This is a genomic window from Mesorhizobium sp. Primo-A (assembly GCF_003997175.1).
In the GTDB taxonomy this organism is placed as follows: domain Bacteria; phylum Pseudomonadota; class Alphaproteobacteria; order Rhizobiales; family Rhizobiaceae; genus Mesorhizobium; species Mesorhizobium ciceri.
The window spans coordinates 57,672-170,178 of the sequence record NZ_RZTG01000007.1 but is presented as its reverse complement, the minus strand read 5'-3'; the positions used below and the strand labels follow the sequence as shown (position 1 = coordinate 170,178).

Below are 112,507 nucleotides of genomic sequence, written 5' to 3'. Positions count from 1 at the left end.
GGACGGGATCGGCAAATATTTGCGCGACGAGATTGAAGAAGCTCCCGAGCCGGTTGCCAATGTCACCGAGATCCTGCGTGACAGCAGCGCTGACGTGCTGGTTTCCTACCTGCCGGTGGGTTCCGAGGAGGCGACCTGCTTCTATGCCGAATGCGCACTCGAGGCCGGCTGCGCCTTCGTCAATTGCATACCGGTCTTTATCGCCTCACGTCCGGAATGGCGACGGCGCTTTGAGCAGCGCGGGCTGCCGCTGGTCGGCGACGACATCAAGAGCCAGGTCGGCGCGACCATCGTGCATCGGTTGCTAGCCAATCTCTTCCGTGAACGCGGCGTACGCATCGACCGCACCTATCAACTGAATTTCGGCGGCAACACCGATTTTCTCAACATGCTGGAACGCGAGCGGCTGGAATCGAAGAAAATCTCCAAGACACAGTCCGTGGCCAGCCAGTTCGATGTTCCCCTGGAGCCGGGCAACATCCATGTCGGCCCGAGCGACCATGTGCCTTGGCTCACCGATCGCAAGTGGGCCTATATAAGGGTCGAAGGCACGACCTTCGGCGGCGTGCCGCTCAATGCCGAGCTCAAGCTGGAGGTCTGGGATTCGCCCAACTCGGCCGGCGTGGTGATCGATGCGGTACGCTGCGCCAAGCTGGCGCTCGATCGCGGCATAGCCGGCGCGCTGACCGGTCCCTGCAGCTATTTCATGAAGTCGCCTCCGGAACAGTTCACCGACGCCGAAGCGCGGCAGCGCACGCTCGCTTTTATCGCAGGCAAGGACGAGCCTTTGCTCGATGCCGCAGAATGACGACGACCTTCTTTCTGATCCGCCATGCGGCACACGAAAATGTCGGCTCCTATCTGGCAGGCCGTATGGACGGCGTTTGCCTCGGCGATGCCGGTAAGGCGCAGGCAACGCAGCTTGGCTGCCGCATGGCCCGGGAGCCCATCGTCGCGATCTTGTGCAGCCCGCGCGAGCGTACCCGAGAGACGGCGCTGCCAATTGCGCTCGCCTGCGGTGTCGGAGAAATCGCGATCTGCGCCGAACTTGACGAGATCGACTTCGGCGACTGGTCGGGAAAGACTTTCGATGAGCTGAATGGCGACGCCAGCTGGCGAGCCTGGAATGATCAGCGGCAAGTGGCAAGGACACCGAGTGGCGAGACCATGCACGATGTCCAGCAGCGCGTCGTCGCGGTGATGAATGCTGTCCACGAGCAGCATCCGAATCAGTGTGTCGCCCTGGTCAGCCACGCCGATGTGATCAAGGCCGCCGTCTGCAAGGTCCTTGGCTTGCCGGCCGGCGACTGCTTTCGCTTCGACATCGATCCCGCTTCGATCACGACGATCGTATCGGGGGACTGGGGGGCGAAGCTGATCCGATTGAACGAAGTTGCCTGACGAGGATTTGCCGGATGCAGATGGTCATTTTCGGTCTTACCGTCACGTCTTCATGGGGCAACGGCCATGCCACCTTATGGAGGGGACTGATCCGAGCCCTCGCCCGGCGCGGCTGGTCCGTTACCTTCTTCGAACGCGACACGCCCTACTATGCCGGAGCGCGCGATCTTGATCGCCTGGACGGCGGCAACGTCGTGCTCTACCCGGACTGGGAGGACATCCGCCGGGTCGCGGAGCAAACAGTCAAACAATCGGATGTCGTTATTGTCACCTCTTATTGTCCCGACGCCGTGGACGCCTCGCGGCTGGCGCAGCAGGCAGGCCGCGGACTGCGTGTGTTCTACGATCTGGACACTCCGGTCACGCTTGCCCGCATCGAACAAGGTGAGCGTCCACCCTATTTCGGCCCTGAGGGTCTTGCCGATTTCGACCTCGTCCTGAGTTACACCGGCGGCTCGGCGGTCGACGCGCTGAAGACGGTTCTGGGTGCGCGCCATGTGGTGCCGCTCTATGGGCACGTCGATCCCGACCAACACCGGCCGGCAGAGAAGCGGGCCGAATTCGCCGGTGATCTGTCCTATCTCGGGACCTACGCGGCGGATCGCCAGGCCGGCGTCGAAAAGCTGCTGGTCCGCACCGCCGCGCGTCTACCGGATCAGCGCTTCATCATCGGCGGCGCACAGTATCCGCAGGAATTCCCGTGGGGCGACAACATCTTCTTCGTCAGGCATCTGCCACCGGCCGATCATCCGGCGTTTTTCTCATCCTCCCGACTGACGCTGAATGTCACCCGCGAGGCGATGGTGCAAAAAGGCTGGTGTCCTTCGGGCCGGTTGTTCGAAGCGGCGGCATGCGGGGTGCCGATCATAACCGACACCTGGCCTGGCCTGAGCAGCTTCTTCGAACCCGGCAGCGAGATCCTGCTGGCCCACGACACCGATGACGTGGTCGCGGCGCTCGCCTTGCCGGCAGATGAACTCGATGCCATCAAAACCCGTGCGCGCGAACGGGTTCTGGATGAACACACTTCTGCCCGGCGCGCGGCGGAGCTGGACCACATTCTAAACGACGCCTTTCAAAGATCTCCCCGCGAACCGATGATGGAAGCAGTCTGATGTTGGGCATTGTGCCCGCTGCCGGGCGCGGCAGCCGCATTCAACCGCTCGGCTTCTCGAAAGAGCTGCTGCCGGTAGGCAGTCGGATCGATGGACAGACGGAGCGTCCCTGCGCGGTGAGCGAGTACCTGGTGCGGCGGATGGTGCGCGCCGGCGTCGACAAGATCTGTTTCATCATCGGATCGGGCAAATCCGACATTCTCGAATATTACGCCGCCGGCTATGGTGACGCTGCGGCTCTGTTCGTGGTGCAGCCCAACCCTGTTGGACTTTGCGATGCGATTTTTCGGGCAGCGCCTCTCGTCGCGCCCGACGAGACGGTTTTGATTGGTTTGCCCGATACGATCTGGTTCCCCGAGGACGGCTTCTCCTGCCTGCCGGATAGTTCCCTATCGTTTCTGCTCTTCCCGGTGGACCGCCCGGAATTTTTCGATGCCGTGGTTCTCGACGAGGGAGATCGGGTGAAGGAAATTCTGGTCAAGCGGCAAGACGCTGCCACGAACTGGATCTGGGGGGCGTTCAAGATGCCGGGCCGGATCTTGCACCAACTCGCTGCACTCTGGCGTGAACGGGACCGGCGTGACGAATATATCGGCACCCTGATCAATGCCTATCTGGCTGCCGGCGGTGAAGCCTACGGTGTCAGGGCCGGAGTCTCCTACGTCGATGTCGGCACCTTCAACGGCTATCGCACGGCTCTTCGGCTGCTCGAAGAGGGCGTCGCATCCGAACAACGCCAAACCGCCATGCTTGTGGGTGGAGCACACCCGCATGTGCCTGTCGTTCCCGGCGAAGGAGCCTGACCATGCTGCATTCCCATGCCGAAATCCGCCGCCGTATCGATGCTCTCGGCCCATGGTTCCACAACATGGAACTGGCCGGTGTCGAAACCGCTCCCAACCATTTTCTCGGCAATTACCCGCTGATCAAATGGCGCAAATTCGCCGAGGCCATTCCCGCGGATCTGACAGGCAAGACGGTGTTGGATATCGGCTGCAATGCCGGCTTCTATTCCATCGAGATGAAACGGCGAGGTGCTGCCCGTGTCCTCGGCATTGATTTCGATGAGGCTTATCTGGCGCAGGCCCGCTTTGCCGCCGAGATCGCCAATTGCGAGATCGAATTCCAGAAACTGTCGGTCTACGACGTCGGCGCCCTGCGCGAAACATTCGATATCGTGCTGTTCATGGGGGTGCTTTATCACTTGCGCCACCCGTTGCTTGCGCTCGACCTTATCCGTGAGCATGTCGCCGGTGATCTGATGATCTTCCAGTCCATGCAGCGCGGCAGCACCGATCTTCCCGAGATGGAAGAGAACTATCATTTCTGGACGCATGACCTGTTCGACCGGCCGGAATTTCCCAAGCTCCATTTCATCGAGCACCGCTATGCCGACGACCCGACCAACTGGTGGATACCCAATCGAGCCTGCACCGAAGCGATGCTGCGCAGCGCCGGTTTCGAGATCGTTCTGCACCCTGAGCAGGAGGTCTATTTCTGCCGGGCCGCAGGCGACCCGGCCAGTGGCGGTCCCGTCTACCCCTCGAAAGGACAGCGCCATGATTGAAGCCGCGATGATCTGGAACGAGCCCAACAACAAATCGCATTGGGATCCCGAGCTCGACCCCGACTGGAGCCGCTTCGCCAGGATGGCAATCCTGGCGGCGGACGCAATCGCATCTGAAAACCCGGCTTTGACCAAAGTGCTCGGTGGCATCTCGCCGATAGACCCGGGATTCATCACCCGCATGAAGGAATTCGGCGTGCTGGATCATGTCGACGCCGTCGCCGTGCACGGCTTTCCGCTCGACTGGAACCTGTGGCAAATCCAGGAATGGCCGCAGAAGATCGGCGAGATCGCGACCGTCACCGACCTTCCCATCTGGGTCAGCGAAGTCGGCGTATCGACCTTCGGCGCCGAGGAAATCCAGGTCTGGGGGCTCAAGCGAACAGCTGAATTGCTGCTCGGCAATGCACCACGCGTCCAGTGGTACAGCCTCTACGATCTTCCGCGTGAATGGGAAGCAACGACGCGTCACCGCGAAGCCGAAGGCTCCTCTTATTACCGTCATTTCCATATGGGGCTGCTGCGCCAGGACGGCACGCCAAAGCCCGCGCTGGAGGAATTCCTGCGCTATACACCCGCAATGGGACTGGTGCAGTGGTTTCATTTCGAAGATCCGCGGCTGGACGACGCTGTCGCCTGGCTGAAGCGGCTGGGTGTCACCAATATGCGTACCGGGCTTTCCTGGGCGGACAGTTTTCGGCCGAATGCGCTGGACTGGTTCGACCGGCAGATGGAAGCACTCGCCGATTTCGACGTGACGGTCACCTTCTGCTTCACACCTCAGCATCGCGGAATGATGCCCCACCACACCAGCCCGCCACTGGTGCCGGAGGAGTTCGCGGAATTCTGCTCAACCATGATCCGCCGCTATGCGCCTGGCATGACATCCGCCTCGCTCCCCACGCGGCGGGCCTCGGCCGCGTGAAATCGTCATGCTGCCCATGCATCAGATGCCGGACTTCGCAACACCACTGACAGGTGGGGATGCGGCGCAGGGCACCGGGACGCAACCGGCCGCGACACTCACCGTCCTCAATGTCGCCTACCCTCTCGCGCCCGTCGGACCCGACGCTGTCGGCGGTGCCGAACAGGTTCTGTCGATGCTCGATCGGGCGTTGGTTCACGCCGGCCATCGATCTATCGTCATTGCTTGCCGTGGCTCCAGCACGAGCGGCACGCTTGTGGAAATACCGGCCGAAAACGGCATGCTCGACGAGGCGGCGAAGCGCCGCGCGCAAGAGGCCCATCGCAAAGCGATCGCCGCTGCCCGCGCCCGATGGCCCATCGATGTGGTTCATCTGCACGGCATCGATTTCGACGCTTATCTGCCCGACGATGGTCCGACCTTGGTGACCCTCCACCTGCCGTTGGATTGGTATCCGGCCGCGGCATTGCGCCCGACGCGTGGCGACCTCTGGCTTCATGCGGTCTCACCCAGCCAGCAGAAAACCGCGCCATCAGGCGCCAGGCTGACGGCACCGATTCCGAACGGCGTCGACATCCAAGCACTGAACCTGCCGCAGCCGAAGCGCGACTTTGCCCTGGTTCTGAGCCGGGTTTGCCCGGAGAAGGGCATTCACCTGGCGCTCGATGCAGCCAAACTAGCAGGCGTTCCGCTGGTCGTCGGCGGTAAGGTCTATCCCTACGAAACGCATACGCGGTACTTTCGCGACGAGGTCCAATCTCGCCTCGATGGCCGCCGCCGCTTCCTTGGCCCGCTCGGCTTCACCGCCAAGCGACGCTTTCTCAACGCAGCGCGCTGTCTGGTCATTCCGAGCCTCGCAGCCGAGACCAGCTCGCTTGTGGCCATGGAGGCCCTCGCCTGCGGGACCCCGGTAGTCGCCTTTCCAAATGGTGCGCTTCCCGACGTCATAGAGCACGGCAGGACGGGCTTTCTCGTCGACACGGTCGACGAGATGGCCCAAGCCATTCTTGCGGCGCCCAGCTTGGATGCCGAGACATGCAGGGCGGAGGCGCGACGGCGATTTTCGCTGGAACGGATGATCTCGTCTTACATGGATGCCTATCAGGCGCTGGCACAGCTTGGCACTGGTCGCCGGCGCTTGGCTGCGACGCCGTGAGCAAAGCGGTGCTGCGCTGCGAAATCATCGGTGACCCCGCGCAGTTCGACGCCTTGACGCCGCACTGGTGGAAACTGTGGCAGCAGAGTCCCTCGGCGACGCCGTTTCAATCTCCCGCCTGGCTGGTGCCATGGTGGCACGCATTCGCACCCGGTGAACTGGCGACAGTCGCGGTCTGGCGCGGCGGCGATCTGGTCGGGCTGGCGCCGCTCTATCTCGAGCACGGGACGGCCGGTTCGAAGCTGCTTCCGGTCGGCATTTCGCTCAGCGACTATCTGGACATCCTGGCTGTCCCTGGGATCGAAGCCGAGGTTGTCGGCATTATCAGCGAGTCGATCTTCTCGATCGGGTGGGCGCAATGGATCTTGTCGGACTTGCCGCAGGACAGCGTCGCCCTTGCGATGAAGCATCCCGAGATGGATCGGCCGACCGCCCATGCCGCCTGCCCCGTGCTCGCCATCGCCGGCGACGAAACGCTGGCAGGCTGCGTCCCCGCAAGACGCAGACGCCAGTTGCGTCGGGCGCGCCAGGCGGCATCAAGATGCGGCCGGATTGCGCTGTCATCGGCAAACGGCAGTCCGCAAACCTTCCTCGATCAATTGATCCGCCTGCACAATGTGCGATGGGCCGAACACGGAGGGGGTGTGTTGGCCAACCCCGCCGTCGAGCAATTCCATCGGCTCTCGCTTCCCTTGCTCGATGCTCATGGTCTGGTGCGATGCTGGCTGCTCGCGATCGATGACAGGACCATCGGTGCCTATTACGGATTTCACCACCGCGGCCGTGCCTACGCTTATCTGGGTGGGTTCGACCCTGCTTATGCCGAGGAGAGCCCGGGCGCGATCCTGATTGGCCACGCAATCGTGGAGTCGATCCGTGAAGATGCGCGCGAGTTCGATTTCCTGCGCGGCCAGGAGGCCTACAAATATGGCTGGGGCGCCGCCGACAGGTGGACGATGCGCAGGGTCTGGACGCGGAGTTGACCCATGAGTGTAACCGCACCGAAAGGCGCCCAGCGCCGGACATCGGTCAGGCTGGCGGTTGAAGACTGCATGGCCGACGGTATTTGCGCCGAAGGTGTTCTCGTCAGGCTGGCGCTCCACCTGCCGCCCACAATTGGGGCAGCGGAATTGGCGGAGGTCGTGCTGAAAGTCCGTCCGGCGGATACCGGCGACGCGGCAAGATTGCGGAAGGTCGCCGGACTGCTGCGCTGCAAACCAGACGTCTTTGCCATGTTGCGAGCGACGGGCGGCGCCGTTCGCCATGAGCGCAATGAGGACGAGACGAATGCCGCTGTCGTCATGCGGCTGGCGTCCAGCTTCGATGCCGCGGCAGCGATTTCGGGAGCCGCGAGTGTCCAACTGGCATCCCTCGGCGATGTGGAAAGGCTCACAGCCACGACCAACGAAATCGTCGCATGGCTGGAAGCCCGAGAATTCACCGGAAGGGAACGGAGCATTCTCGACATCGGTTGCGGCATCGGCCGTTTCGAGCGTGCGCTGTGCAGATCCTTCAAGCGGATGGTCGGTATCGATATATCGTCGCGAATGATCTCCATCGCCTCAGAGCAATGCGCCGCACTCGGCAATGTCGAGTTACGACAAACCTCCGGTCTCGATCTGGCCGATTTCGACGATGCCAGTTTCGATTGCGTGCTGGCGGTCGACAGCTTTCCCTATCTGGTTCTGGCCGGCATGGCAGAGCGGCATTTCGAAGAAATTGCGCGCGTTCTGAAACGGCCGGGCTGGCTCGCCTTGCTGAACTATTCCTATCGCGGATCGCTTTTCTCAGACCGCGACGATATCGGCCGTCTGGCGCAAGCTCATCAATTGCGGGTCCTCATCGACGGTGAGAAGCCGTTTCGATCATGGGATGGCAACGCTTTTTTGCTCGCTCGGTGAGACGGAACATTACAGCACGATGCCAGTTCGGATGTCGAGCAAAGGGCACCAACGAGTGTCCTCGATTCGAAGGAGGAGCGCGGGCTGGACGGCAATCGGATCAAGTCCGAAGGATTACGCCGCTAATCGATTGCCGAAGGACTGAACGCCACCGCGCGGGCCTGTGGTCCGCGGGGCGACCAAGGAGCAAGGAAATAAACCTGTGCAAGGGTCCGCCGGTCAGCTTCTCGGCGGTGGACACAGGCTTGTAATGCCGGGCGCTTATCACCACACTACGATCAAGGGACCGCTATCAAGAGAATGTGATGTCTCGTTCGAGCGACGATACCGCGGATCCGCATGTCGAGATGGCGGTGGATCGGGAGATTGCCTCCCTGCTGGCAGCCATAGAGCAGGAAAAGATTCCGGACCGCCTCACCAAGCTGGCGATCGAATTGCAGAACGCGCTCGTCGAGAAGCGTCGGCGCGACGTGAACAACTGACTATCTGCGGCTGTCGACCTCGACGTCGAGCTGACCGTCCGACAGCTGGTTTCTCCTCTCCATCAATGTCTCCAGCGAACTCTCCCCTAGGAGTTCAAGGATGTTGGCGCGCGCACGGTTCAGGCGGCTTTTGACCGTCCCGACCGCGCAACCGCATATGTCGGCGGTTTCCTCGTAGCTCACTCCCAAAACGCCGATCAGCATCAGCACCTCGCGTTGGTGTTCAGGCAGTCTTTGAATGGCGCCGTGAACTTCCCTGCTCTGAACGGTCCATTCCTGGGTGGCTTCCGAAATTGGTCTCGAAGAGGCGCAGTCGAGCAGGCCTGGCGCCTCCCGGGCAGCGATCTTGACCCGGGTATAATAGGTGTTGCGCATGATGGTGAAGAGCCACGACTTCATTCGCGTACCGGGTTCGAACTTGTCGATGTTGGCGAGACCCTTGGTCAGTGTCTCCTGCACGAGATCGTCAGCATCGTCGGGGACGCGGCAGAAGGTGCGGGCGAATGCCCGCAGGGCGGGTATCAGGTCAACGATGGAAACTTCATTGGTTTCCTGGTCGGCCAAAAGGCAGCCTCCGGATGACAATGGTCCAGCTCCCAGCAGAAAGAGTGTGTGAACGCAGCCTCAGCTAAATGCATGGAAGTTTGGTTCGTTCCTCTTGCTGGAGACAACTCTTCATAATTCTTCGCGGGCGGAGATATCTGTCATGCGATCGGCGCATACCATCACCGCAGCAGCGACGCCTCCTTCGACAGTGGTATCTACAGCGTCCGCTTTTTTACGGGAACAAAGCCGTTCACCGGCAGTTTGATGGCTTGCCACTTTAACCTTCCAGTATCGATCGAGGACCTGTCATGGCCAAATCCGCTCGCCCCTCCGCTCGCCAATCGGCAAGTGGACTGGATCAGAATAGCGCGCGCGGAAATGGCGGCGAGTTGCACCAGGTCGCGGGAGACGACACGCCTGTCCTTACCACGGCGCTCGGAACGCCTGTCTCCGACGACCAAAACACATTGCGGATCGGTGAACGCGGACCATCGCTGATCGAAGACTTTCACTTTCGCGAGAAGATTTTCCACTTCGACCACGAACGCATCCCGGAACGGGTCGTCCATGCCCGCGGCTATGGCGCGCATGGTTATTTCGAGACCTACGACTCACTGGCCAAATACACACGTGCCGACATTTTCCAGCGAGCTGGTGAAAAGACGCCGGCATTCGTTCGTTTCTCGACGGTTGCCGGCAACAAGGGCTCGTTCGATCTCGCCCGCGACGTGCGCGGCTTTGCGGTCAAGCTCTACACCAAGGAAGGCAATTGGGATTTGGTCGGCAACAACATTCCGGTCTTCTTCATCCAGGACGCCATCAAGTTTCCCGATCTGATCCACGCCGCCAAACAGGAGCCCGACCGTGCTTTTCCGCAGGCACAGACGGCGCACGACAATTTCTGGGACTTCATCAGCCTGATGCCGGAATCGATGCACATGGTGATGTGGATCATGTCGGATCGCGCCATCCCGCGTTCCTTCCGCTTCATGCAAGGCTTCGGTGTGCATACGTTCCGCCTCGTCAACGCCAAGGACGAATCCACCTTCGTCAAGTTCATCTGGAAACCCAAGCTCGGCATGCAATCGGTGGTCTGGAACGAGGCGGTCAAGATCAACGGCGCCGATCCCGACTTCCATCGCCGCGATCTGTGGGAGGCCATACAGGCCGGCAATTTCCCGGAATGGGAGTTGACGGTGCAACTGTTCGATCAGGCGTTTGCCGACAGTTTTGACTTCGATATCCTGGACGCAACGAAGATCATTCCCGAAGAGGTTCTCGAACCAATTCCGGTCGGTCGGCTGGTGCTCGACCGGATGCCGGATAATTTCTTCGCCGAGACCGAGCAGGTTGCATTCATGACGCAGAATGTGCCGCCCGGAATCGATTTCTCCAACGATCCGCTTCTGCAGGGCCGCAACTTCTCCTATCTCGATACCCAATTGAAGCGGCTGGGCAGTCCGAACTTTACCCATCTGCCGGTCAATGCGCCGAAGTGCCCGTTCGCCCATTTTCAACAGGACGGGCACATGGCCATGCGCAATCCGGCCGGTCGCGCCAACTATGAACCTAACTCATGGGGACTGGGACCGCGCGAGGATCCGCAGCGTGGCTTCCGTTCTTTCTCCGATGCCGAACAAGGGCAGAAAGTACGTCTGCGCGCGGAGAGCTTCGCCGATCACTACAGCCAGGCCCGGCAATTCTTCAACAGCCAGACACCACCGGAGCAGCGTCACATCGCGATGGCGCTGACGTTTGAACTGAGCAAGGTCCAGGCACCGGCGATCCGCGAACGCATGGTTTCGCATTTGTTGAACATCGATGAAACGCTGGCGACCACGGTCGCCGACAAGCTCGGCATCCGTGACATGCCCGAACCTGCCGAAGCCGCCGTTCCACCGCGCGATGACTTGCCGCCGTCGCCGGCGCTCAGCATCATCCAAAACGGGCCCGACAGTTTCGAAGGCCGCAAAGTCGGTGTCATGCTCAGCGATGGAGCCGATGTCGCGCTGTTCGAGGAACTTCGTTCCGCCATCGAAGCGGAAGGCGCGGTGATGGAGGTGGTTGCGCCCAAGGTGGGCGGCGTCGAAGCCGCCGACGGCACCCACATCGAGGCAAGGCACATGATCGACGGCGGTCCATCCGTTTTGTTCGACGCGGTGGTGCTGCTCCTCTCCGAGGCGGGCGCCGAGCTACTGGTCACGGAGGCCGCTGCGAAGGATTTCGTGTCTGATGCGTTTGCGCATTGCAAGTTCATCGGCTTCACCTCCGGGGCCGAGCCGCTCCTGATCAAAGCAGGCGTCGCTCCCGATGCCGATGAGGGGCTGAGGCGGCTGGATTCGGCAGCTTCGGTAGCTGCGTTTGTGCAGTCATGCCGCAAACTGCGGCTCTGGGCGCGGGAGGCGGCTGTCAAACTTTGATGCGATGGCGTCAGCTGTTTCCGTTGGCGCGTCCGCACTCTTTGGTTTGCCGCCAACCCAGCCGGCACCGCGGTCTACGAGCGATCTTCCTTGCTGGACGCTTGTCGCCGCTGCTTCTCCAGAACCTCGTCGGTCCCAACCAGCTTCTTTGCTCCGCCTGAAATGGTCGTGGACACCACCGAAGGCGGATCGCTCGCGGGAAAGGAATCCTCCAACCCCGCCTGCAGTTGGTCCTCGAGCGTGCGTGGTTCTTCGGACCGGCCGGGCGTTCTGCGCGTGTCGATCTTCTCCAGCGACTGTTTCTTTTTCGGCGAATCGTTGGCGTTCCGGACCAGGGCGTAAAGCTGCTCGATCGCGAGTTCCTTGATCGTTTCGAAATCGGCCCGATCGTCCTTGGCAGCCTCGATTTGATCAACCATGGCTTTCTCGAAGCGGTCGAGGCTGTCGCCTCCGCAGGCATGGGAAAGGCGCAACAGGGCTTCGTTCAGCATCAACGGAGCGAAATGTGCTGAAGCTTCAAGCCTGAGTTGCCTTAAACGGTCCGGAGTTGCGGCCTGCAACTTTGACATGGACAACCTCCTTTCTCCCACAAGCGTCTCAACGGGATTTGACCGCCGATGTTCCACCGTGCCTGAACATCTGTCATGCCATGCGAGCTACAGGAACCAGCTTGCCACCAATCCCGCCGACGCCGCAAAAATCGCCAAGGTCGTCACGCCGCCCAGGATGTTCGTGCTTGTGCTGTTGACCTTGTCGCCCATGATCTTGCGATTGTTGGTCATGATGAGGATGAGAAGCAGCAGCGGCGGCGTTGAAAATCCTTGCACGATGCCGGACCAGACGAGAGCTTTCATCGGGTTGAAGCCGAAGAAATTGAGACCCACCGCCACCAGCGTTATGACCCCGATCGCGATGTAGAATTTGGGAGCCTGCCGGGGTTTGGCATGCAGGCTATTCTTCCATCCCATCGCCTGGGCGAAATCGAAAGCAGCGCCAGCGGTCATGATCGGCACGGCCAGGAAGCCGACGCCAATTACACCGGCCGCAAAGAGAATGCCGGCAGCGTCGCCGGCAAGCGGCCGCAGCGCTTCGGCCGCCTGTGCCGCTGTCTCGATCTGCGTGTGTCCGGCCTTGTAGAGCGTCGACCCGGTCGAAAGGATGATAAAATACATGATCAGATTGGAGAACGTCATGCCGATTAGGATATCGCGGCGGGATCGGCGCAGTTCACCCTCGGTGGCGCCTTTGCGCTCTTCGAGGCTCGTTCGACCCTTGGCGATCTCCTCCTCCACCTCCTGATTGGACTGCCACGTGTAAAGGTATGCGGAGAGAGTGGTCCCGACGATGGCGACGAGGATGGACAGGTACTCTCGGCTGAACTCGATTTGTGGCAACAGCGTGCCACGCAGGATGGAAGCGGCATCCGGTTTGGCAAGCACCGCGGAGACCACATAGGCAAGCAGAGCCAGAGCCAGCCACCGGAACACATTTCGGATCAATTTGTACGATCCGAGCACCTGCAGGGCAAAAATGACGACCGCAACGGCAGTGACGACCAACGGAGCAGGCAGCGGAACGAACAGCACAATAGCCGCCGACATGGCGCCAAGGTCGGCGGCTGCCTCGATCGTGTTGCCAATCAGCACGCCCACCAGCACGGACCATAGCAGCCAACGCGGATAGAGGTCCGATATGACCTGGAAAAGCCCGCGACCCGAAACCTGGCCAAGTTTGGATGAAAGGTAGACGACGAGATACATCATCGGCAGCGTGACAGGTGCCGTCCACAGCAGGTCGGGGCCGAACCGCGCTCCGGCGCTGGCGTAGGTACCGATGGCCGAGCAGTCGTCATCGGCCGCGCCGGTGATCAGGCCAAGCCCAAGAGCCCGAACGACGTCGCCCCCTTTTCGCCTGCTTTCCCTTTGGCCAGCATTCTCAGGCGGCTTGTTCATTGAAGGCGCGTCTTTACCGAGGCCACGCAAGAAATCATGACGAACATTCCAATCGGATGGCGATGAAGCGTTGCAGCTGCATTGAGATCGAGGTTCGAACCTCCGGTCAGGTTTTTTGTTCCTGGACACGGTCCCGGCCCGCAACGGCGGCGGAGCCGAACGTCAAAGCGAATGCTCCGTCCCCCTGAAGAAGACAATGCTTGTGTCGAAGCCAATCCTTCAGGCGACGTGGCAAGCTATTTCTTCAAGTCAGCGGCTCGTACTGCCGCCGATCACCATCCGCACGCCGAGGCCGATAATGAGACAGCCGGCGAGCCGCTGCTGCCAAAGCCTTGCGCGAGGGTGCCGCATGACCCATGCGCCGACCGCGCCCGATGCCAAGGCGTAGGCTCCCAGCACCAGCACACCGGTTATCTTCTGTGTTGCGCCAAGCAGCACCAGTTGCAACGTGACGGAGCCCCTATGCGGGTCGACAAATTGCGGCAGGAACGCAACCATGAACATCAAAGGCTAGGGATTGCTCAGATTGGCGATCATTCCTTCCCGGGCGGCGGCGAGCGGCCGCAGGGCCTTGATGTCACCTGTGGGAATGGTTGCCGAGGCTGAAAGCAGCAGCCGGAAACCCAGCCACATGATATAGGCCGCCCCGGCCCATCGAAGCAGATTGAACGCCACCGGCGAGGCGTGGACAAGCGAAGACAGGCCGAATGCAATCAGCGGAAGCTGCACCAGTCCGGCGCCCAGCGTCATGCCGAGTACCGTGAACAACGCCACGCCGCGCCCGTGTCCGATGCCGCGGGCCATCACCAGCATGCTGTCGGGGCCTGGCGGCACCTGCATCAGAATGACGGTTCCGACAAAAGCTGTCCACAATGAGAGGTCGATGGGCATCTCCTTTCGCGCCGCCGATGACATCAAAGCGGCCAGCCGTCACCGGGTTCCGGCGGCAAATGAAAATGTCCATCGTGAAGAACCTCCATGAACCCGTCAGATGGAACGCGGTGCAGTCCTGGAAGTTGAAAAGCCGGAGCCGTTCCTGAACCGGTTTTGGAGGCCTGATCCGTGCATGAACCGATAAACGCCTTCCCGCTCCCGCTGGATACGTCTCCGATGGAGGCCAGGCTTGCCGATGCAATCCCAAGGGATGGGAACCGCTGGCAGTACGAGCCTAAATGGGACGGATTCCGCTGCCTTGCTTTCAAGAGCGACGACACCGTTGACCTGCGCGCCAAATCCGGCAAGCCGCTCGGCCGCTATTTTCCGGAAATCACGGAGATCCTGCGTGACCTCAAGCGCGGGCATTTCGTCATCGACGGCGAGATTGTCATCGAGGTGGACGGTGAGCTTTCCTTCGAGGCGCTGCAGATGCGTCTTCACCCGGCACAAAGCAGAATCCGCAAACTGAGTTCGCAGACGCCTGCCAGTCTGATCCTCTTCGACATGCTTGCCAGGCCGGGCGGCGAGGTCATCACCGGCAAACCACTTGTCGAAAGGCGGCGAGCGATCGAGGACTTCGTGACCTCCTCGAACAGTCCGGATCTTCGCCTGTCGAAGTGCACTTATGATGCAGCGACGGCGGCTCGATGGCTGAACGGGGCCGGCCATGCATCGACCGACGGCATCGTGGCCAAAGTGCTCGACGAGCATTATCTGTGCGGCGAACGTGCGATGGTGAAGGTAAAGCCGAGGCGCACCGCCGATTGCGTTGTCGGCGGTTTCCGCTATCTCGCGGGTAGCCGTGAGGTCGGCTCACTGCTCCTCGGCCTCTACAATGACGACGGCAAGCTCGATCACGTCGGCTTCACGTCGACCATCGCCAGGACCGACAGAGGAGCGCTCACGCGCCGGCTGGAAGGGCTGCGGTCAGAGCCCGGATTCACCGGCAAGGCGCCCGGCGGCCCGAGCCGCTGGAGCACGGAGCGCAGCGGACAATGGGAGCCTTTGGAACCTGAACTGGTGGTGGAGGTCCGCTTCGACCACGTCACCGGCAATCGGTTTCGCCATGGCACCAAACTGCTGCGCTGGCGCCCCGACAAGGCGCCACGGCAATGCACGTTCGAGCAGATCGAATAAACCGCCCCAGGAAGATCGCCCCAGAAACCTGTCACGATTTATTGCGACGAAGGAACCAACTCGGGATTCACCGGTTCGGACACCATCCACCCGGAGCTACCCTGACATGCCGAATGCAGCAGAAATTCTGATCGACACACTCGTCGCCTGGGACGTGGAGGTGGTGTTCGGCTTGCCGGGAGACGGCATAAACGGGGTCATGGAAGCGTTGCGGACGCGGCGCGACAAAATTGCCTTCGTTCAGGTCCGGCATGAAGAGTCGGCTGCCTTCATGGCATGTGCATATGCCAAGTGGACAGGAAAGCTGGGCGTGTGCCTTGCGACGTCCGGCCCCGGCGGAACACATCTTCTGACCGGCCTCTATGACGCCAAGCTCGACCAGGCTCCGGTGCTGGCGATTACGGGCATGCAGTTCCACGATCTGATCGAGACGTTCACGCAACAGGATGTCGATCTGACGCGCGTGTTCAACGATGTCTCCGTTTATAACGCCCATGTTGCCGATGCCGCGCATATGGAAAACGTCGCCAGCCTTGCCTGCCGAACGGCGCTGGCGCGCAAGGGCGTCGCCCATCTTTCGATTGCCAGCGACATCCAGGAGCAGGAGCGTGATCCGTCGAAGCGCTCCAAGCGCAATCGCCCGGCGCACACGCCGCAGGATATGTTCGCCGGTCACAGCGTACCGCTGGACGTTGAGCTCGACAAAGCCGCCGCCATTCTCAATGACGCTTCGCGGGTTGCGATCTTGGCCGGGCGCGGCGCCATCGGCGCGGCCGCCGAACTCGAACACACGGCGCGCCTGCTGCAGGCGCCTGTCGCGAAGGCTTTGCTGGGCAAGGCGGTGCTGCCGGACGACCATCCCTACACCACCGGCGGGATCGGCATTCTTGGAACCCTGGCTTCGCAAGAGGCGATGGAGAACTGTGACGCGGTGCTGATTGTCGGTTCGACCTTCCCCTACATCGAATACTACCCGCAGCCCGGACAGGCCCGTGGCGTCCAGATCGACTGCGATGCGCAACGGATCGGCTTGCGCTTTCCGGTCGAGGCCGGCCTCGTCGGCGACGCGGCCGAGACATTGCGCGCGCTCAACCAGCGCCTGACGCAAAAGCCCTCCGATGAATTCCTGCGCCGTTCCCAGGAGACCATGAGAAAATGGCGCGAGATGATGCGGCAGTCGGAAGACATGCAGGCGCAACCATTGAAGCCACAAGCGATTGCCCGGGCGTTCGGACAAAGATTGGCGGACGACACAGTGCTGGCCACGGATTCCGGTCAGAATACGGAGCTGGCCGCCCGCCATGTCGATCTTCGCAGCGGCCAGGCATTTGGGGTGTCCGGATCGCTGGCGTCGATGGCTTGCGGTCTGGCCTACGCCATCGCTGCCGGCATAGCGTTTCCCGGTCGACCGATTGCCGCCATCGTCGGCGATGGCGGCTTTGCCATGCAGCTCGGCGAATTCTCGACGGCGGTGCGCTACAAGATCCCGCTCAAGGTTCTGGTGATCAAGAACAACATGCTCAATCAGATCGCCTGGGAGCAGATGATGTTTCTGGGCAACCCGCAATTCGGTTGCGAATTGCAGCCGATCGATTTTGCCAAGGCGGCAGAAGCAATGGGCGCAAAGGGTTTTCGCATCGAGCGGGCCGATCAGATCGAGACGGTTCTCGACCAGGCTTTCGCCACGCAAGGCCCTGTCGTGATCGAAGCGCTGGTAGATGCCTATGAGCCGCTGATGCCGCCCAAAATGCCGGCAGACTACGCCAAGAACTTCCGCCAGGCCCTGCCGCGGACGCCGGGACACGAACGCATAGAAGAAAATATCGCCCGTGAGCCGGCGAAATCGATGATGGATGCCTAGAGGCGGCGCAGGGAGGTGGAACAGCGCGCCTCAGTGGCTTCATTCTGAATCTTTCCAGATGAACCCGCGCTCTTCCGGGTGACGGATGCGGATCATGAGCTTCGACGCGCTCTTTTCGACCTCGATTTGCTATGGCAACGGCGCTCCGCAGGCTGGTTGGACTCTGGCGCTACCCATCACATTGCCACTGGCGGCAATCCTTTTGCTGTATGTTGCCGGCGCTGGCCGGCTGTGGCGACGGAGCGGACGTGGACGTCGCTTGCGATCGCGGCAGGCCTTGCTGTTTGCTGCCGGCTGGTCCGTCCTGGCGTTCGCCTTTGTAAGCCCGATCCATGCATTGAGCGAACATGTGTTTGCGGCGCACATGATCGAGCACGAATTGCTGATGGCGGTCGCAGCGCCTCTGCTGGTTGCCTCCCGCCCGACGGCGGCGATGATGTGGGCCCTGCCGGTACAGCTGCGCCAGATATTCGGAGTGGCTGGACATGCAAATGCGCTTCGGGCGGTCTGGGCGTTCATCAGCCGTCCTGTGGTCGCGACCGTCCTGCACGGAGCCGCGATATGGATCTGGCATGTCCCGGCGCTGTTCGAGGCTGCCCTCCAGCAGGGCTTCCTGCACTATGCCCAGCACGCGAGTTTCCTCGGTAGCGGGCTTTTGTTCTGGTGGGTGCTGCTGCCTCGCCTTGGCCGCGAGCAGGCTTGCGGCAATGCCGTGATGCATCTTTTCTTCACCTCCCTCCACACCGGGCTGCTCGGGGTGTTGCTCGTCGTCTCGCCCAGGCTGTGGTATCCGGATAATGCGATCGGCTCGGATTTATGGGGGCTCAACCCGCTCGAGGACCAGCAACTTGCAGGCTTGATCATGTGGATTCCCGCCGGCCTGATCTATGGCGGAGCCGCACTGCTCCTGGTCGCTTTCTGGATTCAAACGAGCAGTCCGCGGCAACAGGCTTTCCAGCAGTTGCGCATCGTCTAACCCGCACCGCTTCGCGTCGGTTTTCAGCCGGGGGGTGTTGCCAAGCATCCTTTTTCAGTCAGCCGCGTTATGGCCTTGGCAACGATGGTGGATCCTTCATGGCGAGGTGCATGAGTCCGTTGGCCAGCTCTCGCAGGCTGACACGACCGCGAATGTCGCTTGCCCCCACATGTCCTAGGCAAATCTTGCCTGGCACCGTTCAGGGAACGGCCGCGCAACGGCGTTTGAGGGCGATCAGCGCAGCGCCGATATTGGCCTTGGCAGGATGCGGCGACAAGCAATCGGCCCTCCATGCACACGGTGCGAATGCCCGGAGAATCCTTGATCTGATCTGGTCTTTCAGCGCAATCGCAGTGGCCACGTGGCTGCTTGTCATGTTGATCCTGGCGGCAGCGCTTTTGCGTCGTCGCCTGTCCGAGACAACGCGCTCGCCGCTCGAGATCGATTCTCGTCAGGAGCGCCGATTTACCCGCGCTGTCGGCAGCGCCATTGCGTTGACCGTTCTGGTGCTCGTCATGATGACGATAGCGAGTTTTTTCGCCGGCAAATCCATTGCTTCGCTGAGTGGAACGGAAACGCTTGCCGTGCGCATCACCGGGCACCAATGGTGGTGGGAGGTCCGGTATCCCGGAGATGATCGGTCCCAATCGATCGTCACGGCAAATGAAATCCATGTCCCGGTTGGCGAACCGGTCAAGGTCGAACTCGATTCGCTCGATGTCATTCATAGCTTCTGGGTGCCGAACCTTGCCGGCAAGCGCGATCTCATTCCGGGCCGGCCGAGTGAGCTCACACTCGTCGCCGATAAGCCCGGCATCTATCGTGGCCAGTGTGCCGAATTCTGCGGCTATCAGCACGCCCATATGGCCATCACCGTCATCGCGGAAAGCCGCGAAGCGTTCGAAGCATGGCAATCCAGGCAAAACGCCGTCGCATCCGCGCCTGGCGGCGACGAAGAGCGCCGCGGCCAACAGGCATTTCTGTCCACCGGCTGTGCGCTCTGCCACACGATAAGAGGCACGCCTGCCAGCGGAACGGTGGGACCTGACCTAACTCATCTCGCCAGCCGACGCGCACTGGCCGCGGATACGCTCGCCATGACCCCTGGCGCGCTCGCCGCCTGGATCGCCGATCCACAGTCGATAAAGCCCGGCGCCAAGATGCCGCGCATTGCCCTTAGCGCCGACGATCTCAACGCGGTCGTCACCTATCTCGGAAGCCTCGAATGAGTGGCCTTGCGGGAAAGCCGGCCGAGCACACTCAGGAGGCCCTGAAAGGCATCCGTGACACCGGTCTCGAAGAGGTGAGACTGCGCGCCTTTCTGGCGCATGCCTGGCGAACGCCGAAAGGCTTCTACGGCTGGCTGGTCACGGTCGATCACAAGCTGATCGGACGGCGCTATATCGTGACGGCTTTCCTGTTTCTCATCCTTGCGGGTCTGTCAGCGCTCGCCATGCGCTTCCAGCTTGCCCAGCCTGAGGCCGGCCATATCGGTCCCGATCTCTACAACCAGCTGTTCACCATGCACGGCACGACGATGATGTTTCTGTTTGCCGTGCCGGTGATGGAAGCTTTCGCCATTTACCTGGTGCCGCTGATGATCGGCACTCGCAATGTCGCCTTTCCGCGGCTCAATGCATTCAGCTACTGGGTCTATCTTTCCGGCGGGCTGATGATCTGGATCGCCTTCGCCTTCGAAACCGGTGCGGATGCCGGCTGGTTTTCCTATGTGCCGCTCGCCGGACCCGAATATGGCGTCGGCAAGCGCCCCGATTTCTGGGCGCAGATGGTGACCTACACCGAAGTGTCCGCCCTCGCGGTAGCGGTCGAGATCATCGCGACAGTTTTCAAACAACGTGCCCCCGGCATGTCGCTCGACCGCATCCCGCTCTATGTCTGGTCCGTCCTCGTTACGGCTTTCGTCATCCTGTTCGCCATGCCGGCCGTGATGGTCTCGAGCACAATGCTGATCCTCGACCGCCTGGTCGGCACAAAATTTTTCGACCCCGTAGCAGGCGGCGATGCACTGCTGTGGCAGCATCTGTTCTGGTTCTTCGGCCATCCCGAGGTCTATATCATCTTCATTCCGGCGACCGGCTTCGTTTCCGCGATCCTGCCGACCTTCGTTCGCCGCCCGGTGTTCGGCTATCTCGGGATCGTGCTGTCGTTGATCGCGATCGGTTTTCTTTCCTTCGGCCTGTGGGTGCACCACATGTTCGCTACCGGCCTGCCGCAACTCGGCGAGAGCTTCTTCACCGCTTCCTCGATGATGATCGCCATTCCGAGCGGCGTTCAGATCTTCTGCTGGATTGCGACGATCTGGGGCGGCCGGCCGATCTTCGCCACGCCCATGCTTTTCGTTCTCGGCTTCATCTTCACCTTTGTGATCGGCGGCCTGACCGGCGTCATGGTCGCCTCGGTGCCGCTCGACCTGCAGGTGCACGACACCTATTTCGTGGTTGCCCATTTCCATTATGTGCTGGTCGGGGGCGCCGTCTTCCCCCTGCTCGGCGCCGTTTATTACTGGTTTCCCAAGATCACCGGACGCATGCTGTCCGAGAGGCTCGGCCGCTGGAATTTCTGGCTGGTCTTCCTCGGGTTCAATCTCACCTTCTTCCCCATGCATATTCTCGGTCTGCAAGGCATGCCGCGCCGCGTTTATACGTATCCGCCGGCGAGCGGCTGGGGCGAGATGAACCTCTTCATCAGCCTCTCTTCGCTGGTGGTGTTCGCGGGCTTCGCGCTTTTCTTCCTGAATCTCTTTCTCAGCCTCCGCAACGGCCGCATTGCAGGAGACAATCCCTGGGGCGCGAGCACGCTCGAATGGGCGACGACGTCGCCGCCGCCCTCCTACGATTTTTCGCGGCTGCCCGTGGTAACTCACCGCGAACCGCTTTGGGCCGAGCCCGATGTGCTCCCAGTGGTCGAAGGTCTGCGTGTCGACGCCCGCGAGGTGCTCGCCGGTACGGTCGCCGATGCGATGCCGCAAGTAAGGGTACCATCGGCTGACAACTCGATCTGGCCGTTGCTGTCGGCCATCGCAGTCGGCGGCGCATTTCTCGGTTCGATATACACGCCGTGGGCGGTGGTCTGGGGAGCGATCCCGGTTTCGATCGGCTTTATCTGCTGGTTCTGGCCGAAAGGCGAACCGGAGGACGAGGAATGAGGCACCGCCCCGTCGCCGACGTCAGTCACCTGCCCACATACGATTTCGGGTCAGCGAGCCCGATGTGGTGGGGAACCCTTGCCTTCATTGCCCTCGAGGCAACCGGTTTTGCCTTGGCGATAGGCACTTACTTCTATCTGGCCGTGCTGGCCCGGCATTGGCCCATTGGGGCCCCTGCGCCAGATCTGCTGCCGGGGACGGCAGTACTGGTTATTCTGGTTGCGAGCGTCGTGCCCAACCACATGATCGAGGTTTGGGCACGTCGCCAGGACCTGGCGAAAGTTCGCCTTGGCATGGTCGTCATGTCGATCGTCGGCATTCTTCCGCTGATCGTTCGCATCTGGGAATTTCCGGCTCTGCGGATTTCCTGGGATCAGAACGCTTACGGATCGATCGTCTGGTTCCTGCTCGGGCTGCATACGACGCATCTCCTTACCGATGTCGGCGACACGATCGTCCTGGCGGTTCTCATGTTCACGCAAAAAGGCAAGGCAGGCCGCCGCTTCAGCGACGTCTCGGACAACGCCTTCTACTGGGACTTCGTCGTCGTCTCATGGGTCGTGCTCTATCTTGTTATCTATTGGGCTCCGAGGATGTGAGATGCAGGCGATCCGTACCGGCGTTTCCTGGGCAGGCCTGGTCAGCGGACCAGTTGCGTGGGCAATAACGCTGCAGCTCGATTATTCGATTGCATCCTGGCAATGCCATGCCGGCTTTCGTCCCACTGCCTTGTTCTCGTTGATAGGCGCCGCGGTCGCCCTGGCAGGCGCGCTGCTGTCGTGGCACGCCGTTCATGACCGCGGACATGGTACGGTTCCGCCCCGGAAGGCGCGCACGCGCGCATTCCTTGCAAGGACTTCCGTGGGCATCGGGGCGCTGTTCACGCTCATCTTGCTGGCGCAGCTGATGGCAGGGCTGATCTTCAGCGGGTGCGAACTGTGACGAGGTCAAAGACCCGGAGATTGGCCGTCCGCCGGTGCCCGCCTTGGCCTGCCGCGGGCATTCCATTCCCGGCCGTCACCTCCCGGGCGGTCGCGCTCGTCTTGGCATCGTTGCCGCTTTGCACTGAGCTGCGGGCGAGCGAAATCCAGAAGGGTGAATACCTTACCCGAGCGGCCGACTGCATCGGCTGCCACACGTCCAATCCGAGCCGCCCGTTCGCTGGAGGCTATCGCGTGCCGACACCCTTCGGCGACGTATACTCGACCAACATCACACCTGATCCTGACACGGGCATTGGACGCTACTCCGCGGACGAGTTCGTGCGGGCCGTGCGGAAAGGTATCAGGCGCGATGGAGCCGATCTCTATCCCGCCATGCCCTATGACAGCTTCGCCGCGATGAGCCGCGAGGACGTGCTTGCGATCCGGACCTACCTCCTGGCGCAGCCGCCGATCTCGCAGCCGCAGCCGCGAAACATCCTGCCTTTTCCATTCAACCAGCGCTGGACAGTTGCGCTGTGGAAGCTCGCGAACCTGCATACCGGCAGTTTCACGCCCGATCGGAACCGGACCGCCGCATGGAACAGGGGAGCCTACCTGGTCGAGGTGCTCGGCCACTGCGGTGCCTGCCACACGCCAAGGAATGCAACGTTCGGCATGGATGAAGACCACAAGCTTGCCGGCGGCACCGCCGGCATCTGGCAGGCCTTCAACATTACCAGCGACAAGATCGCAGGCGTCGGCGACTGGAGCAACGAAGAGCTGTCTCGATTTCTCAAAACCGGCGCCGTTCCCGGGAAGGCTTATGCGGGCGGGCCGATGGCGGAAACGGTCATGAACAGCCTGCAACATCTTTCCGATGACGATATCCAGGCCATCGTCGCTTATCTCAGGGACGTGCCCGCCCAATCGGGAGACGAAAAGCAGCCGCGTTTCTCATGGGGTAACGCGGCCACGGCCGACGGCGATGCTGGAACCGAAGGGATGACGCAAGGCAGCGGGACCGCAGCCGGCGATGATCTCTATCGATCGCTCTGTTCGACATGCCATGGGGCGAACGGAGGCGGATCGTCAGACGGATCCTATCCGTCCTTGACCCGCAACAGCACCCCCGGCGCGGCCACACCCGAGGATGTCGCCATGACCATCCTTGAAGGCGTCAAAGCTGGCGACGTGGCGGGGCGTAAGTCGATGGCGGCCTTCGGCGGCTGGCTGGACGATGGCCAGGTGGCAGCCCTTGCAAATTACGTCACCGCTCGGTTCGGAAATCCCGACGTCAGCGTTACCGCGGCCGATATACGCCAGATGCGGGCCGGCTCGACAACAGGCCAGACAATCATGGTTCTGGCGGCTCAATCACTTGTGGCGTGCGCCGCCGTGTTGATGCTTGGGCTGCTGCTTCTGCTGGCAAGGCGCCTGCGCCGTCGGACCAGTTCAGTGCGCCTCATGTCCGCGCATAGAGATAGGCGGTGATGTCGCGCGCCTCTTGAGGCGACAGATTTGTATTGGGCATGGCCGTGTTCGGGTCTACGTCCCGCGCTCTGCTGATCCAGCGCATCATCGCATCCGGGCTGGCTCGCGATGCCCCGATATATCCTCTTTCGACGACGCCCCGCAGGGAGGGACCGACGGTACCACGGGCGCCGGGCACCCCCGGGATTTCGTGACATCCGCCACAGCCGTTGCGGATCATGGCCGGGATGGCTCGTTGAGGGTCGCCGCCGATCGCCTGCACAAGCGTGGTTTCTCGCAGACTGTTGCTGCGAACCGATCCGCTGGCGAAGACGGCAAAACCGATGACGACAGCCGCCGATGCTCCTGCCAACCACCAGAATTGGGGCGGCGCTTGCTTGGCGGCCTGCCGGTTCATCTGCGCTTACCGCTCTCAGCGCTCAATGCGCTGCCGAAGCACTGGTCCGGCAACGGATTGAGGAGCCGGGTCATTTATTACAGTTCTGCACATTCGATGTTGTCGTGCCGGTCGCGGTGTTGTTGTCGATGTCGTTGCCTGCCGAATCTTTGCAGCGGTCAGTCATGCCACCTGATTTCGTTGTGGAATTTGTCGAATTTGTAGTGCTCGGATCGGAAGGATTCACGGATGTTCCAGAGCCGGTGCCGCTGTTGCCGCCGGTATTTCCAGACGTAGCCCCGGTGCCGTCGTTCGAGCCCGAACCGCTGTTGGAGCCGGAACTGTTCGACTGTGCCACTGCCGATGTGGCCAATGTGAGCGCGAGCACAGCGGCGGACAGAAGTTTGACGATCATGGTGGATCTCCTGGTTGGGTGTACCGCCACCAAACCAATCCTTTCCTGATATGTTCCCGGCGAAATCGTGTTCAGCAAAATTCTTGTGAAACAGGTTTTTGTGCCGGCACTGCAGACGGGCTAGCCGCGCGACGGCGGTCGATATAGGTGCGCCGCCTTGGCGTCGTCCGGCCGCGGAAGCAGCGCTGGCCGCATGCCCTCGCCTGAAGCATAGTTGCTCACTGGTGGCCGCTGCCCGCGTCCCCGACCAGTGCCCGATCATCCCCGGATCGGAGACAGCTCAATCATCGCCATGAAAGTCATAGCAACGGGCCGAACACGAATATAGCCAGTAGAGCAAGAAAAATCACGGCGATAACTGCGATCGCCCACGTGACAATTCTTCTTGTCCCCCGTTGCTCCTGCTTGCGAGAGATATTTTCAGCCACAGTACGAAATCCTTGCTGCAAAACTCAACCGACGACAAGGCTCAGCGCCCGCATGGTCCTGCCGGACTGTTGGGCCGCGTCCTGGAATGGCCACAGCCGGGGCTCACATGCCTACCAACCCTGCCGCCCGTACCAATCGTCGACATCGCGCCGCACGCGGTCCTTTTCGATGCCGTAACGCTCCTGGATCTTGCCTTCGAGTTGATCGCGCTTGCCGGCGATGCGGTCAAGGTCATCATCGGTGAGTTTGCCCCACTGCTCCTTGACCTTGCCTTTCACCTGTTTCCAGTTTCCTTCCACGCGGTTCCAGTCCATGACACCGTTCTCCCTGTTTTGGAAAGGTCCGGAATAGGAAACGCAATCCAGTCAAGGATGTTCCTGGAAACAGCCAACGCGCTGCCCGATGCCGAATCGGTTGCCAGAAGTTATCGCCCCTTGCGGTCCGCAAAGTACGTTCGAGCCAACTTTCAGCCGAGCCATCGTCGCTCGCTCAAACCCGCGTATTGCACGTCATATGCCAAGGCTCTAAACGGCTCCGACGATGCTTTACATTCGTGCCCGATCACGTTTGAGTGCTGTCAGGCAATCAGCGCTAACTCCAGCGGAGGCGACAACACACCATCGCCGCCTAATCCCCCTACTCCCACTCGATTGTTCCAGGCGGCTTCGACGTCACGTCGTAGACGACGCGGTTGATGCCGCGGACTTCGTTGATGATGCGGGTGGCAGCAGCCCCCAGGAAGGCCATGTCGTAGTGGTAGAAATCCGCCGTCATGCCGTCGACCGAGGTGACGGCGCGCAGCGCGCAGACGAACTCGTAGGTGCGGCCGTCGCCCATCACGCCGACCGTCTGCACCGGCAGCAGCACGGCGAATGCCTGCCAGATGGCATCGTAGAGGCCGGCTTTGCGGATCTCGTCAAGATAGATGGCGTCGGCTTCGCGCAGGATCTCCAGCTTTTCGCGGGTGATGCCGCCGGGGCAGCGGATGGCGAGGCCCGGGCCGGGGAATGGATGGCGTCCGATGAAACTCTCGGGCAGGCCAAGCTCCTTGCCCAGCGCCCTGACCTCGTCCTTGAACAGCTCGCGCAGCGGCTCGACCAGCTGCATGTTCATGCGCGCCGGCAGGCCGCCGACATTGTGGTGCGACTTGATCGTCACCGACGGGCCGCCGGTGAAGGAGACACTTTCGATCACGTCGGGATAGAGCGTGCCTTGCGCCAGGAATTCGGCGCCGCCGAGTTTCTTGGCCTCTTCCTCGAACACCTCGATGAACAGCCGGCCTATGGTCTTGCGTTTTTTCTCCGGATCCGACTCGCCCTCGAGGGCGTCGATGAAACGGTCCGACGCGTTGACCAGAATGAGCGGCAAATTGTAGTGCTCACGGAACATCGCCACCACGCCCGCGGCCTCGTCCTTGCGCATCAGGCCGTGGTCGACAAGGATGCAGGTCAGCTGGTCGCCGACCGCTTCGTGGATCAACAGCGCGGCAACGGAGGAATCGACGCCGCCCGACAGCGCGCAGATGACCTTGCCCTTGCCGACCTGCTTGCGGATCGCCTCGACCGCGTGCTCGCGGTAGGCGCGCATGGTCCAGTCGCCCTCGATGCCGGCGATGTTGTGGACGAAGTTCCTGAGCAGCCGGGCACCGTCGGGCGTATGCACCACCTCGGGGTGGAACATGATGCCGTACATCTTGCGCTCGATGTTGCCGAAGATGGCGAAGGGCGAGCCCTCCGATTTGCCGAACACCTCGAAGCCGGTGGGCAAGGAGATGACGCGGTCGCCATGGCTCATCCACACCTGGTGGCGCTGGCCGGGCGCCCACAGGCCCTCAAACAGCGGGCTGTCCTTCTGGATCTCGACGAAGGCGCGGCCGAATTCGCGATGGTCGGAGCTTTCGGCGACGCCGCCCATCTGCACGCACATGGCCATCTGGCCGTAACAGATGCCGAGCACCGGCACGCCGGCGTCGAAGACGATCTGCGGCGCGCGCGGACTGCCGATATCGCCGGTCGAAGCCGGGCCGCCGGACAGGATCACGGCTTTCGGATTGATGCGCTTGAATGCCGCTTCGGCCGACTGGAACGGCACGATCTCGGAAAACACGCCGGCCTCGCGGATGCGGCGGGCGATGAGCTGGGTGAACTGGCTGCCGAAATCGACAATCAGGACGGTATCGGGATGATTGGCTGTTTTCATGGCGAGCGTTTAGAGAAAGAAATGAGTCGACGCAATGGGTTGCGAGTTTCAGAGCGGTCTGGCGTCTTCATGCGGCGAATCTTTCAGAAGCGTGCCCGAACCGATGGCCTGTTCGAGCCGCATGACGGCCTCCGCCAGCTTCTCATCGATGACTTCAAGATATTCGGTCCAGTCGCCGACATGCCTGAGATCCGCCGCCCCGTCGGAAATGCCGCGCAGCCCGATCAGCGGAATGTCGAACAACTGGCAGGCGCGCAGGCAGGCGAAGGTCTCCATGTCGACCATGTCGGCGTTAACAGCATCATAGGCCGCACCGGTGATGATCGCGCCGCCGGTCGATAGCGTCGCCTGCTTGATATCAGGTATCTTGAAGGGCAATGGCACGGTCACCGGCAGGTCGAGGAAGGGTGTGGCACCCTTCTCGAAGCCGAGCGGCGAAGCGTCGATGTCACGGTAGCTGACCGAAACCGCCTGGTAGATTCCCGTCTGCTCCAGCGTCCGGCTGCCGGCTGAGCCGAGCGACACGACGAGGTCGGGCAGGGTTTTTTGCGACTTCAGCCAGGAGAGTTCAGCGCCTAGCCTGACGCCGGCCTCGACCGGACCGACACCTGTCATCAATGGCGTGAACAGCTGCTTGAGATGCGGACCGTATTCGGCCTGCGCCGCCATGACGAAGAGGACGTCCTTGCCCGACAGGCGGCGAATTTTATCGGTCATGATGATTTGCTCCTCTCCGCCCGATCACCTGCTTATCTGCGCCGCCGCTCGCCGGGACCCGCTGCCTCCGGCAGCTCCCGGCGTCCGTGGCCTTTCATCGTGCCACCGGCACGATGAATTCGCCTGCGGCGAACCGGCCACTCACCCTTCTATCCCATCACGCCCGACCACCGTCATCATCGTTCCGGTCATGGTGGCGATCAGCTTGGCCTCGCCGTCGGCGGCAAAGGCGTAGGCCTGGCCGTCGGCGACGATGATGGTGCGGCCTGGCTTGGTCACCGAGCCGCGGAACAGGAAGCGCTCGCCCCTGCCCGGCGCCAGCAGGTTGACCTTGAACTCGATGGTCAGCACGCCGGAATTTTCCGGCATCAGCGAAAAAGCGGCATAGCCGCAGGCCGAGTCCAGCGCGGTCGAAATGACGCCGGCATGGAGGAAGCCGTGCTGCTGGGTGAGTGCCGCCGAATAGGGCATCTCGATCTCGATGATGCCGGGCGTCACCAGCGTCAGTTCGGCGCCGATCGTGGCCATCGCCTTCTGGCGTGCGAAGGAGGTCCTGACGCGATCCTCATAGTCCGGGGCGGGTACGATCTTTGCTGCCATGGCCGCTGCCTTCCTTTATGCGGATAAGCTTATTGCAGAGGCATGGACGGCAGGCAAATGCTTTTGCTGCACTGCACAATCGACCTGGCCTGCCTGCTGGCGCCACGCATCCGTCAGGAATTGGCGACATCCGATCGGATTCAGGCCGACCTGCGCAACGCACAGAAGTAAAACCCGTCGGTGCCGCTCAGCGCCGGCGACAGCGAGATGTCGCCTTTGGCGCCGATGCGCGCGGCTGCCGGATGGCCGGGAAAACGGCTGTCCCAGAGCTGGCGGTGGTCGACGGGAACAAAGCCGCTGTTACGGTCCCGAAAGGCCGCGATCTGCTCGCCATTCTCCTCATCAAACACCGAGCAGGTGATGTAGACCAGCAGGCCGCCCGGTTTGACATAGGCTTTGGCCGCATCGAGGATCGCCGACTGTTCGCCCTTGCGGGTATCGAGCTGCCTCTGCGTCAGCCGCCATTTGGCGTCGGGGCGGCGCCGCCAGGTGCCGCTGCCGGTGCAGGGCGCGTCGACCAGCACGATGTCCATGTGGTTGCCGAGCGGCGCGAGTTCCGTGGGCTTGGTGACCACCTGCACATTGCGGTTTTCCGAACGACGGATGCGGTCGAAGATCGGCGCCAGCCGTGCTTTCTCCGCATCATGGGCAAAGATCTGGCCACGATTTTCCATCGAAGCCGACAGTGCCAGCGTCTTGCCGCCGGCGCCGGCGCAGAAATCCAGCACCTGCATGCCGGCTTCGGCCCCGGCAAGGGCGGCCGCGATCTGCGAGCCTTCGTCCTGGACCTCGAACCAACCCTTCTGGAAGGCCGGTTCGGCCTGCACATTCGGGTGCCGGCCATCGCCGTCGATCGGTGGAATGCGGATGCCGTGCGGGGCGATTGCCGCGGGTTTGGCGCCGGTTCCCGTCAGTTCGGCCAGCACCTTGTCGCGGTTGGCCTGCAAGGTGTTGACCCTGAGGTCGAGCGGCGGGCGCGTTGCCAGCGCGGCGCCCTCGTCGGCCCAGCTCGGGCCGAAGGCTCGCTCGAAAAGCGGCGCGCACCAGTCGGGAACATCCGCCCGCACCGCGTCCGGCGCATCGGCGAGCCGACCGTCGGCGATGGCCTGAAGCTCGGCGGCGGTCAGCAGCGGCGGTGCGAACTTGTCACCATCCAGCGCCTCGTTGAGCGACTGGGCCGTCTGCCCCCATTCGAGCAGCAGGGCGCCGAAGCCAATGGCGCGCGGCGTGTCCTGCCCCAGCAGCCAGCCCGCGGAACGCTTGTGGCGCAAGGCGTCATAGACGATGTTGCCGATGGCCGCACGGTCGCCGCCGCCGGCGAAGCGATGCGACAGGCCCCAATCCTTCAGCGCGTCCGCCACCGGCCGGTGGCGCCGGCCGATGTCTTCCAGCACTTCGATGGCCGCAGCCAGCCTTCCGCCCAGTCGCATTGTCTTGTTCCGTCACGCAGAAAATTATTCCGGCCCTGCTCTAGAGCGCGCAACCGGCGCGCACAAGCAGGTCGGCCGGCACAACCGCTCTGCTTTCCAACTTTTCTGGTTGCGAATACTCTTCCGATTGTGATTCGCGGCGCGAAAAGGTGAACCGGCGGATCGACACGAGGAGAGGGCAATGAAGACTTATCTGGCGGAAGTTCTAGGCACATTTCTATTGGTGTTCATCGGTACGGCTTCTGTGGTGACGGGCGGCTTCGGCGGCGCGCTGCCGCTTGGCCAGGAAGGGATCGGTCTGGCGTTCGGCATCGGCCTCATCGCCGCGGCCTATGCGATCGGCCCCATTTCGGGCGCGCATCTCAACCCGGCGGTGACGCTCGGCGTCTTCCTTGCCGGCCGCCTGCCGGCCAAGGACGTCATCCCCTACTGGATCGCGCAGGTCATCGGCGGCGTCCTTGCTTCACTGGCGTTGTGGATCATCGTCTCCGGCCAGGTTGGCGGACACACCACCGGCTTCGGCGCCAATGGCTGGGATGTGACGAAATGGGGTGTCAGTTCGGCCTTCCTGTGGGAAGTGATCGGCACCTTCACCTTCGTCACCGTGATCCTTGGCGTCACGGCCGAAAAGCACTCGACGGCGTTCGCCGGACTGGTCATCGGCCTGACGCTGGCAGGGCTGCACTTCGCCATCATCCCGGTGACCGGCACGTCGCTCAACCCGGCCCGCTCGATCGGTCCGGCGCTGTTTTCGGGAACTGCGGCGATCGGCCAGCTCTGGCTGTTCATCGTGGCACCGTTGATCGGCGGCGCCATTGCCGGCGTCGTCGCCAAGGCGCGCATCTTCGAGAAGGACTGAGCTCTTTGGAAGGCTGAATATGCGAAGGCGCGGGCCATGGCCCGCGCTTTTTTTGTGGATCTTCTCTTGGGTGGATTCTCTTGCCGTCAAAGCACCCGCGACAGGAACTCGCGGGTTCGGGGCGATACCGGATTGGCAATCATCTCGCGCGGAGCGCCGCGTTCGATGATCACACCGCCATCCATGAAAACCAGCTGATCGCCGATCTCGCGGGCGAAGCCTACCTCGTGGGTGACCACGACCATCGTCATGCCGCTTTCGGCCAGATCGCGCATGACCTGCAGCACCTCGCCAACGAGTTCGGGGTCGAGCGCCGATGTCGGCTCATCGAAGAGCAGGACTTTCGGCTTCATCGCCATCGCGCGCGCGATGGCGACACGCTGCTGCTGGCCGCCGGACAGTTCCCTCGGATACCGGTCGACCTTGTCCAGGAGACCGACGCGCCGAAGCAGAATCTCCGCTTCGGCCTTTGCCTCGTCCGGGGGGATGCGCCGAACCTGCGTCGGCGCCTCAATCAAATTCTCCATCACGGTCATGTGGGAGAACAGGTTGAACGACTGAAACAGCATGCCGGTCTCGGCGCGCCGCCGGCAAAGCAGGTCGTCCTTGACCTCGTAGAGCTTGTCGTCCCTAAGGTCGTAGCCGACGAACTGACTGTCGACGAGCAGGATGCCGGCGCTGAGCTTCTCGAGATGGTTGATGCAGCGCAGGAATGTGCTCTTGCCGGAACCCGAAGGGCCGATGATGCAGGCGACCGATCCGACGGGTACGTCGAGATCGACACCCTTGAGAACCTCGAGCGGACCATAGGATTTGCGCACGCCGCGCGCGAAAACCATGGAGTCGGCTGGGACGCCGAAGCGGGCGCGATTTTCGTCCTTCACGTCGCTCATCGGGAAATGCCACGCAGGCTGATGATGTTGCGCAGGAAGCGCATCGTCACGGCATCGCGGCGCGTATCGCTGCGACCGAAATGTCGCTCGAGGAAATGCTGTCCCACCGACATGATGCTGACTACCGCGAGATACCAGAAGGCGACCACGATCAGAAGCGGGATCGTCTCGAAGGTGCGCGCATAGATGCTCTGCGCCGAATAGAACAGGTCGTCGACGGCGATGAATGTCACCAGCGACGTCATCTTCAGGAGGTTAATGGCCTCATTGCCGGTTGGCGGCAGTACGAAGCGCATCGCCTGCGGCAGCGTGATGCGCTTCAGGATCATGCGGTACGGCATGCCAAGCGCGCTCGCCGCCTCAGCCTGGCCCGACGGCACCGACTTGATGCCGGCCCGGATGATCTCGGCCATGTAGCCCGCCTCGCACAGGGAAAGGGCGACGACGGCAGAGAAGAACGGAGTCATGAAATCATTGGTGCGCACGGAAAACAGCGTGCCGACAAAGGGGATGGTCAACGAGACTTCGCGCACCAGCAGCGACAGGTTGAACCAGAAGATCAGCTGTATCAGGGCCGGTACGCCACGGAAAAACCAGACGTACAGACCCGCGAAGGCACGCAGCACCGGGCTTGGCGACACGCGCATGATGGCGATGACCGTGCCGACAACGATCGCCAATATCATGATCACCGCGGTGAGCATCAAGGTGTTGCCAAGGCCGCGCATGACAGAGGGATGCAGGAGGTAACTCACCACCGTAGGCCAGGCAAAGGCAGGGTTGCTGGCGAAGGCCCGGATGATCAGGAATGCCACCAGCAGGGCCAGCGCCGTGCCGACCCAGATGCCGTAGCGGCGCTGCGGCATGACGGTCAGGCGCGAAACCGCCTCGGCGACGCCCGGCTCGATGCGTATCTCGTTTGGGTGGGCCGCGCCCATCGCTGCTTCTCCTGGTCTTGATCCGGAAGCGGCGCCCGGCACGAGACCGGACGCCGACAACCGCTATCGCATCAGCCCCAAATGATTTCGGAAAGCATGATCAAAGTTTTAGAACAAAGTGCGTCCGACTGGACAAAACTTTGTCAGTCGGCGCGCAACGCCTCCATGCTGCCGACGAAATAGGGCTCCTTGATCGCGTAGGCGCCCATGCCGTATTTGTCGAGAATAGCCTTGTAGGTGCCGTTCTTGAACAGCTCGGAGAGTGCGCCCACCATCATATCGGCGGTCTCCTTGTCGTCCTTGGCGATCGCCATGCCGAGCGGCGCGACTTCATAGAGGGTCGGCAGCACCACGAGCTGGCCCTTGCTGGTGACCTCGAAATAGCTCGAGGCGGTCGCATCGTCCATGCGGGCGTCGACGCGGTCGGACAGCACCGCCTGGACGATATCCGTCGACGAGTTGAAGACCGATTTTTCGATGGCTGCCTGGCCCTTGCCGGTGCAATCCGTGCTCAGCTTGTCGACCAGGAAATCCGATGCGCTGCCTGCCGAAACGCCGATCCGCTTGCCGCAGAGCGGGGTGTCGCCGCTGAAACTCGCCTTCTTGTCCGGCGACGTCGAAACAGCCAGGCCGGCCTTCAGGAACATGACGAAATCGACCTGCTTGAGCCGCTCCGGCGTGGCGGAGAAAGTCTCCCAAGCGACCTTGAAACGGCCGGCCGCCAGGCCCGGTATCATCGAGGGGAAAGGTGTGCGCGCCACGTCCAGCTTGGCGCCGACCAGCTTGGCCACCTCACCGGCCAGTTCTATGATAATCCCGGTCTGTTTGCCGTCGGCGTCGAGATACTCGAAAGGCGCATAGTCCAGCGTGTTGGCGACGGTCAGCATGCCGGTCTGCTGAACCTCGGCCGATTTCGTCACCTTGGCGGCGCCTGAAGGTCCGCTCCAGACTATGGCAAGTGCGGCCAGCGCCAAACCTGCCATCTGTAAATGTGCTCTCATTTTCGTTCCCCTTTTTTGATTACAACGTTTCCTGCAGTCTGCTCTCCAATCAGGGCCTCGCGTCCTCATCGCCGCAGCCAAGCATTGATCCGTCTATGTACCGGCTGCTTCCGCAGCCTTTTTCTTGCGGTAATGGTAGTTCTTGTCGATGCGCTCCATCAGATAGTCGCCGTAGAGCACCGGCTCATATTTCGGCTGGCTACCGGCCGGCACGCAGACCGGCAGCGCCTCGATCGTTTCATCCATGGACGGGTCGAAGAAGAAGGGCTGGGAATAGCGCTCGCGCCCCGACCGGTTGATGACGCGATGCGGCGTCGAGACGAACTGGTCGTTCGACCAGCGCGCCAGGATGTCGCCGACATTCATCACGAAGGAGTCCGGGACCGGAGGCGCGGGAACCCATTCGCCCGCCTTGTTCTTGACTTCCAGGCCGCCGACATTGTCCTGCGCCAGCAGTGTAATGAAGCCGTAATCGGTGTGAGGGGCCGAACCGAATAGCCCCTCCTCATGCGGCTGCGTCGGGTAGTGCAGCAACCGCAGGAAGGTTGTCGGCTGATCGAAATAACGGTCGAGACTGTCGGTCGGAAGTCCAAGCGAAAGAGCGATGGCGCCGACCATTTTGCGGGCCAGTGTGCTCATCTCATCGACATAGCGTTCAATCGTTGGCCTGAAGCCAGCAAGCGTTGCCTCGTCCGGCCACTGGTTGGGACCCTGCAGCGGCTTGTCGGCCAATGTCCTGGGGTCGTCGGCCTCGACCTCGTGCATGAAGAAGATCGATTCGCTCTGGTTCGGCTTGCTTACTGTCGCCACCGACGACGTCACGATCGTCGAGCCGGCAAAGGGCAGGTAGCCGCGGAAATTCCTGTCGATCTTCAGCGCCAGTTTCTGCTCCTCGGGCAGAGCGAAGAAGCGCTTGCTGGCTTCGCGAACCGCTTCGACGTCGGCACGCGGGATCGGATGCCCGACGACATAGAGGAAGCCGATCGTCTCGAGATGGCGGCGCAGTGTCGCCGCCGTCGCGGCGATCGCTTCCTGGTCATCGCCATAGAGCGCCGACACATCGATGATCGGAATTTCGGAAAAGTCGCCGCGTGCGTCCATTCGAACACCTTCTCTTGAACATAAGATACAGTACTGTATTTCTACACATCCAAATCGCCTCAGCAATAGGCTTTCGAGCGCAACGGGAAAAACGCGGCACAATGGCACCACGCAAGATAATCATCGACACCGACCCAGGTCAGGATGACGCGTTCGCGATCCTTTTCGCGCTAGGCTCGCCAGCCGAACTCGAGGTAGTCGGCATCACGACAGTCGGCGGCAACGTGCCGCTTGCCCTAACGTCGAAGAATGCGCTCAAGGTCGTGGAACTTGCCGGACGACCCGATGTGCCGGTCTATGCCGGCTGCCCGGCGCCGATGGTGCGCAAGCTGATCACGGCCGAGTATGTTCACGGCGAAACGGGCCTCGACGGCGCCGATCTGCCCGAACCCGTCACACCGCTGCAGAGCGAGCACGCAGTCAATTACCTGGTGCGCACGATCATGGATGCGCCGGAAGGCGCGTTGACCGTCTGCACGCTCGGGCCGATGACCAACCTGGCCATGGCCATGACCATGGAACCGAAAATCGTCCCTCGGCTGCGCGAAGTCGTGCTGATGGGCGGGGGCTTTTTTCAAGGCGGCAATGCCACGCCTGCCGCGGAGTTCAACATCTTTGTCGATCCGCATGCCGCGCACAAAGTGTTCGACAGCGGCGTCCCGGTGACGATGGCCGGCATCGACTGCACCTACACTGCCCTGATGACGCCTGAATGGCTCGACGCCCTGCGCGCCACCGGCAGTCGCGCGGCGATCGAGGCCGCCAACATGGCCGACTTCTATCGCCAATACGGCACCCACAAATTCGCGACGGCGGCGCGTCCCATCCACGATGCGTGCGTCACCGGTTACCTTCTGGCCCCGGGGATCTACGAGCAGCGCCAGTGCGCCGTGACGGTCGATATCGTCTCGCCCGAAACCATAGGCATGACCGTCGTCGACTGGTGGCACGTCACCGGCCGCCGCAAGAACTGCAATGTCCTGCGCCGGATCGATCCGGCGCCGTTCTTCACGCTGATGCTGGAGCGGATCAGTGCACTGCCCTGAAAATGCGTATCCGGCGATAGACGGTGACACGGAGAATTGCGAAGCAGTCACGGGGCGGTTCGATAGGCGAATCGGCCATGCGCGTTGCGCGCGGCGACGAAGGTCTCGAATTTCATGAACGGGAAAGGCGTGCTGGCGAAAACGAAACGACCGCCTCGACCGGCGGTGCGATCAAAAGCGGCGCGGCAGACGCTCAGCCGTGAGGCCTGGATTGCGGCGGCGCGCAAGGTGCTGGAAAAGCGCGGCATCGGCGAGGTCAAGATCGACCGCCTGGCGCAGCAGTTGAAGGTCACGCGGGGCAGCTTCTATTTCCATTTTGCCAGCCTGGCGGACCTTCGCGGCGGCCTCTTGCAGGAATGGCGAAACAGCAATTGCGCGCCGTTCTGGGCGATGCGCGAGATCCACGACATAGACGGCCTGCAGTTCTTCACCGACATCGTGCATGTCTGGGTGGATGAAGCCCCTTTCAGCCCGCTGCTTGACTTGGCTGTTCGCGATTGGTCACGGACATCGAAAAAGCTCGCTCAGGAAGTCAAGGACATCGACGATCTGCGCATCGCGCTGCTCATCCGGGCGTTCCGCGCCATGGGCTATTCGGAAGACGAGAGCATCGTGCGGGCGCGCATCACCTATTTCCACCAGATCGGCCAGTACGCACTGTCCTTCAAGGAAGACCCGGCCGTGCGCCGCCGCTACCAGCCACTGTTCGGAGAAGTGCTGCTCGGACCGCTCGTTCAAGAACCCGGCACGGCGCCGAAGTCGACGGAGATGCGGGCCGATCGTCGTTAGGACCTCTGGCTGGAAACAGTCGTGCCATCTGGAACGGTCGGGCCGCGTTGTGGCGAGGAGCAGCACCTGTCGCAAAATCGCCATAGGCGGCAGTAAACTTCGAAGCCATTGTCCTTCAATCTCCGGAACCGTGCTAGAGAGCGCTACCGATTGAATAGCGCCTGCTGGTTCGAGGTCCCATTGACAAAACGGCTATCGGATTTCGACGTTGGCTTGCTGCTGACACTCGATGCGCTGTTGAAGCACCAGAACGTCACCCATGCGGCGTCGAGATTGAACATTACCCAATCGGCCTTGTCGGCCCGCCTGACGCGGCTGCGTCAATTGCTGAACGACCCTGGCACTTGAGCCCGAACTCGTCCGGCTGCTCGGTTGAGCGATTTCGTGAATACTGCTCATCTGTTCGACCCCGCCACAAGCAAACGTGTCTATCGCATTGCCGCAACGGACAATCCGGCAGCGATCCTGGCTCCGGACCTCATTCCGCGGTTCAAATCCCAAGCTCCCAACGCAAAGGTCGCCTTTACGGTGCCCGACAAGCCGAGGATCGTCGAGCACCTGGAGCAGGGCGACATCGATCTCTTCATCGGAGCCGCGGAAGACGTTCGAGTGGCCTGATCAGGCAGAAACTGTTCGAAGAGGAATTCGTCACCGCCCAGGGGCACGGCCATCCGCGCGGCAAGGGACCGATCACCCTGGACGAATTCTGTGCCCTCGACCATCTGCTCATTTCGACGATGCAGCGCCATGGCGGCGTGGACGCCCCACCGATGTTGGATGCCAATCGGGGTTTACAGCCGACGTCGGCCATTGCCCAGCCGCAGCGCGAGCCAGCCCTCAAGCGCCAACCTGAGCCAGAGTTCATGGCACAAATATAAGAAATATGTATGTAAGAAATACCACGATATGGACAGCGCCCGTCAAGAATGTTGTTCTTTCAGTACTAAAGCTCACATTGCATATGAAGAGCGCTAAAATCAAAAGCACTGTGTCAGTCGCTGGAAGCCCCAGGGTTAACCCTCTGCCCGTCAGCAGGCTGGCGGCTGCGACCGCCGGTATTGTCAAACCGATTGTGGCGCAAGCGGAACCCATCGCGACATTCAAACCGCGTTGCAGCTCATTGTTGAGTGAAGCGCGAACCGCCGAAATGGCCTCCGGCATCAACACCAGCCCGGCGATCATTGCCCCCACAATACTGTCAGCCTGGGTCACCTGGTAGGCAACGAGCGTATCTTCGACGCTTGCCGCGACCTGCTCGGCGAGCATGACAATGCCGATCAGGCCGGCCATCAGCAACAGAGCGCTGGCAAAGACGCTTTCGTGAGGAGCAGTCCGCAGCGAAACGCCGTGGGCCTGCCCTTCGACAAAGTCTTCTCGGTGGCGGACAGTCTGCGCGAACACAAAACTTGCATAAAGCAGCACCGAAAGCACGCTCACAAAGCCAAGTTGAGCTGCCGAAAATGTGCCCGGCCCCGTAGCTTGTGTGTAGGTCGGCAGAATAAGCGTCATGATGGTCAGCGCGATCAGAACCGCCAAATATGCGCTGGTCCCTTGTCGAACAATTGCCTGCTTGCGATGGCGCCAGCCGCCAAGCGCAAGACACGTGCCGACGACGCCGGTAGATGCAATCATCACCGTTGAAAAGACGGACTCACGTGCAAGCGTAGGGTTGTTCTCTCCATGCAGCATCATGGAAACGATGATCGACACCTCGATTGCCGTCACGGCAAAAGTCAGCACCAATGTGCCGTAGGGCTCTCCTACACGCCGAGCCACCGCCTCGGCGTGGTCGAGCACCACGAAAATGGTGGTGAACATGATCGCACTCGAAAGCGCTCCGACGAGTATCCTGACGCCCAGCGAACCTTCGTCCGCCGACAGCCCGCCTGCCCTGACGGCGACAGCCATCACCAAGGCGGCCAGCGGCATCGCATATGAAGTCACCGAACGTCCGAAACCGCTCATGCAAGCCCCTGCGCGCTGCTGCGAACCGTGGCTGCATTCGCGCACCGACAGATCGAAGCGTTCACCCGTTCACGCCGTCTTCTGCGTCACCAAGCCCAGTTCCTCCACCATCGCCTCGCGCATCAGGAACTTCTGCGGCTTGCCGGTCACCGTCATCGGCAATTCGGTGCGGAAGCGGATGTGGCGGGGGATCTTGTAATGGGCGATCTGGCCGGCGCAGAAGTTTCTGACCTCCTGCTCGGTGGCGATCTGGCCGGGCTTGAGCACGATCCAGGCGCACAGCTCCTCGCCATATTTGGCGTCGGGAATACCGAACACCTGCACCTCCTTGACCTTTGGATGGCGGTAGAGGAATTCCTCGACCTCCCTGGGATAGACGTTCTCGCCGCCGCGGATGACCATGTCCTTGACCCGGCCGACGATGTTGCAATAGCCCTCGGCGTCGATGGTGGCGAGGTCGCCGGTGTGCATCCAGCCGTCGGCGTCGATCGCCTCGCGGGTCTTGTCGTCGTCGTCCCAGTAACCCTTCATCACCGAATAGCCGCGCGTGCAAAGCTCACCCGGTACGCCGACCGCAACTGTAGCGCCATCGGCATCGACCGCCTTGACCTCGACATGGGGGTGGATGCGCCCGACGGTCGAGACGCGCTTTTCCAGGGGGTCGTCGACGCCGCTCTGGAACGACACCGGGCTGGTCTCGGTCATGCCGTAGGCGATGGTCACCTGTTCCATATGCATCAGCGACACCACCTTTTTCATCACCTCGATCGGGCATGGCGAACCGGCCATGATGCCGGTGCGCAGGCTGGAGAGATCGAAGGCGGAAAAATCCGGATGATCCAGCAGAGCAACGAACATGGTCGGTACGCCATAGAGCCCGGTGCAGCGTTCCTGAGCCACCGCCTTCAGCGTGGCGCCGGCGTCGAACCCTTCTCCCGGGAAAACCATGGTGGCGCCTTTCGAGACGCAACCCATCGTGCCCATCGACATGCCGAAGCAGTGGTAGAGCGGCACTGGTATGCAGAGCCGGTCGTCGGCGGTCAGCTTGATCGCCGAAGTGACGAAATTGCCGTTGTTGACGATGTTGCCGTGGGTCAGCGTCGCGCCCTTGGGGGCTCCCGTGGTGCCTGAGGTGAACTGGATGTTGATGGCTTCGCCCGGCTTCAGCTTCTCAGAGATGCGGTCGAGGCTGTCATGCTCGTCACGCCCGGCCATGGCCAGCACATCACCGAAATTGAACATGCCGGGCGAGTTCTCGTCACCCATGCGGATGACGATCTTCAACGCCGGCAGTTTTTGTGCCTTGAGCTTGCCCGGCGTGGCCTTGGCGATCTCGGGTGCCAGCGTCTCGATCATGCCGAGATAATCTGACGTCTTGAACCTGGCAGCGGTGACCAGCGCCTTGCAGCCGACCTTGTTCAGCGCATAGTCGAGCTCGGTCAACCGGTAGGCCGGGTTGATGTTGACCAGGATCAGGCCGATGCGGGCGGTGGCGAACTGCGTCACCAGCCATTCCCAGCGGTTGGGCGACCAGATGCCGACGCGATCGCCCTTTGCCAGGCCCAGTGCCAGGAAGCCGGCGGCCAGCGCATCCACCGTGTCCGAAAGTTCGCTCCAGGTGAAGCGCTTGTTCTGGTCGACGAAGACGGCGGCGTCGAGCGTGCCATATTTGCTGACCGTCTCGGAAAACAGCGCGGGGATGGTCTTGTCGAGCAGCGGCACGCTGCGTTCGCCAGAGACATGCGCCCTACCATCGACGGGTGCGACGAAGACACCGCCCGCTCGCGCTCCGCGTCCGCGCAGATTGCTGGCATTCTTCAGCTCGTCGAGATTGACCGGCATCGCTCTCTCCTCCCGGGATTGGCCGAGCCTATCAGCCTGAGGGGGTGGTGAAAATCCCGGCGATAGTCGTGGCAGGGCAACGATCCGGCCCACGACGCTTCGGGGCCTTCGTTGGTTGATGAACATCAAACGCAAAAACCCGCCTGGGCGGCGGGTCACTGGCGCAAATCAGCACCATAGGTAAAAATGTAGCATAGCTGCTCTCACCAGTCAAGGAAATAATTCCTATACAGGAAAGCCCCGGCGCAAGGCTACCGACACCGCGGGACGGCCGCCGTCAGGGTTTTCAAGCCGGGTTCGGAGCCGTGAGGGGCAGCGGGCGAAGGCCCGCCGCTATCCGACCGCAGCCGCCATCTTCGCCGCGATGTCGCGCAGGACCGCTTCATCGGCCGCCGCCCGTGTCTTCCTGGACGCCACGAGACAAGCCTGCGAGCGAAGGACGAGGCCATCGCCCAGCACCTTGAGATGATTGGCGCGCAGCGTCGAGCCGGTGGTTGTGATGTCGACGATGACATCGGCCAGTCCGGCCGCCGGCGCACCTTCGGTGGCCCCCAGGCTTTCGACGATGCGATAAACCTGGATGCCGTGCTTCTGCGAGAAGAATTGCTGGGTCAGCCGCCAGTATTTGGTGGCGATGCGCAGCCGCCGGCCATGGCGCTGGCGAAAATCGGCAGCGACGTCGTCGAGGTCGGCCATGGTGTCGACATCGAGCCAGATGTCCGGCACGGCCACCACGACATCGGCATGGCCAAAACTGAGACGGGCGACGATTTCGGCGCGGCTCTCCCAGTCGGCAAGGTTTTCACGCACCAGGTCCTCGCCGGTGATGCCGAGATCGACGGCACCCTGGCCGATCTCGCCTGATATCTCGGAAGCCGACAGGAACACCACTTCGACATCGTCCAGGCCCTCGACGCGGGCGTGGTATTTGCGCTCGTCGCCGGGCAGGCTGACGGCTAACCCGGCTTTGGCCAGCACGTCCAGCGCCTGCTCTTTCAGGCGGCCTTTGGACGGGATCGCCAGCGTGATCATGGCGCCGTCTCCCGCAATGCCTCGATGCGGTCGAGCCAGACCGAAAAGCCGACGCCGGGGATCGGCGTCTTGGCGCCAAGCAAGGTCAGCAGCCGGTCATAGCGGCCGCCGCCGACCAACGGCCGGTCGCCATTGTCGGCCGCGATTTCGAAAACCAGGCCGGTGTAGTAGTCGAGCGGGCGGCCGAACGCGGCGTCGTAGCGGATTTTATCGGCCGGCAAGCCATGCGCTTCGATCGCCTTGGCGCGGGCTGCGAACTTTTCCAGCGCGACATCGAGTGACAGACCGGCGTCGGCGGCGAAGGTCTCCAGCGCCTGGGCCGCGCGATCTAGCGGAACGTCGATCGCCAGAAAATCCTTCAGCGCGGAAAACGCCTCGCTCGACAGCCGAACGCTGCGCAATTCGGCTTTCTCGATCAGCCGCCGGGCAATGTCGGACGGCGCGCGTCCGGCGGACGCCGACAGGCCGGCCTCTTCCATGCCGCTGGCGATATGGGCGGAAAGACCGTCCAGATCACCGTCGAGGACCAGAGCGGCGACCGGACCCGAGAGCTGGCTGTTGCGCGGCGGGTTGGCAAGATCGGCGAGTGCCGCCTCAAGCATCGGCGACGAGCCGAACGCGCGGGCAAGACGCATGCGCCAGCCGCGCGGCAGGCCAAGGGCGGCCAGCACCGCCTCGAAAATGGTCTGGTCGCCAAGCGTGATCGCCAATGCCTGGCCAGGCAGCACCAGCGACAGCAGCGCATGCGCGTCGGCCACCGAGCGGGCATCCGCTTGCGCGGTATCGCGGTCGCCGAGATCCTCGATGCCGGCCTGGAAGAACTCGTTGCCGCCTTCGCGGCGCTGGCGAAACACCTCGCCCAGATAGGAATAACGGCGCGGCGTGCCGGCCTGCGAACTTATGTGGTCGAGGCAGACCGGAATGGTGAATTCCGGCCGCAGGCAGAGCGTCTGCCCCGTTTCGCTTTCGGTGAGGAAGATCCGGCGGCGCAAATCCTCGCCGGCCATGTCGAGGAACGGGTCCGCCGGCTGCAATATGGCGACCTCGACGGCGTGCGTGTTGCGCGTGGCGAAGAGGTTGGTGATGTCGGTGGAGATGGCGGGGGTGCGGGAGGTCAACTTGCTGACCTCAGTGCTGCACGACCCTCTGGTCCCAAACCAGAGGCGCCAACGCGGCCTCTACTTGCCACGCGCCCTCTCCTCAGCCTGCGCCGCCAATATCTTCCTCACCTCGACGACCAGCTCGCCCTCCGCCACAGTCACCTGTGCCGGGCGCGCCGCGCGCCATTCGGCGTTGTCTGATATTTCGGCCGACATGCGCGCGCCTTCGATCAGGTCCTTGATCTGCAGCTCGCCCTTGGCGCGCTCGTCGCCGCCCTGGATGATGGCGACCGGACAGCCGCGACGGTCGGCATATTTGAGCTGCGCCTTCATGCCGGCGCCGCCGAGATACATTTCGGAACGGATGCCGGCGGCGCGCAGCTCCGCCACCATCTTCTGGTAGCGGCCGAGGCTGTCGGTGTCCTTGTCCATCACCAGCACGACGACCGGCGCAATCACGTCCGAGGCATCAAGCTTGCCGAGGTTCTTCAGCGCGGTCATCAGCCTGGAGACGCCGATGGAAAAACCGGTTGCCGGCACCGGCTCGCCACGGAAGCGCGAGACGAGGCCATCATAGCGCCCGCCGCCACCGACCGAACCGAAGCGCACGATCTGGCCGTCTTCGTTGGGGATTTCGGCCAGAAGCTCGGCTTCGAAGACAGGGCCGGTGTAGTATTCGAGGCCGCGCACGACCGAGCGGTCCATGGCAATCCGGTCTTCGTCATATCCGGCCGCCCTGACCAGCGCTTCAATCGTGGCGAGTTCGCCGACGCCTTCCTGGTAGATCGCGTTCGAACTGACCATGGAATCCTGGCCGGCCTGTATAGTCCTCGCAGTCGCGAGAAGAACCGCCTCGGCTTGCCCGTTGTTCAACCCGGCGCCCTTGGCGAAGTCGCCTTCGCCCTCCTTGCCGCCGTCCCAGCGGCCCGGGCCAAGCAAAAGCTTCACGCCTTCCGGCCCGAGCTTGTCGAGCTTGTCGATCGCACGCAGCACCGTCAGCCGGCGGCCGGCATTCTCCTCGCCGCCAAGGCCGATCGCCTCCAGCACGCCATCCAGCACCTTGCGGTTGTTGACGCGGATGACGTAGTCGCCGCGCTTGATGCCCAGCGCTTCCATGACGTCGGCCATCATCATGGCCATTTCGGCGTCGGCGGCCACACCCGGCGTGCCGATCGTGTCGGCATCGAACTGCATGAACTGGCGGAAGCGGCCGGGGCCGGGCTTCTCGTTGCGGAACACCCAGCCTGAGCGATAGCTGCGGTAAGGTTTTGGCAGCCGCTCGTAATTCTCGGCGACATAACGCGCCGTCGGCGCGGTCAGGTCGTAGCGCAGCGACAGCCACTGGTCGTCGTCATCCTGGAAGGAGAACACGCCTTCGTTCGGCCGGTCCTGGTCGGGGAGGAATTTTCCGAGCGCATCGGTGTATTCGATCAGCGGCTGGTCTGCCGGTTCGAAGCCGTAAAGCTCATAGACCGAGCGGATCGTCGCCATCATCTTCTCGACGGCGCGGATGTCCTCGGCGCTGCGGTCGGCAAAGCCGCGCGGCAGTCGCGCTTTCGTCTTTTCCGATTTATCGGCCATGGGGTGTTTGCTCGGCGTTTTATGATGCTTGCAGGTCGGCAATGTTGCGATTTTCGCAACGCGGGTGTCCTAACCGAAGAGGTCGGATGCGGCAAGGGTCAGACCTCTGGCGCTGCCGATGAGAGAAGGCGACGCCGCACCTCCTTGAAACCAATCCGGACCGCAAATGAAACAATCCCGCCATGCGTGCGGCATCGTGCCGACACAATCGCCGCCGATAAAGCGCGGGAATGAGGGGTTCGCGGCCATGACCAGCACAGCAAGATTCCATGCCATCGACAGCGATGCCGGATTGTCCGCACGCTTGCGCCCGGCCGACATCAACGTCCCGAAAATGGTCAGCCAGGCTGCCGGACCGTTCGAAGTACCCGCCGACACCGGCAAGGGACCATCCATGCGCGACGCGTTGATGACCGGCCTGCTGGTGATCTATCCGACCCTGGCCACGGTGGTGGCGATCGTCGCCGGCCTGGTGCTGGCCAGCGCCAACGGCACCTGAGCCTATTTCGGCCGCCTGAAAGCCTTCCGCTGCTTCTCGACCTCTTGGCGGCAGGCGCAGCCCTCGAGGTGGTCGTTGACCAGGCCCATGGCCTGCATGAAGGCGTAGACCGTGGTCGGGCCGACAAAGCTCCAGCCGCGCTTCTTCAGCTCCTTCGAGATCCGCACCGAGACGGCCGTTGTCGGGTTCGCGCGCAGATGGGCGAGGTCGACGATTTGCGGCCGCTCGTCCTTGCCGGGTTCGAACTTCCAGAACCAGGCGGCCAGTGAGCCGAATTCGTCCACCATTTCGCGGGCGCGCCTGGCGTTGTTGATGGTCGAGACGATCTTGCCGCGATGGCGGATGATGCCGGCATTGCCGAGCAGGCGCTCGACATCCTTGTCGGTGAAGCTTGCTACCTTGTCGAATTCGAAATTGGCGAAGGCTTCGCGAAAATTCTCCCGCTTGCGCAGTATGGTCAGCCACGACAGGCCCGACTGAAAGCCTTCCAGGCAGATCTTTTCGAACAGCCTGCGGTCGTCGGCCACAGGCCGGCCCCATTCATGATCGTGATAGTGCAGATAGTCGGGCAGATTGCCGTGCCAGAAGCAGCGCGCGACACCGTCGGGGCCGGCGAGCAGGCCGGTGTGTTCCTTGTCCATAGGCCAAAATCCGTTCGTTAACGCGCTTTGCGCGGCATTTACTGCGGCTTTACCAGATTCGTGAACCCGGCGGTAACCACACCAAAAGGTTTACTGACAAAGCCGCATTTTACGCATTCCGATTCATGTTTCGGTTGCTGCTTGCGCGCCAATGATCGCCGAACCGGGAGGACGTTTCCACCCGTTTGTATCAGACGATCAAGGTGCGTTACGATGAAGACAGTGTTGTTTCCCGTGCTCGGCGCCGTGGCTGTGTTTGCCGCCGGCGTCACACCCTCAACCGCCGGCGACCGCTATGCCGACAGGCCGCCGGTGATGGTGAGCCCCGACCTTTCCGCACCCTGGGTGCTGCAGCTTGGCCATGCGCCCGGCATCGTGCGCCAGAACCGGCAGGTGGTGCAGCAGCAGCGACGCCTGCGCCCGGCGCAGCCCGACCGGGTGCAGACGGCGGCGGTGCAGCCGCCGGCCAAGCGCATGGTCGCGCGTCCCCAGATCAACCCGATCTACCTGCCGCAGGAAGTCGACTATGACGGAGGCCAGAAGCCGGGCACGATCGTCATCGACACCACGCAGAATTTCCTCTTCCTGGTCGAGAAGAACGGCAAGGCAAGGCGCTATGGCGTCGGCACCGGCAAGCCGGGCTTCGAATGGTCGGGTACGCACAAGATCACCAACAAGCGCGAGTGGCCGGACTGGCGCCCGCCGGCGCAGATGATCAAGCGCGAAGCCGCCAAGGGCCGCTATTTGCCGACCTATCTTGCCGGCGGCATGGAGAACCCGCTTGGTGCCCGTGCGCTCTACCTCGGCACCACCGAATACCGCATCCATGGCACCAACCAGCCGTGGACGATCGGCGGCGCGGTGTCGTCGGGCTGCATCCGCATGCGCAACGAGGACGTCGTCGATCTCTATGAGCGGGTCAATGTCGGAACCACGGTCGAGGTGATATAATAGTCCTTGCGAATCACCTGGCCGGCAAAGCAGTCCGCGTTTCGAGGCCAGTTTAGGGATACGGGGGACGGGCCGTATGGGGATGCGGCCGGTCAGGAAGGGCAGCACGGGAAACCGCGCTGCCCTTTCCGTTTTGAGCAGAAATCGAGGGCAAAAGGCCACCCACGCGTCGCGCAACGGGCATAGCGGTTCGCTTTCATGCTGCCCTTTGCCGCATTCTTTTGCTATCTCGGTGGCAAGTTCCACAAAAGAGTTCACCCATGCCTCTGTCCGAAGACAGCCGTTATCTCAAGGGCGGCCCGGTCGCCCAGCGCATCATCGCCGCCGTTGCCGAGGACGCAGCGATCGCCAAAGCCGAGGGTTTTCCGCCCAAGCTGATCTCGATCACCGTCGGCGACACCGATGCGGTGGACGTCTATGTGCGCAACCAGCGCGCCAAGGCTGAGCTCGCCGGCATCGATTTCGAGGAACGGCGCTTTCCCGCCACCATCACAGCAGGCGAGTTGGAAGCTGCGATCCACGGCCTGAATGCCGATCCGCGCGTTACCGGCATCATCATCCAGCGGCCCGTGCCAGCGCATATCCCCATCAAGACGCTGCAAGCGGCGGTGCATCCGCTGAAGGATGTCGAAGGCATGCATCCGGCCTCGATCGGCAACATCGTCTACAACCAGCTCGATCTCGCGCCTTGCACGGCGGCCGCCTCGGTCGAGCTGCTGAAGGAGACCGGCCTCGACCTCAAGGGACTGGAAGTCGTCATCGTCGGCCATTCGGAAATCGTCGGCAAGCCGATCGCCTTCCTGTTGATGAGCGAAGGCGCGACGGTGACGGTCTGCCACCACATGACGCGATCGGTCGCCGCCCATGCAAGGCGCGCCGATGCGCTGTTCGTTGCCGTCGGCAAGCCGCGGCTGATCAAGGCCGACATGGTCAAGCCGGGCGCTGCCGTCATCGACATCGGCATCAATTCCGAAATCGCCCCCGACGGCTCCAGCCGCATCGTCGGCGACGTCGACACTGAAAGCGTGCGCGAGGTCGCCTCCTGGATCACCCCGGTGCCGGGCGGCGTCGGCCCGATCACGGTCGCCATCCTGCTGCGCAACACCATGGTCGCGCTCAGCCGCCAGCGCGCGCTTTATGAGGCGACCTACGGTACGGCCGACAGGCTTGCGGCGGAGTAAGGACAGGGCGACCTATTCCGCAGCGATCAGGCTTTCTTCCAGAACACCTTCCGGCTTCGGCCCACCATAGGCCCAGTCGAGCAGCTTTATCGTGTGCACCACCGGCATCTTCGCGGCGGAAGCGATTTGCGTGATGCAGCCTATGTTGCCGGTGGCGACGATCGAGGCCCCCGTCGCCTCGATGTTTTTCACCTTGCGGTCGCGCAGTTTGGCCGAGATCTCGGGCTGCAGGATGTTGTAGGTGCCGGCAGAGCCGCAGCAGAGATGCCCTTCGCGCGGCTCGCGCACGATGAAGCCGGCCTTGGCCAGCAGTTCTTTCGGCTGGCGGGTGATCTTCTGGCCGTGCTGCATCGAGCAGGCCGAGTGATAGGCAACGACAGTGCCCGGCTTGCGAACCGGTTCGGGCAGGTCGAGGGTCGAGAGATATTCGGTAACGTCCTTGGCCAGTGCCGAGACGCGTGCGGCCTTGTCGGCATAGGCCGGGTCGAGCCGCAGCATGAAACCGTAGTCCTTGATCGTCGTGCCGCAGCCCGAGGCGGTGATGACGATGGCATCGAGCCCGCCCTGGTCGAGGGCGCGTGTCCAGGCGTCGACATTCTGCCTCGCCGAGGCAAGCGCGGCCTGTTCGCGCCCCATATGATGGACCAGCGCACCACAACAGCCTTCGCCCGGCGGCACCAAGACCTCGACGCCGAGCCGCGTCAGCAGCGAAATCGTCGCCTCGTTGATGGCGGGATCGAGCACCGATTGCGCGCAGCCGGTGAGGATGGCGACACGACCTCTTTTGGTCCCCTGCCCGACATGGATGCCCGGCGAGCCTATCGGCGAAGCTGCCGGGATCGACGCCGGCGCAAGCTTGAGCATCGCACTGAGCGGCTTCAGCGCCGGAACCTTGTCGAACAAGCCTATGAACGGCTTGCCCAGCTTCGCCAGCTTGAGCGCGGCGCGAAAGCGCTGGGGATAGGGCAGTACGAAGGCCAGCATGGCGCGGGTCAGGCGGTCGAGCAGTGGCCGCTTGTAGGTCTCCTGGATATGGGCGCGGGCATGGTCGACCAGATGCATGTAGTTGACGCCCGACGGGCAGGTGCTCATGCAGGCAAGGCACGACAGGCAGCGATCGATATGGGTGACGATCTGCTTGTCGGCCGGACGGCCTTTTTCCAGCATGTCCTTGATCAGGTAGATGCGCCCGCGCGGTGAATCGAGCTCGTTGCCGAGTGTCACATAGGTCGGGCACGTCGCGGTGCAGAAGCCGCAATGCACGCATTTGCGCAGGATCTTTTCCGATTCCGCGACATGCGGATCGGCAAGCTGGGCAAGCGAAAAATTGGTCTGCATCGCTGATGTCCTAGGCCATGCGGCCGGGATTGAAGATATTCTTGGGGTCGAATTCCTGTTTCAGGCGGACCGATAGTGCAGCAAGAGCGGGCGGCTGCGGCTCGAACACCGGTAGAGCGGCGCGATGCGAGGGTGCGGCGCGCACCAGCGTCGCATGGCCGCCGCCATGTTTCCTCAACAGCCCGCGCAGCAGAGCGGCTTCCGGATCGCCCTGTTCCATGCGCAGCCAAACCAGTCCGCCCTGCCAGTCATAAAAGGCGCTGACGGCGGCCTGCATGCGCAGCGTCAGGACCATCTGGTGGCTCTGAGAAGGCGTCATCGAGATGCGCCAGACCGGCTTCTCGCTGCCGTCGGCGAAAGGCCTGCAATCGCGAACGTCGCGCCAGATCAGCCGTGAAACCTCGCCGCCAATCTCCTCCAGCGGGCCGGCATTGCCGAGCAGCGTTTTCAGCGCGGCGATGCGGTAGGCGACCGACGGGCCGAAACCCTCGACGCGCAGCAGCGTGGCAGCCTCGCTGCCGAGACTGCCGCTGGCGACGCGCGCGGCGATCCGCTCCGGCAGGTGGGCGGCACTCGACACTTCAGCACTCGAGCCAAGCGCCAGGGCCATGGCGGCGGCCGCGGCATCGTCGAGCAGGCTACGGATGGCGAGCGTGACTTCGGTCTCGGCTGCCGGCAGCACCTTGAAGGTGACGTCGGTGAAGACGGCCAGCGTGCCCCAGCTGTTGGCCATCAGCTTCGACATGTCATAGCCGGTGACGTTCTTGACCACGCGACCGCCCGACTTGAAGGCCTCGCCACGACCGGACACCACATTGATGCCCAGGACATGGTCGCGCGCGGCCCCCGCCTTGAGCCGGCGCGGACCGGAGAGGTTAGCGCCGAGCACACCGCCGATCGTACCTTTGCCCGGTTCGCCACCAAGCAGCGGGCCGTAATCCATCGGCTCGAAAGCGAGCTGCTGGCCGTTTTCCGCCAGCAGTTTTTCGATCTCGGCCAACGGTGTGCCTGCCTTGGCCGACAGCACCAGTTCAGCCGGTTCATAGAGCGTGACGTCAGATAATTTCGACAGGTCGAGCGTGTGTTCGGTTTGCAGCGGCCGGCCGATGCCACGCTTGGAGCCATGGCCAAGGAGTTCGAGCGGCGCCTCTTCCGCCACGGCCCAGGCTATGGTGGAGAGGACTTCGGATGGGGTGGTCGGGGTGAAGGTGGTCATGAAGAGACCGCGCCAGATGCGAGTTCGGATATGCCGAGTTCCCTGGCGCCCCCCTCTGTCCTGCCGGACATCTCCCCCTCAAGGGGGGAGATCAGATGTCGCATATGGCTTCGCCAATCTTCAATGATGACGGAAGGGCGAGGCGCGCAAGCTGCCAATCTCCCCCCTTGAGGGGGAGATGTCCGGCAGGACAGAGGGGGGTGTTCACGCGCCGTCATCACCCTCAAAACCTCGGAATGTCCGGAAACGCCACCTGCCCGCGGTGCACATGCATCCGCCCAAGCTCGGCGCATCGCCGCAGCTGCGGAAATACTTTTCCCGGGTTGAGCAGATGGTTGGGATCGAAGGCACATTTGACGCGCATCTGCTGGTCGAGATCGATCTGGGTGAACATTTCCGGCATCAGGTCGCGTTTTTCCACGCCCACACCGTGTTCGCCGGTCAAGACGCCGCCGACCTTGACGCAGAGCCGCAATATATCGGCGCCGAAACTTTCGGCCTTGTCGAGTTCGCCCGGTACGTTGGCGTCGTAGAGGATCAGCGGATGCAGATTGCCGTCACCGGCATGAAAGACATTGGCGACGCCGAGACCGTATTTTTCCGACAGCTCGCGCATGCCGGCGAGCACGCGCGGCAGCTCCTTGCGCGGGATGGTGCCGTCCATGCAGTAGTAGTCGGGCGAGATGCGGCCGACGGCCGGAAACGCCGCCTTGCGGCCGGCCCAGAAGCTCAGCCGTTCCTGTTCGGACTGCGAAATGCGGCAGGTGGTCGAGCCGTTCTTGTAGGCGATCGCCTCGACCAGCCCGATCAGATGATCGACCTCGACGCCCGGCCCGTCGAGCTCGACGATCAGCAGCGCCTCGACATCGAGGGGATAGCCGGCATGAACGAAATCTTCCGCCGCATGGATCGCCGGCCGGTCCATCATCTCCATGCCGCCCGGGATGATGCCGGCGCCGATGATGTCGGCAACGCACTGGCCGCCCTGCTCGCTGGTCGGGAAGCCGATCAGCAGTGCACGTGCCGTCTCCGGCTTCTTCAGGATGCGCACGGTGACCTCGGTGACGACGCCGAGCAGCCCTTCGGACCCGGTCATGACGCCGAGCAGGTCGTAGCCTTCCGCATCGAGGTGACTGCCGCCCAGCCGCACCACCTCGCCATTCATCAGCACCATCTCGATGCCGAGCACATTGTTGGCTGTGAGGCCGTATTTCAGGCAGTGCACGCCGCCGGAATTCTCCGCGACATTGCCGCCGATCGAGCAGGCGATCTGGGAGGATGGATCGGGGGCGTAGTAAAAGCCCTCCTGCTCGACGGCGGTGGTGATGCCGAGATTGGTGACGCCCGGCTGGGCAACGACGACGCGATTGGGAAAATCGATCCCGAGGATACGGTTGAAACGGCTCATGACCAGCAGCACCGCGTCCTCGAGCGGCAGCGCCCCGCCCGACAGCGAGGTGCCGGAGCCGCGCGGCACGACGCGGATGTTGCGGTCGTTGCAGTATTTCAGCACGCGCGAAACCTGCGCCACCGTTTGCGGCAGCACGACGACCAGCGGCAGCTGCCGATAGGCGGTCAAGCCGTCGCTCTCGAAGGCGCGCATGGAATTGGCGGCGTCGACGACGCCCTCACCCGGCACGATGATGCGCATGTCGGCGACGATCTCGTCGCGCCGGCGCATCGTGGCATCGTCTGGTTTCGGCATGGCCAGGCCGGACATCAGCAGCCTCATTTCGCTTGACTGGTCAAAATCTTTTACCAGTGAAGCGCGTTGGGTGCAAATCCTGTAATGGCGGCGAATCCAACTTCAAGGCGGAGACAGGCTTACGCAGCGGCAATCTGCCGCTGCTATTCGCCGGGCGGCTTGCCGGGTTCGGAGTGCATCCGGCGCACGCGGCGCACGCCCCACCAGACCAGCAGGATGGCGACAGGCACCGAAGCAGCGGTAATGATCTCCGGCGCGAAGGCATGGCCGAAGATCGAGGCGCCCTTGGCGACATAGCCGACAAGGCCGACCACATAATAGGAGACGGCGGCGACCGAGAGCCCCTCGACGGTCTGCTGCAGGCGCAATTGCAGGCGGGCCCGGTTGTTCATCGAGGCAAGCAGGTCGCGGTTCTGCTTCTCGACCTCGACATCGACCCAGGTGCGCAGCAGCGTCGTGGCGCGGGTCAGTTTTCGCGATAGATTTTCCTGCCGCTCCTCGACCGAGCGGCAGGTGCGCATTGCGGGCGCCACACGGCGCTGCAGGAACCCGCGCCATGTGTCATAGCCGGGCACAGCCTCTTCCTCGAGTGCGTCCAGCCGTTCGCCGACGATGCCGTCATAGGCGCGGCTGGCGCCGAAACGGTAAAGGCTCGACGCCGCGTCCGCCTCCAGCTCCGCCGCAAGTTCGGTCAGATCGGCCAGCAAGGTCTGGCTGTCCCGTGTCCCGGCGACCTTCATTTCCAGCGTGGTCTGCGCCAGCCGGTCTTCGATGCGGCGGGCGCGGCCGGACAAGGTCAACGCCAGCGGCAGGCCGAGCATGGCCAGCGTCCGATAGGTCTCGATGTCGATAAGCCGCTGTGACAACGCGCCGGTGCGCGCCGGGGTCAAGCCGCGATCGAGCAGCAGCATGCGCGTCAGGCCATCGCCATCCTGGCGAAAATCGGTGACGATGGCGGCGTTTCCGCGCTCGACCAGCGAGTAGCACAGGCTGGTCGGATCGAAACCGGCTATCAGTTGCTCGCTTGCTTGCGTCCATTTGCGGATTTCGAGCCTGATGCCGGAGATGCAGGTTCCCGGCGGGGAAAACCCGTTGCCGAAGGGTGAGTCCTCCTGCGTCCTGCCGCTTTCGGAAAGCGGCCCTTCCCACAAATAGGTCGAGAATTCGGTGTGCCGCTCCCAGCGCAGCGAGCCCTTGCCCCATTTCATGGCATGGTGGCGGGCCTGGCGGTCGGGCGCGGCGATGCCGAGGCGCCGCGACAGTTCGGAAAGCACCGCGTGGTCGACGCCGGAGCCGCCCTCCGTCATGAAGGCGAGTTGCATCAGGACGCGTGGCTTTTCGATCAGCGGATGCGGCCGGGCATGAACCTCGCCGAGTGCGCCGGGCCGGCCCTCATGCGCGGGAAAGCCCATGACGCTGCCCTTGGCGCGCGGCTGGAATTCGAGATCGGACGGGTCGTCTGACACGGCTTGTTCCCCGGGGGTTTCCTTGAACCCGCTTGCACTCGCGTCCCTCTAGTGCCAATGGCCTGACGACGCAAACGGCAAAGTTAGCCGAAGATCACGGGATCGGGCGGGAAATCGGCCTGCTTTTTGTCAATTGGATAAATAATTTGACCAGTTGGCGAGGCAGGCTCTATTCTGCGGCACCGGTTCACCTTCCAGGCATTCTGTTGAGCGACATTTTTTCCAGGATCGAGCATTCGCGCACCGCCGACGAGGTGGTGCAGCAGATCGAGAGCCTCATCCTCGAAGGCGTGCTGCGCACCGGCGACCGGCTGCCGGGCGAGCGCGAGCTTGCACGCCAGTTCGACGTATCGCGGCCGATCCTGCGTGACGCCCTGAAGGCACTGGAAGGACGCGGCCTTTTGACGACAAGGCCCGGCGGCGGCACGCATGTCGCCGATGTCATCGGCCAGCTCTTCACCAAACCGGTGACGGACCTGATCTCGATGCACCGCAAGGCAGTGACCGACTATCTGGAATACCGCCGCGAGATCGAAGGGGTTGCGGCTGAATATGCGGCACGGCGCGCCACCCCAGACGACATGGCGCTGCTCGACAAGATCATGGCACGCATGGACGATGCGCACCGGACCGGCGACTTCGACGACGAGGCCGAGATCGACGTCGAGTTCCACCACGCGATCTGCGAATGCGCACACAACATCATCCTTTTGCACACGCTGCGCTCCTGTTATCGGCTGCTGTCGGAGGGCGTGTTCCAGAACCGGCTGCTGGTGTTCACCGTACCCGGCGCGCGCGACGCCCTGCTCGCGCAGCACCGGGCGATCCATGCGGCGGTGAAGGCCGGCGACCCGGCCACCGCCCGCCAGGCGGCGATGGACCACATCACCTATGTCGAACGGTCGATGGCGGAGGCCGAGCGCAGCGGCGACTGGCAGCGCGTCTCGCGGCTGAGGTTGAAACAGCGCGTTGACGCCACCGATACAGAACCAGCACGCAAACGCTCCTAGCTATCGAAACGGGAAGCCCATGAGCCAGATCCTGACCATCGCCGACCTCAAGGACCTCGCACGCCGGCGTGTGCCGAAGATGTTCTTCGACTATGCCGATTCCGGTTCGTGGACCGAAAGCACGTATCGGGCCAACGAGGAGGATTTCCAGAAGATCAAGTTCCGCCAGCGCGTCCTCGTCGACATGGACAACCGTTCGCTGGCATCGACGATGATCGGCGAAAAAGTGTCTATGCCGGTGGCATTGGCGCCAACCGGCATGACCGGCATGCAGCACGCCAATGGCGAGATGCTGGCGGCGCAGGCGGCGGAGGAATTCGGCGTGCCGTTTACCTTGTCGACGATGAGCATCTGCTCGATCGAGGATGTCGCCTCGGTTACCACGAAGCCGTTCTGGTTTCAGCTCTATGTGCTGCGTGACAAGGATTTCGTGCTCAACCTGATCGACAGGGCAAAGGCGGCGAAATGCTCGGCGCTCGTGCTGACGCTCGACCTGCAGATTCTCGGTCAGCGTCACAAGGACATCCGCAACGGGCTTTCGGCGCCACCCAAGCTGACGCTGACCAACATCGTCGACATGGCCATCCGCCCGCGCTGGTGCGCCGCCATGGCCGGCACCAAGCGGCGGACCTTCCGCAACATTGTCGGCCACGCCAAGGGCGTCGGCAACATGGCCTCGCTGGCATCGTGGACGACGGAGCAGTTCGACCTGCATCTGTCGTGGAAGGACGTCGCCTGGATCAAGGAGCGCTGGGGCGGCAAGCTGATCCTCAAGGGCATTCTCGACAAGGAGGACGCGCTGATGGCGGCCAAGACCGGCGCCGACGCGATCATCGTTTCCAACCATGGCGGGCGCCAGCTCGATGGTGCGTCGTCGTCGATCGGCGTGCTGGAAGAGATTGCCGACGCGGTCGGCGACACGATCGAAGTGCATATGGATGGCGGCATCCGCTCCGGCCAGGATGTCCTGAAGGCGCTTTGCCTCGGTGCCAAGGGAACCTATATCGGCCGGCCGTTTCTTTACGGCCTGGGGGCGCTTGGCAAGGAAGGGGTTACCAAGGCGTTGGAAATCATCCGCAAGGAGATGGACATCACGCTGGCGCTGTGCGGAAAGCGTCTTGTCACCGACATGGGCAAGGACCAGCTCCGGCGCCAGGTCCCGTGACCGCCTGACCACGGAGACACCGAAAAGTTGGCAGAATCCGGCATCCATTTTCTCGACGCGCATGGGCCGGACGGCATCCGTCTCTATGCGATCGGCGACGTCCACGGCCGGCTCGACCTGCTGGCCGCCATGCATCTGCGCATCAGGGCCGAGATCGAGCAGGAGGCGCCTGCCGACTGGCGCGTCATCCATCTTGGCGACTATGTCGACCGCGGGCCGGACTCGAAGGGCGTCATCGATTTCCTGATCGAAGCGCAAGAGCGAGACCCTCGTCACCTGATGCTGGCCGGCAACCACGACATCGGCTTTCTCGATTTTCTCAAGACCCCTGACCCGGAAGGGCTTTTCATCCGGTTCGGCGGCATCCAGACGGCACAGTCTTACGGCGTAACGATCAGTGAAGGCACAAGCGTGTGGTTCGGCAAGGCCGAATCGGCCGTGCGCAGAGGACATCAGGCACTGGTCGAGGCCGTGCCGCAAAGCCACATCGACTTCCTGCGATCGCTGCCGTTTTCCGTGACTTTCGGGGACTTCTTCTTCTGCCATGCCGGCATCAGGCCGGGCATTCCTCTGGAGAAGCAAAACCCGCAGGATCTGATCTGGATCCGCGACGTCTTCCACAACCACCCCGACCTCTATCCGAAGATCGTGGTGCACGGCCACACGCCGGTGCCGGAGGCGGAAGTGATGGCAAACCGCGTCAATGTCGACACGCTTGCCTGGCAATCAGGCATGCTGAGCGCGCTCGTCATCGACGGCGCGGACAAACGCATCCTGACAATGACGATTAAGGAAGCTTGAGCGCCGCGCGTCGGAGGACGCGAAAGACGCTTCCCGCTTTAGCGCAGCGAGGCGGTGACGCCGTAACCGTCGACGGCGTTGTGGTTGTTGGCTGCGTCGGCGGCATAGATGCCGAGACCGCACAGCACGATGGCGGACAACATGGCAAAGGACAGAAGCGCTGCTTTCACGGAGGTCATCTCTTGTTGAGCTTTCTGCATCTGTGCACCAGGCGGTTACCAATGCGTTGAAACGGAGAATTCGCTTCAAAGTTTCGACGATTTTGCGCTTCTAGGCATGTTCTGTATCAACGGTGTGTCGCGCGGGTCACACAAAAGGTTCATAGCCGTTGCACAGAAGATGCAGAGCGCGCGCCTTCTAGGATGGCGGGCGGACACAAGCCAAGAATGAAACCGTTTTCCCCAGGCGGTTTCACCGCCGCGTGCCAATTATGTCACGCTGGAGGGTACGGAGAGACCAACGCTCAGATGGTCGCTACCCAGGCCCGGGCAATGGCGAGGCCAGCGGCATCCGCATCGGGCCCGTTGCGGGCCATTTCGCCATCGAGCTTGCCGGCCCAGTCGGGATGGCGCGCAGCGATGGTCGGGGCAAAGGACGCGCTCCAGTCCTTGACCATCGGCCGGTCGGCCTCGAAATGAAACTGGAAACCGTACACGGCTCGGCCGACGCGAAACGCCTGGTTCTCGGCGACCTCGTTGCCGGCAAGCCGTACGGCGTTTTCGGGCAACACGAAGGTGTCGTCGTGCCATTGGAAGATCGGGAACTTTGCCGGTAGAGCGCCCAGAACCGGATCGGCCTTGGCGTCAGGCGTCAGCGACACGCCGTGCCAACCGAACTCATTGGCGCCGCCGATACGGTTCTCGCCACCAAAGGCACGAGCGACGAGCTGGCTGCCCAGGCAGATGCCGAGCACGGCGCGATCCTTGTCGGCAAAGTCGCGGGTCAGTTCGAGCAGTGCCGGGAAATAGGGATACTCATCGTCGGCCAGCGCATTCTGGCCCCCGCCGAGCACCACCATGGCATCATGCCCGGCCGCGTCATCCGGCAGGGGATCGCCCCTGTAAGGGAGACGCAGGTCGAGATCGGCGCCCGCTTCCGCAAGTGCTGCGCCGACCTGGCCGAGGCCGGTATTGTCGTAGTTCTGGACCACCAGCACCCGCATCGCAAAACCCTGCTGACATGAAAAAGCTGCGACGAGCGATATCATGCCGCTCGCATTGCAGCCAAGATGCGTGTCCGGAGAGAAAACTATGCCACTGCAGAACCGGGTCGATCCGTTCGGCGCCATCCATGCCGTGCCCGATCGCGGCATGTTCACCGGCAATCGCGGCATCATCCACGACCCCGAGACGAAGACGCTCAAGAAAAAGCGCTGGGCGCTTCAAGCCTGGATCATCTGCGTCTGCCAATTCCGAAATGTGCGGCGCGAACCGATGGGCCGCAACAGGAAGGGCGGTAAAGCGGGCTGGACCGAGCTGTTCTTCCTCGACGAGGTGACCGCACTGGCGGCCGGGCATCGCCCCTGCTTCTTTTGCCAGCGCGAACGGGCCAGGGATTTCGTCGGCCGCTTCGGCGAAGCCTTCGGCATCGCCGAACCGCGCGCGCCGATGGTCGACAAGCGGCTGCACAAGGAGCGGCTGGCGTCAGGCGGCAAGCCGCCGGTGATTGCGGTTGAAGACCTTGCCGGCCTGCCGGACGGCGTCGTGGTTGCGGATGGCGGCACTGTTTATGCCCTGCGTAGCGGCAAGGCACTGCGCTGGTCCTTTGCGGGATATGAGCACCCCAACGATTTCGACATGCTCAAAAGCAAGACACTCTCGCTACTGACGCCGGCCACGACGCTCTGCGTGCTGCGGCACGGCTTTCGGCCGGTGTGGCATCCGACCGCCGAGGCTTGACGCCGGCGGCCGGCTCGCTCATTCCTCGGCGATGCGCGCCAATTACAAAATGCAACGTCTGTTCGTGACCGACGATCTCGCGCCGGACATCGAATTCGAGGCCGGCCAACAGCAGAGCCACTATCTCCTGCATGTGCTGCGGCTTGGCGAAGGCGCCGAAATCCTGGTGTTCAATGGCCGCGACGGCGAGTGGTCGGCGGCCATATCGGCGAAGACGAAAAGGGCGGTGCGGCTGAAGGTGTCGGCGCTGCAGCGGCCGCAGCCGCCTCTGCCCGATCTCGTCTACTGCTTTGCGCCGCTGAAGCAGGGCCGGCTCGATTATCTCGTGCAGAAGGCGGTCGAGATGGGCGCCGGCATCCTGCAGCCGGTCATTACCCAGCACACGCAAGTGGCCAAGCCGTCGATCGATCGCCTGCGCGCCAATGTCGTCGAAGCCGCCGAGCAATGCGGCATCCTGGCGGTGCCTCAGGTGCGCGAAGCCGAAAAATTCGACCGCCTGTTGACCGGCTGGGACACAGAGCGACGGCTGATCTTCTGCGACGAGGATGCTTCGACCAACAATCCGCTGGCCGCGCTGCAGGCGGTCAAGGAAAAGAAGCTTGGGCTGCTGGTCGGGCCGGAGGGTGGCTTTTCCGACGACGAGCGCAAGATGCTGCGCGCCCTGCCCTTCGTCACCGCCATTCCGCTCGGCCCGCGTATCCTGCGCGCCGATACGGCGGCGGTGGCCGCATTCGCGGTGATGCAGGCAACGGTCGGAGACTGGTGAGACGTCATCCCTTGCAAGGGACGCAGAGTTCCAGCAACGTTCAATTCCTGTTGACCTGTGGCTCAGGATTTTTCGCTTGATCGTCTGCTGACATTTCGTCCATTTACCGCCGGCGGTCATCCGGCCGCCTCTGAGGGTACCATCATGGCGCGCGATACGACCGATTTCCGCCCGATCGAAGGTGTCGACGAACTCGTCGAGCACCTGGCCGAAGGCAACAAGCCGCGCGACAAATGGCGCATCGGCACCGAGCACGAGAAATTCCCCTTCTATGTCGACGGCAATGCACCGGTCCCCTATGGCGGCGAGCGCGGCATCCGCGCCATCCTCGAAGGCATGCAGGAAAAGCTCGGCTGGGACCCGATCGTCGATGACGGCCGCATCATCGGCCTGGTCGAACCGACCGGCCAGGGTGCGATTTCGCTGGAACCCGGCGGCCAGTTCGAGCTTTCCGGCGCACCGCTGGAGACGATCCACCAGACCTGCCGCGAGGGCAACGCCCATCTGGCGCAGGTGCGCGAGATCGCCGAGCCGATGGGCATCCGCTTCCTCGGCCTCGGCGGCAGCCCGAAATGGTCGCTTGCCGAGACGCCGAAAATGCCGAAATCGCGCTACGAGATCATGACGCGCTACATGCCCAAGGTCGGCACCAAGGGCCTCGACATGATGTACCGCACCTGCACGATCCAGGTGAATCTCGACTTCGAGAGCGAGGCCGACATGCGCCGCAAGATGCAGGTGTCGTTGAAGCTGCAGCCGCTGTCGACGGCCTTGTTCGCCAATTCGCCTTTCACCGAAAGCCACCCGAACGGCTTGCAGAGCTGGCGCGGCGACATTTGGCGTGACACCGACAACCAGCGCTCGGGCCTGCTCGAATTCTGCTTCTCGCCCGATTTCGGTTTCGCCGACTATGTCGAATGGGCGCTCGACGTGCCGATGTATTTCGTCATCCGCGACGGTCGCTATCACGACATGACCCACATCACCTTCCGCCAGTTCATGGCCGGGGCCGCGCGCAATGAAGTGCCGGACGGGCTGCCGACAATGGGCGACTGGGCGAACCATCTGTCAACGCTGTTCCCGGATGTGCGGCTGAAGCGCTTCCTCGAGATGCGCGGCGCCGATGGCGGGCCATGGCGGCGCATTTGCGCGCTGCCGGCCTTCTGGGTCGGATTGCTTTATGATGAGGCCGCACTCGATGCCGCCGAGGCGCTGACCTCGAGCTGGACGTATGAAGAAACGCTGGCGATGCGCAATGCCGTGCCGGAACAAGGCATCTCCGCACCCTTCCGCAACACCACGCTGCGCGAGATCGCGCGTGACGTGATGGTCATTTCCCGCATGGGACTGAAGAACCGTGGCAAGAAGAACCGCGACGGCTACGACGAGACCTCCTTCCTCAACACGTTGGACGAAGTGGTGGCGCGGGGCACCACCAGCGCCGAGGAGATGCTGTCGGCCTACCACACGCGCTGGGGCGGCTCGATCGAGCCGGTTTTCATGGAATACGCCTATTAACCCTCGGATTTGGCAAAGCTGACCGGCCGGCAAAAGTCGCTTCAATCGGAAGTGGAAACAAACTAGGCTTCTTCGGCGAGGATTTCCGGAGGAGACGCCGATGCCCACCTTGTTCGACATGCTGACGCAGGCCCAGAACGGCAATGGCATGCAGGCCCTTGCCCAGCAATACGGGCTTTCAATGCAGCAGACGCAAGCGGCGGTTGCCGCATTGCTGCCGGCCTTTTCGCAGGGGCTGCAACGCAACACCGCCGACCCCTATGGGCTCGGCGCCTTCATGACGGCGATGGCCAGCGGCCAGCACGCCAAGTATTTCGAGGACGCAACCCGGGCCTTCTCGCCGCAAGGCGTCGATGAGGGCAACGGCATTCTCGGGCACCTGTTCGGTTCGAAGGATCTGTCTCGCGCCGTGGCCAGCCAGGCGGCGCAAGCCAGCGGCGTCAATCAGCAGATCCTGCAGCAGATGCTGCCGGCGATCGCCTCGATGGTCATGGGCGGGCTGTTCAAGCAGACGGCAAACCAGATGCAGGCCGCCGGCGGTTTTGGCGGCGGCGGCAACAATCCGCTCGGCGAGATCATCGAGCAGATGATGCGGCAAGGCGGCGGCATGCAGGCCCCGGCGCCGCAGCCGCGCCAGGCGCCGCCGCCCCAGAACCCGATGGACAACCCGCTCGGCAAGGTGTTGCAGGACATGTTCGGCGGCGGCGCGGCTCAGCCACAGCCGCAAAGCCAGACGCAGCCGGCACCCAATCCCTACGGCGACAATCCGCTCGGCAAGGTGCTGCAGGACATGTTCGGCGGTGGCGCGCCTCAGCCGCAGCCGCAGGGGCGGGCGCAGCCGCAGCCCCAGCAGACGCAAAGCCCCTACGGAGACAATCCGCTGGGGAAAATCTTCGAGGAGATGCTGCGGCAAGGTGGCGGTGGCTTAGGCGGCATCCCCGGCGGACAGCCGGCGCCGCAACAGCCTCAAGCGCCCCCGCAACGTCAGGCACCGCAGCCACAGGCCAATCCGAGCGGCCGGCCGAAAAACCCGTTCGACGACCTGTTCGGCAAGATGTTCGAAACCGGCGCCCAGCAGCGTGATGACTACCAGAAGGGCGTGGAGACAATCTTCGACCAGTTTAAGCGGGACATGGACCGGCGGTAGGCGGTCTTCGCTGAGGTAGAAAGAGAAAAGCCCGGTCCTGGGAGGACCGGGCAGAGTGCAGGCGGGCCGGGGGGATCCGGCAGGGAGTGGGAGCCTGCATACTCGTCAGTCGCGTCGAACCCTGAAAAGGTTCACGGCAACCTAAACAACAAGCAACCGATCAGGCCACCTTGCGAGCGAAATCCTCGATCGTTTCGATGCGATCACTGGCGATCTCGCGCAGCATCGCCGTCGGGTCGCGGCCAAACGGCACGTCGATAGCGACATGCAGGTCGGCGCGCGTCAGGCCGATATCGGCGAGTTCGGCGTCCGACATCTCGCCAAGGCGATAAAAGGCGCGGCGGTTTTTCCAGGCGCGGTAGATGTTGGAGACGGTGTTGGCCACGCGCGTCGCAACGGCCGGACGCGAGGTGATGCGCGGGGTCTCGGTGGCGAAATCGAACGTGGTCATTGTCGGTCTCCTTCAGACTCGAACGGGCAAAGCCTTGCGATCGGCGCTGGCGACAGCGGCCGTTCCGGCTTCGATTCACATGCCTTCATGTGGACAATGCCAATTTGCCATCGGCCGATTGATTAATCCAACGAATGTTTCTAATCTTTACCATCAACACCAGTGATGGATCATATCGATGAAATCGCCGCTCGATCTCGATCAGTTGCAGACCTTCATCTCGATTGCCGACACCGGCAGCTTCACGCGAGCAGCCGAAGAGGTGCACCGGACCCAGTCGGCGGTGTCGATGCAGATGCGCCGGCTGGAGGAGCGGCTGGGCAAGCCGCTGTTCGAAAAGGACGGACGCACCAACAGGCTGACCGAGGAAGGCGACAAGCTGCTCTCCTATGCGCGGCGGCTGCTCTATCTCAACCGCGAGACCCTGGCGGCCTTCGACGACCGGCGGCTCGAAGGCACGATCCGCATCGGCACGCCCGACGACTACGCCGATCGTTTCCTGCCCGAGATCATGGCACGGTTCACCCGCTCCAATCCGCGCGTCGAACTCACCGTCATCTGCGAGCCGACGCCGGGGCTGGTCGAGCATATCAAGCGCGGCAATCTCGACCTCGCGCTGGTGACGCACAACGACGTACGCGGCCAGTCGGAGGTGGTGCGGCGCGAACCGCTGCTGTGGGTCACCTCGGCCAATCATGCCACGCATGAGCAGGAAACGCTGCCGATGGCCTTCGGCCGGCCGAACTGCATCTGGCGGCGCGCCGCCGTCGATGTGCTCGACCAGCAGAACCGCGACTATCGTATCCTGTTCACCAGTTTCTCGGCCACCGTCATCACCGCCGCGGTGCTTTCCGGGCTGGCAATCTCGGTGCTGCCGGAATGCGCGCTCAGACCCGGTATGCGGGTGCTGGGCGAAGCCGACGGCTTCGGCGCCCTGCCCGATTGCCGCATCGGCATCATGCGCGGCCAGACGTCGCGGCCGGAGATCGTCGATGCGCTCGCCCGCCATATTTCGGAAAGCCTGGACAACATCTCGGTGCCGGTCGGCGAAGACCCCGGAACGTTCGATTTCGCAGCGCTCGCCTTCACCAAGCTGCGGCGAACCAAGCCGAACCAGATCCTGCCCGGCTGGTAGGCAGGGCCAGGTGTGCGGGTTATGAACGGCTGGCCCGACGCAACCGCCTTGACGCGGGCGCCCAACCGTTCCCCAATCGACGGATGAGCGAAGTAGCATCCGAATCACGCACCAACGCCGCCGAATATACGGTGAGCGAGATTTCCGGCGCGCTGAAGCGCACGGTCGAGGACGTTTTCGGCAATGTGCGGGTGCGTGGCGAGATATCAGGCTATCGCGGGCCGCATTCCTCAGGTCATGCCTATTTCGCGCTGAAGGACGACCGCGCGCGGCTCGACGCCGTGGTGTGGAAAGGCACGATGAGCCGGCTGAAGTTCCGTCCCGAAGAGGGCATGGAGGTGATCGCCACCGGCAAGCTCACCACCTATCCCGGCAAATCCAACTACCAGATCGTCATCGACAATCTGGAGCCGGCTGGCGCCGGCGCCCTGATGGCGCTGCTGGAGGAGCGCAAGCGGCGGCTGCAGGCCGAGGGGCTGTTCGACACCGGTCGCAAGCGGCTGCTGCCGTTCATGCCGTGCGTCATCGGCGTCGTCACCTCGCCGACAGGGTCCGTCATCCGCGACATCATCCACCGCATCAAGGACCGCTTTCCGCTGCATGTCCTGGTCTGGCCGGTGCGCGTGCAAGGCGAGACGTCAGGCGCGGAAGTGACTGCCGCGGTCAACGGCTTCAACGCGCTGGCATGGGATGGCGCCATCCAGCGGCCCGATCTGTTGATCGTTGCGCGTGGCGGCGGCAGCCTCGAAGACCTCTGGGGGTTCAACGACGAGGCGCTCGCCCGCGCGGTTGCCGCTTCCGGCATTCCGGTGATCTCGGCTGTCGGCCACGAGACCGATTGGACGCTGATCGACCTCGTTGCCGACGTGCGAGCGCCGACACCGACAGGCGCGGCCGAAATCGCCGTGCCGGTGAAGGCCGACCTCGAAGCAACGCTTGCCAGCCTCGGTGCGCGGCTGAAAGCGGCGGTGCTGCGCAATTTCGAGCGCAAGCGGCAGGCCGCCCGTGCCGCCGCCCGGGCTCTGCCCTCGCCCGATCAATTGCTGGCGCTGCCGCGCCGGCGCCTCGATGAGGCGACATCCAGGCTGGGCCGGGGCCTGTTGGTCTCCACCGAACGCAAGCGTGCAAGGTTTTTTGCCGTGAAACTGACACCGGCAATGCTGTCGCAGCGCATTGCAGAGGCCCGGCGCACCAACGAACGCAATCTTTTGCGAGCACAAGGGGCACTGCGTGCGATGGCAAGAGCCCGGCGTGCGGAGCTTAACCGGGCGGCGGATCAATTGCCAAAATGTGCCAGGGCATCGCTGCAGCGGCACAAGCAGCAACTGGCCATGCTGCAAGGCCGCATCACGATCGAGCCGACGGCACGGCGGCAACGCGTGCAGAGGGATTTGCTGACAGCTTTGACAAGACGCGGCACGCAAGCAGTGGTGCTCAGGCTGGAGCGCCTGCGCGGCCGCATCGTCCAGGCCGACAGGTTGATGGCGTCGCTGTCGCACAAGGCCGTCCTGGCCCGCGGCTTTGCGCTGGTGAGAGATGCGGATGGCACCGTCGTCAAGCAGGCTGCCGACGTGGCGTCGGGAATGGCGCTTTCGCTCGAGTTCGCCGACGGGACCGCCGATGCGGTGGCAATCAGCGGCACGGCAAAACCGAAAGCCGTGGCCAAGCCGGCGGCCAAGGCCAAAGAGCCTGGCAATCAGGGATCCCTATTCTGACACCATGACCGACAATCCGCATCATCTGGCAACGCCCTCAGGCAAACCGCGCGCGCGAAATTTCGGCATCGGCTTCGACGGACGGCCTGGACCGTTCAACGCGATCACCGATGTGCCCGGCGTCGCGGTCGGCTATGCGACGCTGATCTCGGGCGATGGCGCGCTTGTCGTCGGCAAGGGACCGGTGCGCACCGGCGTGACCGCGATCCTGCCCAGGCCGCTTGCCGACCTCGCCAACCCGGTCTTCGCCGGGATCTTCAGCCAGAACGGAAACGGCGAACTGACCGGCTCGCACATCGTCGAGGAAACCGGCGCTTTCAACTTCCCGATCACCATCACCAACACGCATTCCTGCGGTGTTTCCCGCGACGGCACGCTGCGCTGGATGCAAAGCGTGCTGCCGGCGGCGCTCGACAGCGGCTGGGGACTGCCGGTGGCGGCGGAGACCTATGACGGCTTCCTCAACGACATCAACGGCCACCATTTGACGTCGGAGCATGTTGCGCAGGCCCTCGACGGTGCCGCCGGCGGACCGATCGAGGAAGGCAGCGTCGGCGGCGGCACCGGCATGATCACCTTCGGCTTCAAGGCCGGCTCCGGCACGGCATCGCGCATCGTCGAATGGCACGGCCGTGCCTATACGGTCGGCGCCTTCGTGCAGTCCAATTTTGGCAAACGGCGCAATATAACCATTCGCGGCCTGCGCGCCGGGCCGCAACTCGTCGAACCGGCTGTCCGCGAAGGCACACCGCGCGCCGAAAAGGGTTCGATCATCGCCGTCATCGCCACCGACGCACCGTTCCTGCCGCATCAGATGAAGCGGCTGGCCCGACGGGTGCCGCTTGGCGTCGCCATGACCGGAGGCTTCGGGTATCACAGTTCAGGCGACATTTTCATCGCCTTCTCGACCGCCAATGCGAGCGCCGCGCGGGCGCCATCCGGCCGCATCGCCAGTGCCGATTTTATTCCCGATACCGACATCGATCCGTTTTTCGATGCGGTGATCCAGACCGTAGAGGAAGCAATCCTCAACGCGCTGGTTGCCAATGACGATATGACCGGACGGGACGGGAATTTCGTGCCGGCGCTGCCGAAGACGTGGCTGAAGGAGACCTTTGGCTGAAGACAAAAACGCGGGCCAGAAGCCCGCGCTGCAACAATGTCGCCGCTATGCGATCATTCGGCGGCTTTGATCATTCCGCGGCTTTTCTGGGGGCCTGCTGGCTTTCTTCGGCCTCGGCCGCTTCCTCAAGCCGGGATGCGATAAGTTCCTGGATATCGCCGACTTCTTCCTGGATATCCTCCAGCGGAATGCCGACCTCGGCCGCCTCGGCGGCGCACTCCTTGGCCAAGGTTTCGGCCTGCTTGTCGATCCTTGCCTGGGAGGATTGGCAATGGACCTTTTCGCCGATCCATCCCCGCAAGAATTCGATGGCGTGTTCGCTCATACTGCTGTTCCCTGGCGGCAAAGCCGGTTGGTAATCATAAACGTCGACATCCCGCAAAGGATGCATGTCCCCATTCCAGCCGAGTCGCGGTCAGCCGGCAAGCCAATGCCGTCCAAGGTCCACAGAGCCATAGGAAATCGAGGGGTCAAGGGCATTTTCTGATTCTGGAGGGGTCGGTACCGTTGGCTGGGTCACACCCAGCGCTGCGCCACTGTTTCTATTTGCTTTTTTCCGGTTTCCGAGCCGATTTCCGTCACAATAGATGGCGCAAAACACTACACATTCACAGTTGCTTCGAGGTGCTGCCCTCGGGCGCGCGGGTCGAAGCCGCCGCTATATAGTGACATCCTCCTGCAATGTCGACTCCGCCCGCTATCCTGCTTCTTTCCGCCGCGCCGAAGGGCTCCGCGACGGACGCAGAACAAGTGACGATGGACCCGAACCGGGTGGAGCAGGCCCCGGCGGAGCCGCTCAGACGTGCACAGCCACCACCGCCGCGCAGTCGCCGGCCTTAACCAGCCCGGGGAAATGCCGCGCCGCAAGCATGCCCGACATTTTTGCCCGGATCTCCTGCGGAGCGACGCCGGTGCGGCCGGTGGAATGAATGCGCGCCAGCACCGAGCCTTCTTTGACGGGCTCACCGAGATCGACCATGGTTTCGATCATGCCGTCGTCTTCGGCGAACGAGAAACAATCGCCCGACGGCATGTCGAGCCACTGGGTTCGAGTCTTCTCGACCGCACCATCTACAATGCCGGCATGACGCAGCACGTTGAGAATGCCGCGCCTCGCGATCCGCACGGTTTGCGCGCGCGACGTGCCGCCGCCGCCAAGTTCGGTGCTGACGAAGACCTTGCCCATCTCCTCGGCTGCCGTGTCGTACATGCCAACGGCGTCGATCTCGATCATGCGCATCGAGAACGGAGCGGCAAAGGCCGCGACCGCGTCAAAGGCTTTCTGTTCCAGCGCCTTGTCGGGCAAAGTGTGCGCCGCGCAGAACGGCACGAAGTCCAGCGTCTTGCCGCCGGAGTGGAAGTCGAACACGATGTCGGCGCGAGGCAGCAGCTCACGTTGAAAGTAATCGGCGATCTTTTCGGTCACCGTTCCGTCCGGCCGGCCGGGAAAGCTGCGGTTCATGTTGCCCTTGTCGATCGGCGAGGTGCGCGTGCCGGCGCGGAAGGCCGGATAGTTCATTGCCGGCACGATGATCACCGTGCCGCTGACTTGCCTGGGATCGAGGGTCCTGGCGAGATCGTAGAGGGCCAGCGGCCCCTCATATTCGTCGCCATGGTTGGCGCCGGACAGCAGAGCTGCCGGTCCGTTGCCGTTGCGGATGACGCAGATCGGGATCATCACCGAGCCCCACGCGGAATCGTCGCGGCTGTAGGGCAAGCGCAGGAAGCCGTGCTGGACGCCGTCGCGGTCGAAATCGACGGTCGGCGCGACCGGTGATGAGCGTAGATTCGACATCGGGCTCAATCCTTCACCACCAGCTTACGCGGCACATTGGCCAGGCACTCCACACCGGTTTCGGTGATCAGGATGGACTCGGTGATCTCCAGTCCCATCGTTTCCAGCCACAGGCCGGTCATGAAATGGAAGGTCATGCCGGGCTTGAGTTCGGTGCGGTCGCCGGGACGCAAGCTCATCGTGCGCTCGCCCCAGTCCGGCGGATAGGACAGTCCGATCGAATAGCCGGTGCGGTTGTCCTTGACGATGCCATACTTCTTCAGCACGGCGAAGAAGGCGTTGGCGATGTCCTCACAGGCGTTGCCGGGTTTGGCCGCGGCCAGCCCCGCTTCCATGCCTTCCAGCGTCGCCTTCTCGGCATCGAGGAATTCCTGCGTCGGCTTGCCGAGGAAGACGGTGCGCGACAGCGGGCAGTGATAGCGGTTGTAGCAGCCGGCGATCTCGAAGAAGGTGCCCTCGTCCCGCTTCATCGGTCTGTCGTCCCAAGTCAGATGCGGCGCCGAGGCATCGGCACCCGACGGCAGCAGCGGCACGATCGCCGGATAGTCGCCGCCGATGCCGTCGACGCCGCGCGTGCCGGCATCATAGATTTCGGCAACGAGATCGCATTTGCGCATGCCGACCTCGATCTTGTCGAAGATGCGCTGGTGCATCGCCTCGACGATGCGAGCCGCCTTGCGCATATAGTCGATCTCGGTCGAGCTCTTCACCGCGCGCTGCCAGTTGACCAGCGCGGTGGCATCGACAAAGCGGGCATTGGGCAAATGCTTCTGCAGCGATGCGAAGGCGGCGGCCGAGAACCAGTAATTGTCCATCTCAACGCCGACTGTCAGCTTGCCCCAGCCGCGATCCGCAAGCACGCTGGCCAAAAAATCCATCGGGTGGCGCTCGGTCGACTGCACATAGTGATCGGCATAGCCGACGATGTTGTCATGCGCGAGATAGGCAGTGCGCTTGGCACCGTTGGCGTCCTGGCCACGGCCGTACCAGACCGGCTCGCCCGATGGCGGCACGATAACCGCCTGATGCACGTAGAACGACCAGCCGTCATAGCCGGTCAGCCAGGCCATGTTGGACGGGTCGCTGATAACAAGAAGATCGACGCCCTTCACCTCCATGGCTTTGCGTGTCTTGGCGAGGCGATCCGCATATTCGCCGCGCGAGAATCTCAGGTTCGGTTGCATTGTTCTTGGTCCTCGTTTGTTGGGCCTTGAGCCTGTTTCAACTTCGTTGAAACCGGCCCGTCGTTCTTGTTTGGGCGTGATCTTTCGGAAAACCGGTTCCCATTTTTCCGGATCACGCCTTGGCCAGCATCAGCTTTCGAAAATGGCCCCGGAACCGGCCACCCGCGCCCGATCGCGGGCGAACGTAGCTATCGCCGTATCCTGAACGCCGGTGCCGGTCAGATCGGCGATGGTGATGTCGCTGGCCGAGCGCCGACCATGCCGTTTACCGGCGATGATCTGGCCAAGTTCGGTCACCTCTTCGTCAGCGGCCATCACGCCCGCCGCGATGGCGTGATGCAGCTCACCCAGCCGCCGCGTCTGACGGGCGCTGTCGGCGACATAGAGGTCGGCCATGCGCAGGATTGCCGGCGCGATCTCGTTCTTGTGCTCGGCGTCGGAGCCCATCGCCGTGATGTGCTGGCCGGCGGAAACGAAACCCGCCTTGATCAGCGGCTCGGTCGAAGGCGTGGTGGTGACGATGATGTCGGCGCCGACAACTGCGTTTGCCGCGTCGGGCTCGGCATGCACGAGAATGCCGAGCTTTTCGCGCAGGGCTCCGGCGGTTGCCTCGGCCTTTGCCACATCGCGCGCCCAGATGCGCGCCTCGGAAATCGGCCGCACCAGCATCAGGGCTTCCAATTGCAACCCGGCCTGGACGCCGGCGCCGAAGATCGCGGCAACTGACGAGTCCTGCCGCGACAGATGTTTGGCGGCGACGGCGCCGGCAGCAGCGGTTCGGATATCCGTGAGATAGCCGTTGTCGAGCAGCAGTGCTTCGACCAGCCCGGTTTTGGACGACAGCAGCACCATCATGCCGTTGACGCTGGGCAGGCCGAGCTTCGGATTGTCGAAGAAGCCGGGGCTGATCTTGATGGCGAAACCGTCGATATCAGGCACGTAGGCGGTCTTCACGTCGACCTCGCCGCGATGCTCGGGAATGTCGAGCCGCAGGATCGGCGGCATCGCCACCGGCAGGGTGGCAAGCGCACGGAAGGCGTTTTCGACGCAGGCGACTGCATCGAGATCGAGTGTCACGATCGCGCGCAATTCTTGTTCGGTGAGGATCGTCATCCGGCTCATGCGGCGTGCTCCTTGAGCGATGGCGCCTCGCCGCAGACGATCCTGCGGTGCGCGTCCATATCGATGTTGCGGCCGGAGAGAAGCACGACCACCGGCCCGTCCGACCTGACCTTGCCGGCGAGCAGCGCGGCGATGCCGACCGCGCCGGCGCCCTCGACGATTTCGCGTTCGCGCGCATAGGCGTGACGGATGCCGGCGGCGATCTCGTCCTCGCTAAGCAGGACGATACCATCGAGCAGGTCGCGGCACATGGCGAAGGTCAGCCGGTTGTCGAGGCCGATGCCGCCGCCGAGCGAATCCGCCAGCGTCGGCAATTCCTCCACCAGCACCGGGCGGCCGGCATCGAGGCTGGCCTTCATCGCCGCGCCACGAGCCATCGAGACACCGATGATCTTTGTGCCGGGGCTGACGCCTTTGATGGCCGCGGCAACGCCTGAGGCGAGCCCGCCACCCGACAACTGCACCAGGACGAGGGCAGCATCCGGGACCTGTTCGATCATCTCAAGCCCGAGCGTGCCTTGCCCGGCGACAATGTCGGGATGGTCGAAGGGCGGCAGCATAACCAGCCCCTCTTGCGCCACCAGCCGATCGACCTCCTGCTGGGCATCGTCCTGACTGTTGCCGATAATGCGAACCTCCGCGCCCAGCCGGCGGATCTCGTCGAGCTTGTTTTCAGGCACCAGCCGCGACATGCAGATCACCGCGCGCATGCCCTCAAGCTTCGCCGCATGCGCCAGCGCGCGGCCGTGGTTGCCGGTCGAGGCCGCGACCACGCCACGCGCCTTCTCCGCGGTGCTGAGCGAAGCGACGGCATTCGAGGCGCCGCGCAGCTTGAAGCTGCCGGTGGTCTGCCGGTGTTCGAGCTTGAGGTGGACGGGGACGCCCAGCCCTTCGGAAAGACTTTGGGACAGCACGGTCGGCGTGCGCTCGACCTTGCCGGCAATGCGCTCATGCGCGGCGCGAATGTGCTCAAGAGTGACCTGTGTCATGATCATCAATCAGGCGGCAAATGGCTGCGTCATCAGACGGCCGAATTCGGGACGCGGCGTGTCATCTCCGCACAGCCGCAGACAATTCCAGGCGGTCGCCTGGTTGCTGGTCACCACGGGACGTCCAATAGTTTTTTCCATTCCGGTGACCGCGAGGGCGCTACGCAGCGCCGTGCAGGAGACGAACAGCGCATCGGCGCTGGTGTCGGTCGCCTCACGCGCCAGTTCGACGAGGGCCGCCGGTGCGATGCGCGCCATCTCGCGGTCGTCCTCGAAACCGAGGCAGGTGAAGCTGGCGATCTCGAAGCCGTGCGCCGCGAAATAGGCGGCCATCGGCCTGGATGTCTCGACCGTGTAGGGAGTGAGGATGCTGATCTTGCTTGCGCCCAGCGCACGCAGCCCGCGCACGCCCGCCATCGGCGGGGTGATTACCGGCACGCCGGGCTTTGCGACCTGGATCGCCGCCTCGATCTCGGCATCGCCGATCACCACCGAGGCCGAAGTGCAGGAATAGCAGACGGCATCGAGTGGCTCATCCGGCAGGATCAGGGCCGCGCCCGCCGTCAGCGCCGGCTGCATCTTGCGCAGGTTTTCGGGCGTCGTCGGGTTGGCATAGGGAATGCGCGCGACATAGACGCCGACGCGTTCGCTCGCCACCATGCGGCGGAAATCCGGTTCGCTGGTGTGGTCGGTGGCCAGGATGATCAGGCCGATGCGCCGCTCCAGCGGACGCGCATCCAGTGCCGGCCGTTTTGGATACACCTTGATCTCGGGCAAGGGTTTCATCGGTTACCTCTCGATCTTGCCGTAGCGGCGTTCCAGCCAGCGCAGCAACACGACCGAAAACAGACTGATGACCAGGAAGAAAGCACCGACCAGGGTGATCGGCTCGATATAGCGATAGTAGGTGTTGGCGACGCTTTTGGCCTGGTTCATCAGTTCCAGCACGGTGATCGCCGACAGCAGCGGCGTTTCCTTGAACATGGCGATAAAGTAATTGGCGAGCGCCGGAATCATCGGTGGGATAGCCTGCGGAATGATGATGTGGGTCCAGGTCTGACTGGCGCTCAAATTGCACGCCTTGGCGGCCTCCCATTGGCCGCGCGGCACATTGTCGATGCCGGCACGATAGACCTCGGCCGTATAGGTGCCGTAATGCAGCCCGAGCCCGATGACACCGGCGACCAGCGGCGGCAGCAGGATGCCGATGTCGGGCAGCACGTAGAAGATGAAATAGAGCTGCACCAGCAGCGGCGTGCCGCGGATGAATTCAGCCGCCCAGCCGACCGTGCGCGACAACGCCTTGTTGGGCGAGCGGCGCGCCAGCGCAATGCCAAGCCCGACGATCGCCGCCAGCACCGAGCCGAGCAGCGTCGCCAGGATGGTGATCTTCACGCCCTGGATCAGCGTTGGCATGATTTCCCAGACGAAATTCCAATCCCATTCCATCAGTAGGCCCAATTTATCAGAAGGGAGTTGGCCATCAGGCACGCACCCCGTCGAGGCCGCGCGCCATGCGTCGTTCCAGCGAGCGCACGCCCCACGAGATGAGCAGGGCGAGGATGAAATAGATGATCAGGATGGTGGTGAACGGCACCAGGGTGTTGCCGGTCTGGGCGCGCACCACCTGCGCCTGGAAGGTCAGGTCGGTGAGCGAGATCAGCGACACCACGGCGGTCGCCTTGAGCAATTCGATGGCATTGTTGCCAAAGGTCGGCAGCATCACCAGCAGCGCCTGTGGCAGGATGATGTGGCGCATGCCTTGCCAGCGGCCGAGATTGAGCGCTGTGCAGGCCTCATACTGTTCGCGGCCGATCGACTGGATGGCACCGCGCACCACTTCGGCGGCGTAGGCGCCGACATTGAGGCCGAGCGCCAGCACGCCGGCCTGCAACGGGGTCAGCGAAATGCCGATGAAGGGCAGCACGAAATAGGCCCAGAACAACTGCACGAAGATCGAGGTGCCGCGGAAGAACTCGATGTAGGCGGTGGCCAACCAACGCAGCGCAAAGAAGCGCGACACGCGCCCCATGCCGGCGAGGAAGGCCATGATCAGCGCCAGCACCGACCCCATCAGCGTCAGCTCGATGGTGACAAGCGCTCCCTGCAATATCAGGCCGAAATAGCCGGACCACTGGGTCATTCGGTTTCCAACGTTGGGTTTAGCATCTTCTCCCCGTTCACGGGGAGAAGATGCCGGCAGGCAGATGAGGGGCGGCGCGAACTTGCGAAGGTTTGGCGCCGCCCCTCATCCGTCACTTCGTGACACCTTCTCCCCGTTGAACGGGGAGAAGGAAGGATCACTTCGCCGCGCAGAGCTTGTCGCGGCTGGTCGACATCGCGGCTGCCGCCGAGAAGCCGTAGGGCTCGATGATCTTGGCGAACTCGCCCGATTTCTTCATCTTGGCCAGTTCCACATCGAAGGCGTCGCGCAGTGCCTCGTCGCCCTTCTTGAAAGCGGCGCCGTCGCAATAGACCGGTGCGCCCTGCACCGGAGCGATGACTTCGAGGTTCGGATCGTTGGCCTTCTTGACCAGATCATTGATCGACAGGACGGGCAGCGAATAAGCGTCGATGCGGCCATCCTGGAGCATCTTCACGCCGCTCTGGCCATCCGGCACGACGATGACGCGATCGCGTGGCACGCCGGCATTGAGCGCGAGCTTCTCCTCGGTGCCGCCGCCCGGCGCGCCGATGGTCGCAGTCGTATCCTTGGCGACATCCTCATAGCTCTTGAAACCCTTTGGATTGCCTTTCTTCACCAGCATCGCCTCGGCGTCGCACAGCACGGGTTCCGAATAGGCGACCGCAGCACAGCGCTCCGGCTTCATGAACAGGCCGGCGGTGACGACATCGAAGCGACCGGCCTGCAGGCCGGGGATCATGGCGCCATATTCGGAGATCGAAGCGGCAACGTCGGCGACGCCGAGCCGCTTGAATATCTCGCGGGCCACATCAGGCGCGGCACCCGAAACCTTGCCGTCGGCGGCGACCGCCGTATAGGGCGGCTCGTTGGCGATGGCGAGGCGGGCGAAACCTTGCGCCTTGAGCTGCTCGAGCTTGCTGTCATCGGCCGAACCGGGGATCGAGGCGGCCAGCACCGCCGTCAGTGCAAGACCGGCAACGCCGGCCAGAATGCCAAGTTTGTTCATTGTTCCCAACTCCTTGTTTCTTGTCTTGCTTTGTTGCATGGCGGCCCTCGCCGCCTCGGGACGACTTCGTCGCCCTGGGCATTGCGGTCAGACCCGATGTCCGGCCGCGATGATCTTCTTCAGGAAACCTTGCGTGCGCTCCTGCTTGGGATTGCGGAAAATCTCGTCCGGTTTGCCTTCTTCGACGATCCTGCCGCGATCGAAGAACAGCACCCGGTCGGCGAAATCATGGGCAAAGCCCATCTCGTGGGTGACCAGCAGCATGGTCATGTCGGTCTCGGCGGCGAGCTTGCGCATGACGTTCATCACCTCCTCGACCAGCTCTGGATCGAGCGCCGACGTCACCTCGTCGAACAGCATGATCTTCGGCGACAGCGCCAGCGCCCGAGCGATCGCCACGCGTTGCTTCTGTCCACCGGACAGCTGCGCCGGCATGTTCTTGGCCTTGTCGGCCATGCCGACCATTTCGAGCAGTTCCATCGCCCGCTTTTCGACGGCGGCACGCGGCGTGCCCTTGGTCAGCATCGGCGCCAGCGTGACATTGTCCATGACGCACTTGTGCGGAAACAGGTTGAACAGCTGGAACACCATGCCGATCTTCTGGCGCATCCTTGTCAGATGCCGCTCATCGGCGGGCAACAGCTGGCCATTGCGCTCCATGTGATAGAGCTGCTCGCCGTCGATCTGGATATGACCGCCATCGATGCGCTCCAGCGTCATCAGGATGCGCAGGATCGTCGTCTTGCCCGAACCCGATGGGCCGATCAGTGCCAGCTTCTCGCCGGGCATGACTTGCATCGACAGGCCGTCCAGCACCTTGAAGCTGCCGAAGCTTTTCGAGATGCTGTCGATCTTGATGATGGGCGCTGGTGCGGACAAATGTATTTCCCCGTGCTGGAGAAGCCTATGCCCCTTAACGATGCGGAACGCGCCAAATCATGTCAATTGGGAAAATAATATCATGACAATTATTCTGATTCCCCACAATTTCCGGGCAAACCGGACCTAGATTGCGAGCAGCAGATGCTCCGGATCGCCAAGCAGCAGCTTGGTGACAACGCCGAGGCCGGCGCGCAGTTCCCCCTCGGTGGTCGAACCCAGCGAGATACGCACCGCCGGGTGCCAGGGCGCACCCGAAATACGGAAGGATGTTCCGGGCGCGATAGCCACGCCTTGCAGGCGGGCCTGGGCGACAAAGCTTTCCTCGGCACGGTCCGCGGGCAGTTGAAGCCAGACATGCAGCCCGTCTCGCCGGGCGCGATAGTCGACCCCCGCCAGCACCTGCGCTGCAATATCCTGCCGGCGCCGCAAAGCCGCGCGCTGCCAGTGGACAAGCTCCATCGCCGTGCCGTCGGTCACCCATTTGGTGGCGATCTCGGCCACCAGCGGCGTCGCCATCCAGTTCGAAACCAGATGCCGGTTGGCGACGGCGGCGACGTAGCGGTCGGGTGCGGCCAGATAGCCGATGCGCAGGCCGGGCACGGTGATCTTGGTGAAGGAGGTGACGTAGAGCGTGCGCTCCGGCGCGAACGCGGCAACCGGCGGCGGCCGGTCTTCGACCAGCGGACCCAGCACATCGTTCTCGATGATGGCGATATCGTGCTTGCGCGCGACCGCGGCGATCTCTTCTCGCCGCCGCGCATCCATCAGCGTCGCCGTCGGATTGATGACCGAGGGCTGCACGAAGACCGCGCGGATGTCGGAAAGCCGGCAGGCCTCGTCCAGCGCTTCCGGAATCAGGCCGTTGTCGTCGATCGGCAGGCCTTCCAGGTTGAAGCCGAGATAGCGTGCCAACGGCACCAGCGTATGGTGGCCGATCGCCTCCGTGGCGACCGTAGAGCCCGGCGGCGCGACGCTCATCAGCGCCACTGTCATGCCGGCGGTGGCGCCGTTGGTCAGGCTGACGTTCTGCGGCGATGCATCGAGGCCGCACAGTCTCAACCATTCGACGGCGACGGCGCGGTGGCGGGGAAACACCATGTTGGGCCGGAACGAAAGTGCTGAACTCGACGGCAGGTTCTCAGCCAGCCATCCCAGTGCCTGCTTCAGCCGCTCAAGATGCATCGGCTCGCAGACCGGTTTCAGGATCGAAAGGTCGATGACTTCACCGAGCCGCTCCGGCAGATAGGGCGGCTCGGGCTCGCGGCGCTGCGTCTGGACGAAGCTGCCGCGGCCGATCTCGCCCGAAATCAGGCCGCGCCGGATCAGTTCCTCATAGGCGCGGCTGACCGTCTGCACCGAAAGCTTGAGGTCGTCGGCCAGCCTGCGATGGGTCGGCAACCGCGCGCCATTGGCAAGGCGTCCGTCATGGATGGCGCGCGCGAACTGGTCGGCCAGCGACTGATAGGCCGGCCGCCGGATAAGCGCGGGATCGGGTTGCCACAATGTCATGACTTATTAGAGATCGAAATCAGTGCAATTGACAATCGAAATAATGCGCCGTCATGGTACTCGGACGAAAAAGTGAGCCCTGATGACATCAGCGAAACTCGACCCGATCGACCTGAAAATCCTCGACGCCATCCAGCGCGACGGACGCATCACCAAGCTGGCGCTGGCCGAGCAGGTCGGCCTGTCTCCGACGCCGTGCTGGATGCGGTTGCGCAAGCTGGAAAAGGCCGGCATCGTCTCGGGCTATCACGCCAGGATCGCCATGCGCGTCGTGGCACCCGTTGCCACCGTGCTGATGGAGGTGACGCTGGCAAACCACCGCCAGGCCGATTTCGACCGCTTCGAGCGCGTTATACGCGATGTTCCCGAGATCGTCGCCTGCTGGTCTGTCGGCGGCGGCGTCGACTATCTGTTGAAAGTAATGGCGCGCGACATCGACGCCTATCAGCGGCTGGTCGATGGCTTGCTGGACCGCGAGATCGGCATCGATCGTTACTTCACCTACATCGTCATCAAGACCGTGAAGGACGAGGTGGCGCTGCCCATCGCAGAGCTTTTGCCGGCGTCGTCATAGGAGCGGAGAGATTCTCTCGCCGGGCAACCCGATAGAGAGAGTCTCTCTACGTCAGGACTTCCAAACAGCCTCTCTATCTGCATCGGGCGGATAGTCTTCCCTTATCAGTCCGAACCGGGAGGCTTTGACCATGTCCGCGCATTTCGCCCGCTCGCATCGCCATGAAGCGCTCGACGGCCTCGCCGACCGCCGGCTGCTGCGCGAACTGGCCTATGTCGATGGCCACTGGACCGCAAGCGAGGCTGCCGAAAGCTTCGAGGTCACCGATCCGGCCACCGGCACGACCGTCGCTTTCGTCGCCGCGCTCGATGGCCGGCAGACGACAAAGGCGATCGATGCCGCGGCGCGCGCCTTCCCGGCCTGGCGGGCGCTGTTGCCGCAGGAGCGCTCGAAAATTTTACGAAAATGGTTCGAGCTGATCGTCGGCGCCAAGGATGATCTGGCTCTGCTGATGACGCTTGAACAGGGCAAGCCTCTGCAGGAATCGCTGGGCGAGATCGACTACGCCGCCTCCTTCGTCGAATGGTATGCCGAAGAAGCAAAACGCCCGAACGCCGAGAGCGTCACCAGCCATCTGCCGAACGCCGAGATGATGGTGCGGCGCGAGCCGCTCGGCGTCGTCGGCGTTGTCACGCCGTGGAATTTTCCGTCGGCCATGCTGACCCGTAAGGCGGCCGCCGCCCTTGCCGCCGGCTGCACCATCGTCGCGCATCCGTCCTCGGAAACGCCGCTGTCGGCGCTGGCGCTGGCCGAACTCGGCGAACGCGCCGGCCTGCCCGTGGGCGTCTTCAACATCGTCACCGGCAAGGCTTCGACGATCGTCGGCCGGATGTGCGAAGATCCGCGCGTGCGTGCCATGAGCTTCACCGGCTCGACCGAGATCGGCCGGCTGATCGCCGCCCAGAGCGCGCCGACCATGAAGCGGCTGGTGATGGAGCTTGGCGGTCATGCCCCGCTGATCGTCTTTGCCGATGCAGATCTGGACAAAGCGGTTGATATCGCCATCGACGCCAAATTCGCCACGTCGGGCCAGGACTGCCTCGCCGCCAACCGCATCTACGTCCAGCGTCCGATCTACGATCGGTTCTGCGCCGCCTTCGCCAAGCGCATCGAGACGCTGCGGACCGGCAATGGCCTAGCCGAGAAGATCGACATCGGGCCGCTGATGCATGAGCGCGCCATCAAGAAGGTGGAGGAACAGGTCGCCGATGCCATCGCTCACGGCGCGCGCTGCCTCACCGGGGGCAAACGGCACCAGGCCGGCCCGCTGTTCTACCAGCCGACGCTGCTGGCCGATGTCAGTGACGAAGCGCTGATCATGCGCGAGGAGACGTTTGGCCCGGTTGCCGCCGTGACGCCGTTCGACAGCGAGGATGACGTGATTGCCCGCGCCAACGCCACCGAGTATGGCCTCGTCGCCTATGTCGTGACCGAGAATGGTGGCCGGCAGCAGCGCATGGGCCGCGCGCTCGACTACGGCATGGTCGCCATCAACCGCGTCAAGATCACCGGCGCGCCGATCCCGTTCGGCGGCGTCAAGCAATCGGGCATCGGGCGCGAAGGCTCGCGCCACGGGCTCGAAGCCTTCACCGATCTGAAGTATCTCTGTCTGGACGTCGCCTAGGTTCGTCCTGCCATCCCTCAAGGAGTTAAAAAATGCTCGACCAGTCCAACGAACTCGCCGCCTGGGATCGCGACCACTTCTTCCATCCCTCGACCCATATGGGCACGCACGCGCGGGGCGAAAGCCCGACACGCATCATGGCCGGCGGTGAAGGCGTCACCGTGTGGGACAACAATGGCAGGAAGAGCCTCGATGCCTTCGCCGGGCTCTATTGCGTCAATGTCGGCTACGGCCGCCAGAAGATCGCTGACGCCATCGCCGCCCAGGCGAAGAACCTCGCCTATTACCACGCCTATGTCGGCCACGGTACCGAGGCCTCGATCACGCTGGCCAAGATGATCATCGATCGCGCGCCGCAGGGCATGTCGCGGGTCTATTTCGGCCTCTCCGGTTCGGATGCCAACGAAACCAACATCAAGCTGATCTGGTACTACAACAACGTGCTCGGCCGGCCGGAGAAGAAGAAGATCATTTCGCGCTGGCGCGGCTATCACGGCTCGGGCGTGATGACGGGATCGCTGACCGGGCTCGACCTGTTCCACAACGCCTTCGACCTGCCGCGCGCGCCGATCCTGCACACCGAGGCACCCTACTACTTCCGCCGCGCCGACCGTTCGATGAGCGAGGAGCAGTTTTCGCAGCATTGTGCCGACAAGCTCGAGGAGATGATCCTGGCCGAAGGCCCGGAAACCGTCGCTGCCTTCATCGGCGAGCCGATCCTCGGCACTGGCGGCATCGTGCCGCCGCCGGCCGGCTATTGGGAAAAGATCCAGGCGGTGTTGAAGAAGTACGACGTGCTTCTGGTCGCCGACGAAGTGGTGACGGGCTTCGGCCGACTGGGCACCATGTTCGGCTCCGACCATTACGGCATCAAGCCGGACCTGATCACCATCGCCAAGGGCCTGACCTCGGCCTATGCGCCGCTGTCGGGCGTCATCGTCGCCGACAAGATGTGGCAGGTGCTGGTTGAGGGCTCCGACAAGCTCGGTTCGCTCGGCCATGGCTGGACCTATTCGGCACATCCGATCTGCGTTGCCGCCGGCGTCGCCAATCTCGAGCTGATCGACGAGATGGATCTTGTGACAAATGCCAAGGAGACCGGCGCCTATTTCCGCGCCGAGCTGGCCAAGGCGGTCGGCGGCCACAAGAATGTCGGTGACGTCCGCGGCGACGGCATGCTGGCAGCGGTGGAATTCGTTGCCGACAAGGACGACCGGGTGTTCTTCGACGCTTCGCAGAAGATCGGACCGCAGGTGGCGACAGCGCTTGCCGCAAGCGGCGTCATCGGCCGCGCCATGCCGCAGGGCGACATTCTTGGCTTCGCGCCGCCGCTCTGCCTGACCCGCGAGGAAGCCGACATCGTCGTGTCGAAGACCGCCGATGCGGTCAAGAGCGTGTTTGCCAATCTCTGAGATCGACTATGAATGCCATGACCAGAACCCTCCCCGCCACCATGGCCGCCGTGCTGCTTGTCGGGCACGGCGGGCCGGAAAAACTCGTCTACCGCAGCGATGTGAAAGTGCCCGCGCCTGCGCCAGGTGAAGTGCTGGTCAAGGTCAGCGCTTGCGGCATGAACAACACCGATGTCTGGGTGCGCCAGGGCGCCTATGGCACGGAGGAGGACGCTGCCGCCGTGTCGACATGGCGGCGCCAGGGCAACACGCTTGTTTTCCCGCGCATCCAGGGCACCGACACCGTCGGTACCATCGCCGCCGTCGGCGAAGGCGTGTCGCCGGAGCGTATCGGCGAACGGGTGATGGTCGATTTCTCCATCTACAATCGCGACGACGATTCGCTCGCCGACATCGACTATATGGGCCATGGCCGCGACGGCGGCTACGCCGAATACCAGGCCGTGCCGGCCGAGAATACGCATGTCGTCGATACCGACATGAGCGACGTCGAACTCGCCACCTTCTGCTGCGCTTACCTGACCGGCGAACAGATGCTGGAGCGCGCCGGCTTGAAGGCCGGCGAGCGCGTGCTGGTCACCGGCGCCTCGGGCGGCGTCGGTTCCGGCATCGTGCAACTGGCACGGGCGCGCGGCGCCATTCCCTATGCCGTCGTCGGCAAGGGCAAGGAACAGGCGGTGCTGGACATCGGCGCCGAGGCGGTCATCACCCGTGGCGTCGCAGACCTGCCGCAAGCCGTGATTGAAGCGACCGGCGGCCAACCGATCGACGTGGTGGCCGACCTGGTCGGCGGCGCGATCTTCAACGACCTCTTGCGTATTCTCAGGCCCGAAGGCCGCTACACGACCGCCGGCGCGATTGCCGGTCCGGTCGTGCAACTCGATCTCAGGACCATGTATCTCAAGCAGTTGCAGTTGCATGGTTCGAGCCAGGGCACGCGCGCGGATTTCCGTCGCATCGTTGGTTACATCGAGGCGAAGAAAATCCGGCCGCTGGTCGGTGGCGTCTACAAGCTCTCCGATTTCCACCATGCGCAGGCGGATTTCATTGCCAAGGATTTCGTCGGCAAGCTGGTGGTGGTGCCGGATGCCATGTGGGGTTCGGCTGGCTGAACACTCTATGCCTCAACCCTGCTGGGCCGCCCTCAACAGCATGCCGAACAGGTCGCGCGGTTCGTCGGGGTCGGCCAGCATGTCGAGTTCCTGGTAGAGGCCGGTCGACTTCAGCTGATCCCTGACATAGCGCAGCGCCGAAAAATCCTCGATGGCGAAGCCGACCGAATCGAACAGCGTGATCTGGCCGGAATCGCGCCGGCCTTGCACGGCGCCTGACATCACCTGCCACAACTCGATCACCTCATGATCCGGCGCAAGCTGCTGGATCTCGCCCTCGATGCGGGTCTGCGGCGGGGATTCGACGAAGATGTCTGAGCGCAGCAGGATATCGCGATGCAATTCGGTCTTGCCGGGACAGTCGCCGCCGACCGCGTTGATGTGCACGCCGGAGCCGACCATGTTGTCTGTGAGGATGGTGGCGTACTGCTTGTCGGCGGTGACGGTGGTGATGATGTCAGCCCCCTCGACCGCCTCCTGCGCGGTGCCGCAGGCGACCATGTCGAAGCCGAGACCGGCGAGATTACGGATGCATTTTTCGGTGGCCGAGCGGTCGATATCGTAAAGCCTCAGCCTGTCGACGCCGAGCAGCGCCTTGAAGGCCACCGCCTGGAATTCGGCCTGGGCGCCGTTGCCGATCAGCGCCATGCAGCTGGAGCCGGCCGGCGCCAGGTACTTGGCGGCCAGAGCCGACATCGCCGCCGTGCGCAGCGCCGTCAGGATGGTCATTTCGGACAGCAATACCGGGTAGCCATTGTGGACGTCGGCGAGCATGCCGAAGGCGGTCACGGTCTGGCGTCCCTCGCGCATGTTCTTGGGATGGCCGTTGACATATTTGAAGCCGTAGACTTCGCCGTCGCTGGTCGGCATCAGTTCGATGATACCCTCGGCGCTGTGCGAGGCGACGCGCGGCGTCTTGTCGAACAGCTCCCAGCGGCGGAAATCATTCTCGATGTAGCCGGCGAGTTCGACGAGGAAGCGTTCGACGCCGATCTTCAGCACCAGCTTCATCATATGATCGACGCTGACGAAGGGCACGATGTTGAGATTGGGGATCATTTTTTCTTATCCTTGCCGCATGCAGGCGCTCAGTCCTGGCGATGCGCGTTGTGTGCCTTCATCATTGTTGCCAGCGCCGGATCGTTTTGCTCCAGCACCCTGATGGCTCCGCCTGTGTCGTAGAGGCGCTCATCCTGGCCCATCTTGAACTTGGCTTCGAGCCGCCCGATCGGCAGGTCAAACCCTATGATACCAGGTATGCGCCGCTCCATGCCGCCTGGTCCGAGCTCACGCATGCCCCAGCGATCGTCGCGATCCTTCTCCAGCACGTCGACAAGCTGCAGGAGATGCCGGGCGGTGCCGTGATCGTCGAGCGGCACCGGATGCCCATGACAATGCACGACGGCAAAGTTCCAGGTCGGCGCGCTGTCGCGCACCGGATTGCGCGGATACCAGGACGGCGAGATGTAGCCATGCGGGCTGTGGAAGACAGTGATCGTCTCCCTGCCTTCGCTGATCAAGGTGCTGTGCGGATTGGCCCGGGCGAGATGCGAGATCAGCGTTCCGTTTTCACCCCGCGCGCGATCGAGCACGAAGGGAAGATGAGAGACGACAAGGCCCTGCGGTCCCGCTGTCACCACCGTGGCAAAGGCCGCGGCCTCGATCAGGCCGAACACCTCGTCGCGCGACAGTGGCGCGAACTCGGGCTTGGTATACATCAGGTCAGCTTCGCTGGGCGCGAACCGCCGGGATCAGGCCTTGCGGGCGAACCAGCAGCACGGCGATGACGCCCGACAGCACGATGGCGTCGCGATAGGGCGCGATCGCTCCCGGCAATGTCGCTTGCAGCAGCACCTCGATGATGCCGAGCAGGAAGCCGCCGGCGACAGCACCGGGCAAGCTGCCGAGCCCGCCGACGACGGCGGCGATAAACGCCTTCAGCACCGGCGTGAAACCCATCAGCGGGTCGACCGAGGCACGCTGCGCCACCCACAGCATGGCCGCCAGCCCGGCGAGCAGGCCGGAGAGCAGGAAGGCGGTGGCGATGATGCGGCTGGCCGGAATGCCCATCAGGCGCACGACGTCGAAATCCTCCGCTGCGGCACGCATCGCCGTCCCGGTCACCGAGCGGCGCAGGAAGACTTCCAGCGCAATCAGCGCCAGTGCGGAGACGACGATGGAGATGCTGGGACCGACGCCGATGGTGAAATCGCCGAAGGAGAAAGCGCCGGTCATCCAGCCAGGCATGGCGACAGCCTGCGGCCGCGCCGAAATGCCGTTCTGGAAGACGACCTTCAGCAGGCTGGAGACAGCGAAGCTGGTCAGCAACAGACTGGTGACGCTGGCGCCGCGCATCGGCCTGAACGCGATGCGCTCCATGGCGACAGCGGCGAGCGCGCCGCAGGACACGGCGACAAGCACCGCCACCGGGAACGGAAAGCCAAGCACCAGCGAGGCCAGCAGCGCATAGCCCGACAGCGTCATCAGTTCGCCATGGGCGAAGTTGATCAGGCCGACGATGGAAAAGACGATCGCCAGCCCGAGCGCCAGCAGCGCATAGACGCCGCCGAGGCTCACCGCATTGATGATCTGCTGCGCGATCATGCTTCTTAAGCTCCTAGATAGGCCTGGCGGACGAGGTCCGAAGAGGCGAGTTCTTTTGCCCTGCCCGACAGCACCACTTCGCCATTGGCGAGCACGACGGCGCGGTCGGCGATTTCGAGCGCCAGCGCCACATTCTGTTCGACCAGAAGGATGGTCAGGCCCTTGCGGCGCAGTTCGGCGATCAGGTCGAAGACGGTGTCGATCAGTTGCGGGGCAAGGCCGAGCGAGGGCTCGTCGAGCAGGATCATGCGCGGCTTGCCCATCAGCGCGCGGGCGATGGCCAGCATCTGCTGTTCGCCGCCCGACAGATTGCCGCCCTTGACGCGGTGGTAGCGGCGCAGGATCGGGAACAGCTCCAGCATCTCCTCTTCGCGCAGCCGCGCCTCGGCCGCCGGCTGATGCACCGCGCCGCCGAGACGCAGATTGTCGGCCACCGTCAGGCTGGCGAAGATGCGGCGGCCTTCCGGAACCAGCGCGACGCCCTTGCGGGCGATCGCCTCCGGCGCCAGGCCGGTGATGTCGACACCGTCGAAGACCACCTTGCCCGATGCCGCCGGCACCAGCCCGGCGACGGCGCCGAGCGTCGAGCTCTTGCCGGCACCGTTGGCGCCGACCAGGGCGATGATCTCGCCGCTGTCGACGGCGAGGTCGACGCGGCGCACCGCCTCGACCTCGCCGTACCGGATTTTCAGGGCTTCGACGCTCAGCATGACATCACGGCGCCGGAACGTCGGCGGCTTCGGGGATCAGGGTCTCGACATGCTTGCCTTCGCCGCCCTCGTAGCGCATCAGCGCCACTGGCCGCAGCGGCATGCGGTCGGTGCCGGCATAGGTGATCTTGCCGGTGATGCCCTCGAAATCCTTGAGGCCGGCGATGGCGTCGCGGATCGCCTTCGGGTCGTCGGAGCCGGCCGTCTTGACCGCCTGGTCGAGGATCAGGCCGATCTCGTAGCCATTGACCTCATAGGTCGATTCCGGCGCATGGCCGGCATATTTGGTGAAGGCGGCGTTGAAGGCTTCGAGCTTGCTGCCCGGCTCGGCATAGCCGGCCGCGGTGTAGACGACGCCGTCGACCAATTTGCCGAGCGCCTTGATGGTCGGCGTACCGATGGCATCGGCTCCATAGACCGGGATGGTGACGCCGGCGCCGCGCAATTGCTGGATGAAGGCTGGGAAATCGGGCTCATAGGCCGCCGTCATGATCAGGTCGGGCTTATCGGCCAAGCCCTTGATGTTGGTGATCTCGGCGGAAAAGTCGGGCTGGCCCATGCTGAAAGTGCCGCGGCCGACAATGGTGCCGCCCTTCTTCTCGAACACCTTGCCGAAATATTCCGGCAGATTGGCGGTGTAGGTGGAGTCCGGCGAGGTCAGCAGGAACACCTTCTTCTTGCCTTCGGAGACGGCGAAGTCGGCAACCGCCGTCGCCTGTACATTGTCGGCGGGATAGGTGCCGAACATGACATCGCCGACCGCGCCGGTGAGCACCGGGGCGGAGCCGCACAGCGTCAGGGTCGGAATGCCGAGAGGCTGGGTCAGCTGGCCGGCGGAAATCGAGGGATCGGCATCGCACGGCGTGATCATGATCTTGGCGCCGGCATCGATCAGCTCCTGCGCGACCGTGGCGGTCTGCGCGGTGTCGGAGCGGGTGTCCTTGATCAGCAGCTTGACGGTGTATTTGCCGCCGAACCCGCCCTTGGCGTTGAGTTCGTCGAGCGACATGCGCAGGCCGGCAAGTGCCGGCTGGTCGTAAGGGGCAAGACCGCCTGTCTGCGCGGTCGCGGCACCGATGATGATCTCCTCGGCGCTGGCCGTCGAAATGGTGGCGATGCCGAACACGGCAGCGCAGAAGGCGGCGCGATGGAGGCGATAGAGGCTTGGCATGTCGGTTCTCCTTCTGGATTTTTGTCGTTGGTCGTTGCGGTCTATGCGGTCTGGTTTTCAGGCGTTGCGGTCTTGGCGAGCGCCGTGCGGCTGCCGAGATAGGCGGCGATCACGGCGGGGTTCTTCTGAACGTCGCCCGGCGTGCCGTCGGCGATGACGCGGCCATGATCGATGACGACAATGCGTTCGCACAGGTTCATCACCAGCCTCATGTCGTGCTCGATCAGGACGACGCCGATGCGGCGCTCGGTGCGGACTGTCGAGAGGATGGAAACCAGTTCGGCGGTCTCGACGGCGTTCATGCCGGCGGCCGGCTCGTCCAGCAGCAGGAAGCGCGGCTTCAACGCCAGCGCACGTGCCACTTCCAACCGGCGTCGCTGGCCATAGGCAAGCCTGGCGGCCGGCTGATCGGCAAATCTCTCCAGCCCCATGCGCGCAAGTTCACCCATTGCCGCCGCCTCGGCATGGACGAGATCAGGCTCTACCTGGCGTGCGGCGACGACGACGTTTTCCAGCACCGTCATGTGCGGGAAGACGCGGATGTTCTGGAAGGTGCGGGCAACGCCGGAGCGCGCGAAGCGGAAGGCAGAAGCCTGCCGCACCGCGCCACCCACCGACACGGTACCGGCACTTGGCTTGACATCACCGGCCAGCATGTTGAGCAGCGTCGTCTTGCCGGCGCCATTGGGGCCGATGATACCGGTGATGCTGTCCGTTTCGAAACTCAGGCTGACGTCGTCGACAGCAACGACGCCGGCATAACGGCGCGACAGACGCTCGGCGGAGAGCCGGTCACTCTCGACACGCTGCGGAGGTGCCGCCGAAGCCGTCACGGCCTGACGTCCGGGCCGGCGCAGCAGGTTCAGCTCACGCTCGCCGAACAGGCCGGTCGGGCGTCGCCAGATGACCAGGATCATGGCGATGGCAAGCACGCCCTGGGTCAAGCCGAACAGGACAGGCAGATGCAGGCTGAGCACTTCGCCGCCGCCTTCGAAGCGGCGTACCACTTCGACCAAAACGATGGTGACGATGACGCCGGCGAAAGCGCCGAGCGACGAGGTCATGCCGCCGACGATCAGCATGGCAAGCATGGTGAAGCCCAGGTCGAAATAGAAATCGCGCGGTGAAAACGCACCCAGAAACTGCGCCATCATGGCGCCGGCAGCCATGGCGGCGACGACACCCGCCACCCAGGCGGCCAGACGCGCCGTGCGTTGGTCGACGCCGACGGCGGCCGCACCACGCTCGTCATTGGCGGCGGCTCGGCTGGCAAGGCCGAAAGAGGTTTCGCGAAACAGCCTCGCCGCCACCAGCGCCACCGAAGCGACTGCGGCAGCGGTCCACAGCCCGACCTCACGCGGCACGCCGTAGAAAGGCTGGCTGCCGCGGGTGATCTCGCGCCCGGCGACCAGCAGCGTGTAGACGATGATCAGCATGGCCAGCGTGGCGATCGAGGCGCTCGATCCGGAAAGCCTTAGCAGCGGCGCACCGGTCAGCAGGCCGACGACGACCGCCAGAGCCAGGACGATGGCCAGCGCTGCGACGAAGGAGAGTTGATGGCCGGCGAGGAATTGCGGCAGGTCGCGCAGCGCCGTTCGCTGCAGTGCCGTCGGCATGGTGAGGATGCCTGTCGCATAGGCGCCGAGGCCGACAAAGGCCGCCTGGCCGAACGAGACGATGCCGCTGTTGCCGGAGAATATCTGCAGGCCGAGCACCGCCGTCAGCATGATCGCGGCATAGGTGACGACGCGTTGCATGGCGGCGCCGCCGAAGATGAAGGCGGCAAGCGCCACCAGCAACAGCACCGCGACCATGCACAGGGCATCGGCCGTGGCGTTGCGGAACGCGGCCGGCATGAAGCCGGAACTCTTGCTCTCGCTCGTCGTCACCGACGCCATCACGCGGCCCTGAAGCGATCGGGTGAAAACGGGGCCAGGATCGGTTGCGCGCCTTGGGTGACCAGCTTGGCCACCGCCTCGCCGACTGCCGGCCCGGTCTTGAAGCCGTGGCCGGAAGACCCCGCCGAAACGACCAGCCCTTCGACATCAGGCATGGCGCCGATGACCGGCAGATCGTCGGGGCTCATGTCGTAGAGACCGGCATAGCCCGGCCGGATGCCAAGCTCGGCCATGGCCGGCACGCGGCTGGCGAAGGTCTCCAGGATCTCGACCGATTCCTGCTCCTCGACACCTTCCATGTAATCATCGGGATTTTCGACGAAGCGTGGACGGCCTGCATGTTCGTGGCGCAGGCCGGTGCCGCCGCCGGCCCAGGTCCCGGCGAGGATGACGCCGTCATTGTCTGGCCGCGCATAGTTGCAGGAAATGTCGTCGCACCAGGCGAACGGCATGACCTGCCTTGCCTTGCCGGCAGCGTCGAGCACGGCCATCGGATGGCGCTCGACATGCAGCGGCAGATCGAGGCCGACCGTCGCCAGCAGCCGGCGCGTCCACGGCCCGGCGGCCAGGACGACGGTATCGGCCTCCAGCATCGTTCCATCGGTCAAGATGACACCCGTGATGCGGTCGCCCTGCCGCTGGAGGCTCTCGACCAACGTGTTCTGCATGATCCTGGCACCACTGGCGCGGGCGGCACGGGCAATAGCATTGGTGGCGCCGAAGGCATCGGCATAGCCATACTCGGGTTCCCACAGCGCCAGCGCGACATTGTCCAGGGCAAAGCCCGGTGCGGCATCGGCAAAGGCCTGCGGCGACAATGTCTTGATGCGCGCGCCCTCGCCGCGGATGCGTTCGGCTGCCGACGTCCAGCTCGCCTTGTTGTCGTTGCCGCAGACCCACATCATGCCGATTTCGGTGACAAAGGATCCTTCGCCCGCGATTTCGGGCAGCGACACCAGGATCTCTCGGCCACGGATGGATAGCTGCGACAGTTCCGGCATCAGGTAGAAGGCGTGCAGCAGCGCCGACGATTTGCCCGACGGGCCGCCGGCGGGATGGGTCTGCTCGACCAGCGTGACCTTCACACCGGCTTTGGCCAGATCATAGGCCGCGCTCGATCCGACAATACCGGCACCGACGACGATGACGTCGCTTCCATTTCGCATGGCTGTTCCCCACAGTCTCTTGGCTGCTTTTCGACAAGGTAGGGCCAGCGATCGCGCAATGTCAACATCTCTTCATTGTTGACCGATATTTAAATCTCTGTAATAAACTCGACAAAACAAGAGAACACGGATTCCGGGGAGGCCCATGGCGATACGCGATGTTCTGATGCGCGGGGATCTTGCGCTGACGCCGTCGGAGGAGAAGATCGTTCGACTGCTGTTGACGGACTATCCGACCTCCGGCCTCGGCACCGCCTCATCGCTCGCCCGGCGCGCTGGCGTCAGCGATCCAACCGTGGTGCGGCTGGTGATGAAGCTCGGCTATGAAGGGTTTCCGGATTTCCAGGCGAGGCTTCTGGCCGAAGTCGAGGCAAGACTGCACTCGCCGCTGCTGATGATGGAGGCCAAGCGGCAGAGCGGTTCCAACGACAGCGCCGTGCTGGCCTATCTCGATAGCGTCACCACGGCCTTGCAGAAAGCCACCGCCGCGACACCCGTCCAGACTTACGAGCGGGCGGCCCGCTTGCTGATGGAGGCCAAGGGCGAGATCGTGATGGTTGGCGGCCGGTTCAGCCGCCACATCGCCGGCATGCTGGCCGGCTATCTCGTGCAGTTCCGCTCCGGGGTTCGCGATCTCGGCGTGCTCTCTCCGCAGATCTTCGACACGCTGGCCGACCTCGGCCGGCGCGACGTGCTCGTCGTCTTCGACTACCGCCGCTACCAACTCGATGTGATGGCCTATGCAAAACAAGCGGCGGCGCTCGATGTGCGCATCGTCCTGTTCACCGACCAATGGCTGTCGCCGATATCAGATCTCGCCGAAGTCACCATCGTCAGCCCGCTCGAAGTCGCCTCACCTTACGACACGCTGGCGCCGGCGATCGCACAGATGGAAGCGTTGGTCGCCCATATCGTTTCGACGCTGGGCGACGAGGCCCGCGCCCGCATCGAGCGACTCGAAAAGGTGCGGCATGCCAATGCCGTGACGCTCGACAGCGAACCGCAAGAGAACGGCGCGCGCAAGACACCCGGCCCCCGCAAGACACCGGGACCCAAATCAGCAAAGCAGGACGACAAAGCATGACCCAGGCCCTACCCAAACGAGACGAAGCCTTCCGTGCCGGCGAAACGGCACTGCTACTCGTCGACATGCAGCGCATCTGGCTGGAGCCGGGCGCCGATCCGTCGCATCCGGAACGTGGCCCCGATCATTATTTTTACCGGCAGACATCCTCGCAGACGATCCCCAACCAGGAGCGCCTGCTGGCGGCGGCGCGGGCCAATGGCGTCGAGGTGCTGCACACCATCATTCAGAGCCTGACCGAAGACGGCCGTGAGCGCTCGCTCGACCACAAGCTGACACCGATCCATGTTGCGCCCAGTCTCCCCGAAGGACTGCCGGTGGCATCGCTGGCGCCGGTTGGCGACGAGATCATGTTGCCGAAGACGTCGTCGGGCATCTTCAATTCGACCAATGTCGACTATCTCCTCAAGAACCTCGGCATCCGCTATCTCGTCGTGGTCGGCGTGCTGACCGATCAATGCGTCGACATGGCGGTGCGCGACGGCGCCGACCGCGGCTATCTTGTCACCTGCGTATCGGATGCCTGCGCCACCATCACCCAGGAACGCCACGACATCGCGCTCAAGGCCTTCGGCGGCTACTGCTGGGTGGCTGACACCGACACGGTCGTCGACCGCTTCAACGCTTTGGGAAAACCGGCATGACGTCGACTGTCGAGCCTCTGGTTGCCGTCGTCACCACGGATCTCTCCGCCGTCACGCGGGGCCGTTTCGTTGCCGAAAGCAAGTTGCAGAAGACCGCCACGACCGGCGTCGGTTGGCTGCAGGCCAATCTGTCGCTGACACCGTTCAACTCGATCGTCGATCCCAACCCCTGGGGCTCGTCGGGCGACCTGCGGCTGATCCCCGATCTCGAAGCGCGCTTTCGCACGACACGCACCGGATCGGCAACGCCATTCGATATGGTCGCCGGCGACATCGTCGAGCTCGACGGCAGCCCATGGCTCGGCTGCACCCGCACGATGCTCAAAGACGCGCTGGCCGATTTGAAAGCCGCAACCGGCCTGTCGGTCATCGCCGCTTTCGAGCACGAATTCAACGTTGCCGACGGCGGCTTCGCACAGGCGCATTCAATGTCTTTCGCCGCACTGCGCCGCGCCGACCCTTTCGCGCCCAATCTGATGGCGGCGCTCGAGGAAGCCGGCGTCGCGCCCGAGGTGGTCATCGCCGAATTCGGCGACGAGCAGTTCGAGGTGACGCACGAGCCGGCGGACGCGCTGACGGCGGCCGACCGCGCCGTCGCCATCCGCGAAATCACGCGCGAGTTGGCGCGCAATGCCGGCTGGCGTGCGAGCTTCGCCCCCAAGACAGCGCCAACCGCCGTCGGCAACGGCGTCCACATCCATTTCAGCTTCGTCGACGAGGCCGGCAAGCCGATGACTTACGATCCGGCACTGGCGGGCGGCCTTTCCGCCAAAGCGGGCGCCTTCTGTGCCGGCGTGCTGCGCCATCTGCCTGGGATGACCGCCATGACGGCGTCGAGCGTGTCGTCCTTCTACCGGCTGAAGCCGCACAGCTGGAGTTCTTCCTACACCTGGCTTGCCGACCGCGACCGCGAGGCGTCGCTGCGCATCTGCCCGACGGTGACGATCGGCGGACGGGATCCGGCGCGGCAATACAACATCGAATACCGGGCCGCCGACGCCACCGGCAATCCCTATCTGTCGCTGGCGGCGATCATCCGCGCCGGGCTGGAGGGGCTGGAGGCGGGCCTGCCGTCGCCACCTTTGGTCACCGGCGACCCGACACTGATGAGCGAGGCGGAGCGGGCAAGTCTTGGTCTGGTGCGCCTGCCCGAAACCCTGCCCGCGGCACTGGACGCGCTGCTGGCCGACGGCACCGTGACGGGATGGTTCGCGCCCGTCTTCATCGAAACCTTCGTCGGCCTCAAGCGACATGAAGCCGAGCGTCTTGCCGGTCTCGATCCGGCCTCCATCTGCGATCTCTACCGGACGCTCTATTGATGACCGCAGTGACAAAAAAAGATTGGCCCGAGGCCGTCGAGGCCCTCAACGAGCACGGCCGTTCCGATATCGTGCTGTTGTGCGAGCATGCGTCCAACCACATGCCGGTCGAGTATCGACAGCTTGGCCTCGATGCCCACCATCTGCAGCGCCACATCGCCTGGGATATCGGCGCCGCCGAAGTGACCCGCCTGCTGTCGTCGAAGCTCGATGCTCCGGCCTTCCTCAGCGGCTATTCGCGGCTGCTGATCGACCTCAACCGGCCACTGGGCACGCCAGGCAGCATTCCGGTACTGTCGGAAGACACCGACATTCCCGGGAATGTCGGCATCGATGCGGCGGAGCGGACCCGGCGCGCCGAGATCATCTTTTCGCCGTTCCATGACCGGGTGACCGCTTATCTCGACCGCCGGGCACAAGCAGGCCGGCAGACGCGGATCGTGACGATCCATTCTTTCACGCCGGTCTTCCTCGGCGTCAGCAGGCCCTGGCATGCCGGCGTGCTGCATGACCAAGCAAGAGGTCTCGCCGAAGCGATCCTTTCGGGCCTGCGCACCGATGCGGCGCTCAATGTTGCGGCCAATGTACCCTATGTGATCAGCCGCGACGCCGACTACGCCGTGCCCATCCATGGCGACGATCGCGGCATCGCCGCCGTCCTCGTCGAGATCCGGCAGGATCTTTTGTCGACACGGTCCGGCATCGAGGAATGGGCGGACCGGCTGGCGGCGGCACTGCCGGCACTCGAGACAGAAACCGTGCCGTGAGCAATCCAAGCCTGCGCGAGCGCGACGCCGCGACCATCGCCCAGATCGGCAAGTTGCGTTTCTCGCCGCTCGGCGTCATCGGCAGCCGGGGCAACCGGCTGATCGGCGGCTGCTGGCAATCACGCCCCGCGGCCACGGCTGCGGCAGAAATTACCCAAGCAGCCCCGCCTGATCGTTGCGCGGCATTTATTCCGCGATACGCACGATCAGCTTGCCGAAATTCTTGCCATCGAGAAGGCCGAGAAAGGCCTGTGGTGCATTTTCGATGCCATCGACGATATCTTCCCTGTAGCGGACGCGGCCGGACGATATCCATTCGGCCATCTCACGATAGAAGGCCGGGCGCTGGTCGACAAATTCACGCTGGATAAACCCCCTGATCGTCAGGCTGCGGTGCAGCACTTGCTGCATCAATACCGGCAAGCGGTCGACGCCGGCATCCGCGATGACGTTGTACTGCGCGATCAGCCCGCAGACCGGCACACGCGCAAATTCGTTCAGCAGCGGAAACACCGCGTCCCAGACAGGACCACCGACATTCTCGAAATAGATGTCGATGCCACCGGGGCAGGCTGCCTTCAACTGCTCGGCAAAATCATCGGCACGGTGATCGACGACCGCATCGAAGCCGAGTTCGTCTCGCACGAAGGCGCACTTGTCGGCACCGCCGGCAATGCCGACGGCACGCGCGCCCTTGATGCGCGCGATCTGGCCAACGGCCGACCCGACCGCGCCGCTGGCGGCCGCCACGACGACCGTCTCGCCAGGCTTCGGCTGCCCGATGGTGAGCAGACCGGCATAGGCCGTGAAGCCCGGCATGCCGAGCACGCCAAGCGCCGTCGTGATGGGTGCCGCAGCGGGATCCAGCTTGCGCAGCCCCACACCGTCGGACAAGGCAAAACTCTGCCAGCCGGAATGGGACAACACGATATCCCCTTCGGTAAATTCCGGGTGGCGAGAGATCACGACGCGCGCAACAGTACCGCCTTCCATCACGCCGTCGACATCGACGGGCCTGGCATAGGATTTCGTAGCGTTCATGCGCCCGCGCATATAGGGATCGAGCGACAGATAGAGGATCTGCAGCAGCAGTTCGCCCTCTCCCGGCTGGACGACATCAACCGTCTCGATGCGGAAATCATCCGGCTTTGGCCGGCCTTGTGGCCGCGCCGCGAGCACGATGCGGGTGTTGGACTGGATCGACATCGAAAATCTCCCTGCGAAGAAGGCTCTACTCGAAAAACCGGTTGGGCGGACGCTTCAGGCCGAGATTCTCGCGCAGTGTCGACCCTTCATATTGCCGCCTGAAGATCCCTCGCCTTTGCAATTCCGGCACCACCTTCTCGGCAAAATCATCGAGCCCGGCGGGCAGGTATGGAAACATGATGTTGAACCCGTCGGAACCCTCGCCGATCAGCCATTCCTCCATCTCGTCGGCGATTGTTTCAGGCGTGCCGACAAAAGCAAGGCCGGAATAGCCGCCCAGCCTTTGCGCAAGCTGCCTGACGGTCAGGTTCTCCTCGCGTGCCAGTTCGATGACGCGCTCGCGGCCACTCTTCGAGGCATTGGTCTCGGGGATTTCGGGCAAGGGCGCGTCGGGATCAAAACCGGACGCGTCATGTCCGATGGCGATCGACAGCGAGGCGATGCCGCTCTCGTAGTAGACGAGACTGTCGAGCTTCGCCCGCTTGGCCTGCGCGTCCTCGACGCTGTCACCGACAACGACAAAGGCGCCGGGCAGGATCTTGATGTCGTCACGCGACCGGCCAAGCCTTTCCGCACGGCCTTTGACGTCGGCGAAGAAGCGCTGCCCCGCCGCGAGATCGGCATGGGCGGCGAAAATGACCTCCGCTGTCTCCGCCGCCAGTTGGCGTCCTGCCTCCGAGGCGCCGGCCTGCACGATGACCGGCCAGCCCTGGATTGGCCGCGCGATGTTGAGTGGGCCGCGCACCGAGAGATGCTCACCCTTATGGTCGAGCACATGCAGCCTGGCCGGGTCGAAATAGAACCCGCTTTCGGCGTCGCGGATGAAGGCATCGTCGGCAAAGCTGTCCCACAGGCCGGTGACGACATCGTAGAATTCCCGGGCCCGCCGGTAGCGCTCGTCATGCTCGACATGCTCGTCGAGGCCGAAATTGAGCGCCGCATCCGGATTGGACGTGGTGACGATGTTCCAGCCGGCGCGTCCGCCGCTGATATGGTCGAGCGAGGCGAAGCGGCGGGCAACATGATAGGGCGCGTCGAACGTCGTCGATGCGGTGGCGACCAGCCCGATATGGTCGGTGACGGCGGCGAGCGCCGACAAAAGCGTGAACGGCTCGAACGAGGTGACCGTGTGGCTGCGCCGCAGCGCCTCGATCGGCATGTTGAGAACGGCCAGATGGTCGGCCATGAAGAAGGCGTCGAACTTCGCCGCCTCCAAGGTCTGGGCGAAGCGCTTCAGATGCGCGAAATTGAAATTGGCGTCGGCATAGGCGCCCGGATAGCGCCAGGCGCCGGTATGCAGGCTGACGGGGCGCATGAAGGCGCCGAGGTGCAATTGTTTTTGTGTCATGAAAGTCGTTTCGACCGATCGATACAGTCGAGCACTAGCGCTCGAATCCTAAACTCAGGATCGGACGGTCCGCGCAACTCGGGAAGATATCCTGTTCCTCCACACCGGCCTTTTGCAGCATAGGTTTTGCGCTGTCCGGGACCAGGACAAAAAATGGCCGGGCTCGAATGCGGCCCGGCCAAAAGAAGGTTTGAACCTTCAGAGGGGAACACCGTCCAGCGGAATGGGAGGAAACCGCTAAACGATTTTACCTTTTTGCGCCTATCTCGAAGCCTTGGCGACGAATGGCATTCCAAAAAACATATGAAACGGCAAAAATTCGTGCAGAGCTGAGTTCACGACCCCGCCGCTCCGGCCTGGAGAAGATCGGCATAGTGGCGGCGTGCCACGTCGGGATGTGAACGCAGTCGGCTTTTGAGCACATTGGTGCCGACATCGCGGAACAACGGATTGTCCGGATCGCTTGCCGGCCCGCGCGCTTCGGCCGCCAATTCCTCGGGCAGGGTCAGAAGCGGTATGGTCGCGTCCAGCCGCGCACTGAAGAAGAAGGGAACGGAGATCCGCTCGACGCCGGCAGGCGGCGTCACGACGCGGTGAACGGTGGCACGCAAATACCCATTCGATGCCAGTTCGAGCAGTTCGCCAATGTTGACGACCAGCGTTCCAGGGAGCGGATCCACATTCACCCAGCTTCCGTCATATTCGACCTGCAGGCCCTTGTTGTCGTCCTGCAGCAGCAGGGTGAGGAAACCGCCATCCTTGTGCGCGCCGACGCCCTGGTCGCCTTCGGTCGCGTCACGGCCGGGATAACGGACGATCTTCATGCGATGGTTGGGCGAGTCCCGATAGATCGCGTCGAAGGCGTCCTCGGGCTGATCGAGCGATAGTGCGAAGGCTTTCAGCAGCCGAATGGCCACCGCGGTCGCCTTGGCCTGCCATGCAAGCAGTGCCGGCTTGAGCTCCGGCAGTGCAGACGGCCACTGGTTCGGCCCCTGCAGCCGTGTCCACGGTGCAATTCCAGGTCCCTGCGCTATGGGCTGGCGCTCGACGCCGATGTCGAGTTGCTCACGCCAGTCGGCCGCGCCCTTGGTCAGTTCGCCGCCGGCGCGGGTGTAGCCGCGAAACTGCTGGGATTTGACCATTTCGATGGCCAGCTTGTCGGCCTCCGGCAACGCGAAGAACCGTCGCGAGGCATCGAGCACGTCGTCGATCTCCGGGGCGGAAATTCCGTGGCCGCTGAGATAGAAGAAGCCAACGTCCCGGGCTGCCGTACGCAGGTCCAGGAGAAAGGTACGATACTCGGACGCACCTTGTTCGAGGCGGCTCAGGTCAAGCACCGGCACAATTCTGGGCATGTTCAGCTTCCTTCTTTTCTCTGCCCTGGCTTAGGAGAAGTAGAAGCGACCACCGGCAAGAGCTTCGAGCATGAATGCATCTCAAAGTGACACGCAAGGCGTGCCGATCAAAGCAACAGGAAGTCCAATCCGGGCCGGATGGAAGAACGTCAGCGCTGCATATTATGACCTGTCGGCAAATAATTTCCCGACAAGTGCTTTACCCGCCATGCCTCTCGTGGACCGCACTTTCCAGTGCGACAGCGTATAAGTCGCAGCGGAAGCGCAATCGCGCGTGATCGTCTGTAAATCCCGCCAGCCGACCGGCAAGACGGCTTCAAGCCAGCTCGAACCGCTCGATGGCGCGCATGATGCCGCGCAGCTCGGCGAGGCCCTTCAGCCGGCCGATCAGCGAATAGCCGGGGTTGATCCTGGTCTTGCCGATGTCGTCGGCAAGCAGATGGCCATGGTCTGGTCGCATCGGAATGCGCCAGTCGGCACGGCCTTCCCTGCGACGGCGCGCCTCTTCCTGCATCAGAGCGAGGATAACATGCGCCATGTCGGTGCCGCCTTCGAGATGCTCGGCTTCGTAGAACGAGCCGTCATCCTCGATGGTGATGTTGCGGAGGTGGACAAAGTGGATGCGGTCGGCGAATTCCTTGACCATGGCGACGATGTCATTGTCGGCGCGCGTGCCATAAGAGCCGGTGCAGAACGTCAGGCCGTTGGCGGGGCTGTCGACGGCGTTAAGGATGAAACGCGCATCCTCGGCTGTCGAAACGATGCGTGGCAAGCCATAGAGCGAGAAGGGCGGGTCGTCGGGATGGATGCACATGCGCACCCCCTCCTCTTCGGCCACCGGAATGATCTCGCGCAGGAACCAGGCAAGGTTTTGGCGCAGCTCCTTTGGTCCGATCGCATCGTAGTCCGCCAGGGCCTCGCGAAAACTGTCCCTGTCATAGCTGCGCTCGGTCGCCGGCAGGCCGGCGATCAGGTTGCGTTCGATCCTGTCGATCGCTTCGCTGCTCAATTCCTTCAGCCGCGCTTCCGCTTCGGCGATACGGGCAGCGGTATAGCCGGCTTCGGCATTGACGCGCTTCAGCACGAACAGGTCGTAGGCTGCGAAATCGATGGCGTCGAAACGCAGCGCATAGCCCGTCGTCGGCAGCCGATAGGCGAGATCCGTGCGGGTCCAGTCGACCACCGGCATGAAATTGTAGCAGACCGTCGCAATGCCGGCCTTGGCGAGCGCGCGGATTGAGTCGCGATAGTAGCCGGCGTAGCGCTCGCGTTCCGGCGCGCCGACCTTGAAGGAGTTGTGGACCGGAATGCTCTCGACCACCGACCATGTCAGGCCGGCGGCCTCGATGACACGCTTGCGCTCCAGAATGCTCTCGAGCGGCCAGGCGCGCCCGTCATAGATATCGTGCAAGGCGCTCACCACGCCGGTCGCACCGGCCTGCCTGACATGATCGAGCGTTACCGGGTCGTTTGGTCCATACCAGCGCCAGCACTGTTCCATTGCCGCTTCCTTCTGCGAGAGGATGGCAACCTATTGTTGGACCACAATGGGTGTCAAACTAGGAACCGGTTTCGGACAGCGAATGAAGGAGTTTTCCCAATGAAGGATTTCGACGGCAAGGTTGCCTTGGTGACGGGGACGACCGGGATTGGCCTCGCAACCGCCAGACGCCTCGCTGCAGGGGGCGCTGCGATCATCGCCTGCGGCATCGACCGCGCGGCCAACGCTCTACTGAAAGCGGAGCTGGAAAGCTCCGCAGCCGGGGCGCTGGTCATAGGCGCCGACGTCTCCGTGCCCGATCAGGTTCGCGACGCGGTCGCGGCCGGCGTGGAGCGGTTCGGCGGCCTCGATATCGTCGTCAATTCGGCGGCGGTGCATCCGTACGGAACCGCCGTCAGCACCGATTTCGAGACCTGGAACAAGGCGATGGCGGTCAATGTCGGGTCGATCTATCTGACCGCGCATTTCGGCATCCCGGAAATGGTCCGCAGGGGCGGCGGCGCCATCGTCAACGTCGCTTCGGTGCAGGGCTTTGCCTGCCAGCAAAACGTCGCCGCCTATGCCACCACCAAGGGCGCCATCCACACGCTGACGCGTGCCCTGGCCCTGGACCATGCGCGCTCCGGCATCCGCGTCAATTCCGTCAGCCCCGGCTCGATCCGCACCCCGATCCTGGAGAAGGCCGCCCGCGGCGAGAACGGCACGGACGCCGATGTCGAGGCCGCCTACAAGCGCTTCGGCGAAGCGCACCCCATCGGGCGCATCGGCGAGCCGGAGGAGGTGGCCGAACTTATCGCTTTCCTGTGTTCGTCGAAGGCCGGCTTCTGCACTGGCGCGGACTACAAGATCGATGGCGGCCTGACCGCCGGCATCGGCGTGAAGTAGATCGCGAATGGGGCCTGGCCTTTAGCGGGAGCGGCCGGCATCCGACAATTGGTTTGCCGAATTCTTGCAGATCAATGCTCAAGCAAATCGAGCAGCGAAATTGAGCTTTAGCGAAATTTCGGAAACGCACCGCCATCAGGGGCGTTGGCCCAGCTCTGCAAGGTCTGGCCGCCGTCGATCAGCCAATCCACGCCCGTGACGTGCCTCGCCTCGTCCGAGGCCAGGAAAGCCACGGCGGCCGCGACATCGTCCGGCTGGCCGATGCGGCGCAATGGAATGCGGTCGGCGAAATGCTGGACGCTGCTCTTGAATTCGCCGTCACCGGAAGCCGGCACGCCAAGCGTCGTCTCGATCACGCCGGGGCAAATGGCATTGACGCGTATGCCGTAGGGCGCAGCATCGAGCGCCGCAACCCGCGTCAGGCCGACCACGCCGTGTTTGGAAGCGACATAGCCGGCACCGCCCGAAAGGACGTCCCAACCGGCCATGGATGAGCCCATGTTGACGATCGAGCCACCGGTCCCCGCCTTGATCATCGCCCGAAGCGATGCCTGCAGGACGAGGAAGATACCGCGCAGATTGATACGGATGGTCGTATCCCAGTCCTCGACCGGCAGGTCGTGAACGGGAGCGACGACGCCGGAAATGCCGGCATTGTTGAACACCACGTCGAGGCCGCCGAACGTCTCGACGGTCGCCTCGACGGCGCGCCGCACATCCGCTTCATCGGTGACGTCGGCTTCGATGGCAATGGCGTTTTCACCCAGTGAGCGAGCCAGTTGCTGCGCCGCCGCGCCATTGCGATCGACAATGGCGACGCGCGCGCCTTCGTCAAGGAAACGCCGCACCGCCGCGCCGCCGATCGCGCCGGCGCCGCCAGTGACAAGGATCTTCTTCTGGTCGAATCGTTTCATCCCCCGGTCTCCGGCTTTGGATAGGAACGCCATGAATATTGTGGTTCGAAGCCGATCGTTTCGCGCGCATGGACCGTGTCGAGCACGGCGCCAAAGCCGGCGATCGGCCGCGATAGAGCGACATCGGGATAGACCCGGCGCACGAGCGCTTCGGTTTCCTCTTCCATGAAGGTGTCGGCGGCGCTGAGCAGGACGCGCAGATGGCCGTCGCCTTGCCATTCAAGCGCCCGCAGGAAGCCCTGCCCGGCGTCGCGCGCGTCGAGATAGGCCCACAGGTCGCGGGCACTGTCGGCCGTGGCGCGGCGCGGCCCGACGCCCTCGAAAAATGAACCCGGCGTCTGGATCCACGGCATGCGGATACTGACCGCCGAAAAGGCGCCGCGGCGCACCGCCGCGTCGACGATTTCCTCGCCCAGCCATTTCGACAGGCCGTACGGGTCCTGCGCGCCGACCGGGTGGTCCAGGTCGACCGGCAGATAGGGCGGTCGCACAGGTTTTTCGAAAAAGGGATAGCCGAAGACGCTGAAGGATGAGGCATAGATGAAGCGCCTGGCGCCGGCCATGGCGGCTGCCTCGACCACATTGTAGGCGGTCGCGATGTTGGTCTTGAACACCTCGCCGCCGGCCCGGCCGGTCGGCCGCGGAATGGCCGCGACATGCACAACGGCATCGCAATCGCGCACCAGCTGCAGTGTCGATCCCAGATCGGTCAAATCGGCGGTTGCGTGGCGCCATGCGACCTCACCCGGCACCACGGCATCGACACCAAGCACATCGTGGCCGGCCGCAACCAGAGCCTCGGCCACATGGCGGCCAAGCAGGCCGCTGGCTCCGGTGACGATGGTTTTCATATCTCGGCCTCGGCTCCGCAATTCAGCGGCTTGAATATCATTGATGGTCATACAAATCGAGCACATGCCTGACAAGCGTTGTCAAGGCCATTTCGCGATGGGCAAATAGCGCATACGCTTGTCGGAGCGCGGTGCGCAAGGCCGACCAGCACGCTTTGCGTCGAACGGGATTGACTTGGCATCCACTAGGGTTTTTTGTATGAGCATCAACGATCGGTCAAAGGAGCTCGCCATGTCCGTGGACAGTTTTTCCTCACATCGGCACGATGATGCGGTGCGCCTCGATCCACGCCGTGCGGCCATTATCGTCATCGATATGGTCAATGAGTTCTGCAAGCCCGGCGGGGCCATGGTCCTGCCTGGGTACGAGACGCTGGTCGCGCCGCAACTGGCCGTGATCGAGGCTGCGCGCGCCGCCGGCGTGCCGGTGATCTGGGTCCATGACAGCCACCGACCGGGCATGCGACGAGAGCGCGAATGGCTGAAGCGCACACCGCATTGCCTGGATGGAAGCTGGGGGCCGGAGATCATCGAGGATCTCGGCGCCCGCGATGATGAGATCCATGTCATCAAGCGGCGCTACTCGGCCTTCTTTCAAACCGACCTGGACCTGACGCTGAAAGACATGCAGGTCGATCAGTTGGTCATTTTCGGCGTGGTCACCAACATCTGCGTGCGCTCGACCGTCCATGATGCCTTTTTCCAGGGCTATGAGGTGGTGGTGCCAAGCGATTGCTGCGCGGCAACGGGACCACGCGAGCAGGAAAGCTCGCTCTACGACATAGCGACCCATTTCGGCGTGGTCAGCGATTCGGCTGATGTCGTCGCAGCCCTCCGCGACGGGACGTCGCTTCAACCAGCGGAGGTCGCGGCTTGAGCTTTTCCAAACCGGCGACATCCGAGACAGCGGCGATAGGAGTCCGGTGTGACGACTGAAAAGAAACCGCAATCCGAAAAAGGCGCGACCTCGAAAACGCCGAGCGGCGATGCACCCCCGAGCCGCGAGCAAGTGCTGCAGCAATACGCCGAGACCGGCTATGAACTGGACCGTCACCCGGCGCACGTCATCCGCCGGGCGCATCAGCGCGCGACACTGCGCTTCCAGCAGGTCATGGCCGGCGAAGACCTTTCGCCAACGCAATTCGCGGCGCTCGCCACGATCCTCAAGCATGGCGAAGTCTCGCAGAACCATCTCGGCCGGCTGACGGCGATGGACCCGTCGACCATCAGCATCGTCATGCGCAAACTGCTCAAACACGGGCTGATCACGCGCAGCGCCTCCGAAACCGACCAACGCCTGACGATGATCGCGCTGACCAGCAAAGGGACCGACTATACGCTGGAACGGCTCGAACGCAGCGTCGAGGTCGGGCGGCGGTTCCTGTCGCCGCTCTCCCCGGCTGAGCAGGCGACGCTGCTTCGCCTGCTCCAGCGCATCAATGACGACGACCCAACGAATGGCGACGGCGGCAAATAAGCCGCGTCCAGTCCTTTTTTCCATAACAGCAAAAGTGAGAACCGATGTCGTCCGACCTCCAGTCGTCTGCCAACACGCTCGTCGTCCGCAATATCGGTCTCATGCTGAGCGGCGATCTCGCACAACCGATCATCGACGCCGACACCATCGTCGTGAGCGATGGACGCATATCAGGCATTGGCAAGGCAGGCGACATTGATGGCGGCAGCGCGGCGACGATCATCGATGCGATGGGCTGTGCGGTCGCGCCGGGTCTTATCGACAACCACGCCCATCCGGTGGCCGGCGACTGGACGCCCCGGCAGAACCAGATCGGCTGGATGGATTCGACCGTGCATGGCGGCGTCACCACCATGATCTCGGCGGGGGAAGTCCACACGCCGGGCCGACCGCGCGATCTTGTCGGGCTGAAGGCGTTGGCGATCGCGGCGCAGCGCACCTTCTCCAACTTCCGTCCGAACGGCATGAAGATCCTGGCCGGGGCACCGATCCTGGAACCCGGCCTTACCGAGGAAGACTTCCGCAGTCTCGCCGAGGCCGGCGTGACGCTTGTCGGCGAGGTCGGGCTTGGCGGCGTCAAGGATGGGCCGACCGGCCGGAAGATGATCGCCTGGGCGCGCAAATACGGCATGACCTCGATGACCCACACAGGCGGCCCGTCGCTGCCCGGCTCCGGCCGCATCGGCGCGGATGTCGTGCTGGAGGTCGACGCCGACATCGTCGCCCACGTCAATGGCGGGCCAACCGCCCTGCCCGAGGCGGAAATACGGCAGATCTGCGAGAAGGGTTCGAGGGCGCTTGAAATCGTCCATAACGGCAATCTGCGCACCGGACTGTTCGTGCTCGACCTGGCAAGGCAGCGCGGCGAACTTTCGCGCGTCATCCTCGGCACCGACAGCCCGGCCGGATCCGGCGTCCAGCCGCTCGGCATCCTGCGGACCCTGACCATGCTGGCTTCGCTTGGTGGTATCGCGCCGGAAGTGGCGTTCTGTTTTGCCAGCGGCAACACGGTGCGCGTGCGCGGACTGGATGATCGCGGCATCATCGAGGTGGGGCGCGCCGCCGACCTGATCTTCATGGATCAAGCGATCGGCGGTGCCGGCGACGGGCTGCTCGACAGCGTGGCGCTCGGCAATCTTCCAGGCATTGGCATGGTCGTGATCGACGGCGAGGTGCGGACAGGCCGGAGCAGAAATACGCCTCCGGCGATGCGGGTGCCGGAAGTCCTGGCGGCCTGACGGTCAGCCGACGCCGTCAATGCCGACAATCTTGTCCTTGGTCAGCCCGCCGACGCGCGGGTGCGGCCTGCCGGAATCGGTGACGGCGATAGCGACGACGATCTCGTCGGCACGCGGTGCGTCGGGAACACGAACCTCCATGCCGTCGAAATGGCTGCGCACCCGCGCCGCGTCCTTGTGGCCGAGCGGAATATCGAGCGGCACGCCGAGGCCGCCGCGCTTCTTCGATGAGGGAATGAGCGCGGCGCCCTTGCCGAGCACGTCGCGGAACGGGGCGCCGAGCTTTGGATGAAGGATGGCGGCGGCATGTTCGAGCTCGCCATCGGCGCCGACGGCGGCCGCCTTGCCGAAGCTCTCGACCCGGTTGCCGGCAATGCCCAGAGCAGCGACGGCGCGCCTGGGCAAGATATCTCCCAACGCTTCGCCGATGGCGCTGAGTGCCGACAGATCCTCGACGTAGGTACCCGCATAGGGGTTGCGGATGACCGCAATGGCTGCGGCACGCCGCGTCGGCGGATCGACGGGCCGCCCGCCTTCGATCCGGGTTTCCTCGACGATGGTGATGATACGGCGGATTTCCGGGCTCATCGCAGTCCGTCCTCACCCTTGATGTCGGCGGCGGCAAGGCCGCCGACCCGTGCATGAACGCGTGCGCCGGTGGTCATCGCCAGGATGACCGCCATTTCATCGCTGCGCGGCGCATCGGCAATGCCGATCTCGATTGCATCGAAATGGCTGCGCACATAGGAGGCGTTTATGTGCGTGATCGGGATGTCGATGCGCGTTCCGGGGCCGCCGACTTTCTTGGTCGAAGGCACGATCGCCTTGGCATTGCCGAGCAGTTCGCGCATCGCGTAGCCGCCCGGATTGTGCCAGAGCGCGCCATGTTCAAGCTCGCCGGCGGCGCCGACTATGGCACCCTTGCCATAACCTTCGATGGCCTGGCCGCCCTCACCAATGGAGTCGATCAGGCGCCGAGCCATATCGAGACCGAGCGGCTTCAGGTCTTCCATGAAGCCGGTGATCTCTTCGACATAGCGTCCGGCAAAAGGGTTGGCGATGAGCGCGACGATCGCGCCTCGCTTGAGCGGACGTGCCGCGTGGGGTCCGCCCTCATGGAATATCTCTTCGATCTGAACCAGAAATTTCCTGACCACCACAGCCGGCATTGTTCTCTTCCTTCATCCCGTCGTTCATAAAACTCGTTAGAGTATCAACAATTATGCCTATCGACATTTGTCAAGCACAGACGTCGAGCAAGCGGGCGAAGGGCCAAGAAAACTGCATCGGATGACGATTGACAGCCTGTTAAGCCGCTCCTAAACTCATATGACCATCAACGAACTCGCCGTTGTCCCGGCGATGTGTGGGGGATGGTCAAAGCGTGGCTTCAAAAGCTGAAAAAAGCTGAAGGGGAATGACATGAAAAGGGCGCTCAAGAGTTTATTTCTGGCCGGCACGATGCTTGCCATTTCGTTCGGACCGGCCGCCGCACAGGCCAAGGTTTCCGTGGCCGCGATCTCGGGATATTTCGCACAGGGTTTTGGCGTTTCGATCGTCAACGGCCTCAACAAGGCCAAGACCGATTTCGGCATCGACCTCAAGCTGGTCGACACCGGCAATCGCGCGCTCGACTACCAGCAGCAGTTCGAGAATCTCGCCAAGGGCAAGCAATACGACCTCATCTTCGTGATGGGCTGGGAGTTGGTGGACTCGCTGCAAAAGGTCAGCGCCGAATATCCCGACCAGCGCTTCGTGTTCATCGATGGCGTCCTCGACAACCCCAAGATGATCTACGCCAATTTCGCCGAGGAGCAGGGATCCTTCGTCGCCGGCGCGCTTGCTGGCATGATCGAAGCTAAGGGCACCGCCTTCGACAAGATCGGCGACGGCAAGGCCATCGGCTTTGTCGGCGGCCGCGATATCCCGGTGATCCGCAACTTCCTGGGCGGCTACGAGCAAGGCGCCAAATATGCCGCGCCCGACGTCAAGGTGAACTCCGTCTTCGCCGGAACCTTCGACGACCCGGCCAAGGGAAGCGAACTTGCCCAGGCGCTTTACGGCCAAGGCTCCGACATTGTCTACAACGTCGCCGGCCCGACGGGTGAAGGCGTGATGCAGGCAAGTGCCGCGGTCGACAAATATTCGATCGGCGTCGACATCGACATGTGCGGCTCGGCCCCCGGAAATGTGCTCGCCAGCATGCTGAAGCGCGGCGACATCGCCGTCTATACGCTGATCAAGGACGAGGTCGAGGGCCGCAAGATCACCGCCGGCACCCGCACTTTCGACCTCGCCTCGGGCGGTGTCGAGGTCAAGGTCTGCGATGACATCGCCGCCAAGATCCCGGCAGAGATGACCGCCAAGCTCGACGAGATCAAAAAGGGCATCGTCGACGGCAAGATCGTGATCGCCAAGGCGAAATAAGCCAACACCAGCGCCTCCCTCCCAAGAAAGCGCTAGACTGATCCGCCGCGGCTTGCCGCGGCGGATCAGTGTCCAATCTGCGAGAGCCATGTTGTCGAACACGCCGGGGTCGCCGACCCTCCACAGCAATGCCGCGATGGCCGTCGAGTTGACCGGCATCACCAAGCGTTTTGGCGCATTCGTGGCCAATGACGGCATCGACCTTGCGGTCCGCCGCGGCGAGATCCACGCCATCATCGGCGAGAACGGTGCCGGCAAGACGACGCTGATGAACATCCTGTTCGGCCTCTTGCAGCCGGACGAAGGCTCGATCCGGCTGAACGGTGAAGAGATCGTGATCGCCGATCCGTCCGTCGCGATAAAGGCCGGCCTCGGCATGGTTCACCAGCATTTCAAGCTGGTTCCCTCGCTCTCGGTTGCCGACAACGTCTTTCTCGGCATGGAAATCCGTCGCCATGGACTTATCGACCACGCTGCGCAGGTGGCGCGAACGCGCGACCTGTCGAAGCGCTTCGGCCTGCAGGTCGATCCGACCGAGCGCGTCGGGCTGCTCTCGGTCGGCATAGAGCAACGCATCGAAATCCTGAAGGTCCTGGTGCGCGGCGCGCGCACCATCATCCTCGACGAACCGACCGCGGTGCTGACGCCGCAGGAAAGCCGCGAACTGTTCCAGACGCTGCGCAGCTTCGTGGCCGAGGGCATGACGGTGATCTTCATTTCGCATCACCTGGAAGAGGTGATGGAAGTGTCCGACACGGTGACGGTGCTGCGCAACGGCAGGAAGGTGGCGACCCGGCCGACGGCCGAGCTCAGCAAGGACCAGTTGGTGCACATGATGGTCGGCCGCGAGGTCAGCTTCGACCGCCGGCCGCGCGCTTCGCTGCACGGCGACGTAGTGCTCGAAGTGAAGGATCTGTGGGCGCGCGACGATCGCCTGCTGCCGGCCCTTCGCGATGCCAGTTTCACGGTCCGCTCCGGCGAGGTGGTGGGGATCGCGGGTGTGGCCGGCAATGGACAGACGGAGCTGGCGGAAGTGCTTTCGGGCCTGCGGCCGGCAAGCCATGGCGGGGCCTGGCTGAAGGGCCAGAATCTCACCGATCTCTCGCCCGCCGCGATCCGCCAGGCAGGCCTCGCCCATGTTCCAGGCGACCGCATGGTACGCGGGGTCGATCGCAACGCTTCGATAGCGGCCAACACCCTGATGGGCCGCCAGCATCGTGCACCATGGAGTCGTGGCGGCATGCTCAACTGGAATGCCATAAATCAAAACGCCGAAACGCTGATCAAGAGCTTCGATATTCGCGCGCGCGGACCGAGCGATGCGGTCAAGCGGCTTTCGGGCGGAAACATCCAGAAGGTCGTTCTGGCACGCGAATTCACCAATGGCGCCGATTTCCTGCTGATCGACCAGCCGACGCGCGGCGTCGACATCGGCGCCCAGGAGGCCATTCATGACGAGATCATGCGCCAGCGCGCCGCCGGCCGCGCGATCCTGCTGATTTCCGTGCAACTCGACGAACTGGCCGCCCTTGCCGACCGCATCCTGGTGATGTTCAACGGGCGGATCATGGGCGAGGTCTCTGGCGATGACGCCGACGAGGAGCGCATCGGCATGATGATGGCAGGCGTGGCCGCACCGGAATTCGCCGCGGAGACCGCATCATGAAAGACCATTTGCATGCCGTTTCCGGCCAGGTCATCGCCATCGGCGTGGCACTGCTGATGGGCGCGATCATCATCCTCATGGTCGGCGAAAGCCCGGTGCGTGTGTTCATGACACTGTTGCGCGGCGCCTTCGGCGATCAGGAGAAGATTGCCGGGACCTTGCTGCAGACGACGCCGATCCTGATCTGCGGTGTCGCTGCCTGCATCGGCTTGCGCGGCGGCATGTTCAACGTCGGCATCGAGGGCCAGCTGTTCCTCGGCGGCTTCGCCGCCGCCTGGGTCGGCTTTGCCATGCCCCTGCCCGCGGGCATCCACACGCTGGCAGCACTGGCGCTGGCGATCGTGGCAGGCGCGGCCTGGGTCGCCATCCCCGCCTATTTCCGCGCCCGCTACAACACCAACGAGGTCGTCTCGACGATCCTGTCGAACTACGTGGCGGTGCTGCTCACATCCTATTTCACCATCTTCCTGTTCAAGCGGCCGGGCGGCTGGTCGGAGACGCCGCCGATCCTGGCGACATCCTATCTGCCGGAGATCTTCACTTTTTCGCGGTTGAACTGGGGCCTGGTCATTGGCCTGGTGCTGGCGGTCGGCGCGGCCCTTGTCTTCCGCTACACCAGATGGGGTTACGGCGTCACGATGGTCGGCTCGGCGCCGAAATTCGCCGAATATGGCGGCGTCAACGTGAAACGGCAGGGCTTCCTGGTCCTGCTGCTTTCGGGGGCCGTCGGCGGGCTGGCCGGCGGCGTCGAGACGCTCGGCGTCCACCACCGCTTCATGGAAGGATTTGCTCCCGGTTTCGGCTTCGACGGGCTGATCGCCGCCCTGCTCGCCAATGGCTCGCCGGTCGCCACCATCTTCACCGCACTGTTCTTCGGCGCCCTGCGCAACGGATCGCTGCTGCTTGAGGTCGATACCAGCGCGTCGCGCGAAATCATCACCGTGATCCAGGCGCTGATCATCCTCAGCGTGTCGGCCCAGGTGCTGGTGAGAAAGCGCGGCGACAGCCAGGCAGGGGAGCGGCGATGGAAATTCTAGACAAGCTCATCAACGTCGCGCTGATCGCGGCGACGCTTCGCACCACCGCGCCCATCCTTCTGGTCGCGCTTGGCGGCTCGTTCACCACCAAGGCCGGCATCTTCAACATCGGCCTCGAGGGGCAGATGCTGGTCGGCGCCTTCTTCGCCGTCCTTGGTTCGATCTGGACCGGTTCCGCACTGGCGGGCGTCGCCTGCGGCGTTGCGGCGGCGCTCGTCTTCGCCCTGGTTTTTGCTGTCCTGGTGGTGAGCTTCAAGGCCAATGAAGTTGTCGTCGGGCTGGCGCTCAACATCCTGGCCGGCGGCATGACGATCTCGCTGATGAAAGCGATCTTCGGCACGCGCGGTTCGATCGTCGGTCATGGCATCGTCGGCCTGCCGAAAGTCCAGCTGCCCGGCGCCCGCGACCTTCTCGGCTCCTGGGCGCCGCTGATCTCCGGCTTCACGCCGCTCGTCTATGCCGCCTTCATCGCCGTGCCGCTGCTGGTCGTCTGCTACAACAGGACGCGGCTCGGCCTCTATATCCGCGTCGTCGGCGAAAAGCCGGAAGCCGCCGAGGCGCTTGGCATCTCGATCACCCGCGTCCGCTACATCGCATCCCTGCTGTGCGGATTGCTGGCGGGCCTCGCCGGCGCGCATCTGTCCCTCGGCTACATCACCATGTTCACCGAAAACATGTCGTCGGGCCGTGGTTTCATGGCGGTGGCGATCCTGATCTTTTCCAACGGCGATCCGCTGAAGGTGCTGGCCGGCTGCCTGCTGTTCGGCTTCGCCGATGCCTTTTCGTTGCGCCTGCAGACGTTTGGCTATCCGTCCTACCTGGTTCTCACCGTCCCCTATGTCGTTGCGCTGATCGCATTGTTCGCGCTGTCCTACCGGGCGCGTCCAAGGATCATCGCGGAGACGCTGGAATCGATGCGGAAACTGCTGTCGGTAGACAGGAACACCGAACCCGGCGGCAAAAATCCCCAGTGAAGGAAGCCTTTATGGAACGCATAATCCTCGACGTGGATTCAGCCGGCGACGATATTCTCGCCGTGCTGTTTGCAGCGGTCAATCCCAAACTCCGGCTCGAGGGCGTGACCACCGTGACCGGTGCGGCCGGCCCGATCGAACAGGTCACCAACGTCGTCCTCAACACGCTGACGCTCGCCGGGCGTGACGATATCCCGGTTCACGCCGGCGCGTGGCGGCCGATCGTCGGCAACGCCAAGGCCGACATGGAGGCGCCGGTGCATTTCGAAAAACGGCTTGTCGCCCGCTTCGGCGATCGCCTGAAGAAGTTCAACCCGCCGGCGCCGACGCCGGTGCGGCAGGCCACGTCGGGACATGCGGTCGATTTCATCATCGAGACGGTCATGGCCAATCCGGGCGAGATCACGCTGGTGACGACCGGCCCGCTGACCAACGCGGCGATGGCGCTGTTGCAGGAGCCGCGATTGACCGGTGCACTCAAGCGGCTGATCGTGCTCGGTGGCAATTTCCAGACGCCGGGCAACATCACACCCCTGTCGGAATACAACATCTGGGCCGATCCGGAGGCTTCGCGCATCGTGCTCAACGCCGATGTCGAGAAGATCCTCGTCCCCCTCGACATCTGCGAGGACAACCGCGTCGCCGACTCGATGCTGACGCGCGACGACATCGCCGACATGCAGGCCGTCGCCAAGGACAATCCCGTCCTTGAGATGATCGCCGACAGCTTCCCGATCTACATCGACATCTGGCGCGAATTCTTCGACCTCGTCGGGTTCCCGATGGATGACGTGATCACCGTGGCGCTGGCTTTCGATCCCGGCCTGGCGACGATGACCGAGCCGCTGTTCGCCGACGTCGTGCTCGACGGCAGGCTGGCGCGCGGCCAGACCGTCGCCTATCGCGGCCGGCAATTGCTGCCCGGCGGCGGGCCCAAGACCACCCGCATCTGCACCGGCCTGGACGGCCGGCGTTTCCTCGACGGCTTCAAGAAAACCATAGCGCGCTACGAGCGGGCGGCGTGAAAGACGACATGATGACCAAGCCAACTCCTATCCTGTTCGACTGCGACCCCGGCCACGACGACGCCATCGCGCTGGTCATGGCGCATCGCTCGCCGGCCATCGAACTCATCGGCGTCACCACGACCTGCGGCAATGCGGAAGTCGAGAAGACGACCGCCAATGCCTTGCGCATCCTGGAGTATATCGGCGCCGGCGACGTGCCTGTCGCGCAGGGCTGTCACCGCCCGCTGGCGCGCCCGCTGGTGCTCGGCACCGCCGATGGCCCGAGCGGGCTCGAGGGCTCGCCCTACCTGCCGCAGGCGACGATCAAGCCGGTTGACCAGCATGCCGTCGATTTCCTGGCCGACAGGCTGCGCGCCGCGCCCGAACCGATCCTGGTCGTTGCCACCGGCCCGCTCAGCAATATCGGCCTGATGATCCTCAAGCATCGCGACGTGCTGCCCAAGATCAAGGAACTGATCTGGATGGGCGGCGTGTTCTACCGCAAGAGCGAGATCATCACGCCGACCGAATTCAACGCGTTCTGCGATCCCGAAGCGCTGAAGATCGTGCTGGACAGCGGCGTGCCGATCCTGATGGTCGGCCTCGACGTCACCATGCAGGTGCTGATCGAGGCGCCGCAATATGCCGAACTCGCCACCATCGACACGCCGCTCGGCCGGCTCGTCAACGACTGGCTGCTGTTCTACGAGAAGCTGCACCGCAACTCGATGGGCGTCGGCGGCGCCATGCACGATCCGCTGGCGCTGGCGCTGGCCATCGACCCGACCTTGGTGCGCACTCGCCCTGCCCATATCGGCGTCGACCTGTCCGGCACCTACGCCTTCGGCGCGACCATCGCCGACTACTGGGGCGAGCGCGGTGAAAAGGACAATGCCCGCATCGCCCATGAGGTCGACGCGGACCGCTTCTTCAAGCTGATGTTCGATCTCCTGCGGGACTGAACATCCAACGGACTGAGGGTTAGCGGAACAGATATTTCGAGACTTCCGGGTTGCCGCGACGCCACATCACATTGTCCAGGAAGTAATGGTGCACGTTGATGAATATCCACGCGATGAAGAGGAAAAGCGACGAGCCGAGCACCTGTTTGTCGTAGGGAACCAGGGCACTTAGCGCCATCGGCACGAGCCAGAAACCGAGAGCACCGAGAATTGTGCCGGCGACGATGAATATCAGCACCCGCAGCCTGTACATCGGCCCAAGAATGGACAGCACCCTGAATTCCGGATCCTTGACGGCATCCGCGCGGTCGCGCTCGACATTGGTCTGGTAACGCCAGACCACCGCCAGATACTGCAACGAATGGAGCGCCGGCACCACGAGCAGCCAAAGCGGATTTAGGGCCACGAACAGAATCCAGGCATAGAGCGACACGACGTAAGCGACGACGCCGTTATACGGCAGCGCGCCGCCATGTTTGCGCCAGCGATTGACGAACATCACGGCGGTGGCCGCCGAGGAGGCAGCGGCGACCGCGAGCGCGATGTTGAGGAGCCAGGGCGGGACAGCGAATGTGTAGTAGTCCAGGCCCCAGTACTGCCTTTCGGTGATCACCACGTTTGTCTGGAGCCAGGCGAACAGCCACACGGCATATCCGTTGAACAGCAGCGCTTTCTTGTCCTGGTCGCTGAAGAATTTGCGCTTCAGCACCGCGTCCACCATCAGCATGCCATAGCCTTGCTTGACGTAGTGCCAGCCGACGAAAAAGCCCATCGCGTTGGTGGCATATCCCAGCAGGCGGGCGTTGCCGGTTACGGAGCCATAGGCGAAGAAAGCGACCATGATCATTGGGACGGCAATGCCCGCGATGATGTAGCGGATCTGGAGATTCCTGTCATATCCGTCGCCGCGCACCTTGCGCCCGAAATCGCGATAGAAAATCTGATAC

At 63.3% G+C, this 112,507-nt stretch carries 111 protein-coding genes (2 of these 111 only partly in view); 55 read left to right on the top strand and 56 right to left on the bottom strand.

Going from position 1 to position 112,507, the window contains the following annotated elements; all coding sequences use genetic code 11:
• The 10 genes from EOC83_RS14815 to EOC83_RS14770 form a co-directional block, all read left to right on the top strand.
• Window positions 1-808 carry the 3' portion of a myo-inositol-1-phosphate synthase gene (locus tag EOC83_RS14815; RefSeq protein ID WP_013533202.1) on the top strand. 296 nt of this gene lie to the left of the window's left edge, so the window shows 808 of its 1,104 coding nt (coding positions 297-1,104); its start codon lies off the left edge, out of view; its stop codon occupies window positions 806-808.
• A complete protein-coding gene (locus EOC83_RS14810) occupies window positions 805-1,401 on the top strand; it encodes a histidine phosphatase family protein (protein WP_063170151.1) in 597 nt (198 codons plus the stop codon). The genes EOC83_RS14815 and EOC83_RS14810 overlap by 4 nt, the downstream gene beginning before the upstream one ends.
• 14 nt (window positions 1,402-1,415) lie before the next feature.
• A complete protein-coding gene (locus tag EOC83_RS14805; protein WP_063170150.1) occupies window positions 1,416-2,516 on the top strand; it encodes a glycosyltransferase in 1,101 nt (366 codons plus the stop codon).
• Window positions 2,516-3,319, top strand: coding sequence for a sugar phosphate nucleotidyltransferase (locus EOC83_RS14800; RefSeq protein ID WP_063170149.1), 804 nt, complete (start codon window positions 2,516-2,518; stop codon window positions 3,317-3,319). Before EOC83_RS14805 ends, EOC83_RS14800 begins: the two co-directional genes overlap by 1 nt.
• 2 nt (window positions 3,320-3,321) lie before the next feature.
• A complete protein-coding gene (locus EOC83_RS14795) occupies window positions 3,322-4,083 on the top strand; it encodes a TIGR04290 family methyltransferase (protein WP_013533206.1) in 762 nt (253 codons plus the stop codon).
• Window positions 4,076-5,008, top strand: a complete 933-nt coding sequence (locus EOC83_RS14790; protein WP_063170148.1) for a hypothetical protein — start codon at window positions 4,076-4,078, stop codon at window positions 5,006-5,008. Before EOC83_RS14795 ends, EOC83_RS14790 begins: the two co-directional genes overlap by 8 nt.
• Before the next feature lie 7 nt (window positions 5,009-5,015).
• Window positions 5,016-6,164 (top strand): glycosyltransferase, encoded by a 1,149-nt coding sequence (locus tag EOC83_RS14785; RefSeq protein WP_082826655.1) that lies wholly within the window; start codon window positions 5,016-5,018, stop codon window positions 6,162-6,164.
• On the top strand, window positions 6,161-7,147 hold the full coding sequence (locus EOC83_RS14780) for a GNAT family N-acetyltransferase (protein WP_063170147.1): 987 nt from the start codon (window positions 6,161-6,163) through the stop codon (window positions 7,145-7,147). The genes EOC83_RS14785 and EOC83_RS14780 overlap by 4 nt, the downstream gene beginning before the upstream one ends.
• A gap of 3 nt (window positions 7,148-7,150) precedes the next feature.
• Window positions 7,151-8,065: a class I SAM-dependent methyltransferase gene (locus EOC83_RS14775; protein ID WP_063170146.1), complete on the top strand. Its 915-nt coding sequence runs from the start codon at window positions 7,151-7,153 to the stop codon at window positions 8,063-8,065.
• A 305-nt stretch (window positions 8,066-8,370) separates the two neighbouring features.
• Window positions 8,371-8,547 (top strand): hypothetical protein, encoded by a 177-nt coding sequence (locus EOC83_RS14770; protein WP_081714227.1) that lies wholly within the window; start codon window positions 8,371-8,373, stop codon window positions 8,545-8,547.
• Here the strand turns inward: EOC83_RS14770 and EOC83_RS14765 are convergent, their stop codons facing one another.
• Window positions 8,548-9,111 carry a sigma-70 family RNA polymerase sigma factor gene (locus EOC83_RS14765; protein ID WP_013533212.1) on the bottom strand — a complete coding sequence of 188 codons (564 nt, stop codon included), beginning with the start codon at window positions 9,109-9,111 and terminating at the stop codon, window positions 8,548-8,550.
• 290 nt (window positions 9,112-9,401) lie between these two features.
• Here EOC83_RS14765 and EOC83_RS14760 point away from each other — a divergent pair, with 290 nt between their 5' ends.
• The gene (locus EOC83_RS14760) at window positions 9,402-11,513 is read left to right on the top strand and encodes a catalase (RefSeq protein WP_063170145.1); all 2,112 of its coding nucleotides are present in this window, start codon (window positions 9,402-9,404) and stop codon (window positions 11,511-11,513) included.
• 74 nt (window positions 11,514-11,587) lie between these two features.
• On the opposite strand, the gene EOC83_RS14755 is transcribed toward EOC83_RS14760, so the two are convergent.
• The 4 genes from EOC83_RS14755 to EOC83_RS33215 form a co-directional block, all read right to left on the bottom strand.
• Entirely contained in the window at window positions 11,588-12,082 is a 495-nt protein-coding gene (locus EOC83_RS14755) for a hypothetical protein (protein WP_013533214.1), read from the bottom strand.
• An 87-nt stretch (window positions 12,083-12,169) separates the two neighbouring features.
• The gene (locus tag EOC83_RS14750) at window positions 12,170-13,465 is read right to left on the bottom strand and encodes an Nramp family divalent metal transporter (RefSeq protein WP_063170144.1); all 1,296 of its coding nucleotides are present in this window, start codon (window positions 13,463-13,465) and stop codon (window positions 12,170-12,172) included.
• A 249-nt stretch (window positions 13,466-13,714) separates the two neighbouring features.
• Window positions 13,715-13,969, bottom strand: a complete 255-nt coding sequence (locus EOC83_RS33220) for a hypothetical protein (protein WP_244514264.1) — start codon at window positions 13,967-13,969, stop codon at window positions 13,715-13,717.
• Window positions 13,970-13,975: 6 nt separating this feature from the next.
• Window positions 13,976-14,356 (bottom strand): LysE family translocator, encoded by a 381-nt coding sequence (locus EOC83_RS33215; protein ID WP_244514263.1) that lies wholly within the window; start codon window positions 14,354-14,356, stop codon window positions 13,976-13,978.
• Window positions 14,357-14,527: 171 nt separating this feature from the next.
• Here EOC83_RS33215 and EOC83_RS14740 point away from each other — a divergent pair, with 171 nt between their 5' ends.
• From EOC83_RS14740 to EOC83_RS14705, 8 genes are all read left to right on the top strand, one after another.
• Window positions 14,528-15,538 carry an ATP-dependent DNA ligase gene (locus EOC83_RS14740; protein WP_027164032.1) on the top strand — a complete coding sequence of 337 codons (1,011 nt, stop codon included), beginning with the start codon at window positions 14,528-14,530 and terminating at the stop codon, window positions 15,536-15,538.
• A gap of 106 nt (window positions 15,539-15,644) precedes the next feature.
• A complete protein-coding gene (locus EOC83_RS14735) occupies window positions 15,645-17,399 on the top strand; it encodes a thiamine pyrophosphate-dependent enzyme (protein ID WP_063170143.1) in 1,755 nt (584 codons plus the stop codon).
• Between the two features lie 94 nt (window positions 17,400-17,493).
• Window positions 17,494-18,375, top strand: coding sequence for a cytochrome c oxidase assembly protein (locus EOC83_RS14730; protein WP_063170471.1), 882 nt, complete (start codon window positions 17,494-17,496; stop codon window positions 18,373-18,375).
• Between the two features lie 185 nt (window positions 18,376-18,560).
• Entirely contained in the window at window positions 18,561-19,604 is a 1,044-nt protein-coding gene (gene coxB / locus EOC83_RS14725; RefSeq protein WP_335915454.1) for a cytochrome c oxidase subunit II, read from the top strand.
• Window positions 19,601-21,541, top strand: coding sequence for a cytochrome c oxidase subunit I (ctaD, locus tag EOC83_RS14720; protein ID WP_063170141.1), 1,941 nt, complete (start codon window positions 19,601-19,603; stop codon window positions 21,539-21,541). Before coxB ends, ctaD begins: the two co-directional genes overlap by 4 nt.
• A complete protein-coding gene (locus EOC83_RS14715) occupies window positions 21,538-22,140 on the top strand; it encodes a cytochrome c oxidase subunit 3 (protein WP_013533222.1) in 603 nt (200 codons plus the stop codon). The genes ctaD and EOC83_RS14715 overlap by 4 nt, the downstream gene beginning before the upstream one ends.
• 1 nt (window position 22,141) lies before the next feature.
• The gene (locus EOC83_RS14710) at window positions 22,142-22,483 is read left to right on the top strand and encodes a hypothetical protein (protein WP_063170140.1); all 342 of its coding nucleotides are present in this window, start codon (window positions 22,142-22,144) and stop codon (window positions 22,481-22,483) included.
• A gap of 398 nt (window positions 22,484-22,881) precedes the next feature.
• The gene (locus EOC83_RS14705) at window positions 22,882-23,955 is read left to right on the top strand and encodes a cytochrome c (protein WP_164751996.1); all 1,074 of its coding nucleotides are present in this window, start codon (window positions 22,882-22,884) and stop codon (window positions 23,953-23,955) included.
• Here EOC83_RS14705 and EOC83_RS14700 read toward each other — a convergent pair.
• The 7 genes from EOC83_RS14700 to EOC83_RS14665 all read right to left on the bottom strand — a co-directional run bounded on the left by EOC83_RS14700 (window position 23,927) and on the right by EOC83_RS14665 (window position 30,121).
• Entirely contained in the window at window positions 23,927-24,352 is a 426-nt protein-coding gene (locus EOC83_RS14700; RefSeq protein ID WP_063170138.1) for a c-type cytochrome, read from the bottom strand. The genes EOC83_RS14705 and EOC83_RS14700 overlap by 29 nt on opposite strands.
• A 70-nt stretch (window positions 24,353-24,422) precedes the next feature.
• The gene (locus tag EOC83_RS14695; RefSeq protein ID WP_013533226.1) at window positions 24,423-24,746 is read right to left on the bottom strand and encodes a hypothetical protein; all 324 of its coding nucleotides are present in this window, start codon (window positions 24,744-24,746) and stop codon (window positions 24,423-24,425) included.
• Window positions 24,747-25,285: 539 nt separating this feature from the next.
• A complete protein-coding gene (locus tag EOC83_RS14690; protein WP_013533227.1) occupies window positions 25,286-25,489 on the bottom strand; it encodes a CsbD family protein in 204 nt (67 codons plus the stop codon).
• Window positions 25,490-25,811: 322 nt separating this feature from the next.
• Window positions 25,812-27,374: a glutamine-hydrolyzing GMP synthase gene (gene guaA / locus EOC83_RS14685; RefSeq protein ID WP_063170137.1), complete on the bottom strand. Its 1,563-nt coding sequence runs from the start codon at window positions 27,372-27,374 to the stop codon at window positions 25,812-25,814.
• Between the two features lie 48 nt (window positions 27,375-27,422).
• Window positions 27,423-28,091, bottom strand: a complete 669-nt coding sequence (locus EOC83_RS14680; RefSeq protein WP_013530372.1) for a 5'-methylthioadenosine/S-adenosylhomocysteine nucleosidase — start codon at window positions 28,089-28,091, stop codon at window positions 27,423-27,425.
• A 141-nt stretch (window positions 28,092-28,232) separates the two neighbouring features.
• Window positions 28,233-28,691: a PaaI family thioesterase gene (locus EOC83_RS14675; RefSeq protein ID WP_013530371.1), complete on the bottom strand. Its 459-nt coding sequence runs from the start codon at window positions 28,689-28,691 to the stop codon at window positions 28,233-28,235.
• A gap of 140 nt (window positions 28,692-28,831) precedes the next feature.
• Complete coding sequence (locus tag EOC83_RS14665) at window positions 28,832-30,121, bottom strand: RsmB/NOP family class I SAM-dependent RNA methyltransferase (RefSeq protein WP_063170136.1); 1,290 nt, start codon at window positions 30,119-30,121, stop codon at window positions 28,832-28,834.
• Between the two features lie 181 nt (window positions 30,122-30,302).
• On the opposite strand from EOC83_RS14665, the gene EOC83_RS14660 reads away from it, so the two are divergent.
• Window positions 30,303-30,980 carry an MIP family channel protein gene (locus EOC83_RS14660; RefSeq protein WP_013530368.1) on the top strand — a complete coding sequence of 226 codons (678 nt, stop codon included), beginning with the start codon at window positions 30,303-30,305 and terminating at the stop codon, window positions 30,978-30,980.
• Window positions 30,981-31,066: 86 nt separating this feature from the next.
• Here EOC83_RS14660 and EOC83_RS14655 read toward each other — a convergent pair whose 3' ends face one another.
• From EOC83_RS14655 to EOC83_RS14640, 4 genes are all read right to left on the bottom strand, one after another.
• A complete protein-coding gene (locus EOC83_RS14655) occupies window positions 31,067-31,873 on the bottom strand; it encodes an amino acid ABC transporter ATP-binding protein (RefSeq protein WP_013530367.1) in 807 nt (268 codons plus the stop codon).
• Window positions 31,870-32,811: an amino acid ABC transporter permease gene (locus EOC83_RS14650; RefSeq protein WP_013530366.1), complete on the bottom strand. Its 942-nt coding sequence runs from the start codon at window positions 32,809-32,811 to the stop codon at window positions 31,870-31,872. Before EOC83_RS14650 ends, EOC83_RS14655 begins: the two co-directional genes overlap by 4 nt.
• Before the next feature lie 143 nt (window positions 32,812-32,954).
• Complete coding sequence (locus EOC83_RS14645; RefSeq protein WP_063170135.1) at window positions 32,955-33,812, bottom strand: ABC transporter substrate-binding protein; 858 nt, start codon at window positions 33,810-33,812, stop codon at window positions 32,955-32,957.
• Between the two features lie 93 nt (window positions 33,813-33,905).
• On the bottom strand, window positions 33,906-34,913 hold the full coding sequence (locus EOC83_RS14640; protein ID WP_013530364.1) for a 2-oxoglutarate and iron-dependent oxygenase domain-containing protein: 1,008 nt from the start codon (window positions 34,911-34,913) through the stop codon (window positions 33,906-33,908).
• 101 nt (window positions 34,914-35,014) lie between these two features.
• On the opposite strand from EOC83_RS14640, the gene EOC83_RS14635 reads away from it, so the two are divergent.
• The 4 genes from EOC83_RS14635 to EOC83_RS33205 all read left to right on the top strand — a co-directional run bounded on the left by EOC83_RS14635 (window position 35,015) and on the right by EOC83_RS33205 (window position 37,366).
• Window positions 35,015-35,959: a nucleoside hydrolase gene (locus tag EOC83_RS14635; protein WP_013530363.1), complete on the top strand. Its 945-nt coding sequence runs from the start codon at window positions 35,015-35,017 to the stop codon at window positions 35,957-35,959.
• Between the two features lie 114 nt (window positions 35,960-36,073).
• Window positions 36,074-36,748, top strand: coding sequence for a TetR/AcrR family transcriptional regulator (locus EOC83_RS14630; protein ID WP_013530362.1), 675 nt, complete (start codon window positions 36,074-36,076; stop codon window positions 36,746-36,748).
• A 180-nt stretch (window positions 36,749-36,928) separates the two neighbouring features.
• Window positions 36,929-37,096 (top strand): LysR family transcriptional regulator, encoded by a 168-nt coding sequence (locus tag EOC83_RS33210; RefSeq protein WP_224621640.1) that lies wholly within the window; start codon window positions 36,929-36,931, stop codon window positions 37,094-37,096.
• A 24-nt stretch (window positions 37,097-37,120) separates the two neighbouring features.
• Window positions 37,121-37,366 carry a LysR substrate-binding domain-containing protein gene (locus tag EOC83_RS33205; protein ID WP_063170133.1) on the top strand — a complete coding sequence of 82 codons (246 nt, stop codon included), beginning with the start codon at window positions 37,121-37,123 and terminating at the stop codon, window positions 37,364-37,366.
• Between the two features lie 243 nt (window positions 37,367-37,609).
• Here EOC83_RS33205 and EOC83_RS14620 read toward each other — a convergent pair whose 3' ends face one another.
• From EOC83_RS14620 to hisS, 5 genes are all read right to left on the bottom strand, one after another.
• Window positions 37,610-38,713: a calcium:proton antiporter gene (locus tag EOC83_RS14620; protein WP_013530361.1), complete on the bottom strand. Its 1,104-nt coding sequence runs from the start codon at window positions 38,711-38,713 to the stop codon at window positions 37,610-37,612.
• Between the two features lie 69 nt (window positions 38,714-38,782).
• Complete coding sequence (locus tag EOC83_RS14615; protein WP_024502336.1) at window positions 38,783-40,555, bottom strand: AMP-binding protein; 1,773 nt, start codon at window positions 40,553-40,555, stop codon at window positions 38,783-38,785.
• Window positions 40,556-40,888: 333 nt separating this feature from the next.
• Window positions 40,889-41,587, bottom strand: a complete 699-nt coding sequence (hisG, locus tag EOC83_RS14610) for an ATP phosphoribosyltransferase (protein ID WP_063170132.1) — start codon at window positions 41,585-41,587, stop codon at window positions 40,889-40,891.
• Window positions 41,584-42,705 carry an ATP phosphoribosyltransferase regulatory subunit gene (locus tag EOC83_RS14605; RefSeq protein ID WP_063170131.1) on the bottom strand — a complete coding sequence of 374 codons (1,122 nt, stop codon included), beginning with the start codon at window positions 42,703-42,705 and terminating at the stop codon, window positions 41,584-41,586. The genes hisG and EOC83_RS14605 overlap by 4 nt, the downstream gene beginning before the upstream one ends.
• A 60-nt stretch (window positions 42,706-42,765) precedes the next feature.
• Entirely contained in the window at window positions 42,766-44,268 is a 1,503-nt protein-coding gene (hisS, locus tag EOC83_RS14600; RefSeq protein ID WP_027160986.1) for a histidine--tRNA ligase, read from the bottom strand.
• A gap of 247 nt (window positions 44,269-44,515) precedes the next feature.
• On the opposite strand from hisS, the gene EOC83_RS14595 reads away from it, so the two are divergent.
• Window positions 44,516-44,767 (top strand): hypothetical protein, encoded by a 252-nt coding sequence (locus tag EOC83_RS14595; RefSeq protein WP_024502332.1) that lies wholly within the window; start codon window positions 44,516-44,518, stop codon window positions 44,765-44,767.
• 2 nt (window positions 44,768-44,769) lie between these two features.
• Here EOC83_RS14595 and EOC83_RS14590 read toward each other — a convergent pair whose 3' ends face one another.
• Window positions 44,770-45,408, bottom strand: a complete 639-nt coding sequence (locus EOC83_RS14590; RefSeq protein ID WP_013530355.1) for a DNA-3-methyladenine glycosylase I — start codon at window positions 45,406-45,408, stop codon at window positions 44,770-44,772.
• Window positions 45,409-45,621: 213 nt separating this feature from the next.
• Between EOC83_RS14590 and EOC83_RS14585 the strand changes: the two genes are divergently transcribed.
• Window positions 45,622-46,359 (top strand): L,D-transpeptidase, encoded by a 738-nt coding sequence (locus EOC83_RS14585; RefSeq protein WP_032808011.1) that lies wholly within the window; start codon window positions 45,622-45,624, stop codon window positions 46,357-46,359.
• Between the two features lie 260 nt (window positions 46,360-46,619).
• Window positions 46,620-47,540 carry a bifunctional 5,10-methylenetetrahydrofolate dehydrogenase/5,10-methenyltetrahydrofolate cyclohydrolase gene (locus EOC83_RS14580; protein ID WP_027160988.1) on the top strand — a complete coding sequence of 307 codons (921 nt, stop codon included), beginning with the start codon at window positions 46,620-46,622 and terminating at the stop codon, window positions 47,538-47,540.
• 12 nt (window positions 47,541-47,552) lie between these two features.
• Here the strand turns inward: EOC83_RS14580 and glcF are convergent, their stop codons facing one another.
• The 4 genes from glcF to EOC83_RS14555 form a co-directional block, all read right to left on the bottom strand.
• Complete coding sequence (glcF, locus tag EOC83_RS14575) at window positions 47,553-48,878, bottom strand: glycolate oxidase subunit GlcF (protein ID WP_063170130.1); 1,326 nt, start codon at window positions 48,876-48,878, stop codon at window positions 47,553-47,555.
• Between the two features lie 10 nt (window positions 48,879-48,888).
• On the bottom strand, window positions 48,889-50,094 hold the full coding sequence (locus tag EOC83_RS14570) for an FAD-binding protein (RefSeq protein WP_024502329.1): 1,206 nt from the start codon (window positions 50,092-50,094) through the stop codon (window positions 48,889-48,891).
• Between the two features lie 223 nt (window positions 50,095-50,317).
• Entirely contained in the window at window positions 50,318-51,814 is a 1,497-nt protein-coding gene (locus EOC83_RS14560; protein WP_013530350.1) for an FAD-linked oxidase C-terminal domain-containing protein, read from the bottom strand.
• A 128-nt stretch (window positions 51,815-51,942) separates the two neighbouring features.
• On the bottom strand, window positions 51,943-53,265 hold the full coding sequence (locus EOC83_RS14555) for a DUF3422 family protein (protein WP_013530349.1): 1,323 nt from the start codon (window positions 53,263-53,265) through the stop codon (window positions 51,943-51,945).
• Window positions 53,266-53,471: 206 nt separating this feature from the next.
• Here EOC83_RS14555 and EOC83_RS14550 point away from each other — a divergent pair, with 206 nt between their 5' ends.
• From EOC83_RS14550 to EOC83_RS14540, 3 genes are read left to right on the top strand one after another with little or no spacing between them, the layout of a single operon-like run.
• Window positions 53,472-54,275: an FCD domain-containing protein gene (locus EOC83_RS14550; protein WP_032808722.1), complete on the top strand. Its 804-nt coding sequence runs from the start codon at window positions 53,472-53,474 to the stop codon at window positions 54,273-54,275.
• Between the two features lie 19 nt (window positions 54,276-54,294).
• On the top strand, window positions 54,295-55,440 hold the full coding sequence (locus tag EOC83_RS14545) for an alpha-hydroxy acid oxidase (protein ID WP_013530347.1): 1,146 nt from the start codon (window positions 54,295-54,297) through the stop codon (window positions 55,438-55,440).
• A 27-nt stretch (window positions 55,441-55,467) separates the two neighbouring features.
• Window positions 55,468-56,241 carry a metallophosphoesterase gene (locus tag EOC83_RS14540; RefSeq protein WP_063170129.1) on the top strand — a complete coding sequence of 258 codons (774 nt, stop codon included), beginning with the start codon at window positions 55,468-55,470 and terminating at the stop codon, window positions 56,239-56,241.
• Between the two features lie 38 nt (window positions 56,242-56,279).
• Here EOC83_RS14540 and EOC83_RS33570 read toward each other — a convergent pair whose 3' ends face one another.
• Both EOC83_RS33570 and EOC83_RS14530 read right to left on the bottom strand, forming a co-directional pair.
• A complete protein-coding gene (locus EOC83_RS33570) occupies window positions 56,280-56,411 on the bottom strand; it encodes a hypothetical protein (RefSeq protein ID WP_013893872.1) in 132 nt (43 codons plus the stop codon).
• 293 nt (window positions 56,412-56,704) lie between these two features.
• On the bottom strand, window positions 56,705-57,403 hold the full coding sequence (locus tag EOC83_RS14530; protein ID WP_063170470.1) for a type 1 glutamine amidotransferase: 699 nt from the start codon (window positions 57,401-57,403) through the stop codon (window positions 56,705-56,707).
• 88 nt (window positions 57,404-57,491) lie between these two features.
• Here EOC83_RS14530 and EOC83_RS14525 point away from each other — a divergent pair, with 88 nt between their 5' ends.
• The 4 genes from EOC83_RS14525 to EOC83_RS14510 all read left to right on the top strand — a co-directional run bounded on the left by EOC83_RS14525 (window position 57,492) and on the right by EOC83_RS14510 (window position 61,570).
• Entirely contained in the window at window positions 57,492-58,139 is a 648-nt protein-coding gene (locus tag EOC83_RS14525; RefSeq protein WP_063170128.1) for a hypothetical protein, read from the top strand.
• A gap of 31 nt (window positions 58,140-58,170) precedes the next feature.
• Window positions 58,171-58,905, top strand: coding sequence for a 16S rRNA (uracil(1498)-N(3))-methyltransferase (locus EOC83_RS14520; RefSeq protein ID WP_013530342.1), 735 nt, complete (start codon window positions 58,171-58,173; stop codon window positions 58,903-58,905).
• A 144-nt stretch (window positions 58,906-59,049) separates the two neighbouring features.
• Complete coding sequence (locus tag EOC83_RS14515) at window positions 59,050-60,423, top strand: glutamate--cysteine ligase (RefSeq protein ID WP_063170127.1); 1,374 nt, start codon at window positions 59,050-59,052, stop codon at window positions 60,421-60,423.
• Window positions 60,424-60,523: 100 nt separating this feature from the next.
• The gene (locus EOC83_RS14510) at window positions 60,524-61,570 is read left to right on the top strand and encodes a DUF937 domain-containing protein (RefSeq protein WP_024502320.1); all 1,047 of its coding nucleotides are present in this window, start codon (window positions 60,524-60,526) and stop codon (window positions 61,568-61,570) included.
• A 160-nt stretch (window positions 61,571-61,730) separates the two neighbouring features.
• Here the strand turns inward: EOC83_RS14510 and EOC83_RS14505 are convergent, their stop codons facing one another.
• Entirely contained in the window at window positions 61,731-62,021 is a 291-nt protein-coding gene (locus EOC83_RS14505; protein ID WP_063170126.1) for a DUF1127 domain-containing protein, read from the bottom strand.
• Between the two features lie 178 nt (window positions 62,022-62,199).
• Here EOC83_RS14505 and EOC83_RS14500 point away from each other — a divergent pair, with 178 nt between their 5' ends.
• The 3 genes from EOC83_RS14500 to EOC83_RS14490 all read left to right on the top strand — a co-directional run bounded on the left by EOC83_RS14500 (window position 62,200) and on the right by EOC83_RS14490 (window position 65,994).
• Window positions 62,200-63,156, top strand: a complete 957-nt coding sequence (locus EOC83_RS14500; RefSeq protein WP_063170125.1) for a LysR substrate-binding domain-containing protein — start codon at window positions 62,200-62,202, stop codon at window positions 63,154-63,156.
• Window positions 63,157-63,239: 83 nt separating this feature from the next.
• Window positions 63,240-64,871, top strand: coding sequence for an exodeoxyribonuclease VII large subunit (xseA, locus tag EOC83_RS14495; RefSeq protein WP_063170124.1), 1,632 nt, complete (start codon window positions 63,240-63,242; stop codon window positions 64,869-64,871).
• 4 nt (window positions 64,872-64,875) lie between these two features.
• The gene (locus EOC83_RS14490) at window positions 64,876-65,994 is read left to right on the top strand and encodes a P1 family peptidase (RefSeq protein ID WP_063170123.1); all 1,119 of its coding nucleotides are present in this window, start codon (window positions 64,876-64,878) and stop codon (window positions 65,992-65,994) included.
• Window positions 65,995-66,064: 70 nt separating this feature from the next.
• On the opposite strand, the gene EOC83_RS14485 is transcribed toward EOC83_RS14490, so the two are convergent.
• The 11 genes from EOC83_RS14485 to EOC83_RS14435 form a co-directional block, all read right to left on the bottom strand.
• Window positions 66,065-66,376 (bottom strand): hypothetical protein, encoded by a 312-nt coding sequence (locus EOC83_RS14485; RefSeq protein WP_224675447.1) that lies wholly within the window; start codon window positions 66,374-66,376, stop codon window positions 66,065-66,067.
• A gap of 414 nt (window positions 66,377-66,790) precedes the next feature.
• Window positions 66,791-67,789 (bottom strand): N(2)-acetyl-L-2,4-diaminobutanoate deacetylase DoeB, encoded by a 999-nt coding sequence (gene doeB / locus EOC83_RS14480; RefSeq protein WP_024502317.1) that lies wholly within the window; start codon window positions 67,787-67,789, stop codon window positions 66,791-66,793.
• Window positions 67,790-67,794: 5 nt separating this feature from the next.
• Entirely contained in the window at window positions 67,795-68,973 is a 1,179-nt protein-coding gene (gene doeA / locus EOC83_RS14475; protein ID WP_063170122.1) for an ectoine hydrolase DoeA, read from the bottom strand.
• 129 nt (window positions 68,974-69,102) lie between these two features.
• Window positions 69,103-70,095 (bottom strand): ectoine utilization protein EutC, encoded by a 993-nt coding sequence (gene eutC, locus EOC83_RS14470; protein WP_063170121.1) that lies wholly within the window; start codon window positions 70,093-70,095, stop codon window positions 69,103-69,105.
• A complete protein-coding gene (eutB, locus tag EOC83_RS14465) occupies window positions 70,092-71,084 on the bottom strand; it encodes a hydroxyectoine utilization dehydratase EutB (RefSeq protein WP_164745816.1) in 993 nt (330 codons plus the stop codon). The genes eutC and eutB overlap by 4 nt, the downstream gene beginning before the upstream one ends.
• Before the next feature lie 9 nt (window positions 71,085-71,093).
• Window positions 71,094-71,870, bottom strand: coding sequence for an ectoine utilization protein EutA (gene eutA, locus EOC83_RS14460; RefSeq protein ID WP_063170120.1), 777 nt, complete (start codon window positions 71,868-71,870; stop codon window positions 71,094-71,096).
• 3 nt (window positions 71,871-71,873) lie between these two features.
• Window positions 71,874-72,533 carry an ectoine/hydroxyectoine ABC transporter permease subunit EhuD gene (gene ehuD / locus EOC83_RS14455; protein ID WP_013530329.1) on the bottom strand — a complete coding sequence of 220 codons (660 nt, stop codon included), beginning with the start codon at window positions 72,531-72,533 and terminating at the stop codon, window positions 71,874-71,876.
• Between the two features lie 34 nt (window positions 72,534-72,567).
• Window positions 72,568-73,227 (bottom strand): ectoine/hydroxyectoine ABC transporter permease subunit EhuC, encoded by a 660-nt coding sequence (gene ehuC / locus EOC83_RS14450; RefSeq protein ID WP_013530328.1) that lies wholly within the window; start codon window positions 73,225-73,227, stop codon window positions 72,568-72,570.
• Window positions 73,228-73,384: 157 nt separating this feature from the next.
• A complete protein-coding gene (ehuB, locus tag EOC83_RS14445; protein ID WP_013530327.1) occupies window positions 73,385-74,236 on the bottom strand; it encodes an ectoine/hydroxyectoine ABC transporter substrate-binding protein EhuB in 852 nt (283 codons plus the stop codon).
• Between the two features lie 87 nt (window positions 74,237-74,323).
• Window positions 74,324-75,115, bottom strand: coding sequence for an ectoine/hydroxyectoine ABC transporter ATP-binding protein EhuA (gene ehuA / locus EOC83_RS14440; RefSeq protein WP_063170119.1), 792 nt, complete (start codon window positions 75,113-75,115; stop codon window positions 74,324-74,326).
• A gap of 126 nt (window positions 75,116-75,241) precedes the next feature.
• Entirely contained in the window at window positions 75,242-76,627 is a 1,386-nt protein-coding gene (locus tag EOC83_RS14435) for a PLP-dependent aminotransferase family protein (protein WP_013530325.1), read from the bottom strand.
• Between the two features lie 82 nt (window positions 76,628-76,709).
• Between EOC83_RS14435 and EOC83_RS14430 the strand changes: the two genes are divergently transcribed.
• The 4 genes from EOC83_RS14430 to EOC83_RS14415 all read left to right on the top strand — a co-directional run bounded on the left by EOC83_RS14430 (window position 76,710) and on the right by EOC83_RS14415 (window position 81,349).
• Window positions 76,710-77,201 carry an Lrp/AsnC family transcriptional regulator gene (locus tag EOC83_RS14430; RefSeq protein WP_013530324.1) on the top strand — a complete coding sequence of 164 codons (492 nt, stop codon included), beginning with the start codon at window positions 76,710-76,712 and terminating at the stop codon, window positions 77,199-77,201.
• 130 nt (window positions 77,202-77,331) lie between these two features.
• Window positions 77,332-78,825, top strand: coding sequence for an NAD-dependent succinate-semialdehyde dehydrogenase (locus tag EOC83_RS14425; RefSeq protein WP_063170118.1), 1,494 nt, complete (start codon window positions 77,332-77,334; stop codon window positions 78,823-78,825).
• Window positions 78,826-78,857: 32 nt separating this feature from the next.
• Window positions 78,858-80,237 carry an aspartate aminotransferase family protein gene (locus EOC83_RS14420; RefSeq protein ID WP_063170117.1) on the top strand — a complete coding sequence of 460 codons (1,380 nt, stop codon included), beginning with the start codon at window positions 78,858-78,860 and terminating at the stop codon, window positions 80,235-80,237.
• A gap of 8 nt (window positions 80,238-80,245) precedes the next feature.
• Window positions 80,246-81,349, top strand: coding sequence for an alcohol dehydrogenase family protein (locus EOC83_RS14415; RefSeq protein ID WP_063170116.1), 1,104 nt, complete (start codon window positions 80,246-80,248; stop codon window positions 81,347-81,349).
• 12 nt (window positions 81,350-81,361) lie between these two features.
• On the opposite strand, the gene EOC83_RS14410 is transcribed toward EOC83_RS14415, so the two are convergent.
• The 7 genes from EOC83_RS14410 to EOC83_RS14380 are packed head-to-tail and all read right to left on the bottom strand — an operon-like array spanning window position 81,362 to window position 88,898.
• The gene (locus EOC83_RS14410) at window positions 81,362-82,408 is read right to left on the bottom strand and encodes an ornithine cyclodeaminase (RefSeq protein ID WP_127325950.1); all 1,047 of its coding nucleotides are present in this window, start codon (window positions 82,406-82,408) and stop codon (window positions 81,362-81,364) included.
• Between the two features lie 29 nt (window positions 82,409-82,437).
• Window positions 82,438-83,067, bottom strand: coding sequence for an FMN-binding negative transcriptional regulator (locus tag EOC83_RS14405; protein WP_063170114.1), 630 nt, complete (start codon window positions 83,065-83,067; stop codon window positions 82,438-82,440).
• Between the two features lie 4 nt (window positions 83,068-83,071).
• Entirely contained in the window at window positions 83,072-83,953 is an 882-nt protein-coding gene (locus EOC83_RS14400) for a branched-chain amino acid ABC transporter permease (RefSeq protein WP_027035600.1), read from the bottom strand.
• 5 nt (window positions 83,954-83,958) lie between these two features.
• Entirely contained in the window at window positions 83,959-84,663 is a 705-nt protein-coding gene (locus EOC83_RS14395) for an ABC transporter ATP-binding protein (protein WP_063170113.1), read from the bottom strand.
• 4 nt (window positions 84,664-84,667) lie between these two features.
• A complete protein-coding gene (locus tag EOC83_RS14390) occupies window positions 84,668-85,834 on the bottom strand; it encodes an ABC transporter substrate-binding protein (RefSeq protein ID WP_063170112.1) in 1,167 nt (388 codons plus the stop codon).
• Between the two features lie 41 nt (window positions 85,835-85,875).
• Window positions 85,876-87,732: a branched-chain amino acid ABC transporter ATP-binding protein/permease gene (locus EOC83_RS14385; protein WP_063170111.1), complete on the bottom strand. Its 1,857-nt coding sequence runs from the start codon at window positions 87,730-87,732 to the stop codon at window positions 85,876-85,878.
• Complete coding sequence (locus tag EOC83_RS14380; protein ID WP_063170110.1) at window positions 87,732-88,898, bottom strand: FAD-binding oxidoreductase; 1,167 nt, start codon at window positions 88,896-88,898, stop codon at window positions 87,732-87,734. Before EOC83_RS14380 ends, EOC83_RS14385 begins: the two co-directional genes overlap by 1 nt.
• Before the next feature lie 145 nt (window positions 88,899-89,043).
• Here EOC83_RS14380 and EOC83_RS14375 point away from each other — a divergent pair, with 145 nt between their 5' ends.
• The 4 genes from EOC83_RS14375 to EOC83_RS14360 are packed head-to-tail and all read left to right on the top strand — an operon-like array spanning window position 89,044 to window position 92,712.
• Entirely contained in the window at window positions 89,044-89,982 is a 939-nt protein-coding gene (locus EOC83_RS14375) for a MurR/RpiR family transcriptional regulator (protein WP_063170109.1), read from the top strand.
• Window positions 89,979-90,626 carry an isochorismatase family cysteine hydrolase gene (locus EOC83_RS14370; RefSeq protein WP_013530318.1) on the top strand — a complete coding sequence of 216 codons (648 nt, stop codon included), beginning with the start codon at window positions 89,979-89,981 and terminating at the stop codon, window positions 90,624-90,626. The genes EOC83_RS14375 and EOC83_RS14370 overlap by 4 nt, the downstream gene beginning before the upstream one ends.
• Complete coding sequence (locus EOC83_RS14365; protein ID WP_013530317.1) at window positions 90,623-91,945, top strand: glutamine synthetase; 1,323 nt, start codon at window positions 90,623-90,625, stop codon at window positions 91,943-91,945. The genes EOC83_RS14370 and EOC83_RS14365 overlap by 4 nt, the downstream gene beginning before the upstream one ends.
• On the top strand, window positions 91,945-92,712 hold the full coding sequence (locus tag EOC83_RS14360; protein WP_024502302.1) for an N-formylglutamate amidohydrolase: 768 nt from the start codon (window positions 91,945-91,947) through the stop codon (window positions 92,710-92,712). Before EOC83_RS14365 ends, EOC83_RS14360 begins: the two co-directional genes overlap by 1 nt.
• Before the next feature lie 186 nt (window positions 92,713-92,898).
• Here the strand turns inward: EOC83_RS14360 and EOC83_RS14355 are convergent, their stop codons facing one another.
• The 4 genes from EOC83_RS14355 to uxuA all read right to left on the bottom strand — a co-directional run bounded on the left by EOC83_RS14355 (window position 92,899) and on the right by uxuA (window position 98,122).
• A complete protein-coding gene (locus EOC83_RS14355; protein WP_024502301.1) occupies window positions 92,899-93,918 on the bottom strand; it encodes an NADP-dependent oxidoreductase in 1,020 nt (339 codons plus the stop codon).
• 25 nt (window positions 93,919-93,943) lie between these two features.
• The gene (locus EOC83_RS14350; protein ID WP_063170108.1) at window positions 93,944-95,266 is read right to left on the bottom strand and encodes an LLM class flavin-dependent oxidoreductase; all 1,323 of its coding nucleotides are present in this window, start codon (window positions 95,264-95,266) and stop codon (window positions 93,944-93,946) included.
• A 335-nt stretch (window positions 95,267-95,601) separates the two neighbouring features.
• On the bottom strand, window positions 95,602-96,621 hold the full coding sequence (locus tag EOC83_RS14345) for an isopenicillin N synthase family oxygenase (protein ID WP_013530313.1): 1,020 nt from the start codon (window positions 96,619-96,621) through the stop codon (window positions 95,602-95,604).
• Window positions 96,622-96,937: 316 nt separating this feature from the next.
• Entirely contained in the window at window positions 96,938-98,122 is a 1,185-nt protein-coding gene (gene uxuA / locus EOC83_RS14340; protein ID WP_063170107.1) for a mannonate dehydratase, read from the bottom strand.
• A 99-nt stretch (window positions 98,123-98,221) separates the two neighbouring features.
• On the opposite strand from uxuA, the gene EOC83_RS14335 reads away from it, so the two are divergent.
• Complete coding sequence (locus EOC83_RS14335; RefSeq protein WP_063170106.1) at window positions 98,222-99,007, top strand: SDR family oxidoreductase; 786 nt, start codon at window positions 98,222-98,224, stop codon at window positions 99,005-99,007.
• 107 nt (window positions 99,008-99,114) lie between these two features.
• Here EOC83_RS14335 and EOC83_RS14330 read toward each other — a convergent pair whose 3' ends face one another.
• Window positions 99,115-99,921, bottom strand: coding sequence for an SDR family NAD(P)-dependent oxidoreductase (locus EOC83_RS14330; protein ID WP_024502294.1), 807 nt, complete (start codon window positions 99,919-99,921; stop codon window positions 99,115-99,117).
• Entirely contained in the window at window positions 99,918-100,772 is an 855-nt protein-coding gene (locus EOC83_RS14325) for an NAD(P)-dependent oxidoreductase (RefSeq protein ID WP_024502293.1), read from the bottom strand. Before EOC83_RS14325 ends, EOC83_RS14330 begins: the two co-directional genes overlap by 4 nt.
• Window positions 100,773-101,004: 232 nt before the next feature.
• Here EOC83_RS14325 and EOC83_RS14320 point away from each other — a divergent pair, with 232 nt between their 5' ends.
• From EOC83_RS14320 to EOC83_RS14310, 3 genes are read left to right on the top strand one after another with little or no spacing between them, the layout of a single operon-like run.
• Complete coding sequence (locus tag EOC83_RS14320) at window positions 101,005-101,649, top strand: isochorismatase family cysteine hydrolase (RefSeq protein WP_024502292.1); 645 nt, start codon at window positions 101,005-101,007, stop codon at window positions 101,647-101,649.
• 48 nt (window positions 101,650-101,697) lie between these two features.
• Window positions 101,698-102,249 (top strand): MarR family winged helix-turn-helix transcriptional regulator, encoded by a 552-nt coding sequence (locus EOC83_RS14315; protein ID WP_024502291.1) that lies wholly within the window; start codon window positions 101,698-101,700, stop codon window positions 102,247-102,249.
• A gap of 44 nt (window positions 102,250-102,293) precedes the next feature.
• Window positions 102,294-103,487 (top strand): amidohydrolase family protein, encoded by a 1,194-nt coding sequence (locus EOC83_RS14310; RefSeq protein ID WP_063170105.1) that lies wholly within the window; start codon window positions 102,294-102,296, stop codon window positions 103,485-103,487.
• Between the two features lie 3 nt (window positions 103,488-103,490).
• Here the strand turns inward: EOC83_RS14310 and EOC83_RS14305 are convergent, their stop codons facing one another.
• Window positions 103,491-104,075, bottom strand: a complete 585-nt coding sequence (locus tag EOC83_RS14305) for an amino acid synthesis family protein (protein WP_063170104.1) — start codon at window positions 104,073-104,075, stop codon at window positions 103,491-103,493.
• Window positions 104,072-104,656: an amino acid synthesis family protein gene (locus EOC83_RS14300; RefSeq protein WP_063170103.1), complete on the bottom strand. Its 585-nt coding sequence runs from the start codon at window positions 104,654-104,656 to the stop codon at window positions 104,072-104,074. The genes EOC83_RS14305 and EOC83_RS14300 overlap by 4 nt, the downstream gene beginning before the upstream one ends.
• 253 nt (window positions 104,657-104,909) lie before the next feature.
• Here EOC83_RS14300 and EOC83_RS14295 point away from each other — a divergent pair, with 253 nt between their 5' ends.
• From EOC83_RS14295 to EOC83_RS14270, 6 genes are all read left to right on the top strand, one after another.
• Window positions 104,910-105,914, top strand: a complete 1,005-nt coding sequence (locus EOC83_RS14295; protein ID WP_013530296.1) for a BMP family ABC transporter substrate-binding protein — start codon at window positions 104,910-104,912, stop codon at window positions 105,912-105,914.
• Window positions 105,915-106,002: 88 nt separating this feature from the next.
• Window positions 106,003-107,580 (top strand): ABC transporter ATP-binding protein, encoded by a 1,578-nt coding sequence (locus EOC83_RS14290; RefSeq protein ID WP_063170102.1) that lies wholly within the window; start codon window positions 106,003-106,005, stop codon window positions 107,578-107,580.
• The gene (locus EOC83_RS14285; protein ID WP_082826652.1) at window positions 107,577-108,617 is read left to right on the top strand and encodes an ABC transporter permease; all 1,041 of its coding nucleotides are present in this window, start codon (window positions 107,577-107,579) and stop codon (window positions 108,615-108,617) included. The genes EOC83_RS14290 and EOC83_RS14285 overlap by 4 nt, the downstream gene beginning before the upstream one ends.
• The gene (locus EOC83_RS14280) at window positions 108,605-109,591 is read left to right on the top strand and encodes an ABC transporter permease (protein WP_013530293.1); all 987 of its coding nucleotides are present in this window, start codon (window positions 108,605-108,607) and stop codon (window positions 109,589-109,591) included. Before EOC83_RS14285 ends, EOC83_RS14280 begins: the two co-directional genes overlap by 13 nt.
• An 11-nt stretch (window positions 109,592-109,602) precedes the next feature.
• Window positions 109,603-110,616, top strand: a complete 1,014-nt coding sequence (locus tag EOC83_RS14275; protein ID WP_082826727.1) for a nucleoside hydrolase — start codon at window positions 109,603-109,605, stop codon at window positions 110,614-110,616.
• A complete protein-coding gene (locus tag EOC83_RS14270; protein WP_024502284.1) occupies window positions 110,613-111,560 on the top strand; it encodes a nucleoside hydrolase in 948 nt (315 codons plus the stop codon). The genes EOC83_RS14275 and EOC83_RS14270 overlap by 4 nt, the downstream gene beginning before the upstream one ends.
• 19 nt (window positions 111,561-111,579) lie before the next feature.
• Here the strand turns inward: EOC83_RS14270 and EOC83_RS14265 are convergent, their stop codons facing one another.
• Window positions 111,580-112,507: the 3' portion of a hypothetical protein gene (locus EOC83_RS14265; RefSeq protein ID WP_063170099.1), read on the bottom strand. It continues 215 nt past the right edge of the window; 928 of the gene's 1,143 nt are visible here — the last part of the coding sequence; its start codon lies beyond the right edge, outside the window; the stop codon is at window positions 111,580-111,582.

What these genes read in the sequence shown, in the direction of transcription:
- EOC83_RS14810 (WP_063170151.1), top strand. Translation starts at nt 805, where the DNA reads ATGACGACGACCTTCTTTCTGATCCGCCATGCGGCACACGAAAATGTC.
- EOC83_RS14805 (WP_063170150.1), top strand. Translation starts at nt 1,416, where the DNA reads ATGCAGATGGTCATTTTCGGTCTTACCGTCACGTCTTCATGGGGCAAC.
- EOC83_RS14800 (WP_063170149.1), top strand. Translation starts at nt 2,516, where the DNA reads ATGTTGGGCATTGTGCCCGCTGCCGGGCGCGGCAGCCGCATTCAACCG.
- EOC83_RS14795 (WP_013533206.1), top strand. Translation starts at nt 3,322, where the DNA reads ATGCTGCATTCCCATGCCGAAATCCGCCGCCGTATCGATGCTCTCGGC.
- EOC83_RS14790 (WP_063170148.1), top strand. Translation starts at nt 4,076, where the DNA reads ATGATTGAAGCCGCGATGATCTGGAACGAGCCCAACAACAAATCGCAT.
- EOC83_RS14785 (WP_082826655.1), top strand. Translation starts at nt 5,016, where the DNA reads ATGCTGCCCATGCATCAGATGCCGGACTTCGCAACACCACTGACAGGT.
- EOC83_RS14775 (WP_063170146.1), top strand. Translation starts at nt 7,151, where the DNA reads ATGAGTGTAACCGCACCGAAAGGCGCCCAGCGCCGGACATCGGTCAGG.
- EOC83_RS14770 (WP_081714227.1), top strand. Translation starts at nt 8,371, where the DNA reads ATGTCTCGTTCGAGCGACGATACCGCGGATCCGCATGTCGAGATGGCG.
- EOC83_RS14760 (WP_063170145.1), top strand. Translation starts at nt 9,402, where the DNA reads ATGGCCAAATCCGCTCGCCCCTCCGCTCGCCAATCGGCAAGTGGACTG.
- EOC83_RS14755 (WP_013533214.1), bottom strand. Translation starts at nt 12,082, where the DNA reads ATGTCAAAGTTGCAGGCCGCAACTCCGGACCGTTTAAGGCAACTCAGG.
- EOC83_RS14750 (WP_063170144.1), bottom strand. Translation starts at nt 13,465, where the DNA reads ATGAACAAGCCGCCTGAGAATGCTGGCCAAAGGGAAAGCAGGCGAAAA.
- EOC83_RS33220 (WP_244514264.1), bottom strand. Translation starts at nt 13,969, where the DNA reads ATGTTCATGGTTGCGTTCCTGCCGCAATTTGTCGACCCGCATAGGGGC.
- EOC83_RS33215 (WP_244514263.1), bottom strand. Translation starts at nt 14,356, where the DNA reads ATGCCCATCGACCTCTCATTGTGGACAGCTTTTGTCGGAACCGTCATT.
- EOC83_RS14735 (WP_063170143.1), top strand. Translation starts at nt 15,645, where the DNA reads ATGCCGAATGCAGCAGAAATTCTGATCGACACACTCGTCGCCTGGGAC.
- EOC83_RS14730 (WP_063170471.1), top strand. Translation starts at nt 17,494, where the DNA reads ATGAGCTTCGACGCGCTCTTTTCGACCTCGATTTGCTATGGCAACGGC.
- ctaD (WP_063170141.1), top strand. Translation starts at nt 19,601, where the DNA reads ATGAGTGGCCTTGCGGGAAAGCCGGCCGAGCACACTCAGGAGGCCCTG.
- EOC83_RS14715 (WP_013533222.1), top strand. Translation starts at nt 21,538, where the DNA reads ATGAGGCACCGCCCCGTCGCCGACGTCAGTCACCTGCCCACATACGAT.
- EOC83_RS14710 (WP_063170140.1), top strand. Translation starts at nt 22,142, where the DNA reads ATGCAGGCGATCCGTACCGGCGTTTCCTGGGCAGGCCTGGTCAGCGGA.
- EOC83_RS14705 (WP_164751996.1), top strand. Translation starts at nt 22,882, where the DNA reads ATGAGCCGCGAGGACGTGCTTGCGATCCGGACCTACCTCCTGGCGCAG.
- EOC83_RS14700 (WP_063170138.1), bottom strand. Translation starts at nt 24,352, where the DNA reads ATGAACCGGCAGGCCGCCAAGCAAGCGCCGCCCCAATTCTGGTGGTTG.
- EOC83_RS14695 (WP_013533226.1), bottom strand. Translation starts at nt 24,746, where the DNA reads ATGATCGTCAAACTTCTGTCCGCCGCTGTGCTCGCGCTCACATTGGCC.
- EOC83_RS14690 (WP_013533227.1), bottom strand. Translation starts at nt 25,489, where the DNA reads ATGGACTGGAACCGCGTGGAAGGAAACTGGAAACAGGTGAAAGGCAAG.
- guaA (WP_063170137.1), bottom strand. Translation starts at nt 27,374, where the DNA reads ATGAAAACAGCCAATCATCCCGATACCGTCCTGATTGTCGATTTCGGC.
- EOC83_RS14680 (WP_013530372.1), bottom strand. Translation starts at nt 28,091, where the DNA reads ATGACCGATAAAATTCGCCGCCTGTCGGGCAAGGACGTCCTCTTCGTC.
- EOC83_RS14675 (WP_013530371.1), bottom strand. Translation starts at nt 28,691, where the DNA reads ATGGCAGCAAAGATCGTACCCGCCCCGGACTATGAGGATCGCGTCAGG.
- EOC83_RS14665 (WP_063170136.1), bottom strand. Translation starts at nt 30,121, where the DNA reads ATGCGACTGGGCGGAAGGCTGGCTGCGGCCATCGAAGTGCTGGAAGAC.
- EOC83_RS14660 (WP_013530368.1), top strand. Translation starts at nt 30,303, where the DNA reads ATGAAGACTTATCTGGCGGAAGTTCTAGGCACATTTCTATTGGTGTTC.
- EOC83_RS14655 (WP_013530367.1), bottom strand. Translation starts at nt 31,873, where the DNA reads ATGAGCGACGTGAAGGACGAAAATCGCGCCCGCTTCGGCGTCCCAGCC.
- EOC83_RS14650 (WP_013530366.1), bottom strand. Translation starts at nt 32,811, where the DNA reads ATGGGCGCGGCCCACCCAAACGAGATACGCATCGAGCCGGGCGTCGCC.
- EOC83_RS14645 (WP_063170135.1), bottom strand. Translation starts at nt 33,812, where the DNA reads ATGAGAGCACATTTACAGATGGCAGGTTTGGCGCTGGCCGCACTTGCC.
- EOC83_RS14640 (WP_013530364.1), bottom strand. Translation starts at nt 34,913, where the DNA reads ATGGACGCACGCGGCGACTTTTCCGAAATTCCGATCATCGATGTGTCG.
- EOC83_RS14635 (WP_013530363.1), top strand. Translation starts at nt 35,015, where the DNA reads ATGGCACCACGCAAGATAATCATCGACACCGACCCAGGTCAGGATGAC.
- EOC83_RS14630 (WP_013530362.1), top strand. Translation starts at nt 36,074, where the DNA reads ATGAACGGGAAAGGCGTGCTGGCGAAAACGAAACGACCGCCTCGACCG.
- EOC83_RS14620 (WP_013530361.1), bottom strand. Translation starts at nt 38,713, where the DNA reads ATGAGCGGTTTCGGACGTTCGGTGACTTCATATGCGATGCCGCTGGCC.
- EOC83_RS14615 (WP_024502336.1), bottom strand. Translation starts at nt 40,555, where the DNA reads ATGCCGGTCAATCTCGACGAGCTGAAGAATGCCAGCAATCTGCGCGGA.
- hisG (WP_063170132.1), bottom strand. Translation starts at nt 41,587, where the DNA reads ATGATCACGCTGGCGATCCCGTCCAAAGGCCGCCTGAAAGAGCAGGCG.
- hisS (WP_027160986.1), bottom strand. Translation starts at nt 44,268, where the DNA reads ATGGCCGATAAATCGGAAAAGACGAAAGCGCGACTGCCGCGCGGCTTT.
- EOC83_RS14595 (WP_024502332.1), top strand. Translation starts at nt 44,516, where the DNA reads ATGACCAGCACAGCAAGATTCCATGCCATCGACAGCGATGCCGGATTG.
- EOC83_RS14590 (WP_013530355.1), bottom strand. Translation starts at nt 45,408, where the DNA reads ATGGACAAGGAACACACCGGCCTGCTCGCCGGCCCCGACGGTGTCGCG.
- EOC83_RS14585 (WP_032808011.1), top strand. Translation starts at nt 45,622, where the DNA reads ATGAAGACAGTGTTGTTTCCCGTGCTCGGCGCCGTGGCTGTGTTTGCC.
- EOC83_RS14580 (WP_027160988.1), top strand. Translation starts at nt 46,620, where the DNA reads ATGCCTCTGTCCGAAGACAGCCGTTATCTCAAGGGCGGCCCGGTCGCC.
- glcF (WP_063170130.1), bottom strand. Translation starts at nt 48,878, where the DNA reads ATGCAGACCAATTTTTCGCTTGCCCAGCTTGCCGATCCGCATGTCGCG.
- EOC83_RS14570 (WP_024502329.1), bottom strand. Translation starts at nt 50,094, where the DNA reads ATGACCACCTTCACCCCGACCACCCCATCCGAAGTCCTCTCCACCATA.
- EOC83_RS14560 (WP_013530350.1), bottom strand. Translation starts at nt 51,814, where the DNA reads ATGTCCGGCCTGGCCATGCCGAAACCAGACGATGCCACGATGCGCCGG.
- EOC83_RS14545 (WP_013530347.1), top strand. Translation starts at nt 54,295, where the DNA reads ATGAGCCAGATCCTGACCATCGCCGACCTCAAGGACCTCGCACGCCGG.
- EOC83_RS14530 (WP_063170470.1), bottom strand. Translation starts at nt 57,403, where the DNA reads ATGCGGGTGCTGGTGGTCCAGAACTACGACAATACCGGCCTCGGCCAG.
- EOC83_RS14525 (WP_063170128.1), top strand. Translation starts at nt 57,492, where the DNA reads ATGCCACTGCAGAACCGGGTCGATCCGTTCGGCGCCATCCATGCCGTG.
- EOC83_RS14520 (WP_013530342.1), top strand. Translation starts at nt 58,171, where the DNA reads ATGCGCGCCAATTACAAAATGCAACGTCTGTTCGTGACCGACGATCTC.
- EOC83_RS14515 (WP_063170127.1), top strand. Translation starts at nt 59,050, where the DNA reads ATGGCGCGCGATACGACCGATTTCCGCCCGATCGAAGGTGTCGACGAA.
- EOC83_RS14510 (WP_024502320.1), top strand. Translation starts at nt 60,524, where the DNA reads ATGCCCACCTTGTTCGACATGCTGACGCAGGCCCAGAACGGCAATGGC.
- EOC83_RS14505 (WP_063170126.1), bottom strand. Translation starts at nt 62,021, where the DNA reads ATGACCACGTTCGATTTCGCCACCGAGACCCCGCGCATCACCTCGCGT.
- EOC83_RS14500 (WP_063170125.1), top strand. Translation starts at nt 62,200, where the DNA reads ATGAAATCGCCGCTCGATCTCGATCAGTTGCAGACCTTCATCTCGATT.
- xseA (WP_063170124.1), top strand. Translation starts at nt 63,240, where the DNA reads ATGAGCGAAGTAGCATCCGAATCACGCACCAACGCCGCCGAATATACG.
- EOC83_RS14490 (WP_063170123.1), top strand. Translation starts at nt 64,876, where the DNA reads ATGACCGACAATCCGCATCATCTGGCAACGCCCTCAGGCAAACCGCGC.
- doeB (WP_024502317.1), bottom strand. Translation starts at nt 67,789, where the DNA reads ATGTCGAATCTACGCTCATCACCGGTCGCGCCGACCGTCGATTTCGAC.
- doeA (WP_063170122.1), bottom strand. Translation starts at nt 68,973, where the DNA reads ATGCAACCGAACCTGAGATTCTCGCGCGGCGAATATGCGGATCGCCTC.
- eutC (WP_063170121.1), bottom strand. Translation starts at nt 70,095, where the DNA reads ATGAGCCGGATGACGATCCTCACCGAACAAGAATTGCGCGCGATCGTG.
- eutB (WP_164745816.1), bottom strand. Translation starts at nt 71,084, where the DNA reads ATGACACAGGTCACTCTTGAGCACATTCGCGCCGCGCATGAGCGCATT.
- eutA (WP_063170120.1), bottom strand. Translation starts at nt 71,870, where the DNA reads ATGAAACCCTTGCCCGAGATCAAGGTGTATCCAAAACGGCCGGCACTG.
- ehuD (WP_013530329.1), bottom strand. Translation starts at nt 72,533, where the DNA reads ATGGAATGGGATTGGAATTTCGTCTGGGAAATCATGCCAACGCTGATC.
- ehuC (WP_013530328.1), bottom strand. Translation starts at nt 73,227, where the DNA reads ATGACCCAGTGGTCCGGCTATTTCGGCCTGATATTGCAGGGAGCGCTT.
- ehuB (WP_013530327.1), bottom strand. Translation starts at nt 74,236, where the DNA reads ATGAACAAACTTGGCATTCTGGCCGGCGTTGCCGGTCTTGCACTGACG.
- EOC83_RS14435 (WP_013530325.1), bottom strand. Translation starts at nt 76,627, where the DNA reads ATGACATTGTGGCAACCCGATCCCGCGCTTATCCGGCGGCCGGCCTAT.
- EOC83_RS14430 (WP_013530324.1), top strand. Translation starts at nt 76,710, where the DNA reads ATGACATCAGCGAAACTCGACCCGATCGACCTGAAAATCCTCGACGCC.
- EOC83_RS14425 (WP_063170118.1), top strand. Translation starts at nt 77,332, where the DNA reads ATGTCCGCGCATTTCGCCCGCTCGCATCGCCATGAAGCGCTCGACGGC.
- EOC83_RS14420 (WP_063170117.1), top strand. Translation starts at nt 78,858, where the DNA reads ATGCTCGACCAGTCCAACGAACTCGCCGCCTGGGATCGCGACCACTTC.
- EOC83_RS14415 (WP_063170116.1), top strand. Translation starts at nt 80,246, where the DNA reads ATGAATGCCATGACCAGAACCCTCCCCGCCACCATGGCCGCCGTGCTG.
- EOC83_RS14410 (WP_127325950.1), bottom strand. Translation starts at nt 82,408, where the DNA reads ATGATCCCCAATCTCAACATCGTGCCCTTCGTCAGCGTCGATCATATG.
- EOC83_RS14405 (WP_063170114.1), bottom strand. Translation starts at nt 83,067, where the DNA reads ATGTATACCAAGCCCGAGTTCGCGCCACTGTCGCGCGACGAGGTGTTC.
- EOC83_RS14400 (WP_027035600.1), bottom strand. Translation starts at nt 83,953, where the DNA reads ATGATCGCGCAGCAGATCATCAATGCGGTGAGCCTCGGCGGCGTCTAT.
- EOC83_RS14395 (WP_063170113.1), bottom strand. Translation starts at nt 84,663, where the DNA reads ATGCTGAGCGTCGAAGCCCTGAAAATCCGGTACGGCGAGGTCGAGGCG.
- EOC83_RS14390 (WP_063170112.1), bottom strand. Translation starts at nt 85,834, where the DNA reads ATGCCAAGCCTCTATCGCCTCCATCGCGCCGCCTTCTGCGCTGCCGTG.
- EOC83_RS14385 (WP_063170111.1), bottom strand. Translation starts at nt 87,732, where the DNA reads ATGGCGTCGGTGACGACGAGCGAGAGCAAGAGTTCCGGCTTCATGCCG.
- EOC83_RS14380 (WP_063170110.1), bottom strand. Translation starts at nt 88,898, where the DNA reads ATGCGAAATGGAAGCGACGTCATCGTCGTCGGTGCCGGTATTGTCGGA.
- EOC83_RS14375 (WP_063170109.1), top strand. Translation starts at nt 89,044, where the DNA reads ATGGCGATACGCGATGTTCTGATGCGCGGGGATCTTGCGCTGACGCCG.
- EOC83_RS14370 (WP_013530318.1), top strand. Translation starts at nt 89,979, where the DNA reads ATGACCCAGGCCCTACCCAAACGAGACGAAGCCTTCCGTGCCGGCGAA.
- EOC83_RS14365 (WP_013530317.1), top strand. Translation starts at nt 90,623, where the DNA reads ATGACGTCGACTGTCGAGCCTCTGGTTGCCGTCGTCACCACGGATCTC.
- EOC83_RS14360 (WP_024502302.1), top strand. Translation starts at nt 91,945, where the DNA reads ATGACCGCAGTGACAAAAAAAGATTGGCCCGAGGCCGTCGAGGCCCTC.
- EOC83_RS14355 (WP_024502301.1), bottom strand. Translation starts at nt 93,918, where the DNA reads ATGTCGATCCAGTCCAACACCCGCATCGTGCTCGCGGCGCGGCCACAA.
- EOC83_RS14350 (WP_063170108.1), bottom strand. Translation starts at nt 95,266, where the DNA reads ATGACACAAAAACAATTGCACCTCGGCGCCTTCATGCGCCCCGTCAGC.
- EOC83_RS14345 (WP_013530313.1), bottom strand. Translation starts at nt 96,621, where the DNA reads ATGCCCAGAATTGTGCCGGTGCTTGACCTGAGCCGCCTCGAACAAGGT.
- uxuA (WP_063170107.1), bottom strand. Translation starts at nt 98,122, where the DNA reads ATGGAACAGTGCTGGCGCTGGTATGGACCAAACGACCCGGTAACGCTC.
- EOC83_RS14335 (WP_063170106.1), top strand. Translation starts at nt 98,222, where the DNA reads ATGAAGGATTTCGACGGCAAGGTTGCCTTGGTGACGGGGACGACCGGG.
- EOC83_RS14330 (WP_024502294.1), bottom strand. Translation starts at nt 99,921, where the DNA reads ATGAAACGATTCGACCAGAAGAAGATCCTTGTCACTGGCGGCGCCGGC.
- EOC83_RS14325 (WP_024502293.1), bottom strand. Translation starts at nt 100,772, where the DNA reads ATGAAAACCATCGTCACCGGAGCCAGCGGCCTGCTTGGCCGCCATGTG.
- EOC83_RS14320 (WP_024502292.1), top strand. Translation starts at nt 101,005, where the DNA reads ATGTCCGTGGACAGTTTTTCCTCACATCGGCACGATGATGCGGTGCGC.
- EOC83_RS14310 (WP_063170105.1), top strand. Translation starts at nt 102,294, where the DNA reads ATGTCGTCCGACCTCCAGTCGTCTGCCAACACGCTCGTCGTCCGCAAT.
- EOC83_RS14305 (WP_063170104.1), bottom strand. Translation starts at nt 104,075, where the DNA reads ATGAGCCCGGAAATCCGCCGTATCATCACCATCGTCGAGGAAACCCGG.
- EOC83_RS14300 (WP_063170103.1), bottom strand. Translation starts at nt 104,656, where the DNA reads ATGCCGGCTGTGGTGGTCAGGAAATTTCTGGTTCAGATCGAAGAGATA.
- EOC83_RS14295 (WP_013530296.1), top strand. Translation starts at nt 104,910, where the DNA reads ATGAAAAGGGCGCTCAAGAGTTTATTTCTGGCCGGCACGATGCTTGCC.
- EOC83_RS14290 (WP_063170102.1), top strand. Translation starts at nt 106,003, where the DNA reads ATGTTGTCGAACACGCCGGGGTCGCCGACCCTCCACAGCAATGCCGCG.
- EOC83_RS14285 (WP_082826652.1), top strand. Translation starts at nt 107,577, where the DNA reads ATGAAAGACCATTTGCATGCCGTTTCCGGCCAGGTCATCGCCATCGGC.
- EOC83_RS14280 (WP_013530293.1), top strand. Translation starts at nt 108,605, where the DNA reads ATGGAAATTCTAGACAAGCTCATCAACGTCGCGCTGATCGCGGCGACG.
- EOC83_RS14275 (WP_082826727.1), top strand. Translation starts at nt 109,603, where the DNA reads ATGGAACGCATAATCCTCGACGTGGATTCAGCCGGCGACGATATTCTC.